Below are 87,284 nucleotides of genomic sequence, written 5' to 3'. Positions count from 1 at the left end.
GCCGGAAAGATGCCTTCGGGGTCCGCGCCGGAGAGCGTGTAGTAATCGGTATGGCAGATGCCCGTGGCCTTCACTTCGATCAGGACTTCACCGGCACGCGGCCCTTCCAGATCGACTTCTTCGATCGTCAACGGCGCGCCGGCTTTCCATGCGATTGCTGCTTTGGTCTTCATCGTCAATGCTCCTGTGAGTCTGTAGAGGCAAGGCGCGTCGCGGCGGACTGCGTTGCGGCGCGCATGTGTTGCGATTCGGTGTTGCGGTCGATTCGTGCGCCTCATTCGGGCACGTCATCATTGTCATTCGGCGCACTGCGCCGACTCATACGTTAGCGCGCGAAAAACGTAATGGTATTGCAAAGTGCGTCACGGCATTGTCTGAACCTGACATGACATTCACTCATCGCGACGGCGTGTCGGCGAACCATGTTTCGACTCGTCCGTAGAGATCGAGAAAGCGCTCATAGCGCTCGGCCAGCTCCGTGTCGCCTTGCGGACCCGCGACACGCGTCGCGCCCGGCGCGAGCGCGGCGAGATCGCGCGCGTGCCAATGCCCGCTTGCAAGACCGCCGAGAATCGCCGCGCCACGCGGCGCCGCATTCGGACAATCGACTGCGTGCAACTCGACATTCAGCGCGTCGGCGAGCAACTGGCGCCAGCGGGCGTCGACGGAACCGCCGCCCGCCAGCTTCAACGCCGCCACCGTCGCGCCGCTCGCGCGAATCGCGTCGAGCCCGGCACGCAGCGAGAACGCGACGCCTTCGAACGCGGCGCGCATCATCGTGCCGCGCGTGTGATCGAGCGCGAGGCCGAGCCAGCCGCCGCGCGCCATCGGATTGAGCCAGGGCGTGCGTTCGCCTGTGAGGTACGGCAGGAACGTGAGGCCGGACGCCGACGCTGTGTTCGCATTGGAGGTGGTGGTCGCGCTGAACGCGCTGGTCGCGTTGGTCGCGTTTGTCCCGTCACCGAACGCGTCCCGATACGCATCGGCCCATTCATACGACAGCCATCCTCGCGTACGTTCGAGCGCGATGCCGACGTTCTGCATCGCCGCCATCCGATACCAGTGATCGCTCGCCGCGCGATAACGATGCAAGCCCTTGACCGCCGCGGGCGCGTGCTCGGCCAGCACGACGATTTGTCCGCCGGTGCCGGTGGTCAGCAACGCGTCGCCATCGTGTGCGAGCCCGCTGCCGAGCGCGGCGCACGGCGTATCGGCCGCGCCGGTCGCGAGCACGATGCCGGCGCGCAAACCCAGCGCCTGCGCCGCGCTCTCCGACAACACACCACCCGCCGCATAGGACGGCGCCAGCGGCGCGAACCATTCGTGCGGAATCTCGAGCCGATCGAGCATCGCCGCGTCCCACACGCCAGCGGGATCGGCGAGCGCGGTCGCGCAGGCGTCGGAGGGATCGGTCGCCACCGCGCCGCCCAGTGCGACGCGCAGCCAGTCTTTCGGTTGCAGCGCCCAGCGCGTGCGGCTCGCGGACTGCGGTTCGTGCAACACGATCCAGCGCAGCAGCGGACCGGCCATGCCCGGCGCAACCGGATTCGGCTGCGGTTCGGGCCACGCGTCGAGCAAGGCCAGCGCGCGCGTGTCAGGCCACAGCATGGCGGGCCGCACGGCCTCGCCCGCTGAGTCGATCAACACGACGCCGTGCATCTGCCCGGAAAAACCGATGGCCCGCACATCGCGGCGCAATCCATCGGGCAAACGCGCGGCGGCTTCGCATAGCGCGCGCCACCATGTTTGCACCGATGTCTCCGCCCAACCCGCCTGCGGCGTTTCAATGGGATACGCGACGCTCGCCACCGCCTGCTCGCGACCGTTTTCGTCGACGATTGCTACTTTGAGGGAACCGGTGCCGAGGTCGATGCCGAGAAAACTCATGGGCGATAGAGCGTCAAATTGAGGATGAATATGAGCACGCGAAAGCTGCCCGAGAAGCGTATTTTTCCGCACCGGCGCGGCGCTTGAGAAGCATGCGCAAACGCGCGCCGAAAATCGCGAATCGCGGGTTAACCCGCTTGCGCCGCGAGTCACATCAAAACAGGACTATGCGGTGAGCGAGATACACCTCATTGATTCTCACACATATCGCGTCAATCTGGACTCGCGCGACGCACCGCCTCGCATCGCCACTGCAAGGGGCTGACCGCCGATGGACCAGGGCCGCGCATTTCTTTTGGCTTTCAAAAGACCCCTACGCATATCGTCACCGGGAATGCCGGAATAGGCCCCAGTGGTCTTGTTGTGCTTTTTAGTCCCCGATACCTTGGAGCCATCCCAAAAACTCAGATGGTGGAGACAGACGATATGCAATCGAACACGGTTCACCCGTGCGACGAACGACTGCCCGCAGGCCAGTTGCTCACGCTCGGCATTCAGCACGTTCTGGTGATGTATGCCGGCGCCGTCGCGGTGCCGCTGATCATCGGCGCGGCGCTCAAGTTGCCGAAAGACCAGATCGCGTTTCTGATCAGCGCCGATCTGTTTTCCTGCGGCATCGCCACGTTGATTCAGACGCTCGGCCTGTGGATTTTCGGCATCCGTCTGCCGGTCATCATGGGTTGCACATTCGCGGCCGTCGGTCCGATGGTCGCGATCGGCACCAATCCCTCGCTCGGCATTCTCGATATTTTCGGCTCGACGATCGCGGCCGGTGTGGTCGGCATTCTGCTCGCGCCCGCGGTCGGCAAGCTGCTGCGGTTCTTCCCGCCGGTCGTGATCGGCGTGGTGATCTCGGTGATCGGTTTGTCGTTGATGGAAGTCGGCATCAATTGGGCGGCAGGCGGCGTGGGCAATCCCGATTACGGCAATCCGATCTATCTCGGCCTCTCACTGATCGTGCTGATGCTGATTCTGCTGATCAACAAATTCGCCAAGGGTTTCCTTGCCAATATCTCGGTGCTGCTCGGCATTGTCGCCGGCTTCGTGATCGCGCTGGCGATCGGCCGCGTCAACATGGAAGGCGTCACGCACGCGCCGTGGGTCGGCTTCGTCATGCCGTTCCACTTCGGCCTGCCGCACTTCGATCCGCTCTCGATCGCGACGATGGTCACCGTGATGTTCGTCACCTTCATCGAATCGACCGGCATGTTCCTCGCGGTCGGCGACATGGTGGATCGTCCGGTCGATCAGAAGACACTGGTGCGCGGCTTGCGCGTCGACGGCCTGGGCACGTTGATCGGCGGTATCTTCAACTCGTTCCCGCATACCTCGTTCTCGCAGAACGTCGGCCTGATCGGTGTGACCGGCGTGAAAAGCCGCTTTGTCTGCGCGATGGGCGGCGTGATCCTGGTGCTGCTGGGCCTGTTCCCGAAGATGGCGCAAGTGGTCGCGTCGGTGCCGGCTTTCGTGCTCGGCGGCGCGGGCATCGTGATGTTCGGCATGGTCGCGGCAAACGGCATCAAGGTGCTCTCGAAGGTCGACTTCGTGAAGAACCATCACAACCTGTTCATCGTCGCGGTCAGTATCGGCCTGGGTCTCGTGCCGGTGGTGTCGCCGCATTTCTTCTCGAAGCTGCCGCCGGCGCTCTCGCCGCTGTTGCATAGCGGGATTCTGCTGGCATCGGTGTCGGCTGTGGTGCTGAATCTGATCTTCAACGGCGTGAAGAGCGAGAAAAAGGCACAGTGCGAAATTCGCAGCGCCGGACATGACTTCGACGGACGCGGCGGCAACGAACCGCGCGGCGACGATATGCTGCGCGCAGCGGATGTGCACTGAACGGTACGCAACGCTTAGGGCGCTCGCGCGAACCAGAGATCGCGCGAGCGCTGCGGATAAAAAAACGCCACGGCGCAAATGCCGTGGCGTTTTTTGTGACTGGCTGCGTAGGACGGCTTTGTTCAAAACTGAAACCCGCCCTACACACCCGACGCTACATCGGGTTTCAACCCGCCGTGGCGGCCGAAGCCGCCACCGGCGCGCTTGCCGCACCGTAGTCGACCGGTGCATCGGCCGGACGCGGCTGCTCGCCGTTGTGTTCAATCCAGCCACCGCCGAGTACCTGATACAACGTCACCAGGTTCTGCAGACGTTCCATGCGGGCCGTGACCAGCAACTGCTGCGACGAATACAGATCGGTCTGCGCGGTCAGCACGGTCAGATAGCTGTCGACACCATTCGTGTAACGCAGGTTCGACAGATCCAGCCGGCGCTGCTCGGCAAAAGTATTGCGCTCCAGCGCCTGGATCTGCTGATCGTACGTGCCGCGCGCTGCGAGCGCGTCCGCCACATCGCGGAAGGCCGACTGGATCGCTTTTTCATACGTGGCGATCTGGACTTTCTTCTGGATGTTGGCGAGATCGAGGTTGGCCAGATTCTGGCCGCCCTCGAAGATCGGCAGCGTGATCGACGGCGCGAAGCTCCACGCCGCCGAACCCGGCTTGAACAGACCGCCGAGCGACGGGCTGAGCGTGCCGAAGCTGCCGGTCAGCGAGACCTTCGGGAAGAACGCCGCGCGCGCCGCGCCAATGTTCGCGTTGGCGGCCAGCAGATTCTCCTCGGCCTCCATGATGTCCGGACGACGCGTCAGCAGGTCAGACGGCAGACCCGCCGGAATATCCGTGAGGAGATTCTGGTTGTCCAGCGTCATGCCAGGCGGCAGATCGTCCGGCAACGGCTCACCGATCAGCAGCACGAGCGCGTTATCCGCTTGCGCCCGCAGACGCATCTGCTGTTGCAGGTTGGCCTGAGCCTGCTCGACCACGGTTTGCGACTGACGCAGATCCAGTTCCGAACCGGTGCCGTTGTCGAACTGCAACTTGGCGATCCGATACGATTCCTGCGAGGTCTTCAACGTGTTCTGCGTGACTTTCAACAGATCGTCGAGCTCGAGCACGGTCATGTACTGGGTCGCGACCTGCGAGACCAGCGAGATTTCCGCAGCCTTGCGCGCTTGAGCCGTAGCCAGGTATTGCGCCAACGCCTGATCCTTCAGGCTCTGAATCCGCCCGAAGAAGTCGATTTCCCAAGACGCGTTCAGACCGACCGAATACGTGTTGGTAATCGTCTGCCCGGCGAATGACAAGTCCTTCGGCGTACGCTGCTTGCTTTGCGAAGCCGCGGCGTCGAGCGTCGGCAGCAGACCGGCGCGAACGATGCGGTACTGCGCAGCCGACGCCTGCATGTTCAGCACCGACACGCGCAGATCGCGGTTGTTCTTCAGCGCGATCTCGATCAACCGCTGCATGCGCGGATCGACGAAGAAATCGCGCCAGCCGATATCTGCCGCGGCCTGGCCGTTCGCGCTGCGCGCAGCATTCGTCACGCCGGGCTGTTGCTTGCCCGTCTGGGTCGCGTCGGTCTGGCTCGCGCCCGGCTGGGTCGCGCCCGGCTGCGTGTCGTACACGCCGCCGGTCGGGAAGGTGCTCGTCGTGGGCACCGCCGGGCGCTCGTACTTCGGCGCCATCGTGCAACCCGCGGCGAACAGCGCGACCGCCACTGCAATCAGAGAGTGTTTTTGCATCTCAATGTCCGTCCTTGCCCGAGCCTTCATCAGCCGACCCGCCCGCCGAACCGCCGCCTTGGCCGTCATGCGGATGGTGCTGGTTGTAGTGTGCGAGCGCCTCATCCGGGTCTTCCTTCTCACCGCCGAATTTCGCGCGGATCACGACGAAGAACATCGGGATCATGAAAATGGCGAGGAAGGTCGCCGTCAACATCCCGCCGATCACGCCGGTACCGATCGCGTGCTGGCTGGCCGAACCGGCGCCGTTACTGATCGCGAGCGGCATCACGCCGAGAATGAACGCGAGCGAGGTCATCAGAATCGGACGCAACCGCAGACGCGCTGCTTCCAGCGCGGCCTCGATCGGCCCCATGCCTTCACCCTGCTGCAGTTCGCGGGCGAATTCCACGATCAGGATCGCGTTCTTCGCCGACAGACCCACCGTGGTCAACAGACCCACCTGGAAGAACACGTCGTTCTCGAGTCCGCGCAGCGTAGCGGCCAGCAGTGCGCCGATCACGCCGAGCGGCACCACCATGATCACCGAGAACGGGATCGACCAGCTTTCATACAGCGCCGCGAGACACAGGAACACGACGAGGATCGAGATGCCGTACAGAATCGGCGCCTGCGAACCGGACTGGCGTTCCTGCAGCGACAGACCCGTCCACTCGTAGCCGACACCCGCAGGCAGCTTCGCCACGAGCGCTTCCATGGCCGTCATGGCTTGACCGGTCGACTTGCCCGGTGCCGCCGCGCCCTGGATTTCCACCGCGGAAATACCGTTGTAGCGTTCCAGCTTCGGCGAACCGTAGGTCCACGTGCCGCTGGCGAACGACGAGAACGGCACCATGCCACCCGCGGTATTGCGCACGTACCACGCGTTCAGGTCTTCCGGCTTCATGCGGAACGGAGCATCGCCTTGCAGATACACCTTCTTGATCCGGCCGTCGGTATCGAGGAAGTTGTTCACGTACTGCGACGCCCACGCGATCGAGAACGTCTGGTCGATCGCGGACAGCGACACGCCGAGGGCCGAAGCCTTCTCGTGGTCGATATCCACCTTGAACTGCGGCGTATCGTTCAGGCCGTTCGGACGCACCTGAGCCAGCGTCGGATCTTTCGCCGCCATGCCCAGCAACATATTGCGTGCTTCCATCAGCTTTTCGTGACCGACGCCCGCGCGATCCTGCAATTCGAAGTCGAAGCCCGCGGCCGTGCCGAGTTCAGGAATCGACGGCGGATTCACCGGATACACCAGCGCGTTCTTGTAGCTGCCGAAGTGCATGAAGAGACGGCCCACCAGCGCCTGCACCTTCTGATCCGTATGCTGACGCTGCGCGTAATCCTTCATCCGCACGAACACGAGACCCGCATTCTGGCCGCGGCCGGCGAAGCTGAAGCCGTTCACGGTAAAGGTCGATTCGACGATGCTCTTCTCGGTGTTGAGCAGATAGTCGGACACGTCCTTCAACGCGCGCGCCGTGGTTTCCTGCGTCGAGCCCGACGGCGTTTGCACCAGCACGAACATCGTGCCCTGGTCTTCGTCGGGCAGGAACGACTTGGGCAACTTCACGAACAGCAGGCCGACGGCGAAAATCACCACCATATAGATGATCAGCCAACGGCCCGAGCGCTTGATCACGTGGTGCACGCCCGAGTGATACTTGTCGCGGCTCTTGTTGAAGGTGCGGTTGAACCAGCCGAAGAAGCCGGTGGTTTTTTCCTGATGCCCCTGTTCGATCGGCTTGAGAATCGTCGCGCACAATGCCGGCGTCAGAATCAACGCGACCAGCACCGACAGCACCATGGCCGCGACGATCGTCAGCGAGAACTGCCGGTAAATTGCGCCGACCGAACCGCCAGAGAACGCCACCGGCACGAACACCGCCGACAGCACGAGCGCCACGCCGACCAGCGCGCCGGTAATCTGATCCATTGCCTTGCGGGTGGCATCGCGAGGCGACAAGCCCTCCTCCTGCATCACCCGCTCGACGTTTTCCACCACCACGATCGCGTCGTCCACCAGCAAGCCGATCGCCAGCACGAGCCCGAACATGGACAGCGTGTTGATCGAAAAACCCACCAGACCCATGATCGCGAACGTGCCCAGCAGCACCACCGGCACGGCGATCGTCGGGATCAGCGTGGCGCGCAGGTTCTGCAGGAACAGGTACATGACCAGGAACACCAGCACGATACCTTCGAGCAGCGTCTTGACCACTTCTTCGATCGACAGGCGCACGAACGGCGTGGTGTCGTACGGGTACTGCACCACCAGACCGTGCGGGAAGTACTTCGACAGTTCGGCGACCTTCGCGCGCACCGCCTTCGCGGTAGCCAGCGCATTCGCGCCGGTAGCGAGCTGAATACCGAAGCCTGCCGTCGGCTGGCCGTTGTACTTGGTGTCGAAGTTGTAGTTTTCGCCGCCCAGCTCGATGTGGGCCACGTCCTTGATGCGAACCCGCGAACCGTCCTGGTTCACCTTCAGCAGCACGTTGCCGAACTGTTCAGGCGTATTGAGCAGCGTGGCTTCCGTGATGGTGGCCTGCAGCACCTGGCCCGGCACGGAAGGCGTGCCGCCGAGCGAACCGCCCGCGACCTGCACGTTCTGCGCTTGCAACGCGGTTTCGACGTCCACCGGCGTGAGGCCGAAGTTGGTCAGCTTGTTCGCGTCCAGCCAGATCCGCATGGCGTACTGCGAACCGAACAGCGTCACCGTGCCCACGCCGTCGATACGGCTGACCGGATCCTGAATGTTCGACGCGACGTAGTTCGCCAGGTCGTACTTGTTCATGCTGCCGTCTTCGGACACGAACGCCATGACCAGCAAGAAGCTGCTGCTCGACTTCGTGACCTTGGTGCCCAACTGCTGCACGGCTTGCGGCAGGAGCGGCGTGGCGAGCTGCAGCTTGTTCTGCACCTGCACCTGCGCGATGTCTGGATTGGTGCCGGCCGCGAACGTCAGCGTGATGGTTGCCGTACCCGAGTCGTCCGAGGTGGACGACAGATACAGCAAGTGGTCGAGACCACTCATCTGCTGCTCGATCACCTGCGTGACGGTGTTTTCCACCGTCTTCGCCGATGCGCCCGGGTACGTTGCGCTGATCTGCACGGCCGGCGGCGCGATGGTCGGGTACTGCGCGATCGGCAATGTGAAGACCGACGCGATACCCGCGAGCATCAGAATAATGGCGATCACCCATGCAAAAATCGGGCGATCAATGAAGAACTTTGCCATGAGGCGGGCTCCCTGTTATTACGCGCCCGATGCGGCGGAGGCAGGTTGTGCCGTCTGCGCAGCACCGCTGGCGGCCGGCGCGCTCTGAGCAGCAGCGCCGGAAGCGGGTGTGGCGGGAAGTTGCGCGGCAACGGTCTTGACCTGCATGCCGGGCTTCGCCTTATCGGTGCCCTGCACGATCACGCGGTCGCCCGGATTCAGGCCGCTCTCGACCACCCAGTTCGAACCGTACGTGCCCGAGGTGACCAGCTGACGCAACACCACCTTATTGTCGTTACCGACGACCAGCGCGGTCGGCTGACCCTTCTGGTCGTGCGTGATGCCAACTTGCGGTACGACGAGCGCATTCTCGTTGACGCCTTCCTCAATGCGCGCGCGCACGAACATGCCCGGCAGGAGCACCTTGTCCGCGTTCTTGAAGATCGCACGCACGGTAACCGAACCGGTGCCCTGGTCGACCGTCACGTCGGTGAACTGCAGCTTGCCCTTCTCCGAATAGGTGCGGCCGTCTTCGAGAATCAGCGACACCTTGGCGGCGTCCGGACCCGTGGTCTTCAGGCGCCCTTCCTGCATGTCGCGGCGCAGCTTCAGTCCGTCGAGGCTCGATTGCGTCAGGTCCACATAGACAGGATCCAGCGTCTGCACGGTCGCCATCAACGTGGCGGCGCTTGCCTGCACGTAGGCGCCCGGCGTGACCTGCGAGATGCCGACCTGGCCGCTCACCGGCGAGACCACATCCGTGTAGCCGAGATTGATCTGCGCCGTGTCGACCGCCGCCTTGCCCGCGGCGACGTCAGCCGCGGCCTGGCCTTCCGAAGCCACCGCGTTGTCGTAGTCCTGCTTGCTGACCGCGTTGGCGGCAACCAGCACCTTGTAGCGATTGGCCTGCGCCGTCGTCGACACCAGGTTGGCCTGCGCCTTCGCCAGGCTTGCCTTGGCGTTGTTCAGCGTGGCGATGTACGGCGCCGGATCGATCTTGTACAGACGTTGACCCGCTTTGACCTGGCCGCCTTCCGTAAACTCGCGGCGCAACACGATGCCGTCGACCCGCGCGCGCACTTGCGCGACGAGGAAGGCACTTGTGCGGCCGGGCAATTCGGTGACGACGGGCACGGCCGTTGGCTGAACGGTGACGACGCCGACTTCCGGCGTCTGTTGCGGCGGGGCAGATTGTTTTGGTCCGCACGCTGCCAGCAATACGGCAGCCGTCGCGGCACTGATTAAGCGGAATGGAACCCGTTCGACGCGCATGGAGCGACCTCTGTCAAAGACTGAGAATGAAAAAGTGCGCGCATCCCTACCCCGGGGACGACAGCGCACACATGCGTCTTGCGACGCCTGACCGGACACCCGCGGACGCACACCGAACCTGCAGGGCATCCTGAGCGAAATGCGCCATACCGGGGAAATGCCGCACGGCGCCGCCCGTCTGGGCACGGCGCAAAGAGCGTTTTGAAAGGCAACAGTGACGGATATTAACGGTTCGTCACGGCTTGGGCTATCCGATCGTGGGATGCTATTATATATACATTCACGAATGCATGTAAAAGTGCGTTTATCTCTTGCTGGCAGGGGGCTTGCAAGATCGCTTCGCAATTCGCTCCACAGTAGACGGATTGTCATCGGGCATACTTAAAAACGCTCGGGAAAACCCCACAATCAGGGCAGGTCATTCCAACATGGTCAGAAGAACCAAAGAAGAGGCGCAGGAGACGCGCAACAGTATCCTCGACGCGGCTGAACGGGTCTTCTTCGAGAAAGGCGTATCGCGCACGTCGCTTGCCGACATCGCGCAGGCCGCCGGTGTCACACGCGGTGCCATCTACTGGCACTTCGCGCATAAAAGCGATCTGTTCACTGAAATGTTCGACCGCGTGCTTCTGCCGCTGGACGAACTCAAAGCCGCCTCGCAAGATCCCAACGAGCCCTTTCCGCTCGGACGTCTGATGGAAATCTGCACGGTCTGTCTACGCGACACCGCCAACGATCCGCGTCGCCGGCGCGTGTTCGACATCCTGTTTCTGAAATGCGAGCTGGTCGAGGAAATGGGCCCGGTGATGGTCCGCTATCAAACCAACATGCGCGAAGGGCTCCAGAAAATCGAAGGCGGTCTGCGCAATGCCATCTCCAAAGGACAACTGCCCGCGGACCTGGACACGAAGCTGGCGGCGACGATGGTGCATGCGTTTGTCAGCGGTTCGCTGCGCGACATGCTGTTTTTGCCCGACGCCACGGATTTCGGCGCCCATGCCGTGCAGATGGTCGAAGGTATGTTCGATGCGCTGAAGCTGAGCCCGGCGTTGCGCAATGGGCATGCGCAGCGCAGCGGCGGCGGTTAGCCGATCGCCTGACGAAAGCGATCGACGCAAAAAGGCGGACGGGTGAGCGACCCGCCGCCTTGGTTTGACGCGCAGCATGCGTGATGCCGCATTCTCCACTTTGTTCTACCCGCCGAGCCGTAGCGCCGCATCCTTATATAGCAGCGCTCGACACCGCCACCGTCCGCGCTTTCTTTACGCCGCGGCCCGCGTGGCCCTTGCCTTCTGATTCGACGCATAGATATTGCCGCGCTCCAACGGCGCCCCACTCTGCACGGCCGCGAGCCACTCGTCCGTGCTCGCCACCGCCGCGAAACGCGACTGCAGCACCACGCTGAACACCCGGTGGATGTCCTGCGCGCTGGCGAAACCTGCGCTGTTCTCATACGGCACCGAACCCGTCGCGTCGTGCAGGAATTCGACGGCCAGCCCCGAGTGAACCGCGTGGTTGATGGTCGACGCGTCGCAGTTGTGTGTCATGTAGCCGGTCACCGTCAGCGTGTCGATTTGACGCGCGGCGAGCCAGTCGGCGAGATCGGTGCCGGTGAAAGCGCTGGGCAGCGACTTTTCAACGTAATGATCCCGAGCCCGCTCGCCCACCACCGGATGCAGCTCCGCCCCGCGGCTGCCACGCGCGAACAACGGCGAGCTGGCCGGCGCGAAGTTCTGCACGACCACCACCGGCACTCCGGCGGCCCGCGCCGCATCCATCGCGCGGCCGATGTTGGCGAGCGAGCTTTGTACGTCCGGGTATTCGATCGGCAGATCGCCGGTCACGTATTCGTTCTGCACGTCGATGACGATCAGCGCACGGCGCGGTGTGGTCATGGCAAGACTCCTCAGTCGAGTAAAGGGGCCGCGCGGCCGGCTCCGGTTTGGACTCGGCACGAGCAGCGGCGATGACTGCATTGTTCCCTCGCGGCCAACTTCCCGACAGCGACCCGAATGACAAGATTCGCTAGAATCGGGCCATCGTCGGAATTTGAGGTGACTGATGGCCACGCCTGCTTCCGCTTCCGCTTCCTCTGTCGCGACACGCGGCGAACCGCTCCGCCACATCGTCGCGGTGGTCGCGTTCGACCGCATCAGTCCGTTCCATCTTTCGGTGCCGTGCGTGGTGTTTGGAGAAGACCGCAGCGGCGGCGGCGTGCCTGAGTTCGACTTCCGCGTCTGCGCGGCCGAAACGGGCGCGCTGACCACCACCGCCGGCTTTTCGATCGCCGTCACGCATGGACTCGAAGCGCTCGCCGATGCGGACACGATCATCGTGCCGAGCTGGCGCGACCCGGCCGAAACGCCGCCCGCCGCGCTGCTCGACGCGCTACGCGCCGCCCACGCGCGCGGCGCGCAACTGGTCGGGCTCTGTCTGGGCGCGTTCGTGCTGGCGGCCGCCGGCATCCTCGACGACCGTCCGGCGTCGACGCACTGGGCGTGGGCCGACGACTTCGCGCGCCGCTACCCGCGCGTGCGCCTCGACCCGAACGTGCTCTATGTCGACGACGGCAACGTGCTGACCTCGGCCGGCACCGCCGCCGGCCTCGACTGCTGTTTGCATGTGATGCGCAAGCTGTGCGGCGCCGAAGTGGCGAATTACATCGCGCGCCGGCTGGTGGTGCCGCCGCATCGGCAAGGCGGCCAGGCGCAATACGTTCAGCAACCGATGCCGCCGAATGTGCGCGGCGACCGGCTGTCGGGTCTGCTCGATTGGGTGAGCGGCAATCTGACGTTGCCGCATACGCTCGACACGCTGGCCGGGCGCGCGCTGATGAGCCGCCGTACGTTCACGCGACGCTTCCGGCTCGCCACGGGCACCACCGTCGGCGCATGGCTGCTGGCGCAGCGGCTCGCTCGCGCGCAGCAATTGCTGGAGAGCACCGACGAGTCGGTGGAAGCGATCGCGGGTATCGCGGGCTTCGGCTCGACCGCTTCGTTACGGCAACATTTCGCGGAGGCGTTCCGCACCTCGCCGTCGGCATGGCGAAGGGAGTTTCGCGGCGTGTGATTTCGCGGCGTATGAGTGTGAATGCGCGCGCCTGTACTCAGCCACCGACGTTTCGTAGCACGCCACCAGGATTTCGTAGTCGCATCGGCGCGACAGCGGCACCAACCGCCGCCCGCGCCGCAACTACGACAGACACCATCAGACTCAATGCTCGCTGATCCAGCGCGCGACATACAACAGCAGCGCGACCAGAAAGATCATCGCGGCCCAGGCCCAGTTCGGCACAGCATGCGGACTCGGCTCGTGATGCGGGACCCCGTGCGATACACCATGCGCGGCTCCGTGCGACGCGCTGGCCGCGCGCCCTGGCAGCGCATTGCCGTGATCCGAGCGCACGCGCCGCGCCATGTTGCCGAGCGTGATCGGCCGCAGGAAGACATGCTGGCGGCGCACCGCCGAACCCCGCGCGCGATTCGGACCTTGCCCGTGCTTGGCGCGCACGACAGCCTCGAACTCGGTGAAAAAGTCGTCGGCCAGTTGATGCAGCGCGTTTTCGAGTTGCCGCGTCGGCAGTTCGGCGAGCGGGCCGGACGAGGTCGCCCAAATGGTGTAATCGATCCGCGTGCCGCGCTCCCTGTCGGCACCATGCGCGCTTTCGTCCGCGCGCAAGCGTACTTCGATCTGTCCGCGCAAGGCGCCGATGCCTTCGGCGCGGGCTTTGAAGTTGATGGTGCGGCGCTGTGCGTCCGCCGGACCCGAATCCTGGCCGGCCACGTGGGCACGCGCCTGGTAGCGCGCGCGCAGCGGACCGAGCGGCACGGTCATGATCAATTCGTATTCGCCGTGCGCGAGGCGCGTGAACGACTCGCAGTTGTCGAGGCTGGCGCGCAGCAGCGCAAGATCTTGCAATGCCTCCCAGACGTCCGATGCGCCAAGCGGAATCCGTAACGCGTCGTTCAGTTCCATGGCAGCCTCCCCGATGAACGCGCGACAGCGGGATCAGGACGTCTGATCGATGCGGTCGACGCGCGAAGCGTAAAACGCGAGATACCCTTTGATCTGCATGGCCGACTCGAGCGGCGTTTCGTAACTCCACACGGCGTTCTCGATCAGGCCGTCTTCCGTGCGCAGATGGAAGTACGACGCGTCGCCCTTGAACGGACAGTGCGTGGTGTGCGACGAGCGCTCGAGCCTGGCCATGTTCACGTCCGAACGCGGGAAATAGAACACGTCCGGCAGACCGGTTTCCGACAGTGTCAGCCCTGCCTGCGTATCGGCCATGGTCACGCCGCCGTGAATCATCCGCACCCGGTGAGTGTTGCCGGTGATCACGATGGTGTGCCCACCCGTGCTCGCGCCCGGGCTCCCGTGAGGTGTCAAGGCATCGCTCATGTCTCGGCTCCGTGATGGTGTGCGGTCATGCAAAACAGAAAAGCCACGGGGGTACCCGTGGCTTCATTATCGGCCAAAGTCCGGCCGATTGCGCGACCTTCCTGCGCGGAGTGCGGCGCTGGCCACACCACCGCCCGAGACGGCGCCCGGCTTACTGCGTGTTCCAGTAGAAGGCGGCCCTCGCGGTGCCCTTGGCCGGGATCGTCACCGGTTTGGACTGGTCGCGGTCCTTGTACTGCGCATGCACCGTGTAGCGGCCCGGGCGCAGTTTCACCAGCATATACGGCCCGCGCGACGTGGTGCTCAGCACCTCGCCGTTGTGCGCATCGACCACGCGCACATGAATGTCGGCGAGAAAGTCGGAACCCGGGCCCGTGAAGCGCAGCGACAGTGGCCACTGGCTCTGCGCCTGCTGCAGCGCCTTCGATTCGTCGAGACCGACGCCGCCCGACACGAACGAGACGTCGCCTTGTTGCTGGATTTGCGGCAGGCCGCCGCCGTTGGCGTTGCCCGCGCTGGATTGATCGGTGGTCGTGCCGCCGGTCGTATCGCTTGCCTGCTGTGCGTATGCGCCACCCGCCAGACCGAGCGTGAGCGCTGCGGCAACCGCGGCGGCTACGATCCTTCGCTGATTGCGTTGGGTTTTCATCGGTTCGCTCCTTGTTGAGGTCCTATGCCTGCTTCTCCCGGTTTCCCGCAATGGGCCCGGATCAAGGCAGACGCAACCTGCGTGCCAAGGCGCCGGCTGCGTCATACGGAAACCGCCACGCGCCGCGCCGTGCGGCGCACAGCGCTCTTCTTCGATGCAAAGGTCCAAATAAAAATTGCCGGTCCGCTGGCAGTAAGTGCAACGGACCGGCAAGCATTACTTCAACTCGCGATGAGATCGGCCGCAGCGTCGGTCAAACTTCCAACCGCTCTCGCGACCGTGCCGTCCGCCGCGCGCAACTCGTCAGCCGAGATCGACCGGCACGAAGATCTGCGCGTTGTCGCGCTGGATCAGCAACGCGATGCTGTTGCCGGCACCGGCGATCATCTGCTTCAGTTGATCGACGCTGGAAATGGGCCGGCCGTTGACCGCGAGAATCACGTCGCCCGGCTGGATGCCGGCGCTTTCCGCCGCGCCGCCCGATTGCTGCACCAGCAGACCGTGCGAGACCGACGCGCCGCTCTTCTCTTCCGGCGTCAGCGGCCGCACCGCGACGCCGAGCCGGCCTTGCAACTGGGTTGGCTGATCGGCCTTGTCCGAGGCGACCTTCGCATCCGACAGCGAGCCGATGGTCACCTTCAGGTCCTTGGTGGTCTTGTCGCGCCAGACCTGCACGGTCGCCGAAGTACCCGGCGCCAGGCCCGCGACCTGCGCCGGCAGATCGGCCGAGTCACCAACAGGTTCGCCGTTCACCGACAGGATCACGTCGCCTGGCTGCAAACCGCCCTTAGCCGCCGGGCCGCCCGGATCGACCGAGCTGACCAGCGCGCCTTGCGGCTTCTGCATGCCGAACGAATTGGCGAGCGTCTGGTTCATGCCCTGCACCGCCACGCCGAGACGGCCGCGGCTCACGTGGCCGGTCTTGACGATGTCGTCCTTGACCTTGATCGCCTCATTGATCGGGATGGCGAACGAAAGGCCCTGGAAGCCACCCGTCTGCGAATAGATCATCGAGTTGATACCGATCACTTCGCCTTGCAGATTGAACAGCGGCCCCCCCGAATTGCCCGGGTTCACCGGCACGTCGGTCTGAATGAACGGCGTGTAGTTCTCATTAGGCAGCGAGCGCGACTTCGCGCTGATGATGCCCGAGGTCACCGTGTTGTCGAAACCGTAAGGCGAGCCGATCGCGACGACCCACTGGCCCACCTTGCTCTGGCGCGGATCGCCGATCTTCACGGTCGGCAGATTGCTCGCGTCGATCTTCAGCACGGCGACGTCGGACTGCTTGTCGGCGCCGACCACCTTCGCCTTGAATTCGCGCTTGTCGGTCAGCCTCACGGTGACGACATTCGCGCCGTCCACCACGTGCGCGTTGGTCAGGATGTAGCCGTCATTGCTGACGATGAATCCCGAGCCCAGGCTCGCGCTCGGCTGATCGGGCGCATCGCCGCCGTCACCGCCGCCTTGCATGCCGGGCATGCCGCCGAAGAAATGCTTGTAGAACTGGTAGAACGGATCGCTCGGATCGATCGGCAACTGATTGCCGCCGTTGCCATTGCCGGGATTGCCGCGCAGCGCCGCCTGCTTGACGACGTGCTTCGCGCTGATGTTCACCACGGCCGGGCCGTAGGTTTCGACGAGGCCCGAGAAGTCGGGAATGCCGGTTTTGGCGGCGGCTTCAGCGGGCATCATCGCGGCTTGCGCCGGCGAGATGACCTGCGGCGCGGGCACGTCGCGATGCCCCGCTACATAGCCGGCGGAAAGCGCTACCGCGACAGCGATTGCAACAGCGCTGCGGGACAAGGTTTTCGCGTTCATCGTGTACTCCTGACTGGGAGAAAGAGACTTTGGATGTCTCGAAGCGTACGGGGCATCGCTTAAAAGAGTCTTAAGCAGCGACAGATCCGCTTCCATCCAGTTATTTAGGCCTGTTTAAGCCTTGTTTAAGTCTCTTTACGAACAGAAAGCCTTGCCTTCAAAAGCGCACGCTGACCTGCAAGCCACCCGCGGGTGATTCGTCGAGCGATACGGCAGCATGATGCTGCACGGCGATGCGGCGCACGATCGCCAGACCCAGGCCGCTGCCCGCCACGTCGGTGCGAGCGCGATTCGCGCCAGCGCCCGCGCGATAGAAACGATCGAACACGCGATCGCGTTCGGCCGGTTCGATCCCCGGTCCGCTGTCGGAGATCCGCACGACCGGGTGTCCTTCTTCGACATGCAGGCTGACGTCCACACGTCCGCCGCGCGGCGTGTATTTGGTTGCGTTATCCACGAGGTTGTTGAACATCACGCGCAGCGCGTCGGCGTCGCCGATCACGGTGGCGGATTCCGTTGCCTCGATGCCGAGATCGACGCCACGATCGAGCGCAAGCGGCGCGTAAGCCACCACGCACTCCTGCAGCAGCGCGCGCAGATCGATCGCGTCGGTGGCGGCGAGGCCGTCCGGTTCGGAACGCGCGAGCGCCAGCAGTTGTTCGGCAAGACGTGTAGCGCGCGTCACACCGGCTTGCAGATCGGCGAGCGCTTCGCTGCGGCCGCTGTCGTCTTTCGCGCGCGCCACCAGTTGCGCCTGAATCTGCACGGCGGCGAGCGGCGTGCGCAATTCATGCGCGGCGTCGGCGACAAATGCTTTCTGAATGTCGAGCGCGGTCGCGAGCCGTTCGAGCAGTCCGTTCAGCGCGCGCACGAGCGGCTGCACTTCGAGCGGCAGGCGTTGGTCCGGCAAGGGATCGAGCGCCTCGGGATGACGCGCGTCGAGCGCGCTGGTCACGCGCCGCAATGGCCTGAGTCCGCGTCCGATGATCACCCATACCGCGAGCCCGAGCAACGGCAGCAGCACGATCAACGGCCACAGCGTACGCAACGCGACATTCGCGGCGAGCCGGTTGCGCACGGAAACCGGCTGCGCAAGCTGCACCACGTTATCGCCGACGATCGCGCCATACACGCGCCACTCTCCGCGGTCCGTGTGCTCGGTCGAAAAGCCGAGTTCGGCACGCGGCGCGAGCGGCGCACGCGGACGCGAGTAGTACATCAGCACGCCGTTGCGATTCCATATCTGCAGCACGATGCCTTCGTCGCCGGTGTCGCGCGAACCGAGCACTTGCGAGAACGGTTCCGACGGCAGCGCCGCGGCTATCTGCTCCAACTGGTAATCGAAAAGTTCGTTGGCTTCGGCAAGCGCTTGCCGGTAGATCAGCCAACCCGCGATGCCGACGCCGAGCAGCACCAGCGCCAGCAGCCAGACCAGCAATTGACGGCGAATCGAACGCATCGGCTCAGGCGTCCTTTGCGATCATGTAGCCCAGACCGCGCACGTTGCGGATCAGCTCCGCGCCGAGTTTCTTGCGCAGCGCGTGAATGTAGACCTCGACGGTATTGCTGCCGATCTCCTCGCCCCAGCCGTACATTTTTTCTTCGAGCTGGCTCTTCGAGAGCACGGCGCCAGGACGCGCGAGCAGCGCCTCGAGCAGCGCGAATTCACGCGCCGACAACGCGACCGGCGCGCCGTCGAGCGTGACCTGATGCGAGGCCGGATCGAGCGTCAGGTTGCCGTGCCGGATGGTCGAATCGCTGCGTCCGGACTGACGCCGGATCAGTGCGCGCATGCGGGCGCCGAGTTCGTCGAGATCGAAGGGTTTGACGAGATAGTCGTCGGCGCCGGCGTCGAGGCCTTTGACACGATCCGCCACGGCGTCGCGCGCGGTCACGATCAGCACCGGCAGCGCGTGGCCGCGCGTGCGCAGCGTGCGCAGCACGTCGAGGCCGTCGCGTTTGGGCAGGCCCAGGTCGAGCAACACGAGATCGTAAGGCTGGCTGCCTGCCGCGCTGAGCGCCGCTTCGCCGTCTTCCACCCAGTCGACCGCAAAGCCTTCGCCGCGCAACGCCTTGCGCACGCCTTCGGCAATCATCCGGTCGTCTTCGACTAGCAAGATGCGCATGGTTATCCGTTCCGAATCGTTCGATGATGCCGCATTCTAGCGCCCGCTCCCCGCATGCGCGCCGCGTGGCGCATTTTCCACCGCAGCCTGGCGGCAACTCTCTACAATGGGCGCTTTGCTTCGCGCGGCCGATGTTTTCGTCCGCGCGCCAACGCGATCCATCGGCGCCGCCCTGAATCGCCGCGTGCCCCACGCCCTGACATTCTGCTTTTTCGCCCGTCCATGACGCACGCATTTCTGGTTTCTCTTGCACGCCGCATCGCATATGTACGTCATGTCGCGCTGCGTGCGCGATCCGCTTCTGCTTCCGCTTCCGCGTCTGCCGCTACAAGCACGTTCACTGCTTTGTCCGCTGACGCGGCTTGCGCCGCTTCGACCACGGCCACCGCTTCCACCATGCATCTGCCGCGCCGGTTCGCGCCGCGCGCCATGGCCTGGCTGCTCGCCTGCGCCGCGCTTGGCGGCGGCGCATCGCTGCCGCTCGCCGCGCAGGCTCGCGTCAAGGCCACGCGTCCGAGCGTCAACGTCACCACCGTCTTGCCGCAATCGGTGATGCTCGGCTTGCAGCGCGCGCACGTGCCCTTGTCGTCGATCAGCGTGGTCGTGGAGAAAGTCGGCGACCGCACGCCGATCCTCGCGCTGAACGCCGGCAAGCCGATGATGCCCGCCTCGACGATGAAACTCGTCACCACCTACTCAGGCCTGTCGATACTCGGCCCCGACTACCGGTGGCGCACCAGCGCCTACGCGGACGGCACCATCGACGCCAACGGCGTGCTGCACGGCAACCTCTACATCCAGGGCACGGGCGATCCGAAGCTCGTGCCGGAAGAACTGATCGACCTCGTGCAGAAGATCCATAAGGCGGGCATCAACGGTATCGACGGCGCACTGGTGCTCGACAAGCGCTACTTCGATCCGTCCACGCGCGACCTGCCGCCGTTCGACGACGACGCCACCGCGCCGTACAACGTCGGTCCCGATCCGCTGCTGTATGCATTCAAATCGCTGTCGTTCACGCTGACGCCGTCGCCCGACGGCAGCGTGGCGATCGACGTGCTGCCCGCGCTTGCGCAGTTGCAGATCGACAACCAGATGCACGCGGTGAACGGCCCGTGCCGCGGCGACGCGGCCTCGGTGTCGCCCACCGTTACGCCGCAGCCGAACGGCACCGTCGTGGCCTCGTTCAGCGGCGACTATTCGATGCGCTGTGGACCGCGCACGATCAACGTCGCGGTACTCGATCACTCGGCGTTCTTCGCGGGCGGTTTTCTCGCGCTATGGCAGCAAACCGGCGGCACGTTCAGCGGCGCGACGCGCGAAGGCGCGGTGCCCGTCGGCGCCAAACTGGTGGCGACACACCAGGGGCCGGTGCTGTCCGACATCGTTCGCGACATCAACAAGTTCAGCAACAACACGATGGCGCGCAACCTCTTCCTGACGATCGGCGCCGCCGAGGAAAAAGGGCCCGCGACGACCGCCAAATCAGCACGCGCAATCCAGGCGTTTCTGCGCCGCGACAGTGTCGATATGGAATACCTGACGCTCGATAACGGCTCGGGCCTGTCGCGCGACGAGCATGTCACCGCGCTCTCGCTCGCTGATCTACTGCAGCGAGCCAACGCAAGTCCGGTCGCGCAGGTGTTCGTGGAGTCGCTGCCGATCGCGGGCGTCGACGGCACCATGCGCAACCGCTTGACCAACCAGGGCGCGGGCGGCAATGCGCACATCAAGACGGGCACCTTGCGCGACGTTCGGGCAATTGCGGGCTACGTGGCCTCAGCGGACGGTAACAGTTACGTGGTGGTCAGCCTGATCAACGATCCGCATTCGGAAGCCGCGCGCGCCGCGCACGACGCGCTGCTCGAATGGGTGTATCAAGGACCGTCGCAGGGCTTCACCAAGGTGTCCGATCCGGTCGTCGAACCACGCAGCATCAAGCCCAGGAAAAACCCGCACAAGCGTGGCGCTCACTGAGTATTCCTTCTAGCGAAGCCGCGGGCGGCGATGTGCTCAAGCGTGTACGCTGTCGGGCAGTGTTTGAGGCGCGCGTAATACGCTGAACGTGGCGCCGGGCCCGTGCATCGTCTACGGTCCCGCTCGAACAAAAACGACAACATCCGCCGCGCACAGCGCGGCGGCCAGGGACCACGGAGGAAGACACGATGCAATTCGATGCCGAATTGCTGCTGCTCGCCATGGCGCCAGTCTTTCTCGCATGCATCGGCTGGGAGGCGTGGCACCTGCGGCGCACGCGGCCGGGCGCGCAACTCTATAGCTGGCGCGACACGCTCTGCAACGCCGCGCTCGCATTGATGCACCAAGCCGCCGACAAGCTCGCGTGGCTCGCCATCATTCCGGTCTACGCGTTCTTCTACGACCACTATCGCATCTACACATGGCAGGCGAGCTGGGTCTCGTTCGTCGTGCTGTTCATCGCGCAGGATCTGCTCTACTACGTGTTCCATCGTTGCAGTCATCGCGTGCGCTGGCTGTGGGCCGCGCATGTCGTGCATCACTCGTCGGAGCGCATGAATTTTTCGACCGCGTTCCGCCAGAGCCTGATGTATCCGATCGCCGGCATGTGGCTGTTCTGGACGCCGCTTGCCGTGCTCGGTTTTCCGCCGAAGCAGATCGTCGCGATCGTGCTGATCAATCTCGGCTTTCAGTTTTTCGTGCATACGCAGGCCATCGGCAAACTCGGCTGGCTCGAATACGTGTTCAATACGCCGTCGATCCATCGCGTGCATCACGCGCGCAACGACCGCTATATCGACCGCAACTATGCCGGCGTGCTGGTGATCTGGGATCGCCTGTTCGGCAGCCATGTCGAGGAAGATCCGCGCGATGCGCCGGTCTACGGCATCGTCGAACCGCTTCACACTTACAACCCGCTGAAAGCGACGTTTCACGAATGGGCGTCGATGGCCGTCGACTTCGCGAGCGTGCGCGGCTGGCGCAGCAAACTGCGCGCGCTGTTTGCGCCGCCCGCGTGGGCGGCGGATTATCATGCGCGGCGCGCTGCCGGTTCAGCGGGAGCGCGCATGGATTCAGGTGAAAATCCGGGCGAGGCAATGCGCGTGAAGCAAGACCATACGGCTGCGTTTCAAACACCACGCAGGCCGTAGAAGATTCTGTAAGCTGTCGTCACGCCGCCTAAGCGGCGGGCGCTGCCTGCAACACATGGCATAAGGGCCACACATACGAGGAGATGTCGTCAACATGAAGCAAACAGCATCGCGGAAACAACATTGGCTGCGTGTCACGCAGATCGCCATGGCCAGCACGGCATTCGCTCTGCTCGCGGCTTGCGGCGGGGGTAGCGACAATAACAACAACGCGAGCAGCACGCCTGCAGGCGGAGTCAAATTGCAGGTCGTGTCGTTCGGCGACAGCTTGTCGGATGTCGGCACGTACTCGCCGGTAATTCAGGGGAGCTTCGGCGGCGGCCGCTTCACGACGAACCCGGGTGAAGTATGGACCCAGAAGGTCGCGGAGTACTACGGCGACACGTTGACGCCGGCATACCTCGGCGGCTTTGGCCAGCCGCTGGTTGCAACGGGTGGCTTGGGCTACGCGCAAGGCGGCTCGGACGTGGTCAACGCCCAAGGCCAGGGTTGGGCGCCCAACAACATGGCCGCGACGACCGTGCCGGTCGTGACGCAGGTGGCCAACTACCTGGGCGCGCATACGAGCTTCAACGCGAACCAACTCGTGCTGATCAATGGCGGCGCGAACGACATCTTCCAGTTCGCGGGGACCACCGCGAATCTGACGGCGCTCGGCGCCGCGCTACAGACGCAGTACCCGCTGCTCGTGCAGGCCGGCAAGCTGCCGAACTCGCAGGCAGGTCAGGTGGCGTTTATCGTCGGCTACCTGCAGCAGCTGGCCAACCCGCAGATCGCGCAGGCCGCCACGCAGCTGGCCGCGCAAGTCCAGAAAATCGTCAGCTCGGGCGCGACTCACGTGGTGGTGTCGACGGTGCCGGACATCGGCAACACGCCGCTCGGTGTCGCCGCCAACGCGAGTACGCCCGGCTCGGCTGCACTGCTGTCCGGCATTACCGCAGCGTATAACTATCTGCTGGTGCAGAACCTGACGGCCCTCGGCCTCGTGGGTACGGGCAAGGTCATCGTGGCCGACGCGTTCACGTGGATCGATCAGCAATTGCCGAACTACAAGGCGCTGGGCTTCACCGTGTCGAACACCGGCACGGCGTGTAACCTGACGTCGATGCAGACCAACGCAACCGCATACGCCACCGCTAATCCGAGCGCAACGAACGGACTGACGCCGGCTCAGTACGGCGCCCAGTTCGGCTCGTCGCTGTTCTGCTCGCCGCAGACTTATACGGTGGCTGGCGCCGACCAGACCTACATGTTCGCGGACACGGTGCACCCGAGCACGCATTTGCACGCGTTGTTCGCGCAGTACGTGCAGCAGCAGATCGCCGCGACGGGGTTGGGGAAATAATCAGGCAAGACGTTGCAGGCAAAACGGCGGATCGAGGCTCGATCCGCCGCTTTTCTTTGCCGCGGTGAACGGGAGTTCCGGCGGCTGATGCAGCCGGCACTACCCCTGTGCTTCGAACGCAGCGGCCGCCCGGCCAAGCCGGTCATTGACCGCGATCCACTCGATCGTATCCGGCAGCTTTTCGATCAGAATCCGCGTCACGTTCGCGCGATCCAGCGCCCGCAGCAAACCGTACAGTTCGCGCGCGTAGACATGCGGATCTTCAGGCGCGGCGATGAAATGCACGCCTTCGGTGTCGGCCCAATGTCCGGCTCGCGACGCACGCGCCACCAGCGCCACGCGCTCGTCCGCTTGCCGGGCGGCAAGCAAAGGCTCCAGCGCGACGAAAGGCAACAGCGCCAACGGCGTGCGCGGCGCGTAATGCGCCTTCAACGTGCCCGAAGCCCGCGGCGCAGTCGCGTCCGAGCCGTCCGGCAAGCGCGGCGCCTCACCGAGCACGTCGGCGATATCTTGCGGTGTCACGCGCCCCGGCCTCAACAACGCCGGAAAGCCACGTGATAAATCCAGAATGGTCGATTCGATACCTACATCCGACGCGCCGCCGTCCAGCACATGAATCGCGCCGCCGAACTCGTCGCGCACATGTTGCGCCGTGGTCGGGCTCACATGTCCGAACCGGTTCGCCGACGGCGCCGCAACACCGCCGTGTCCGCCGCGCAGCGCATTGAACGCATCGAGCAACGCTTGCGCAACTGGATGCGACGGGCAGCGCAATCCCACCGAATCCTGGCCGCCGCTCACCGCCGCCGGAATACGTGCGGCGCGCTTCAGGATCAGCGTGAGAGGGCCCGGCCAGAACTCGTCGATCAACCGCTGCGCTTCTGCAGGCAAATGCTCGACCCAGTAGTTCGGGTCGCCCTGCGGCGCGAGATGCACGATTACCGGATGATTCGCCGGCCTGCCCTTCGCTGCGTAAATGCGAGCGACCGCGTCGGGACTCTCGGCATCGCCGCCAAGACCGTAGACCGTCTCCGTGGGAAACGCGACCAGATCGCCCGCGTCGAGCAGCTCCGCCGCGTGTTCGATCTGCTCGGCGCTCACCGGCAATGCGCCTTCGGCGTGTTTCTCTTGATCCGGCATGGTGCTCGTGTCAGCTCGTGATGATGTGCAGAAGCCGCGCGCAATCGCGGCCGGCCGTGCGCGCTTCTTCGAGCGTGGCCGCCGTGAAGTTGACGTGACCCATCTTGCGGCCACACCGTGCCTCTTCCTTGCCGTACAGATGCAGACGGGCTGCCGGCATGGCGGCGACTTCGTGCCACGGCGGCGTGATCGCCGCGCGCTTCGGACCGTCCGGGAACCACACATCGCCGAGAATGTTCAGCATGACAGCGGGCGAATGCTGGCGCGTGTCGCCTAGCGGCATGCCGGTCATGGCGCGCACCTGCTGTTCGAACTGGCTGGTCGCGCAGGCATCGACCGTGTAGTGGCCGGAATTGTGCGGGCGCGGCGCCATTTCATTGGCTACCAGCGAACCGTCTTCGAGAATGAAGAACTCGACGCACAGCACGCCCACGTAACCGAGCTTGTCGGCGATTTGCAGCGCAGCCTGTTGGGCCTGCTGGACGAGCGTGGCGCTCGCATCCGGTGCCGGGACGATGGTGTGCGACAGCACGCCGTCACGATGCGTGTTTTGCGCAAGCGGATAAACCACCGACGCGCCGCTCGCCGCCCGCGCGATCAGCGCGGACACTTCGAACTTCAGCGGCAAACGCTTTTCCAGCACGCACGGCACGCCGGCGAGCGAAGCATGCGCCTCGCGCACTTCCTCGGCGTTGCGCACGCGAATCTGGCCTTTGCCGTCGTAGCCCATGCGGGCGGTCTTGAGAATGCCCGGCAGCACGGCTTCGAGCTTCGCGTCGTCGAGCGCGGCCAGCGCGTCCGACGATTCGATCACCACGTGCGGCGCGACCGTCACGCCCGACGACGCGATGAAGCGTTTCTCGGCAATACGGTCCTGAGCCACGGCGACGCAGCGCCCAGCCGGGCTCACGAATGTAGTCCGCGCGAGGAAGTCGAGGCTCGCGGCCGGCACGTTCTCGAATTCGGTCGACACCGCCGCGCACAGCCGCGCGAGTTCGGTCAGCGACGTTTCGTCGTCGTAAGCCGCGCGCAAATGGCGATCGGCGACGGCGCCCGCCGGACTGTTTTCGTCCGGATCGAGCACGGCGACGCGGTAGCCCATGGCCTGAGCGGCAAAACAGAACATGCGGCCGAGCTGGCCGCCACCGACCATGCCAAGCCATGCGCCGGGCAGAATCGGTGAAACCGGTGTGTTGTCTGGGTTCATCTTAGTGGTCGGTCGCGGCCGGGTGCTGTGTGCAATGCGTGCAATGCGATGGCAGGCACCCGGCCGGGGGTCGGACAGGGGACGTCTTCAAGCAATCAGTCTGGGCGCTTACAGCGCCGGCAACACCATGGCGTGGGCCGCTTCGTTCTGGCGCACGCGGAACGCAGCCAGCTTCTGCGCATACTCGTCGCTCGTGCCGCTCAGGAGCGACACCGCGAACAGCGCCGCGTTCGCCGCGCCTGCTTCGCCGATCGCAAACGTGGCAACCGGCACGCCCTTGGGCATCTGCACGATCGAATGCAGCGAATCGACGCCCTTCAGGTACTTGCTCGCCACCGGCACGCCGAGCACCGGCACCGTGGTCTTGGCGGCCAGCATGCCCGGCAGATGCGCCGCGCCGCCCGCACCGGCGATGATCGCGCGAATGCCGCGTTCGCGCGCGCTTTCAGCATAGGCGAACATTTCGTCGGGCATGCGGTGCGCGGACACGACCTTTGCTTCGTAGGGCACGCCGAATTCCTGCAGAATGGCCACGGCGTTCTTCATCACTTCCCAGTCGGAACTGGAGCCCATCAGCACGCCGATAACCGGCGCACCATGCGTATGGGCGGTTTGTGCTTCACTCATCTTACGGCTTCCTTGTTTCTTGAGAGCGCCTGCGGCCCGTCGCTTCGCGCCAGGCCTTTCGAGGGAATCTCCCAAGGAGACTTCCTGCGGGACGGAAAACTCGCCGAGGTGCGGCGTTCTGCTTAAAGCGCCTCCGAACCTGTCGCCTGGCAGCAACCGCGCGACGGGTGCGAAATCACGAGGCCGCTCCGCGCTTTCTCACGCGGCACGAATCCAACCGCTGCGCGCAATCAGGCGAGCTTATGTCCGGTCAGGCGTTCGAGCGCTTCCTGATACTTTTCGCCCGTCTTCGTAACCACGTCGTCCGGCAGCTTCGGCGCCGGCGGCTCTTTCTTCCACGGCTGGGTTTCGAGCCAGTCGCGCACGAACTGCTTGTCGAACGACGGCGGGTTGGTGCCGACCTGATACTGGTCGGCCGGCCAGAAGCGCGACGAATCCGCGGTCAGCGCCTCGTCCATCAGATACAGCTTGCCGTGATTGTCCAGGCCGAACTCGAACTTCGTATCCGCGATGATGATGCCGCGCGTGGCCGCGTAGTCAGCCGCTTCCTTGTACAGCTTGATCGAGATGTCGCGGATCGTAGCCGACAGTTCGGTGCCGATGCGGCGCTCCATCTCGTTGTAGGTGATGTTTTCGTCGTGATGGCCCATTTCGGCCTTGGCGGCCGGCGTGAAGATCGGCTCCGGCAGTTTCTGCGCGTTTTGCAGACCCGGCGGCAGTTCGACGCCGCACACCGAACCGGTTGCCTGGTAGTCTTTCCAGCCGCTGCCGGCCAGATAGCCGCGCACCACGGCTTCGACGAGGATCGGTTCCAGACGCTTCACGACGACCGCGCGGCCCTTGACCTGCTCGACCTCGTCGGCCGCCACCACGGATTCGGGCGCGACGCCCGTCAGGTGGTTCGGCACCACATGCTTCAGTTTCTCGAACCAGAAGTTCGCCATTTCGTTGAGCACGCGTCCCTTATTCGGAATCGGCTCGCCCATGATGACGTCGAACGCCGACAGACGGTCGGTCGTGACGATCAGCAACTGGTCGTTGCCCACCGCATAGTTGTCGCGGACTTTACCGCGGCCGAGCAACGGCAGCGAGCGGAGCGTGGATTCGTAGAGGGTAGACATCGTCGTGGTTCGCTAAAAGTGAGGCAAAAAGTGTGACCGGAACAAAAGGGAAACGCCGTTCCCCGGATGATGCGGGAACGGCGGTCTAACGACAACCTGGCCAATCGGCCAGGCGCGGAGCCTGTTGACAGCTTAGCGGACGACTTGCGAAAGTTCGCCTGCTTTGTACTTCTCCGCGATTTTATCAAGCGAAACCGGCTTGATCTTGCCAGCCTGGCCTTCGCAGCCGAATTGCGTGTAGCGCTCGATGCAGATCTTCATCGCCGCTTCGCGCGCCGGCTTGAGGTAATCGCGCGGATCGAACTTGCCCGGGTTGGTCGCCATGTAGCGGCGGATCGCGCCGGTGATGGCCAGTCGCAGGTCGGTGTCGATATTGACCTTGCGCACGCCGTTTTTGATGCCTTCCTGGATTTCCTCGACCGGCACGCCGTAGGTTTCCTTCATGTCGCCGCCGAACTCGCGGATTTCAGCCAGCAGTTCCTGCGGCACCGACGACGAACCGTGCATCACCAGATGGGTGTTCGGAATGCGCTGGTGGATTTCCTTGATGCGCTGGATCGACAGAATGTCGCCCGTGGGCTTCTTGCTGAACTTGTACGCGCCGTGCGACGTACCGATCGCAATGGCCAGCGCGTCGCACTGGGTCAGCTTGACGAAATCGGCAGCCTGCTCCGGGTCGGTCAACAACTGCTCGCGCGTCATCGTGCCTTCCGCGCCGTGGCCGTCTTCCTTGTCGCCCTTCATGGTTTCCAGCGAACCGAGCACGCCCAGTTCCGCTTCCACCGTGATGCCGATCGAGTGAGCCGCTTCCACGACCTTGCGCGACACGTCCACGTTGTACTCGTACGACGCGACCGTCTTGCCGTCGGCTTCGAGCGAACCGTCCATCATCACGCTGGTGAAACCGCTGCGGATCGCCGCCATGCAGACCGCCGGCGACTGGCCGTGATCCTGGTGCATCACGACCGGAATGTGCGGATACGACTCGACCGCGGCTTCGATCAGATGACGCAGGAACGCTTCGCCCGCGTACTTACGCGCGCCGGCCGACGCCTGCATGATGACCGGAGCGTTGACCTTGTCGGCCGCCGCCATGATCGCCTGAACCTGCTCCAGATTGTTCACGTTGAATGCCGGAAGACCGTAGCCGTTTTCAGCAGCGTGGTCCAGCAGTTGACGCATTGATACGAGAGGCATGCAATAACTCCATAGATTGAAACGAAATCTTGTGCCGTCGGCATCTTTTTTTGGGCGAGTTGGTCTCGGAGCAAGCTGCATACCCGTTCACACGGTCTCTAAAGCGCGGAGCGGTCCTTACCGCTCGACGCGCGATTGGAGCCCGTGCGCCGCCTCTCGCGGAGCATGGCAGCCTGCTTCGGCCAATCGAGTTTGTCGACCAGAGTCGGCGCCTTAGCCGTCGACTGGAGTTCGCGCTTTAGCGCGTTACTCCGATCCCATGCAAAGCACCCACTCCGGTCCGACGCAGAGCGTGCCGATCGAGCAGAGCGCATGTCGATCGGAGCCAGCGCTTCAGCACCGACACCGATCCCCACGCACCGCGCGCGCTCAATACGGTTCGCCGACCCGCACGATCTTCAGCGTATTCGTCCCGCCGGCCTGCCCCATCGGCTCGCCGACGGTCAGCACCACCATATCGCCGTGCGACGCGTAACCCTTGCTGACCACCGTCTCCAACGCCTGCTGCAACGCCGTGTCGCGATCAGTGTTGGTGTCCAGGTGCAGCGAAGTCACGTTGCGATACAACGCCATGGCCCGCTCGCTGCCGACTCGCGGCGTGAGCGCGAAAATCGGCACGTGGGTCCAGTGACGCGACATCCACAGCGCGGTCGAGCCGGATTCGGTCAACGCCACGATCGCCTTCGCGCCGAGATGGAACGCCGTGAACAGCGCACCCATCGCGATCGACTGGTCGATCCGCGTGAACGTGCGGTCGAGGAAATCCTTGTCCAGCTCCGACTGCTCCGACTTCTCGGCTTCGACACAGATCGCCGCCATGGTCTCGATGGTCTGCACCGGATACTTGCCCGCCGCCGATTCCGCCGACAGCATCACCGCGTCCGTGCCATCCAGCACGGCGTTGGCGACGTCCGACACTTCGGCGCGGGTCGGCACCGGCGCGTGGATCATCGACTCCATCATCTGCGTCGCGGTGATCACGAACTTGTTCGATTCGCGCGCCATACGGATCATCCGCTTTTGCAGCGCGGGGACTGCGGCATTCCCCACTTCCACGGCCAAGTCGCCGCGCGCGACCATGATGCCGTCGGAGGCGTCGAGAATGCCCTGCAACGCCGGAATGGCTTCCGCGCGCTCGATCTTGGCGATCATCTTCGGCTTGATGCCGAACGGCGCGCCGGCAATGTTCGCCAGCTGGCGGGCCATTTCCATGTCGGTGGCGTTCTTCGGGAACGATACCGCGACATAGTCCACGCCGAGCGACATGGCGGTGCGGATGTCTTCCATGTCCTTCGCGGTCAGCGCGGGCGCCGACAAGCCGCCGCCCTGGCGGTTGATGCCCTTGTTGTTCGACAGCTCGCCGCCGATCTTGACGACGGTGTGGATCTCGTTGCCGATCACGCGCGAAACGTTCAGCACGATCAGGCCGTCGTTGAGCAACAGCACGTCGCCCGGTTTCAGGTCGCGCGGCAGGTCCTTGTAGTCCAGACCGGCGCGCTGCTCGTTGCCGAGTTCGCAGTCGGCGTCGAGCACAAACGGCTCGCCGGCGACCAGCATGACCTTGCCGTTTTCAAATTTGCCGACCCGGATTTTCGGGCCTTGCAGGTCCGCCATGATGGCGACTTCGCGGCCGGCCTGACGCGCCGCCTCGCGCACGAATTCGGCGCGCTGGCGGTGGTCGTCGGCGGTGCCGTGCGAGAAATTGAGCCGCACCACGTCCAGCCCTGCCTGAATCATTTGCAGCAGGATTTCCGGCGTATTGGAAGCCGGGCCGATGGTGGCGACAATCTTGGTGGCGCGATGCATGAGTCTCCTCGTCTGGGTGAGATCGCTGGAAAGAGCGCTGCGAGTCGGATGCGGAGGCTGCGCACCGAAGGATGCTGCCGGGGGCTGCGCGCCGGTTGAAACCAGCGTCGCTTTATTGAGTGAAGCGGTGTTCGAGACCAGCACGGGGGGTGCCGGTTGAGGGGCGAGTTCTTCGTCGGGGAGTTCTGCGGATGGCGCGGTGGTTTGCACAGCATCTGCGCTGGACAATTCCGCTGCCTCACTGGCAGTGGTCAACTCCGCAAGCGCGAGGGACGCCCCGGATTCTTCTTGCTGATGTTCGGCGCTAACTGGGCCGGTCGCGAATTCAAGCGCGGGATCGGCTGCTGCCGGAGTGGCGGCGGAGCGCGCCGCGCGCTCCCCTGCCGATGCTGCTGCGATGTTGCGCGGCTTGCCGCCGCGCGCTTTTGCAGACTTTGCCGTTGGGGAGCGCGTCGTCACGTTAAGCCCGCGATTCCAGAACTTCGACGGCGGGCAGCTTCTTGCCTTCGAGGAACTCGAGGAAGGCGCCGCCGCCCGTCGAGATATAGCTGACCTTGTCGTGGATGCCGTACTTGGCGATCGCCGCGAGCGTATCGCCGCCGCCGGCAATCGAGAACGCCGACGACTTGGCGATCGCATCCGCCAGCGTCCTGGTGCCGTTGCCGAACTGGTCGAATTCGAACACGCCGACCGGACCATTCCACACGATCGTGCCGGCTTTTTCCAGTTGCGCTGCGAGCACCTTGGCCGTTTCCGGTCCGATGTCGAGGATCATGTCGTCGTCTTGAACGTCGGCGACGGCCTTGATTTCGGCCTTGGCGGTCGGCGAAAACTCTTTGGCTGTGACCACGTCGGTCGGGATCGGCACCGAGGCGCCGCGTGCTTTCGCGGCGTCGATGATGGCTTTGGCTTCGTTCACCAGATCGGCCTCGGCGAGCGACTTGCCGATCTTCAGACCGGCAGCCAGCATGAAGGTGTTGGCGATGCCGCCGCCCACGATCAGCTGATCGACCTTGTCGGCCAGCGACTTCAGGATGGTCAGCTTGGTGGAAACCTTCGAGCCGGCGACGATCGCCACCAGCGGACGCTTCGGCGCGCCCAGCGCCTTGCCGAGCGCTTCGAGTTCGGCGGCCAGCAGCGGGCCGGCGCACGCCACAGGCGCGTATTTGGCGATACCATGCGTGGTGGCTTCAGCGCGGTGCGCGGTGCCGAACGCATCGTTCACGTAGATGTCGCAGAGCTTCGCCATTTTCTGCGCGAGCTCGTCGGAATCTTTCTTTTCGCCCTTGTTGACGCGGCAGTTTTCCAGCAGCACGACCGAGCCCGGCGCGACGTTCACGCCGTTTTCGACCCAGTTCGCCACCAGCGGCACGTCGCGGCCGAGCAGTTCGGCCAGACGCTTCGCGACCGGCGCCAGCGAATCTTCCGGCTTGAAATCGCCTTCGGTCGGACGGCCCAGGTGCGACGTGACCATCACGGCGGCGCCTGCATCGAGCGCGGCCTTGATGGCCGGCACGGAGGCGCGGATACGGGTGTCTTCGGTAATGTTGCCTTGATCGTCCTGCGGCACGTTCAGATCGGCGCGGATGAACACGCGTTTGCCGGATAGCTTGCCTTCGGCGATCAGATCGGAGAGACGCAATACCTTGTTCATGGGCGTGTGTGTGCGAGTTGATGGGAAGGCGGTGGCGGACGGCGCGCGGTACTCAAGCGCGGTGAACTCCAGCGCTCAGGCACGGCAGCGGCTCCACTGAATCGGGTGCCGGCGGCCAGGCCGCGGCCCGCGCGCCTTGCAGCAGCGCGCTTATCCCGGAAACAAGCATTTTAACTGATCCACACAGCCTCCTGACCCGCGACCGGGCGAATGTCCCGTATTTGGAGCAAACGGCACCTATGCCGCAACGCAGCATTTCCTGCCTCTTCAATTACATGAACAGGCGCAACAGCGTGAACACGACCATTCCGACGACAATCGTGCCGAGCATGGTGCGCCGCCACAAAAACCACGCGAGACCCGCCAATGTGGCGTAGAACTCATGGTTCGACGGCGCGAACGACAACCCGTCGGGCGTTGCCAGCACGTCCGGCAGGACCACGGCGGCAAGCGCCGCAGCCGGCGCATAACGCAGCATGCGCTGCACCCGCGCCGGCAAAACGGTGCGTTCGCCGCCGATTAGAAACATCGCGCGTGTCACGGCGGTGACCAAGGTCATGCCGAAAATGGCCAGCCAGATCTGCGTGGATGTCATCGGGAATCTCCGGCGCTGTTACGGATGCGGCGCAAGTCGGCGCGCTCGACCATCAGGTCGGCGGCGCTGCCGGCGATGATTGCCGCGATCACCGCGAGCGGCAGCGCGAGCCGGTACGGCAGATCGAACGCGAGCAGCGACACCACACCGGCGATGCCGACCGCCACCAGCGTGGAGCGCGTCGCGATCGCCGAGATCATGATGGGCAGCAAGGCCAGCGTACCCGCCAGCGCGAGACCCCAGTTATCGGGAATCAGGCTCGCCAGCAGAATCCCGGCGATCGACGACACCTGCCACGACAGCCAGCTGCAGATCGCCATGCCCCAGTAGTACGCCTCTTTGCCCGGCACATAGCCCGTCGGGAAGCTCTTCTTCTGGAACAGCAGATAGATCACGTCGCCGTTGAAGTAGCCGAGCACGATGCGCCGCCACATCGGCAGATACGAAAAATGCGGCGCGAGTCCGACGCTGAAGATCACGAAACGCGTATTGACCATCGCCGCCGTGAGCAGCACGGTCCAGATCGGCAGCTTGGCTGCGAGCAGAGGCAGCACCGCCAGTTGCGACGAGCCCGCGTAGCACAGCAGCGACATGGTGAGCGACTGCGGCAACGTGAGCACCGATTTGCTCATGGCGATGCCGGTGACGAGCCCCCAGGAGAAAATCGCCATCAGGGTGGGCGAATAGTCGCGCGCGCCTTCGCGGAAGGCACGGCGATTGGTATCTGACAGGCGAGCGAGCATGGGGGCGAAACGCGGGCGCCCAAGGGCGCTGCAACGATGGGAAGTCGGCGCCAGGTCGTCAAGCACCCGCTGGCGCATCCGGATATGAATTATGCGTGCGCTGGATTATAGCGTCGGGAATGCGGCCAAATGCCCGTTCCGTGTGCAAAAGACGTTAAAATGCGGGTCCTGGCTATACCTGACTTAGCTACGCCTAACAACGCACCCGCTGGAGAATCGTATGTCAATGGCCGACCGCGACGGCAAGATCTGGATGGATGGCAAGCTCATCGACTGGCGCGATGCCAAGATCCACGTGCTCACCCACACGCTGCATTACGGCATGGGCGTCTTCGAAGGCGTACGCGCCTACAAGACGGCCGACGGCGGCACCGCGATTTTCCGTCTGCAGGAACACACCAAGCGCCTGCTGAACTCGGCCAAGATCTTCCAGATGGACGTGCCGTTCGACCATGAAACGCTTGCCGCCGCGCAATGCGAAGTGGTCCGCGAAAACAAGCTCGAGTCCTGCTACTTGCGCCCGATTATCTGGGTCGGTTCGGAAAAGCTCGGCGTATCGGCCAAGGGCAACACCATCCACGTGGCGATCGCCGCCTGGCCGTGGGGCGCTTACCTCGGTGAAGACGGCATTGCCAAGGGCATCCGCGTGAAGACTTCGTCGTTCACGCGCCATCACGTGAACGTGTCGATGGTCCGCGCCAAGGCGTCGGGCTGGTACGTGAACTCGATCCTCGCCAACCAGGAAGCCATCGCCGACGGTTACGACGAAGCACTGCTGCTCGACGTGGACGGCTACGTGTCGGAAGGCTCGGGCGAGAACTTCTTCCTCGTGAACAACGGCAAGCTGTACACGCCTGACCTGTCGTCGTGCCTCGACGGCATCACGCGTGACACGGTCATCACGCTGGCGCGCGACGCGGGCATCCAGGTGATCGAAAAGCGCATCACGCGCGACGAGGTTTATACCTGCGACGAAGCGTTCTTCACCGGCACCGCCGCCGAAGTCACGCCGATCCGCGAACTCGACAACCGCACGATCGGCTCGGGCGCACGCGGCCCGATCACCGAGAAGCTGCAGTCGGGCTTCTTCGATATCGTGAACGGCAAGAGCGACAAGTACGCGAACTGGCTGACCAAGATCTAACGCGCGCTGCGCCGGGATCAACCGGCGCGCCGCACGCACCCTGCATACAACGAGAACGTCTCATGAGCGAAATCAAGGAAATGCCGCTGGTCGAACTGTCGGCAAAAGACCTGCCGGCGTATTGCCCGAACCCGGCCATGCCGCGCTGGAGCGCGCATCCGCGTGTCTTTATCGACGTCACGCATGGCGAAGCCAAGTGCCCGTACTGCAGCACGCGTTACAAGCTGCGCGACGGCGAAGTGGTCAAGGGTCATTGAACACGGCGCACTGAGCACTCATTGCTTGTGACGCCGCTTGCCGGGTCGGCGGCCGCTTCGTTGCGGGTTGCGCGCGGGTTGAGTTGCGGGGCTCGCTTCGTGATCGGCTGCAGGTTGTTCCACGGCGAGGTTCGTCGTTGTACGAGCCGGCGCTGGTCGTGCAGCAGACAGTGATCATGCCGGAGCGAATGCGCAACCGGTCCGAAAAGCAGGCACGTCACAGCAGGGCCGCCACCGCAGCGCGTCCGGTCATGCCGGAAATGCGCCACGCGGCTTGCGGCTTTTTCCCTTTTACTTATCCGAAAGCCACGCGCAAAACCTGCGCGGGGTTTCGTTTCGACACCGGACACTCACTCTGATGCGTCGCGCGTTGGTTATCGCACCGAACTGGATCGGTGACGCATTGATGGCGCAGCCGCTGTTTGCGCGCCTCGTGAAATTGCATCCGCGCATCGTCATCGACGCGGTCGCGCCCTCGTGGGTCGCGCCTGTACTCGAACGCATGCCGGAAATTCGCGACGTCTACGCCACGGATCTCGCGCACGGCAAGCTGCAAATGCTGCGCCGCTGGCAGCTGGCGAGCGACTTGCGCGATGTCGGCTACGACGCCGCCTACGTGCTGCCGAACTCGCTCAAGTCGGCGCTGATTCCGTGGATGGCGGGCATCCCGCTGCGCATCGGCTATACCGGCGAGAGCCGCTATGGCCTGTTGAACGTGCGTCACGCGAATCCGCGCAAGGACGAGCGCCCGCCGATGGTCGGCCAATACGCCGCCCTCGCCTACGCGCCCGGCGCCAAGCTGCCCGACGACCTGCCGATGCCGCGCCTCGACGCGGACCTGAACGAAGCGTCGCGCGTCTCGGCGCGCTTCAATCTCGACACGCGCGTGCCGCTGCTGGTGTTCTGCCCGGGCGCCGAATACGGGCCGGCCAAGCGCTGGCCGCCCGAGCACTTCGCGTCGCTCGCGCAAATGGTCGGCCAGTCGTTTCCGTACACGCAGATCGTCGCACTCGGTTCCCCGAAAGACGCGCCGCTCGCGCAGGCCATTGCCGAGCGAGCGCCGAACGTGCGCAACCTGTGCGGCCAGACCGCGCTGGGCGAGGCCTGCGCGCTGATCTCGCGCGCCAACGCGGTCGTCACCAACGATTCCGGCTTGATGCACGTGGCCGCCGCGCTGCGCCGGCCGCTCGTGGCCGTGTACGGTTCGACCGATCCGCGCCACACGCCGCCCTTGTCCGAGCTTGCGAAGGTACAATGGCTTCATCTCGAATGCAGCCCCTGTTTTGAGCGCGAGTGTCCGCTTGGTCATCTGAACTGCCTGAAGCAGTTGAGCGCCGAGCAGGTATTCGGCGATTTGCGCGGCATGTTGCTGGCGCAACGCTGAACGCGCTGACACTTGCACGCAACACCGCACGCCCTGAGCGCGTCGCGTCATGTTCGCGCCTTGCGGCGCGGGCATTCTGGCGCTCGGGTGCGATGGTCCGGTGCCCCGGACTGTCCCGCTGACCGCTGTCCCGCAACCGCGCGCCGCGCACAAGAGACTGACGAGCCATGCCACGTTTTGCCCATATCTTCGAAGCCGCCGCCGATACCCTGAACGCCTATTACCAGGCCGTCGCCGAGGTCAATATCGACAGCTTGATGGGTCTGTGGATCGATGAAGAGTTCGTCAGCTGCATCTGCGCCGACGGCTCCCACCTGCACGGCCTCGACAGCATTCGCGCGGGCTTGCAGATCCAGCTCGAAACCGCGCGGGTTTCCATCGAACCGCTCGATATCCGTGTCTACGACAGCCTCGGCACCGTGGTCTACGCGATTGCCGAATTGCACCGGCCGGCCGACCCGAAGGCTACGCCCGCCATGGTGTTCACGACTTATGTGATGGTCCACGAACGCGGCGAATGGCGCATCGCGCACATTCACGCGAGTCCGATGCCCAACGAGGCCGCCAGCCAGTTCGCCACGAAGATGCGGCATGGCCAGGGGTCGCTGCACTGACGCGCGCCGCGCGTTTTACTTTCTTGTTTTGAAGCAGGCATGAGCACGCCCCGCAGGAAGTCCCTTTTGGGCACGACGCACGATCAATCCGCTGCTTCCGGCACTGCGCGCGCCGCGGCCGCCGTCGAGGCGACGGTCGAAGCCGCCGTCGAGCTGCTCTACCGCGCGCCGCTCTGGCTGCCGAACCGGCATGCGCAGACCATCGTCCCGTCGCTGTTCGCACGCCGTCCCGCCGTCTCGTTTCGGCGCGAGCGCTGGGACACGCCCGACGGCGATTTCATCGACCTCGACTGGGTGCAACACGACGCCCAGCTTGGCGCCGCATCTCACCTTCCCGCCGACACCGCCCCGCTCTTCGTACTGTTTCACGGCCTCGAAGGCAGCTCGGGCTCGCACTACGCCGCCTCGTTGATGGCGGCCGCGCGCGAGTACGGCTGGCACGGCGTCGTGCCGCACTTTCGCAGTTGCAGCGGAGCGTTGAACCGCATGCCGCGCTTCTATCATCTCGCCGACAGCAATGAAGTCGATTGGGTGCTGCGGCGCTTGCGTGCCGCGCATCGCGGGCCGATCGTGGCGGCCGGCGTGTCGCTCGGCGGCAATGTGCTGCTGCGCTGGCTGGGCGAACAGCGCGAGGACGCGGCGTCGGTGATCTCGGCCGCCGCGGCGATCTCGACACCCATCGACGTGCATGCCGGCGGCCGCGCGTTGTCGCAAGGCTTCGGCCTCGTCTACACGCGCAGTTTCCTGAAGACGCTCAAGCAGAAGGCCGACCAGAAGCTGGTTCAGTTTCCGGGCCTGTTCGATCGTGACGCGATGCTCGCGAGCCGCACCATGTACGAGTTCGACAACGTGGTGACCGCGCCGCTGCACGGCTTTCGCGATACCGACGACTACTGGAGCACGGCGACCACGCGTCCCCTGCTGCCGCATATTCAGGTGCCGACGCTGGTGCTGAACGCGCGCAACGATCCGTTCCTGCCGGCTGCGGCATTGCCATCGCGGCATGAAGTCTCGGCGGCGGTGGAACTCGACCAACCCGAGCATGGCGGCCACGCCGGCTTTATGACCGGGCCGTTTCCGGGCCGCATCGACTGGCTGTCGCGGCGCGTGCTCGGCTATCTGGAGCGACACGTCGATCATGGATGACATCGTCAAGCAGGCCTTGGCCAAGTGGCCGAACGTACCGAGTTGCACAGGGTGGCTGATGCTGGACAGGCGCGGCAACTGGCGGATGCGCGACGAGGCCGCGCAGGCAAGTGGTTCGCCGGGCACGCCGATCCGCCACGAAGCGTTGCTCGCGTTCATCAACCGGAATTACGACGCTGACGAGCGCGGGCAGTGGTATTTCCAGAACGGCCCGCAGCGGGTGTACGTTGAGTTGGGCTATACGCCGTGGGTGGTCAGGCTATCGGCCGGTGCCGACGTTGAGGCGCGCAGCGTGCTTGCTTTGCATGATCAGGCTGGCCGCCCATTTGAGCCGACCGCAGTGTTCGTCGATGAAGAAGGCGGCATTCTCTTTGCCGATGGCGCAACGCCGCCGAGAGTCGCCGTCTTGCACGACCACGATCTGGAAGTGTTCTCCGATCACGCAACCTTGGCGGACGATTCAATGAGCGGTGAGTTTCGCTGGAACCAGCAGGTTGTATTGCCGCTGCAGGCTGTGCGGCGAGGCGACGTTGCCGCGCGGTTTGGGTTTGTGCCGAGTCCGGCGGCTGCGGGCGCTTAAGCACTAGCCTGCGCGCGGCGCCGCGCTTCGACGAGGCCAGTGCGCTGAACCCAGTGAAGCGCCGGCAGCCACGCGACGCTCAACTCTTCTCGTCCAGCCGCTCCTCCCGATAGCGGCTTTCCATCTCATGCAGCCTCGCGTCGACGGTCGCGAGGTCGTAGTAGCCGATCGTCTTCAGATCGCGCGCGTCCTTCAATTGCCGGATCGCCGAAAGCCACGCTCCCTCGAGGGCGAACTTCTCGGCCATCGCACGATGCTGTGTCAACGCGTCGCCCGTGCCCGCGCTAGCCTGGGCGAGATATAACCACCAGGCCGGCTGATCGGGCTGGGTACGGGTCTCTTTTTGCGCAAGCGCCTGAGCATTGGCAAAACGGTGCAAAGTCAGCAAGGTGCGGATATGCATGTCGATGGCGGCATTCGACTGCGGCCAGCGCTTCTGCGCCAGCTCGGCCAGACGCGCGGCCTCGTCGTCGCGGCCGGCGCGCCGCGCGATGTCGGCGGCCAACACGTCGAGGCTCGGCGAACTGCGCGCCGTGCCGCCCTCGGCCTGCTCGCCCGTCGCGAAGGCCGCGCGGGACGACACCAGCGACGCCGACGCGTCGTCGTAACGTTCGAGCAGCATCTGCCCGTACGCGATGCCGTACCAGTTCGCCGCGACGTTGACCGCCGTGCGATCCTCGATCTCGGAGCGCAGGCGCGAAATCTCGTCGCCGTACTCGCTGCGCGAGCGTTCCTGCAGCAGCCGAGACCGTGCCCGCACAAACCCATACTCGGCCGATTGGTGCGGCTGCCGGTAAGGCGCACGGCGCGCACGGTCCTCCATGTCGGCAATCCGTTCGCCGGTCAACGGATGAGTGCGCGCATACGCCGGAATGCCGGTGTCGCTCATCGCGGCACGATCGAGGCGGCCGAAAAAGGTCGTCATCGCGTAGGGATCGTAGCCAGCGCCGGCAAGCAGCAGAAAGCCGACGCGGTCCGCCTCGTGCTCGGCGGAACGCGAGAAACGCAACTGGTTGTCGACCGCATACGCCTGGCCGCCAATCGCAATCGCGCTGCCCAGGTCGCCGCTATGCGCGAGCACGCCTGCCAGCACACCGAACAATAGGCCCGCGAGCGCCGCATAGGTGCTGCGTTCGCCGGTCGTGATCATGCGCGAGATGTGCCGCTGCAAGACGTGTCCCATTTCGTGACCCAGCACCGATGCCAACTCGGACTCGGTCTGCGTGGCCACGATCAGGCCGGTGTTCACGCCGATAAAACCGCCCGGCAGCGAGAAGGCGTTGATCTGCGGGTCGCGCACCGCGAACAGATCGAAGTCCGGACGATATCCGCCGATATACAGCGCGCTCGCCGCCGCGGCAAGTTTCGCGGCAACCGAGTTCAAATAGTCGCGCACCAGCCAGTCGTCGAGATAGTCGGGGTCGCGGCGCAGTTCGCGCATCACGCGCTCGCCGAGCTTGCGCTCGGCTTGCGGCGTAAGTGAGCCGGAACCGCCGTTGCCGAGATCGGGGAGCTGCTGCGTGACGATCGGTGCGCGCCAATTGGTGTTCACGCCGGTATTGCCGGAGAAGCGGCTCTGCGCGCCGCCGTACACGCCAAACACGCCTTGCGCGATATCGGACGGCACGAGCGGATCGGCGTAGGCATCGGACGGGCCGCTGACCAGCGGCGGCTCGGCGGGCAACGAGTTGAGCGCGATGCTCGACCCACCGGGCGGTTGCGCGAACGCGCCCGGCGGCGCGGCCAGCGCGACAGACAGCAACGCAGCGAGGAACCGTTTCGGACGCATCGCGAGGTTGAGTTGACGAAGTCGAAAGCGACGCCCGCCGCTCGGACTAAGATAGCGGGCATGGGGCAATTGTAGTCAGTCGTCGCGGGAATTCATGTGATTCGTGTCATGGCGATTTGGGCGATTGCCGCGTCGCCTGCGCCGATCGCGAGTGATGGCGCGGGACCCTTTGGTCGTTGAAACCGCACCGCTGTCGTGCGCCTTTGCCGCACTGCTATGATAGGCGCCCTCGTAAGGAGCCCAACCATGCCTGAACTCACTCATTTCGACGCAGCCGGCCAGGCGCATATGGTGGACGTCGGCGGCAAGCAGGAGACCAAGCGCATCGCCGTTGCGCGCGGCTCGATTCGCATGCTCCCGGAGACGTTCGCGCTGATTCGCGACGGCAACGCCAAGAAGGGCGACGTGATCGGCATCGCGCGGATTGCCGCGATTCAAGGCTCAAAGCGCACTGCTGATCTGATTCCGCTTTGTCATCCGCTCGCGCTGACGCGCGTGAAAGTGGATTTCGAACTTGATGACTCGCTGCCGGGCGTGCATTGCACGGTGCAGGTTGAAACGCTGGGGCGAACGGGCGTGGAGATGGAAGCGTTGACTGCCGTGCAGGTCGGGCTGCTGACGGTGTACGACATGTGCAAGGCGGTGGATCGCGGCATGACGATCACCGATGTGAAGGTGCTTGAGAAGCACGGCGGGCAGTCGGGGGATTGGGTGGCGGCGGGTTAACGCATTCTCTTATGAGTCTTAATTCGACGCTTTCCCCAACATTGTCGCATCGCCACTTCCTGACGAAATTGCTACGAATCTGACTTCTGGCATACGAAACACCGACCTTGTCCAAAATCTGTCCAAGTTGGAGACAGGAATGGCATGGATTCGAAAGAGAGATAGCAAGTGGCAAGCACGTGTGTGCCGCGCGGGATACCCGCTTGAAACAAAGTCGTTCAACATCCGCGTTGATGCCGAACGATGGGAGGATCCGTCGAGACCGAGATGGATCGTGCGAGCTTTATCAGTCGTAGCAAAGCCGAAGCGAACACGCTCGAAGACATCATCAATCGCTACATCGCTGATGTATCTCCGACGCAACGAAGTGGTGCTGACGCGATAATCCGGCTGCGTGACACCTGTCGCAATACACTGGCAAAACTCAGCGTGGCGGCACTAACGCCGAGGGCTGAAGCGGCCTATCGCGATGAGCGACTGAATGAAGTGAAGCCCGCCACGGTGATTCGAGAACTGGCGCTCCTATCAGCCATCATCAACCACGCCCGCCGTGAATGGGACATCAACACACCGATCCTGTCGAGTTGATCCAAAAGCCGCCCTCACCCCAAGGCCGGGCTCGGATACACACGTCAGAGGGAGAGGCACGGCTTCTTCCGGCACTGGCCCCGACTGGTCGAATCAACGTGTGGCTGCTTCCGGTAACCGTTCTGAGCTTGGAGACGGGCATGCTACGCGGCGAACCGGTCGAACTTCGATGGTCGAACGTCAACCTCGAAGCCCAGACTGCACACTTACCCATGACCAAGAACGGGAAGGCCCGGACAGTTCCGTTGTCCACAAAAGCTGTCGGCATCTTGGCTGCGCTTCCGCGATCTATTGATGGTCGGGTTATCCCGGTCAAGGGTGTAACGTTGCACGCGGCATTCAGGAAAGCGTGCAAACGTGCGGGGATCGCCGACTTCCACTTGCATGACCTACGCTATACGGCCATAAGTCGATTGACCCAGAAACTGCCGAATGTCATGGAAACTGGCCGCTGTCTCGGGCCCCCGCAGCTTGGCAATGTTGAAGCGGTACTACCATCCATCAGCAACCGAGTTGGCGCGAAAGCTCAGCTGACTACGCTCAAGGACGATACTTTACGGGTGTCGTCCGCTCTTCAGACCATAGCAAGCATTTCTCCCAAAATCGCTTGTCGCTTAAGTCGGTCGGCAGATACTTCCCCCAAACCTTGGCAAACGCCGACTATTTGTTCGAAAACATCCGTCGCTGCTTGGCCGTGTTGTCCCATCACGTTGATGATCTGCTGTGCCGCCTTTTCCACCTGCCTAGAGTTCAACGGCACCACATCTTTTCCCTCGCCCGTTATCGCGCGTACCAGTGTCAGCATGTGCCACTTGAAACGCTTCATGTTTTGCGGGACCGTGCTGTTCGACACCAGTAAGTTGAACCTATACATAGTCACGCACGCAGCGTAGAAGACAATTTCCTTGGTAGTGTCAGCGAATATGGTCTCGGTCAACTCTTCATACATCTGCTTGGGGTAACGTGCGGCCAGTTCGGGCCGGTTACAAAACATCGCCGCGACACACTTCGCAGCATTATGTAGAGAAAAGATTCTCGTCGCGGGAATGTCCTGACCGACGTACTGCCGGTCTCTGCGTTCCAAATACAGACGACTTTCAGCGCCATCATAGGTATTGAAGTACTGTTCGACGCGTTTGATGATGGGCCGCAACGATAGAAACTGCGTATCCTCAACCTTCGTCTGGCTGTTTGTGGCACGCACCAGTTCGGAAAACACATCCTCAAGCTGAGTCTTCACAATTTTAATGTTGACCATGACATCGCCGAGAGCCTCACGATTCTCGAACAGTACGTTTGATGTCTGACAGCCGTTCACAATCTGGTAGTTAGTCAGATGAAGCGTGGTCCCTTGAAGCTTCACGTCCGGGCTAACAATCGTAATGCCATTATTCAGCACGGGAAACGACTTGCGGCTTCCGATCCGAGTGTCGCAGCGATTGACTGATTTACGGGATTATCGTGCCCCAAAAACGAGCGAACATTTTCCTCAAACACCTGTGTTCGCAGGTTTCCGTCCTCCGTCACCAGAAGGTTGTTCACAAAGTCGCTGGCACGCACAACGGCGAGATAGGCTTCATCGATCCCAGCAATATTCGGGAGCGCGGCGGTGCTGAATGCAGGTAGGCTGGCGTTGATACCTGAGTACGTGCCGACCCACAAACGGGTCAATTCATCGCGATCAATGAATCGCACATCGATGTCATGAAACAGGCCAAGGGCGTCAAGCTGCGTCAGGAAGTCGGCCAGCGCCGTCTCAAGCGCAGCCGGCTTTTGATATTGCCCGGTAGTAACGAACCGAGCCGTCAACGACGGCTTGCCATTACGCACCTTTGGCACTTCCTTGAGGACAACATCAAACATCTGTCGGGCGTCCAACAGCACTTCGTCGGTAGCGGCATACGGCGTTTGAGTCGCAAATCGAAGAATACCTTCCTTAAATTTGAGGAACTCACCAAGATCAAAGCTTTCGGAGCGCTTTGCCTGCACGAACAGAACGTCTACGTCGTGGTTGCGGCGTTGCGATGCAAAAATCGCTTGCGCATCCTCGACAGAGGGCGTCACCACCTCATCGATAACGACCGCCACGCCGTCAATGCCCTCGTCGCCCGGCCCCGTAGACACATCGTCTAGATCGAAGGTCGCGCTGAAGCGACTGGAAAGCACGCAGTGCGTTGCAAACTTCTCAAATTGCTTGGCTTCGTCGTCCCCTTCAAGTCCAAAACTTTGCACAAAGCTTTCCAAGTGCGCTTTTACGATTCGGTGCATTTCGTCTCCCCAAGAAGCGACATAGTCTATCCAAAAACGCTTCCGGAATCACACACTCGTGGTCTCCATAAATCGACCGATCAGTGGTTCGACGATTTCAAAGCCCCGCATCTGCGCCAGCCCCAAACCGCACCCAGCTAGTCCGCACGCGACCGCCGCCGACGTATCGTGTCGTGCCCAAATAGGATCGCAGTTCGTGCGACATCTTCGAACGAACCTTCTGCCAGTGCCTTCCGGGTATTCCAAATGGTATCGAGAACGTCGCCAGTCCCTCGCGGCTGGGCCGTCTTCCCGAAACCCCGGAGAACGTCCAGTTCGGCCAGAAAACCCGTCCGCTCTCGCTCATCGGACCAGACACTGTAAATCTCTTCGAGACGCTGATCGGCCCATGACCATGGATCAGCCTTCGCCGACAAGATCCGCGCGCCACTGGTAATAGAACGCACAAGCGACGAGCGCGCGGGAATGTGCGTGCGTCGGCAACGATTGCAGATGGGCGTCAAGCACCTGAGCTTCATCGGGACCGGTATGTTGCGGTCGCCGACCATTGCAAATCCGTCACGCAGTCAGTGTATCGGGTGTACCACTCGCCCCGATCAACTGCCCGACAGTAGCTTCCGGCCGCTGAATGTCGAGACGCGGCAGTGACTTGATGATCTTCATCGTTTCGAGACGGAAAGCTGTTGAATCGACTGTGGCGACGGTCTGACTTGTTCGGCATGCCTTAAGCCAAAGATGGCTAACATCGATCAGCGACTATATCTCACATACCAGTCCGCAGTCTTCTGCGCCAACCAGCTTTCATACTGCGCAATGTGCTTCACCAGGCCTCGTACATCAGGCAGCAGAATAATTGCAAACCCGCCATGACTGCGATCAATCTCGCCAATCATCACTTGTTCGGCGTCGCGCCCATCACATGACATTAAATAGAGAGCATCGTGTCCCCGGATGCGTTTTGCCGCCCAATGTGCGAACAAATTCCGAAACGGTCTTCGAAATTCAAGTTCATCCAGACGCCCAACCGTACCAGGAATGTCTTCGACGGCAGGGTCCATCCGAGAAACCGCCGTCACCGCCATCTTCACCAGATCAGACGGCACAATGCGCTTTTTCTGCGGAACCAGACCTGCGTGAACAAATAAGGATACCGATCGGCGCAGGTTGAACTCGATAAAATTAGACGCCTGAATGAAAGCGCCGATCAAGACCAGATCGTCTGGACATAGATTCTCTAGGTGCGCCAGCGGATCTTCGCCCAACGCTGCGGCAAGACTTTCAATTTCCACGGTTGCGTATGACGTTGGCAATGTCATATGGAACTTGCAAAAGGTTAGATACGGCTACCCGCTGCACTACAGGCGGCCTTGGCTGCTAAATGTCGAAGCTTTGAACTGTCTCCCATCTGATCTCCCTTTCCCGGATTTTGGTTCAAGGCATGTCGGCATCTGTCGCCCATTCCCATTATCGCTGCGTGGCAACAACTACAGCATATCTAGCTGAATCGCATCAACGACACGGTCAAACGTCGAATGGACTTGCAACTTCACCTCCAAGAACCCGGTCGTTGGTCTTTGTTGGTCACTACGCGGTTGCCACTCGGCGAAATCCATCGGTACGCCATCGGTGCAAATCTTCGTACCGGGCAGAAAGGTAGCCTTCTAGTCGAGCCAGTTGAAGAAGCCTGTTCCACTAATGCCGACATATCGTTCAAGTTGCTGGCATACACGTTCTTCCGCACACGTGATCGCAGAGCACTGACACTCCTCACCCTCTCGAACCCGGATGGTCCGGGGTTTATTGAAGGTCCCCATGAAGGTCACCACCCATCCGAAGCCATTAACGTCTTTCCCGTTGTCGACGAGATAGTTGGTGAACCAGTCGATTACCTTCTTGTCAGCGATAGTTATCTCCCGCATCAAGGTGGACTGGCTGTATGGGCTCCGTCACAAAGTGAAACGTTAAGGCCAGTCGCCCCCATCGAATGACATCTGCTTCCCATCGGGTACCAAAAAAACCCCCTGTCTACCGGGTCAGTATCAATCAGAGAAAGCGCTTGCACGCCGTAACGCGCACATTTCGCAAGCGCCGGTTTAGTGAAACCGCAACGTGAGACTAGGACCTCGAAGTTGGCGTTTAACGTCCTGCGCCTTGGTAACGAATGCATCAACCACTGGTGTGTCAACCTTGCCGCGCAAGTCCTTACATTCAATGATCCCCAACATCGACTGACCCGCGAACGTCCCCCTAACAACCACATCGAATTGCCGTCTTTGGCCGAGTCGGTCAATTAGAAATTCGTTATGCACCACCGTGGCCAGTGGATCGATTTGCGACTGAATCGCGGCAACCACTTTCTCGAAGGCGGTGCCGGGCTGTTGAGTTTTTTGGCGACTTGACTACTTCATCTGGCAATCGAATTAGGGACGCATGGGAAGTATTATGCCTTTGGGCCAATCTGCCGATACCGGACGGGATCGCGAAGCATACGACATCAACTCCGCCTGAACCTCTTCCAGCAGACCGGCAACATCGCGGCATCGAGACTCACATAGTGCCGGTGCAGTACGTCACCACGCTTCGGCGCATATCCAAGGACGCTGTTGATCGCGTAGACTCACGTCCAGCGAATGGTCAGAGATTGTGGTCCAAGTCTTGTCCAAACGCTGTCCAAGTTCGCTAACCGATTTGGACAGGATCGAGCGCATCGGGAACGGTAAGTCTTTGATTTGTAAGACCGTCAGCGCAAGGCTACGGACGGAAAGCAGAACGTGCAAGGCGGTGGATCGGGGAATGTCGATCACCGATGTGAAGGTGCTTGAGAAGCACGGCGGGAAGTCGGGGGATTGGGTGGCGAGTTGACGACTGCCTGCGTCGTCAACCCGCGCCAACTTTAAAGCCTTGAGGCCTTGAGGCCTTAAAGCCTTGAAGCTTTAAAGCTTTAAAGCTTCGAAGCGAACGTAGCGCTCACTCCTCGTCGCTGTCGTCGTCCCCGTTGACGTCGGCTGCTGGTATACCGTAGCGCTTGACCAGTTCCGCCTTGAAACCGGTCAGCGCTTTCTGCTCGTCGCAAAGCTGGTACACGTAACTCAGTTGCGATGGCCAGTCCTTCAGTTCCGTGGCAAAAATCTTCAGGCGTTCGACAGTATCGAGTGCCCCGGCCTGATCGCCGCTCAACGCTTGCAGCACCGCATAGCGACGCAACACGGTTTCGCCCGGCAACAATGCCATGGCCTGTTTGTGCATGGCGAGCTTCTGTGGCAGATCCGTCGAATTCATCGGCAAAAGCGTCGCCAGACCATATTCGCCCCACGCCTGGAACAGGAACGACGGGTCCGCGCGATATTGCTCGGCGGGACGCTGGCCGTAGTACAGCACCTCGGCGCGCGCATAGTCGCGATACACCGGATACAGCGCGGCCAACCCGCCGAACACCACCACGGCAAAGACGCCGAACGACAGCCGTGCGGGCACGAACCGCAGCGGCCGCGTTTCCAACAGACCGAACACGAACATCGCCGGCAGCAGGAAGAACATGTACTGCTGCGGATATTCGACCAGCGCGTGCATGACCAGCACACCGATCAGCGCAATGCCGAATACGCGTGCCGAACTTTGCGGCGCGCGCACCACGCGCACGAGCCACGTAATCAGACCGAACAGCACGATCGCCAGCCCGACCAAACCGGTCTTCGCGAGCAGGTCGATGAAAATGTCGTGCGAATTGTTGGCGATCTCGACGCCGCCGAGCGACTTTGCAAACTGGTACTGATAGCTCGGAAATTCGCCCCAACCGACGCCCAGCAGCGGATGTGTCTTGAACATCGTCCAGCCGTATTTCCACAGCGCGAGGCGCGGCGCGATCTGGCCGGCGTCCTGAAAACGTTCCGCCGCGGACTGCCCGAGCTCCAGGTGATAGCGAACGTTGGCCCAGCGGATCAGCGCGTTGATCACGAAAAACAGTACGGCCAGCGCAATTGGAATGATCCACTCGCGGTTGCCGCGGCGTACCTGCGACTGGTCGCGCATCTGCGCGAACGCCATCCAGAAACCTGCCACCACGATCACACCCATCTGCAGCCACGGTCCGCGCGACACGGTCAGCGCAAGGCCCACCGCGAAAATCGTCGACACGAGGAACCAGATGCTTACAGCGATTCGCCGCGTTTGCACGAGGAACAGCGCGCCCGCCATCGCAAACGCGATGTAGGTGGCGAGGTGGTTAGCCTGAGCCATGTTGCCGAACGGCCGGCGCTCGACGGTCACGTTATAGGCGACCACGAGCGGCGACACGCGCACTTCGAGGTGAAACAACTGGATGATCTGGCAAAACACCGCAAACAGCCCGCCGACGATCAACGCCCCAGCCGCCCAGCGCAACGCGGTCTCGGTGAGCTTGGCACGCGTGAAACCGTAGCCGGCGTGCGTCGCCATGAAGGCCGCCAGCAGATAGCCGCCGCCGAGCCAGTTCATCGAAGGCTGCGAGACCGGCAATACCACCGACTGCGCGACCAGCAGCAGCCCGAACAGCAACGGCACCAGCGCGACCACCGGCGAGGCGAACGTCACACGCGGCTTGGCGCTCGCCACCAGCAGCACGACACCCGCGCCGGTCACCAGGTACAGGGCGAGTGCGGTGAATTCAGCGTAAAAGGTCGGAATCGGATACGTATGGTTGACAACTGCATAAGGCAGCACCAACGCGAGAGCCAACAAATTGAAAGACAGATAGCGCGCGAAAGGGGTGGGCATCGAGGAACCGGTGGGCGTCAGCAACCGGCGCACTATACAAAAAAATCCTCCTGCTGTGCGCCGGCCCGGCTGAAATATCCCAAAAATCAGCCTTTTACGTGCGGACGACTGCGACGCCGCCTCACTCGCGCGGTTATCGCGCGCTCATGTCGCATTCGTTCACGAACGGCACTCCGGTGGGGCGAGATTCGACGGCAACGTGGGCGCATCGGTGGGTGCCGGACCTGCGCCCGGCGCCGGCAGCGAGGACGCCGCTTTGCCGCCCGCGAAACATTCCCACGTGAGCGCACCCGCCTGCACCCCGCCCTTGCTCAGCGCGACGCGCGCAGTCGGCGCATCCGCATTGTCAGGCACCGACGGCACGAGCGTGAGCGTGTTCGAACCAACGGCTGCGACGCGCGTCGTGAAGGCGACGGTGATCTGGCCGGTGTCGTCGTCGACCCGAATGGACTCGACGTTGCGGGTGGCGGGCGGCGACGCATAGCCGCCGCTGAACGTGTTACCGCTCGCGGCGTTTTCAGCCACCGCCAGCCGCGCGGACGCCGCCAGCGAGAGCCCTTCGCCGACGCGGCTGCGAGCCAGATAGTCCTGATACGCGGGAATCGCATAGGCGGCGATCACGCCGACGATCGCGAGCACGATCATCAGTTCGATCAGCGTGAAACCGAAGCCGAGGCGTCGGCAGGCACGCGCGAGCCGCGCGGACCAGCCGGCCCGGCAAGATCGTGAGCGCGTGGCCAGCGAGGATTGGGAGTACGGGGAATAAGGCAAAGTGAAGATCATCGGCAGGCTCCTGAAACGAAAACGCCTGCCCCACGGATCGGGAACAGGCGTATCAATCGTAGCCAGCGGCGTTCGTGTCAGACAGTCAGCCGAATGGCTAACGTTGCAGCGCAGTTCGACTCACGTCGACACCGGAGCGTGTCTCAAGCCGCCGCACGATGGGCATTGCGGCGCTTGAGCAGATAGCCGAGGACGACGACGAACAACGCCCCCGCGATGCTCATGCCGTATTCGGCCCACGGCGTATCGAGGACCGGCCAACGATCGCCTGCCGGGTCGTTGATGATCAGCCCGCCCGCGATCCAGCCCAGCAGCGCGGCGCCGAGCGTGATGACGATCGGGAAGCGGTCGAGCAGCTTGAGAACCAGCTGGCTGCCCCACACGATCAACGGAATGCTCACCACCAGGCCGAAAATCACCAGCGCCAGACGGTGCTCGGGATCGGCAGCCTCAGCCGCGCCCGCGATCGCGATCACGTTGTCGAGGCTCATCACCGCGTCGGCCACGATGATGGTCTTGATCGCCGACATCAGCTTGTCGGCCGGCTTGACGTTCTCATGCGGGTCGTGCGCCGGCGCCATCAGACGCACGCCGATCCACAGCAGCAACAGTCCGCCCGCGAACTTGAGCAGCGGCACATCGAGCAGCGCGACCGCGAACGCGATCAACGCCACGCGCAGCACGATCGCGCCTGCCGTGCCCCACAGCACGCCTTTCGTGCGTTGGGCCGGCGGCAAATTGCGGCAGGCCAGCGCGATCACGACCGCGTTATCGCCGCCCAGCAGAATGTCGATAACGATGATCTGGATGACGGCGCCCCAGTGGAGCGTGGCGAAGAACTCGAGCATGATTGAAAGAATAAGAAGAAATGCGGCGAGCGGCCAATAAAAAAGCGGAGGAGTCTACACTCCCCCGCTTTTTTTACCGCGCGCTCACGAAAGGACTTCGTAAGCGTATCAAAAAACGCGCCGTGACAGCACGCGAATTTCGATTTACAGCATTGCCTTGAGAAGACGCGCCATTTCCGACGGGTTCTTCGTGACCTTGATGCCGCACGCGTCCATGATTTCCAGCTTCGCTTCAGCGGTGTCAGCACCGCCCGAGATCAGCGCGCCGGCGTGGCCCATGCGCTTGCCCGGAGGCGCCGTGACGCCGGCGATGAAGCCGACCACCGGCTTCTTCATGTTGTCCTTGATCCACTCCGCAGCGTTCGCTTCGTCCGGACCACCGATCTCGCCGATCATGATGACGGCGTCCGTTTCCGGATCGTCGTTGAACATCTTCATCACGTCGATGTGCTTCAGACCGTTGATCGGGTCGCCGCCGATACCGACTGCCGACGACTGGCCGAGGCCGATCGCCGTCAATTGACCGACTGCTTCGTACGTCAGCGTGCCCGAACGCGACACGACGCCGATGCGGCCCTTGCGGTGGATGTGACCCGGCATGATGCCGATCTTCAGTTCGTCCGGCGTGATCGTGCCCGGGCAGTTCGGTCCGAGCAGCAGCGTCTTGCTGTTCTTTGCGCGCATGCGTGCCTTGAGCTCGATCATGTCACGGACAGGAATGCCTTCCGTAATACAGATCGCCAGATCCAGATCGGCTTCGACGGCTTCCCAGATCGCAGCCGCAGCACCTGCCGGCGGCACGTAAATCACCGACACGGTCGCGCCCGTTTCAGCCTTGGCTTCAGCGACGCTAGCGTAGATAGGAATGCCTTCGAAGTCTTCGCCGGCACGCTTCGGGTTCACGCCCGCAACGTACGCTTCGCGGCCGTTTGCATATTCACGGCAAGCACGCGTGTGGAACTGACCGGTCTTGCCGGTGATGCCCTGCGTGATGACCTTGGTGTCTTTGTTAATCAGAATCGACATGTATTGACCTCTGTTCGTTTGGCGTCATGCGGCGGCGCCGCGAGGCGGAATGTTCTCGCCCGCAGCGCGTGCACGCCGCCATTCGTAATCCTGGTGAACGCGCTCGGGAACGGCTTACGCCTTGCCCGCAGCGGCCGCGACGACCTTCTGAGCCGCTTCTTCCATGCTGTCAGCCGCGATGATCGGCAGACCGGATTCAGCGAGCATCTTCTTGCCGAGGTCTTCGTTCGTGCCCTTCATGCGGACCACGAGCGGCACCTTCAGCGAGACGGCCTTAGACGCTGCGATCACGCCTTCCGCGATCACGTCGCAACGCATGATGCCGCCGAAAATGTTGACCAGAATCGCGGTCAGGTTCGGGTTCTTCAGCATGATCTTGAACGCTTCCGTGACCTTCTCGGTCGTGGCGCCACCGCCCACGTCCAGGAAGTTCGCCGGTTCGCCACCGAACAGCTTGATGGTGTCCATCGTTGCCATTGCGAGGCCAGCGCCGTTCACGAGGCAGCCGATGTTGCCGTCGAGCGAGATGTACGCGAGGTCGAACTTCGAGGCTTCGACTTCAGCCGGATCTTCTTCGTCCAGATCGCGATACGCGACGATTTCCGGGTGACGGAACAGTGCGTTCGAATCGAAGTTGAACTTGGCGTCCAGCGCGATGACCTTGCCGTCGCCGGTCAGGATCAGCGGGTTGATTTCGGCCAGCGATGCGTCGGTTTCCCAGAATGCCTTGTACAGGCCTTGCAGGATCGCGCGCGCTTGCGGCAGCGAAGCGGCGGGCACGCCGATCTTCGTGGCCAGTTCGTCGGCTTCAGCGTCTTTCAGACCGGTTGCCGGGTCGACGGCGATCTTGTGGATCAGCTCAGGCGTCTTTTCCGCGACTTCTTCGACGTCCATGCCGCCTTCGCTCGATGCCATCACGACGATCTTCTGCGAGACGCGATCGATCACGAGGCCGACATACAGTTCCTTCTTGATGTCAGCGCCTTCTTCGATCAGCAGGCGATTCACCTTCTGGCCTTCCGGACCGGTCTGGTGCGTGACGAGCTGCATGCCGAGGATCTGTTCCGAGTACTCGCGAACCTGATCCAGCGACTTGGCGACCTTCACGCCGCCGCCCTTGCCACGGCCACCCGCGTGGATCTGAGCCTTCACGACCCATACCGGGCCGCCGAGCTCTTCCGCGGCCTTGACCGCATCATCCACCGAGAAGACCGGCTTGCCGCGCGGTACCGCGACGCCGAATTTCCGCAGGATTTCCTTACCCTGGTACTCGTGAATCTTCATGCGTGATTCCCTTCAGTCTGAGAGTTGGATTGAACTTCGTTTCCGCTGCCGTCGTTCATGCCGGACGCGTTGCCGCCCTCGCCTGTCTGGCGGACTGCCCCGTCGCCTGACGATGCCGCGCGATCCGCTGTATACGGAGCGCGGCCATACCAGCGCGGATAAAACTGCTGCACCGCCTCGCCGTCGAAACGCAGCGCGTGGCAGCGTCCCAGCTGGAATGGCGGCTTATCGTTGGAATGCTCGCCTGTGCTGTTAGACGATCCGTCTCCTGAACCTGCGTTCGCGCCCGGCGTGCTGTCACCGGTATCCCAGACTTCACCCGCGAATGCCTGAATCGCAGCGGTCGGCAGGATCGCGCACAGCTCGGTGAGATGCGTGCAACCAGCCGTGCCGCCGAGCAAACGGGCAGACTCACGACGGAAGTTTTGACGGAGATTGAGCCCGATGAGGGCACGGTAGGCGGGATTGCTGGCTTGGCACAAACCTGGATAGGGCACCCAGTCGGACGACGCCTCGGCGTCGACGACATTGAGCTTGCGATCGATGGTGATGCGAAGCCAGAGTTCATGGATCGGCTGACCATTGGGCCGGACGCCCGACGCAAGCATCACGTCACGCGGTTTTTCGTCAGTCAAGCACGCTTCCACATCCCACAGGCCATCGGCTCGCTCATAGGCTTCCGCTCGGATTGCGCGACGATGGCGCAACTGACGGGACACGGGCTGGGAGAGCGGCATGCGGGAAGGAAAGGCCGGATTGGAAAACCCACGAATTTTAGCATACTGGGTATTTGAGACAGGGCGGATCGCGCAGGGCCGCGCCATGCGTGGCTGAGAGGGAAACGGACGGTCCCAAAGGGTTTGTACGCGAACGACGGACGACGCGGCTACTCGCCGCTCCACTCCTCGTCGATTCCCTTGAGGATTTTGCCGATCGTGGCGCCCGAAAATCCGCGCGAGGCCAGAAAGCGCTGCTGTTTCGCCCGTTCGGCGGGCGTTTCGGGAAGCCGGCCGAACTTCTTTTGCCAAACGGCATGCGCACGTGCGAGTTCGGTTTCGCGCAGTTGCGCACTGGCCTCTTCGACGAGCGTCTGGTCGACCGAATGCTGCTTCAATTCGCCGACGATCCGGCTCGCGCCCAATCGCGACGAGCGGCGATGGATCAGGCTTTCGGCAAAGCGCGAATCGGACAGCCAGTTTTCGGCTTCCAGCGAGTCGAGCACGGTGTCGAGCGAATCGGTTTCCTCGACGAACGGCTTCAGCTTGCGCGCCAGTTCGGTGCGGCTGTATTCGCGGCGGGATAGATAGCCGAGCGCGCGGCCTTTTAAAGACCGTGCCGGACGTTTGGATTGTTTGGCTTCGTCTTGCCCGGGTTTCGCCTCGCCAGGAACGCGACGTGAGCGGGTATAGGTGGTTTCGGAGGGATCCGAGCCTACGGGCGGTGGGAATTCAGACTGCGCGCGCTGCGGATTGCGGCCCGCAGCGCGGTCGTGTGCGTCGAACGATTCGAATGGATCGAACGACTCGTCGTCTTCATCACGCGGGCCGTCCGCGTGGCGTCCGGAATCGGACAACGGCCGGCCCTTGCGTATCACGTGATGGTTACTCTTCTTCGTCCGCGACTTCAGCGGCTGCGCCGGTCACGGCTTCCGCCATGGCATTCACGCCCAGCGATTCACGGATACGGTTTTCGATCTCGCGAGCAATATCCGGATTTTCGCGCAGGAATTCACGCGCGTTGTCCTTACCCTGACCGATACGTTCGCCGCTGTAGCTGTACCACGCGCCGGCCTTGTCGACGATCTTGGCCTGCACGCCCAGATCGATGATTTCGCCCTGACGCGAAATGCCTTCGCCGTAGAGAATGTCGAAAATCGCTTCGCGGAACGGCGGCGCAACCTTGTTCTTCACCACCTTCACGCGCGTTTCGTTGCCGATCACTTCGTCGTTCTTCTTGATCGAACCGATACGGCGAATGTCCAGACGCACCGACGCGTAGAACTTCAGCGCGTTACCACCCGTGGTGGTTTCCGGATTGCCGAACATCACGCCGATCTTCATGCGGATCTGGTTGATGAAGATCACGAGACAGTTCGTGCGCTTGATCGTGCCGGTGAGCTTGCGCAGCGCTTGCGACATCAGACGCGCTTGCAGACCCGGCAGCGAGTCGCCCATTTCGCCTTCGATTTCAGCCTTCGGCACGAGTGCCGCGACCGAGTCGATCACGATCATGTCGATCGAGCCCGAGCGCACGAGTGCGTCGGCGATTTCGAGCGCCTGTTCACCGGTATCCGGCTGCGAAACCAGCAACTCGTTCACGTTCACGCCGAGCTTGCCCGCGTACTGGATGTCCAGCGCGTGTTCCGCGTCGATAAACGCCGCCGTGCCGCCGAGCTTCTGCATTTCGGCGACGACCTGCAACGTCAGCGTGGTTTTACCGGACGATTCCGGGCCATAAATTTCGACCACACGGCCACGCGGCAAACCGCCGACGCCCAGAGCGATGTCGAGGCCGAGCGATCCGGTTGAGACCACCTGGATGTCTTCGACCGCCTCACCTGCGCCGAGCCGCATGACCGACCCTTTGCCGAACTGCTTTTCGATCTGTGCGAGTGCGGCAGCGAGTGCCTTGCTCTTTTCAGCCGTCAGTCCAGCCGAGCCTTTCTTGCTTTCTTCCATGAATCGTCCTTTGCTATGATGAACGGCGTCTGAGGCAGATGTGCAGCCCACTTTGAAAGGACAGCACACGAAACCCAGACACTGTATAAAAAAACAGTAGTTTTGGCAAGCACGATTCTCATGCGAACGCGCATTTTTACCGTCGCGCTGCCCAACTACCCACAATAATTTTCGGAGACCGCTGTGCGCCGGGGGACACCCCACGGTGCCGGCAAGGCCAGGCTGGCGCACCATGCGAATTCTGATTGCCGAAGACGACAGCATACTCGCGGACGGTCTGGTTCGATCACTCCGCCAATCGGCCTATGCCGTCGATCACGTGAAGAGCGGCGTCGAAGCCGATACCGCGCTGTCGATGCAATCTTTCGACCTGCTGATTCTCGATCTGGGCCTGCCGCGCATGTCCGGCCTCGAGGTGTTGCGACGCCTGCGCGCGCGCAATTCCACCCTCCCGGTGCTGATCCTGACCGCGGCGGACAGCGTCGACGAACGCGTCAAGGGTCTCGACCTCGGCGCCGACGACTACATGGCCAAACCCTTCGCGCTGAACGAACTCGAAGCACGCGTGCGCGCCCTGACGCGGCGCGGCGCGGGCGGCGGCCCGACGGTCGTGCGGCACGGCTCGCTGTCGTTCGACCAGGTCGGCCGGATCGCCTATGTCAACGAGCAGGTGATCGATCTGTCGGCGCGCGAACTGGGTTTGCTCGAAGTACTGCTGCAACGGATCGGCCGGCTGGTATCGAAGGAACAACTCGTCGATCATCTGTGCGAATGGGGCGAGGAAGTTAGCAACAACGCGATCGAGGTCTACGTGCATCGCCTGCGCAAGAAAATCGAGCCGAGCGGCGTGCGCATCATCACCGTGCGCGGTCTGGGCTACTGCCTCGAGAAAGCGGCCTCGCCGGCGAGCGTGAGCACGAACGCCATGACCACGCCCCCGCCCGCCGAGCCCGAACCGCCCGGCTCGCCGCCGTCCGGCGCGATGCCGGCGAGCCATCACTACAAATAGAGGACGCCCATGTCCGCACGCGCAGACCGCGCTACGGCGCACGCGGCGGACCTCGACGAGGCGCGCGACGAGCGCTACGCCAACCCGTTCGCCCCGCCAGACGAAACCGAAGCCGCCGCCCAGGCTCGCCCGCGCTCGCTGTTCGGCGAGATTCTCGACTGGATGCTGGCGCCGCTGCTGCTGCTTTGGCCGATGAGTCTCGCGGTCACCTATCTGGTCGCCAAGTCGATCGCGAACAGCCCGTTCGACCGTGCACTGGAAACCGACGCTTACGTGCTGGCCCGCCAGATTCACCCGGTGAACGGCGTGGCGGAACTGACGCTGCCCGACTCCACGCGCGACTTTCTGCGCGCGGACAACGTGGACAGCGTGTTCTACCAGGTGCTCGGCACGCGCGGCGAACTGGTGGGCGGCGAGCGCGACATGCCGCTGCCGCACGAGGAAGACCGCCCGCAGCCGGGTCTCGTCGAATTTCGTGACGACGTGCTGCGCGGCAACGATATCCGCGTCGCCTACACGACCGTCGAGTTTCCGCAGACGCCCGGCGCGCAACCCGTGCTGGTGCAGGTCGCCGAGACGCTCGACAAACGCAGCCAGCTCGCCAACGACATCATCAAAGGCGTAATCCTCCCGCAGTTCGTGATTCTGCCGCTCGCGATCCTGCTGGTATGGTTCGGACTCTCGCGCGGCCTCGCGCCGCTGCACGCGCTGCAAGCGCATATCCGCGCGCGCCGCCCGGACGACCTGTCGCCGCTCGAGGCGCGCCGCGCGCCGCCGGAAATCGAGCCGCTCGTGACCTCGTTCAACGATCTGCTGACACGTCTCGAACAGAACATGGAGCTGCAGAAGCGCTTTATCGCGGACGCCGCGCATCAGATGAAAACCCCGCTTGCCGGCCTGCGCACGCAGGCCGAACTGGCGCTGCGTCAGGATGCCTCAGCGGAAGTGCATCGCTCGCTCGAGCAGATCGCCACCAGTTCGGAACATGCTGCGCGGCTCGTCACGCAACTACTGGCGTTGGCGCGCGCGGAGAACCGCATGTCGGGCCAGGTTTTCACGCCGGTCGAAGTGACGGAGGTCGCACGCAACGCAGTGCGCGACTGGGTCCAGGCGGCGCTCGCCAAGCAGATGGATCTGGGCTACGAAGCGCCTGAAGAACCCGTCGAAGTGGACGGCAATCCGGTCATGCTGCGCGAAATGCTGTCCAACCTGATCGACAACGCCATCCGCTATACGCCGCCGGGCGGGCGCATCACCGTCAGAGTGCGGCATGACGCGGCAGCGCGGCTCGTGCACCTGGAAGTCGAGGACACCGGCCTCGGCATTCCGGTCGCCGAGCGCTCGCGGGTGATCGAGCGCTTCTACCGGATTCTCGGCCGCGAAGGTGACGGCAGCGGCCTCGGACTTGCGATCGTCCGCGAGATCGCGACCATGCACGGCGGCGAGCTGACAATCGACGACAACGTCTATCAAACTTCGCCGCGACTTGCCGGCACACTCGTACGCGTCAGTTTGCATGTGCATGAACGGGCCGGGACTTACCCTAACGCGACTTGAATACGTCAGGTTGCCGATTCAATTTTGAGATACGTTGATCGCAAATTAGGCCTATTTGCCGCCAGATAGGCACATTTTTGTCGAAAACCAACAACACAGACGATGCTGCAATTTCACCCCGCCACGTCAGTACGCCGTAAGTTTCCACTCCAATAATCGGTTTCACGGGAACGCCGTTACCGGCGAACCGCGTGCATATCAATATTGGAGACGACATATGGCTACCGTTGGCGGGCAAATCTCGCACGTGCCGATGACGCGCGAAGAGAAGCGGGTGATCTTCGCATCGTCGCTGGGTACGGTTTTCGAGTGGTACGACTTCTATCTGGCCGGCTCGCTGGCGGCCTTCATCAGCAAGAGCTTCTTCTCCGGCGTCAATCCGACAGCCGCCTTCATCTTCACGCTGCTCAGCTTCGCGGCCGGCTTCGCGGTCCGGCCGTTCGGCGCGATCGTGTTCGGGCGGCTCGGCGATATGGTCGGGCGCAAGTACACGTTCCTCGTGACGATCGTGATCATGGGCCTGTCGACGTTCCTGGTCGGCTTCCTGCCAGGCTACGCGTCGATCGGCTTCGCGTCGCCCGTGATCTTCATTGCGATGCGGATGCTGCAAGGCCTCGCGCTCGGCGGCGAGTACGGCGGCGCCGCCACCTACGTGGCCGAACACGCACCGGCGGGACGCCGCGGCTTCTATACGGCCTGGATCCAGACGACTGCCACGCTCGGCCTGTTCCTGTCGCTGCTGGTGATTCTCGGCGTGCGCACGGCAATGGGTGAGGACGCGTTCGGCGTCTGGGGCTGGCGCATTCCGTTCATCGTCTCGATCCTCCTGCTGGCCGTGTCGGTGTGGATTCGTCTGCAACTGCACGAATCGCCGGTGTTCGAGCGCATCAAGGCCGAAGGCAAGACCTCCAAAGCGCCGCTGTCCGAAGCCTTCGGCCAGTGGAAGAACCTGAAGGTCGTGATTCTCGCGCTGATCGGCCTCACCGCCGGCCAGGCCGTGGTCTGGTACACGGGCCAGTTCTACACGCTGTTCTTCCTGACGCAGACGCTGAAGGTGGACGGCAGCAGCGCCAACATCATGATCGCGATCGCGCTCCTGATCGGCACGCCGTTCTTCCTGTTCTTCGGCTCGCTGTCGGATCGCATCGGCCGCAAGCCGATCATCATGGCCGGCCTGCTGATCGCCGCGTGCACGTACTTCCCGCTGTTCAAGGCGCTGGCGCACTACACCAACCCGGCACTGGAAGCGGCGACCGCGAAAGCGCCAATCGTCGTGATCGCGAATCCGGACGAGTGCTCGTTCCAGTTCAACCCGGTCGGCACCACGAAGTTCACGAGTTCCTGCGACATCGCCAAGAGCGCGCTCTCGAAGGCCGGCTTGAACTACGAGAACGTCGCCGCGCCCGCGGGCGCGCTGGCGCAGATCAAGGTCGGCGATACGGTGATCAACACGTATGACGGCAAGGCCGCGGACGCCAAGGATCAAGGCAAGGCGTTCGACAAGACCCTCGCGACGACGCTGAAGACCGCCGGTTACGCGCCGAAGGCCGATCCCTCGCAGATCAACTGGCCAATGTCCGTGGTGATCCTGACGATCATGATGATCTACGTGACGATGGTCTACGGCCCGATCGCGGCAATGCTGGTGGAGATGTTCCCGACGCGCATCCGCTATACCTCGATGTCGCTGCCGTATCACATCGGCAATGGCTGGTTCGGCGGCTTCCTGCCGGCCACCGCCTTCGCGATCGTGGCGGCGAAGGGCAATATCTTTTCGGGGCTGTGGTATCCGATCGTGATCGCGCTCGTCACCTTCGTGGTCGGCATGCTGTTTGTCCGGGAAACCAAGGACTCGGACATCTACGCGAAGGATTGACGCGTCTGATGAACGGAATGGCTTCTTGAAAAAGTTGTGCGCCGGGGGTTGACAGCCTCCGGCGCCGTCAGCATAATCTCGCTTCTTTTGGCGAATTAGCTCAGTTGGTTAGAGCGACGGAATCATAATCCGCAGGTCCGGGGTTCGAGTCCCTGATTCGCCACCAGTTGCAAGAAAAAGCCGCTGATCCGCAAGGTTCGGCGGCTTTTTTGTTTTGGCTTTCCGAACTGCAACTACAGCAACTTCAAGGAGGTTTCTTGATGACGTTCCGCACCGCCGCGCTTTCCGTGGCTACCGCTTCCATCGCGTTTCTCAGCGGCACTGCCGCATGCGCCGCTCAGGCTCAGACATCGCCCGACAGTCAGTGGCGCACCAGCGCGACCACGCTATCCACGCTGCTCCAGGACGGCTACAAGATCGTCGCCGTCGTGAACGGCGCTCATAGCAGCGCGGGCCCGGCCGACACGATTTTCGTCCAGCGCGATCAGAGCGCGTTCAAATGCATCGACCCGCAGCAGACCGATGCAAAAACGAGAACATCCGTTGCGCCACCGGCATGTTTCGAGCTGGTGCCGCCGTCGGGAGCGTCGGGGACGCCCGAGTCGAAATAGTCGGCACGCGGCGCGCCGAAGCGCGCCGTCAACCGCACGCGCTGCGCCGATCTTCAGAATGTGAAGCTACGGCTTGAGGGGCCGGTGCTGGCGCCGACGCGTTCGACACCGCCGGTCAACCAACAGCGTCCCTCCCGTCACCGATCCACCAACCGGCTCAGATTGCCGCGCACCCGCTGCAACAACGCAATCAACTGCTTCGCTTCCTCATCGGTGAAGCCGTTCAGTGCTTCGAGCGCGACTTCGTCGCCGACCTTGCGCGCTTTGCCGAGCGTGCGCTCAGCCTTCGGCGTCATGCGCACCTGGCGCTCGCGGCGGTCCTGCGGATTGGCCGTCCGCTCGATCCAGCCTCCCTCTTCCATCCGATCCAGCAGACGACCCGCCGAGATCGGCGCGACCTCGAGCAGGTCCGCAAGCCGCGCCTGATTGGTGTCGCCGTAATGCGCGAGATAGGCCAGCACGCGGCACTGCGCGCGCGTCAAATCGACCGACGACTTCGCAAGGTCGTCGAAACGCTTGCCTGTCAGCCGGCCGACATCGGAAATCAGAAAGCCGAAGCGCTCATCGAGTTGGGTTTTCATGCGCGGATTATACGAAGGCATTCGTTTTTCAGCGTTGAAACGGGCGCAATTCAGGCTCCGCATAATTCCCGATGGCCGGCGCGCGCGCAACCGATATACTAAGCATGCTTACTATATCGACGACCCCGCTCATTCATGTCTTCCGACACCCCGGCGGCCAGCGCCGCCGCGCCGCTCAACCGCCCGATGATCACCGTCTCGATCATGCTGGCGACGTTGATCCAAACGCTCGACAGCACGATCGCCAACGTGGCGCTGCCGCATATGCAGGGCACGCTGTCCGCGTCGCAGGATGAAATCACGTGGGTGCTGACCTCGTACATCGTCGCCGCCGCGATCGCCACGCCGCTTACCGGCTGGCTGTCCGACCGGCTGAGCGTCAAGCGTCTGCTGATCTTCGCGATCGGCGGCTTCACGGTGTCGTCGGCGCTGTGCGGTTTGTCGGAGACGCTCACGCAGATCGTCGCGTCGCGTTTGCTGCAAGGGATTTTCGGCGCGTCGCTGGTGCCGCTGTCGCAGTCCATCCTGCTCGACATCAATCCGCGCGAGAAGCAGGGACAGGCCATGGCCGTGTGGGGCATGGGTGTGATGGTCGGACCGATTCTCGGGCCGACGCTCGGCGGCTGGCTTACCGACAGCTACAACTGGCGCTGGGTGTTTTTCATCAACGTGCCGATCGGCGCGTTCGCGCTGTTCGGCGTGGCGACCTTCCTGCCCGCGCGCGAACCGAAACACGACGCCAGGTTCGACGCATTCGGCTTCGCCACGCTGGGTCTCGCCATCGGCGCATTGCAGGCCATGCTCGATCGCGGCGAGCAACTGGACTGGTTCGGCTCTAATGAAATAGTCGTCGAGGCGCTGCTCGCGGCCATCAGCTTCGCGTTTTTCCTCGTGCACACGGCCACGGTCGGCGAGAAATCGTTCTTCAAATACGAACTGTTGAAGGACCCGAACTTCGCCACGGGGACGTTTTTCATCTTCGTGATCGGCGCGGTGATGTACGCGACGCGCGCGTTGCTGCCGCCCATGCTGCAGAACCTGATGAACTATCCGGTCGCGACCACCGGCCTCGTCACTGCGCCGAGCGGCGCGGGCACGATGGTCGCCATGCTGTTCGCCGGGCGCCTGCTGAAGCGGATCGATGCACGGCTTCTGCTGCTCACGGGCTTTCTGATCTCGGCGTTCGCGCTCTGGCAGATGATGCATTACACGATCGTGCTGTCGGCGTCGGACATTGTCTGGCCCGGGGTGATTCAGGGCTTCGGGCTTGGGCTCGTGTTCGTGCCGCTGAGCGCGCTGACCTTCTCGACGCTCACGCCGGAACTGCGCGCGGATGGCACCGCGACGTATAGCCTGATGCGCAACATCGGCAGCAGTATCGGCATTTCGATCGTGCAAACGCTGATGACGCGCAACACGCAGGTCTCGCATGCGGACCTCGCGGCCAATATCACGCCCTTCAATCCCGCCGTCCAGCCGATGCTCAACAACGGCTCGACTTACGACATGGCCGCGCTGAACGCGTCGATCACCCAGCAGGCGTCGATGATCGCGTATCTGAACGACTTCAAGCTGATGTTCATGGCGACGCTGCTGGTTATTCCGCTTCTGCTGTTGATCCGCCCCGCGCATAAGGCGGCGGATGCGTCGGTGGCGCATGCCGCGATGGATTGAGACGCGGCACTGACCCGGCTAGTGACCGTCGCAGCGGGCTGCGCGCGGCGCCCGCGTCTAAGCTTCGATCCGCCCGCGCGTCACACCCAACAGTGCCGCCATCGCCGCCCGCGCCGCCGCTGCGTCGCGATCGCGAATCGCTTCGAACACCGCCGTATGCTCGGCCAGCGACGCATTGAACACCTCCGCGCGTTTTGCATTCAGGCGCAGTTGCGCTTCGAGCGTGCGTTCGATCAGCGTGCCGAGGGGAATCAGCAATTCGTTGCTGCACGCGGTCAGCACGCTCAAATGGAACCGCAGATCGGCACGCACCCATTCGTCGACATTGCGCGCCGCCACCATGGCTTCATGAGACGCGGCGAGCGCATAGAAAGTGTCGTCTGTATATGAAGCCGCCGCCAGACTCGCGGCATATGGCTCGATCATCTCGCGCATTTCCTGCAGCTTGAGCGCAAAAGCCATCGGCTCAGCGACCCGCGAGTACCAGTCGAGCACGTCGACATCGAGCAGATTCCACGCGCGTTTCGGACGCACGCGCGTACCCACACGCGGACGCGATTCGATCAAGCCTTTCGAAGTCAACGTGCGCAACGCCTCGCGCAACACCGTGCGGCTCACGCCGAACGTTTCCATCAACTCCGCTTCGCGCGGCAGGATCGAATCGGGCGCGTAGTCGCCGCGCAGAATCGCGGTCGCCAGCTGATGGGCGACACGCCCATGCAGATCGTGCTGAATAGCTTTCTCCTGGCGGCCTTGCGCCGCTATTGATAGGGGAACAGAGGCCGGAACGAGCGCGATTATCCGGCATCTCAACCGTGAGATCACTGCTTTGACAACGCCATGCCGAGACGCGTGTCTTGCCACTATCTGGCAAATAATACTATTAATAGTACTTAAATGCCCTTTTGTTGTAGCATGTGAATCCTCGAAATAGTTTGCAGACGCCTAAGGCCGATGCTTTGCATAGGGCCGAAGTAAGCGCCAAAGCGCCAACTCCGGCCGACAAGGAGACGCACACCATGAAAATCACCAAGCTCGAAACCTTCATCGTTCCGCCGCGCTGGTGCTTCCTGAAAATCGAAACCGACGAAGGCATCGTCGGCTGGGGCGAGCCCGTGGTGGAAGGCCGCGCGCACACGGTGGCGGCCGCCGTGGAAGAACTGTCGGACTATCTGATCGGCAAAGACGCGCTTCTGATCGAAGACCACTGGCAGGTCATGTACCGCTCCGGCTTCTATCGCGGCGGCCCGATCACCATGAGCGCGATCGCCGGCGTCGACCAGGCGCTGTGGGACATCAAGGGCAAACATCATGGCGTGCCGATTCATGCGCTGCTCGGCGGCCAGGTGCGCGACAAGATCAAGGTGTATTCGTGGATCGGCGGCGACCGTCCGAGCGACGTGGCCAACAACGCGCGCGCCGTGGTCGAGCGCGGCTTCAAGGCCGTGAAGATGAACGGCTCCGAAGAGTTGCAGATCATCGACACCTTCGACAAGGTGCAAGGCGTCATCAACAACGTCGCAGCCGTGCGCGAGGCGGTCGGACCGAACATCGGCATCGGCGTGGATTTCCACGGCCGCGTGCACAAGCCGATGGCCAAGGTGCTGGCGAAGGAACTCGACCCGTACAAGCTGCTCTTCATCGAAGAGCCGGTGCTGTCGGAGAATGCCGAAGCGTTGCGCGACATCGTCAATCAGACCAACACGCCGATCGCATTGGGCGAGCGTCTTTACTCGCGCTGGGACTTCAAGCACATCCTGTCGGGCGGCTACGTCGACATCATTCAGCCGGACGCGTCGCACGCGGGTGGCATAACCGAGTGCCGCAAGATTGCGTCGATGGCGGAAGCCTACGATGTCGCGCTCGCGCTGCATTGCCCGCTCGGCCCGATCGCTCTGGCGACCTGTCTGCAGATCGATGCCGTGAGCTACAACGCGTTCATCCAGGAACAGAGCCTCGGCATCCACTACAACCAGGGCAACGACCTGCTCGATTACATCAAGAACCCGGAGGTCTTCAAATACGAAGACGGCTTCGTGTCGATTCCGCAGGGCCCGGGCCTTGGCATCGAGGTCAACGAGGAGAAAGTGCGGGAGATGGCCAAGGTCGGCCATCGCTGGCGCAATCCGGTGTGGCGCCATGAGGATGGCAGCGTCGCCGAATGGTAATTGCGTGAAGGAACGCCGCCCGCGGGCGGCGTTTTTGTTTGCGTCGACGACCGCATCGCCGATGCGGCGCGCGCGTTACGGTGACGTGACGCGTGGGCCGTCGCAGTAACGTAACATCCCGGACCGAACAAGCTCGAACGCGCGTTTATCGCGCTCTGCCCAGACCCGCACGCATCCCCGCAAAGCCTTGTCCAGAAAGGTTTTCAAGCCGTCCGTTCGGCATCAGACAGAAATATGGCCCGCTCCTTGCTCAAATGCATTCAAACGACAAATGCATCGGGGAAAATCATGGGCGAGTTCCTTCCAGACTATCTGCTCCGCGAACAGGCCGCCGTCGGCGCGTTGGTGGTTTTCGGCGTGCTGCGCATCATCGGCGCGGCACTCGCATTCGAACGCGGCTGGCGCATCTCAGTTGTCGAGAAATGCTTCATCGGCGCCGCAGTGCTGTACTGCCTGCCGCAACTCTTCGATCTGCTCACGCATATGTACGGCTCGCGCGCCGCGGGCGCCGAACTGGAAGGCAAAGCCGCGGGCTGCGCCATCGCGCTCTTTTGCGCGCCGATCCTCGGCCATCGGCTTGGTCTCGAATAAGCGGCGCCTCGCCATGCAATTGGCCAAGCGGCTCATGAGGCGGCCAAAACCCACGTTTCGCGCGGGCGACGTCCTGAAGCTGAAGTCAGGCGGCCGCCCGATGACCGTCACCTGGAGCGGCCCAGTGTTGTTCGCGCCGGGCAACTGGCTGATTTGCCAATGGTTTAGCAATACCGGCGAGTTGCAGCAGGAGATGTTTCCGGAGGAGACCCTGGAGCGGACGAGCCGCGTGCTCGCCGCCTGAAAAGTGTAGTAACGGATTGCTGGCCACCGCCAGGCGACCGTGTGTATTGCGCCGCACGCTTTTGCCGTGCGGCGCTTTTTTATGTGGCCGACGTCGCGCTTGCGAGACGTCGCGGACCTGAACCCTTGCGGACGCGATTGCGGTTCAGGTGCCGCCGCTCATGTCGCCCGACCCGCCACGACCTCGCGCCACGCTGTCAGCCGAGTCCGAGCGCGGCGAACGCCGGCACGCTATGCGACAGCGCGGCCGCCGCGACGAACACGCCGATCATCGCCAGTGCTTCCAGATACAGCACGTTGACGAAGGTGTGGGCATCCATAGTCGAGGCGGTGCGGCGCAGGCGCGGCAGCGCCAGAAAGCGGTTGAGTCCGCCGAGCACGAGCGCGAGCGCGACCAGCGCAAGCTTGAGCATCAGCACATGTCCCCACGTGCTGAGTTCAATCGCCTCGAACGACCCACCCGAACCCCGCACCGCGTTGAAAATGCCGGAGAGCAGCACGAGCGCAACCGCCACCACCGACACGTTCGACACCTGCGTCGCCGTGCGGATCAACATACCGCGCGCGGTCGAGGTGCCGAGTGCCGGCAGAACCGCGAGCCCCGCCGCCATCGCCAGACCGCCCCACACGCTGGTAACGAGCACGTGCAGCGTTTGCATGGCGATCGCGGCCGAGGCCGGACCGGCATCCGCCGCATGACCCAGCGACGCCTTACCGGCGGCGATCGCGACCACCGCGAGCCACAGGAGCGCATTGCGCAGCATCCCCGTATGACTTGCCATGGCCGTGCCGAGCAGCACCAGCGCGCCGGCAAACGCAAGGCTCCAGCCGTAACCGACATGGGTTTGCGTCAGTACGGTCGGCACCACGCCGATGGCGGCCGGCAACCCGACGCCGCTCATCGACGCCGCCTGATACAGCAGCCAGCCGAGATCCGCGAGCACCAGCACGACGGTGGCCGTCAACATCGAGCGTTGCGCGCGCAACCAGGCGAGGCGCGCGGGCGAGACCTTCTGCTGGGCGTCCTTCGCGAGCCACGCGCCGAGCAACGCCGAACCGACGGCAAACGCAAACGCGACGTTCATGAGCGCGGCCATGGCGACCTGCCCGATCCAGAGTCCGTCGATGCTCATTTGACGATAAACGCAAAGTCGCCTTGGGTACGGTGGCCGTCCGTGGCTACCGCGATCCAGTGCACCGCGTAGCGGCCGGCGCTCAACTGCGGCAGCGGCAGATGCATGATCCGGGCGTCCTGCTTGTCGACCTGGGACTCAGCCGGAGCGGCCACCTTGCCGCTGGTGTCGGCAAGCGCGATCTTGCTGAAAGCCGGTTCGAGCGGCTCGGTGAAATGAATCGTCACTTCGGAGGGCGCGGCGACTTCGGCGTTGGCCGCCGGCTCGCTCAAGCTCAGATGCGCATGGGCGAATGCCGTGGACGTCACGAGCAGCGCCGCGGCGCCGAGCATCGACGCTCGCAACGCCGGACGGGAAAAATTAAGTAGCTTCATTTAATGCCGATAACGGATGATCAGGAAAACAGTGGGCGTCGGACCCAGGCGCGTCGAGACCGGACAAAGTCCGGCGCGCCCGGAAGTGTACGCTTCGATGGTTCGCGCGGGCGTCGGTTCAACCTGGTTTATCGTTAGTTCGTGCGCGGCCAAGCTTTGCGCCCTTGATCGCGCAAACAAATTTGGAACAACAGTTAGGCAGCATGAAACGGTTGTGCGCGTCAAACTGTCGCATGGCTGTGACAGCAGGAACCTTCTCTAATGTGCCAAATAGTCATCATCACCCTTCGATGATAGAATGCTGCGTCGCCGCAGCGCCGGCTGCCCTTCACACCGAGCCGCTCGAAGTTCGGTCAGGTCCCCGATTTTGATGGAGTTACGCGTGTCTTCAAGACGCATTTTCCGCCCGTTGCTCGCCCTTCTGCTGATCGGCTCCGCGGGCGTCTATAGCGCTGCGAAAGCGCAGACTCAACCGAAAGCCCCCGATACGATGGAAGCGCGCGTGCAAGGCTGCACAGCCTGCCACGGCACGCATGGCCAAGGTACGGACAACGACTACTTCCCTCGCCTCGCAGGCAAGCCGGCCGACTATCTGTACAACCAGCTACAGAATTTCCGCGAAGGGCGCCGCAAGTACCCGCCCATGAACTACCTGGTCACGTACCTCTCGGACGACTACCTTCATCAGATCGCCACGTATTTCTCGCAACAGCGTCCTCCGTATCCGCAGCCGGCCAAGCCGACGGTATCGTCGAGCACGCTGGCTCGCGGCCAGCAGATCGTGCTGAACGGCGACGCCTCGAAGCAGATTCCGGCTTGCGCGGCCTGCCACGGCAAGACATTGACCGGTATGCAACCCGCTATCCCGGGTCTGGTCGGCCTGCACTCCGACTACATCAGCGCGCAGCTCGGCGCATGGCGCTCGGGCTCGCGCCATGCCATCGCGCCTGATTGCATGCACACCATCGCCACACGCCTGACCGACGAAGACGTGAACGCCGTTGCCGCCTGGCTTTCCACGCAACAGGCCCCACAAAACCCCGTGCCGGCTCCGGCCCGCTCGATGAAGACTCCGCTTGCCTGCGGCAGCGAACCGCAATAAGGCACCGGGAGAGACACTCAAATGAAACGCAAGTCTTTGTTCGCCCTCTCGGCAGTCGTCGTCGTTGCGGCTGCCGCACTCGTTCCCGTCCTGTGGTCGGGCGGCGACCATCTGCATAACGGCACGGCCATGGCGGCAACGCCCGCCGACCAGGCCGCGCTGATCAAGCAGGGGGAGTATCTCGCCCGCGCCGGCGACTGTATCGCCTGCCACACGGTGCGCGGCGGCAAGCAGTTCGCCGGCGGGCTGCCCATGGCCACGCCGTTCGGCACGATGTTCACGCCGAACATCACGCCTGACGACCAATACGGTATCGGCAAGTGGACGCAAGACGACTTCTATCGCGCCATGCACACCGGCCGTTCGAAAGACGGCAGCCTGCTGTACCCGGGCTTCCCATTCACCAGCTACACTAAGGTCACGCGCGCCGACTCGGACGCGATCTACGCGTATCTGCGTTCGGTCACGCCGGTCAACGTGCCGAGCCGTCCGCACGAACTGAAATTCCCGTTCAACCAGCGCAACATGCTGATCGGCTGGCGCACGCTGTTCTTCCGTGAAGGCGAGTACAAGCCGGATCCGACCAAGTCGGTCGAATGGAACCGTGGCGCGTATCTGATCGAAGGCCTCGGCCACTGCGGCATGTGCCACACGTCGATCAACGCCATGGGCGGCCCGGTCAGCTCGGCGGCGTTCGCCGGCGGCCTGATCCCGCTGCAGAACTGGTACGCACCGTCGCTCACGTCGAACAAGGAAGCCGGCCTCGGCGACTGGGAAACCAAAGACATCGCCGATCTGCTGAAGACCGGCGTGTCGAATCGCGGCGCCGTGTTCGGTCCGATGGCCGAAGTGGTTCACAACAGCCTGCAGTACATGTCAGACGCGGACATCAACGCGATGGCCACGTACCTGAAGACGATTCCGCAGAAGAGCGAAGCGCCTGAACCGCTTCAGCTCGAAACGTCGGAAAAGTTTGGCGGCGAACTATTGAAGCAAGGTCAGAAGATCTACGCCGACAACTGCGCAAAGTGCCACGCGGAAAATGGCCTCGGCATGCCGCCGGCCTTCCCGCCGCTCGCGAACAACCAGTCGATTCAGATGCCTTCGGCGGTCAACCCGATCCGTATGGTGCTGAACGGCGGATACCCGCCGAGCACGGATGCCAACCCGCATCCGTTCGGCATGCCGCCGTTTGCACAAGCACTGTCGAATCAGGAAGTTGCGGCGGTTGTGACGTACATCCGTATGTCGTGGGGCAACCACGGCACGGCCGTCTCGCCGCAGCAAGTGTCCGATCTGCGTTCGGCACCGCTCGACTAAGCAGCGTTCGTTGCACCCGGGGCGCGGCCTGCGAAATTCGCGGCCGCGCCCTTTGTTTTTGAAGGACCGGTATCATGGGGGGGAGTAGTTACCCTGAGAAAACGCCTAGCGCCAAGTTTTCTCACCCTCGCGGGGGCTTGGCGCGAAGCGACAGGTCTGGGGGGCTCTTATGAAACTGGGCAGGAGATAAGAATCGTGCATGTCGGGGAGCGTTTTAACAGCATTACCCACCTCGTCGGCGCCGTACTGTCGGTGGCGGGTCTTGCAACGCTCGTGACGATGGGCGCGCTCGACGGCGACGCGTACAAGGTGGTCAGCTTCAGCGTGTACGGTGCGATGCTGTTCGTGCTGTATGCTATCTCGACGCTTTACCACAGCGTGCGCAATCCGCGTGCGAAGGCGGTTCTGCAGAAGTGCGACCATTCGGCGATCTACCTGCTGATCGCCGGCAGCTACACTCCGTTCACGCTTGTCACATTGCGCGGACCGTGGGGCTGGTCGCTATTCGGCGTAAGCTGGGGGCTTGCCGCTCTCGGCATCGTGCAGGAATTGACGCTGGGGCGACGCACCCGCAGCGTTTCGATGGTGCTGTATGTCCTGATGGGATGGCTCGCGCTCGTTGCCGTCCGCCCGCTGGTTGAAGCCTTACCGGCAGCGGGTACCGCCTGGCTCGTGGCCGGCGGAGTCATCTACAGCGTCGGCATCTACTTCTTCATCAACGACGAGCGCATCCGGCATGGACATGGTATCTGGCACCTGTTCGTACTGGCGGGCAGTCTGTGTCAATTCGTCAGTGTCGCGCGCTACGTCGCGTGACACCCCACGGCGGCGAAATGCAACTTAAGGCCAGTCAACGTGTCTGCATAGCGCGTTGAAGCATTCGGCACGCGTTTCCCGCGTGCCGCCGATTTCTCTGCGAACGGAACTGGGCTTCGGCCTCGAACACGCCAAGCGGGTGTGTTCATGCGGCATTTATGCCTGCCTGAGCCCATGTGTGCCGTTCGCGAAACTGCATTGCAAAGATCTTTTATGTCTTTTGATTCCCTCGGCTTGTCCGAACCGTTGGTCCGCGCTGTACACGAACTCGGCTACACCACTCCGACTCCTATCCAGACGCAAGCGATTCCCGCCGTGCTCAACGGCGGCGACCTGCTGGCCGGCGCGCAAACCGGCACCGGCAAGACCGCCGGCTTTACGTTGCCGATCCTGCAACGTCTGAACACCATGCCCGCCGTTACGACCGGCTCGGGCAAGCGCGCGGTGCGTGCGCTGATCCTCACGCCTACGCGTGAACTGGCGGCGCAGGTCGAAGAAAGCGTGCGCGCGTACGGCAAGTATCTGAAGCTGAAGTCGACCGTGATGTTCGGCGGCGTCGGCATCAATCCGCAGATCGGCGCACTGCGCAGCGGCGTGGATATCGTCGTCGCGACGCCGGGCCGTTTGCTCGACCACATGCAGCAGAAGACCATTGACCTGTCGCATCTCGAGATTCTCGTGCTCGACGAAGCCGATCGCATGCTCGACATGGGTTTCATCCACGACATCAAACGCGTGCTGGCGAAGCTGCCTCCGAAGCGGCAGAACCTGCTGTTTTCGGCCACCTTCTCCGACGAGATCAAGACGCTCGCCGACAATCTGCTCGACTCGCCGGCGCTGATCGAAGTCGCGCGCCGCAATACGACCGCCGAAACGGTCGCGCAAAAGATTCACCCGGTGGATCGCGACAAAAAGCGCGAACTGCTCACGCATCTGATCAAGCAGCACAACTGGTTTCAGGTGCTGGTGTTCACGCGTACCAAGCACGGCGCCAACCGTCTTGCCGAACAACTGACCAAGGACAGCATCAGCGCCTTGGCGATTCACGGCAACAAGAGCCAGTCGGCCCGCACACGCGCGCTCGCCGAGTTCAAGGACGGCACGCTGCAGGTGTTGGTCGCGACCGACATCGCGGCGCGCGGTATCGATATCGACCAACTGCCGCACGTGGTCAACTACGATCTGCCGAACGTGCCGGAAGACTACGTGCACCGCATCGGCCGCACGGGGCGTGCAGGCGCGACGGGCGAAGCGATCTCGCTGGTGTGCGTCGACGAACTGCAGTTGTTGAAGGACATCGAGAAGCTGATCAAGCGTCCGGTGCCGCAGGAGGTGATTGCCGGTTTCGAACCGGACCCGACTGCGAAGCCGGAACCGATTCTGCGTCGCGGCCAAGGTGGTGGTGGCGGCGGTGGCGGTCGTTCGCCGCGTCAGGGTCAAGGCGCACCGAAACGTGATGGCGCGGGTTCGGCTAAACCGGCGCAGCGCTCGGGTCAACGCCCGGCGAACGGTCAACAGCAGCCGAAGCCGCAAGGTGCGAAGCCGGCCGGCAATGGCGGCCAGCCGCGTCGTGATGGGCAGCGTCACGACGACCGGCCGCGCGCCGTCGCGCATGAGGGCAGCGCCGCGCAGCACGCGCCGCGCAAGCCGCAAGGCGCGAAACCGCAAGGCGGCAATCCGGGTGCGTTGCTGGGTGGCGCCAAGCCGCGCAACGACGCGCCGCGCGGTGGTCAGCCCACACGCAGCGGTCAACGCGGCCGTTAAGTTGCAAGGCTTAGCCGACGCTCGCCGGCCGCTGTCGTTTCGCTAAGGACGACCGGCCGGCGGCGGCGGTCAGCATAGCCGCCGGGCCTGGAAGGCATGCACTCGCGCGGTCGCTTTCTTGCATCAGGACGACTGGCCGGCAGCAGCGGTCGGCATAGCCGCTAAGCCTAAAAGGCATGCACTCGCCGGCGGAGCTGTCCTTGCATCAGGACGACCGCCGGCAGCAGCCGCGAACATAGCCGCTGAGCCTAAAGGCATGCACTCACCGGCGGGGGCTCTCCTTGCACGAGGACGACCGGCTAGCAGCAGCGGCCCGCTACGCCTACAAGAAGCCACCCACCTGTCGCTGGCCGTTGTCCTCGCATTGAGAACTACCGGCCCGCCGCGGCAGCCGCTTGCTTCAGGTGCTCGATCTGCTGTTCCCATCGATCGAGCACCGCCTTTCCCTCCCCTTCCAGTTCGAACGTAATGCCGCTCGTCAGACGCGCGTAACGGACGCTTTGCGCCTCCGCCGTGTCGATCGAACCGTGCAGATAGACGAGCCCGCTGGCATCGCCCGCGACGCTCGCTAGCGGCGTCATGAGCAACTGCACCTGATAGAACGCCGCGTCGCAGACGAAGGTGAGCGCTGCCCGTCCGCTTTGCGTGATCGCGCGCGCCGCCCTCGCTTGCGGCCACAACGCGATGCATAACGTGCGCGAATCAGGCGCGTACAACTCGCCGACGCCGAGCAGCGACGTGCGCACATGGCCATTCGTATCGACGCTCAGCAGCGACGCGGTGAAACCCGTCTTGCTCGCCAGCGACGAGCCGTCGAACAACGCGCGCACGGCATCGGGCCATTCATCGAACACGGTCTGTTCGACTGGACGTTCGGGGGCGGGGGAATCGCTCATGATGTCGATCAGAATAGAAGTGAACCAGCATGCATCATGCCTTGAAACGCAAATGGCCCGCATAAGCGGGCCATTTGCAACACCGGCGATTCACGCCAGGCGATCAGCGAAAGAACACATGCTGCGTGATCTTGGCGAGCGGGTAGTGCACGCCAGGCTGAATCCGCGCCGGCAGATTGAGCGGCTTGAGCAGCATCTTCACGCACATGTCGGCCGACAGATTGCGCCGCACCAGCGCATTGATACGCGCCGCGCGCTCGCGGTTATAGGTCGAGTCGTGCACGCGCTCCGGATAACGAGTCGCGAACACGTGCCGCAAAGCGATCTCCGAGTCTTCGTTCTTGATTTCCATGACGCGGCGCATGAGCGCGCCGAGCACGGCGAGCCTGCCGTTACCTTCGATCTTGTTGTACTTCTTGAAGTACTTGAAAAAGTGCTTGTAGTGACGGACTTCGTCGGTGCGGATGTTGTCGGTGATCTGCTTGAGCACCGGCTCGTCCGAGCATTCGCCGATCGCGCGATACAAGGTCGCCGTGCCGGTTTCCACCACGCAGCGCGCGACCATCTCGAGCGCGCGGGTCTTTTCGAAATCCTCCACTGAGCAGGTCAGCGAATACTCTTCCATAAAATTACGAAACGCCGTGTCCCAGTCGAATTCGGGCCACACGTAAGCGATATACGTCTTGAGCGCGCGGCCATGCTGCAGCTCTTCCGGCTCCCACTCCTGGTTGAGCCAGGCAGAGACTTCGGGATCGCCGTTAAAGAAAGTGCTTAGATTGCTCGTGTAAAGATCGGAGCCGCTTTCGATAAACGAAGACGCGCACAGCAACAGCAGCAAATCTTCGTTCGCGACGGCCTTTTGCCGATCAATACGGGTGAGGTCGATGTCCTCGATCCGCCAGGGCATGACATGGTTCAGCTCTGTGTGCATCGTGTCTTGCTCCGAAAGCTGTATCGACTCGCGGAGCTCGCTCGAAACCGCCCGCTCTCGGCCGGGCCGGTCCGCCGTGTCTGATACAGCGCCTTGAATTAGAGTTAACCCCTTCTACCTGCATCTTAGTCGGTGTTTCGCAACTCTGCAGATAACCCAGCACAGACCATGCCGAGCCGCCGCAGTTCCAATGGCGCGGTAGTCGAATCATTCGGTCGGACAATGGCGCGGCGCGCGCGGCACAAAAAAAACCAGCTCGAAGAGCTGGCTTGAGTCCGTGACGATAGCTCGTCGGTCAGGTCTGACGGGTATGGCGGCGCTTTGGGTCAGCGGCGCAAGGCTCGCGATCAGGCGATCTGAACGCCCTGCATCAGACGCACGCGGCGCATGCGCCACGCCACGACCACGAGCGAAAGACCAGACAACACCGCGGCAATCAGCACGTAGTAACTTGGCGCAAGTTTGTCCCCGGTCAAATGAATGAAGGTCTCCACGATCGTGGGCGCGAAGCCGCCGAAGATCGTCACGCCAATGCTGTAACCGATTGAAAGACCCGTCGAGCGCACCTGCGTCGGAAAGATTTCGGACATCAATGCGGGCATCGGCCCGGAATAAGCCGCCTTGAAAATGCCCGCCGTGCCCTGCAACAGGAGCAGCCAGCCGATGGTCGGATGAGACTGCAGCAGCGCGAACATCGGATAGATCAGCGTGCCCATCAGAATCGACGTGGTTAGCATGATGCGAATCCGTCCGATGCGATCAGACAACGCGCCCATCACCGGCGAGAGCAGGAATTGCAGGCCGCCGTTGAGCACCACCACGCCGAACGATGCCGCCGCCGGCATGTGCAACTGCTTGACGGCGTACATCGGCATGTAGAGCTGCAGTACATAGACGCCTACCGTGGATTGCGCGACGATGCCGATCGCGAGCAGCAGGTTGACCCACTGGCTGGCGAACGACGCGTCTTTCTCTTCGCTTGCCGTGGCGCGAGCGCCGGCCGCTTCACGCGCCTCGCGCAGCGCGAGGAACTCCGGCGTCTCGTCAAGGTGCGAACGGATGTAATAGCCCACCGGGCCGACCAGCAAACCGAACACGAACGGCAGGCGCCAGCCCCAGTCATTCAGTTGCGCGGGCGGCATCCATGCGGTCAACAACGAGCCGAACGCGGCGGCCGTAATCGCGGCAAGCCCCTGGCTCGCGAACTGCCAACTCGCGTAATAGCCGCGGCGCGACGCGCTATGTTCGACCATGAAAGCGGTCGCGCTGCCGAACTCACCGCCCACCGCGAATCCTTGCACGAGCCGCGCGAACAGAATCAGGATCGGCGCTGCGATTCCAATCGACGCATACGGTGGCATCACCGCCATCGTGAAGGTGCCGACCATCATCAGCGCGATGGCGAACGTCAGCGCCGCCTTGCGGCCCTTGCGGTCGCCGTAGATGCCGAGCACGACCGCGCCCAGCGGCCGCATCAGGAACGAGATGCCGAAGGTGGCGATGGCAAGCAGCGTGGAGAGCCACTCGTCCCGCATCGGGAAAAACTCTTTGGCGATGAGGGTCGCGAAGTAGCCATAGACCAGAAAATCGAACCACTCGAGCGCATTGCCGACCGACGACGAAAACACGATCCGCCGCACCATTGCTTTGGAAAGCGGCGCGTGCGCGAAATGAGGGGAAGCTGTCGCCGAAGGCGACGCGTGGGTCTGCATAATGTCTCCTGCTCTGTCGGATGCTCGATGCCTGATGCCTGGCGCGCGGGAAGCGAGCGCCGTCGGCAACCGGTGTATTTGATCGGTGCGCTGCCTTTAGCGTGCAGCGGGCGAAGTCCGAGGAATCGCCCGCGCATGCAGCGAAGCGCAGCCTCGAGCGGCGCCTCGCCTTGCGCGTGGGTGCTTGCCTAAAACCCCGCAGCCAACCCGTCGCGGCGGCTATCGCTTGCCGCCACATAGCCGCGCTCCGGATCGTTGCGATCGAGCTTCCAGATGTACTGACCGGAGCCGAAGTCCATATACGGATCGTCGACCGACTTGATCGTGTGGCCGAGCTTCTGCAAGGCCTCGGCGGTCTTCGGATCGAGCGTCGATTCGATGTCGATCGTGAAATCGCGATTGACCTTCCAGCGCGGCGCGTCGCACGCGGCCTGCGGCTGCTGACCGTAGTCGAGCATCCGCACGATAGATTGCAAGTGGCCTTGCGGCTGCATGTCGCCGCCCATCACGCCGAAGCTCATGACCGCTTCCTGGCGGCCGTTCACCTGCTGCGTGAGGAACGACGGGATGATGGTGTGGAACGGCCGCTTGCCGCCTTCCACCACGTTCGGCGACTTCGGGTCCATCGAGAAACCGCAGCCGCGGTTCTGCATGGCGATGCCGCTATCCGGCACCACGATGCCCGAGCCGAAACCCATGTAGTTCGACTGGATGAAGCTGACCATCATGCCGCGCTCGTCCGCCACCGACATGTAGATGGTCCCGCCGGCCTTCGGCATGCCGAAGTCGAACTGCGTGGCGCGCTTGTGATCGATCAGTTTGGCGCGCGAGGTGAGGTAGGCGTCGTCGAGCATCTGCTCCGGCGTGACCTCCATCGAACGCGGATCGGCGACATAGCGGTAAACGTCGGCGAAGGCCAGCTTCATGGCTTCGATCTGCAAGTGCTGCGACTCGACGTTGTCGACCGCCAGTTCCTTCACATCGAATTTTTCGAGGATGCCCAGCGCGATCAGCGCAGCGATGCCCTGCCCGTTCGGCGGAATCTCGTGCACCGTGTAGCCGCGATAATCCTTGCCGATCGGCTCGACCCAATCCGCTTTGTAGCTGCGCAGGTCGCCGAGCGTCAGCGCGCCGCCGCCTTCGCGGGCAAACGCGGCTATCTGCTCGGCGATCTCGCCTTCGTAGTACGCGCGCGGGCCTTGTTCGGCGAGCTTGCGCAGCGTCTTCGCGTGGCCGGGAAAGCGCACCAGTTCGCTCACTTCCGGCGCGCGGCCGCGCGGCATGAAGGTTTGCGCGAAGCCCGGCACGTCCTTTAGTTCCGGCACGGCGGCGGCCCACTTATAAGCGACGATGCTCGCCACCGCGTGACCGCGCTCGGCGATTTCGATGGCCGGCTCCATCAGGTCGGCGAACGGCAGCGTGCCGAATTTCTGATGCAGCGCTTCCCAGCCGGCGATCACGCCGGGCACCGTCACCGCGTCCCAGCCGCGTTTCGGTTGCTTCGCCAGACCGTTTTCCTCGCCGTATTTGCGCTTGAAGTAGTCGACGTTCCACGCCGCCGGCGACACGCCCGACGCGTTGAGGCCATGCAGCTTCTTACCGTCCCACACCAGCGCGAACGCGTCGCCACCCAGCCCGCACGAGACCGGCTCGACCACCGTGATGGCGGCGGCCGCCGCGATCGCGGCATCGACGGCATTGCCGCCTTTCCACAGCATGCGCAGTCCGGCTTGCGCCGCGAGCGGATGCGAAGTCGAAACGATGTTGCGCGCGAATACAGGCAGACGCGGCGTCGGATAAGGGTTTTGCCAGTTGAAGCCAGTCATGTCGAACACTCTCGAAAGCGCGGCCCGGCTTGCGGAAACCGCCGGAAACCATTGGAAAACAGATCGAACGCGGGGTCAGTCGGGGTGCAGCATGAATCAACCGCGGAACCTCGGATTGCATCGTGATCCGGCCCAAAAAACAAATTCATTTATCAAATGAATAAATGCGTAAAAAGGCTGAATAGATCGATGGCGCGGTCGTCCCCTATCCTATGCATGTCGCACGAGTTGGCAGACAAGGCGCGCGAAGGTCTTACAATACGCTCACCCCCATTCACGCATCACTCGCTTACCGGTTCAGCCTGGCGCGCCGACGGCGGGCAACGCGGACAAAAACCCACAAAACCGAGACACATGACCCGAGACCCCCGCCTGACTCTCAATGCCCGGCAACAGGAACTGCTGGAGTGGGTGCAACGCGACGGCTTCGTGACGGTGGACGACCTCGCGGCCCACTTCGACGTGACGCCGCAGACGATCCGCCGCGACGTCAACTGGCTCGCCGATATGAACCTGTTGCGCCGCTATCACGGTGGCGCAAGTCTGCCGACCAGTTCCGAAAACGTCTCCTATACGGCGCGTCAGCGCATGTTCCATGACGAGAAGCGGCGCATCGCGGCGTTAGTGGCCACTCACATTCCCGATCAGGCTTCGCTCTTCATCAATCTCGGCACCACGACCGAAGAAGTGGCGCGCGCACTCAATCGGCACCGCGGCCTGCGCGTGATCACCAACAACCTGAACGTCGCCAGCATGATGAGCGGCTATCCGGATTGCGAGGTGCTGGTGACGGGCGGCATTGTGCGGCCGTGGGACAAAGGGATCGTCGGCGAGTTGGCGATCGATTTCATCCGGCAGTTCAAGGTGGACTTCGCGATCATCGGCACGTCGAGCATTGAAACGGACGGCACGCTGCGCGATTTCGACACGCGTGAAGTGCGGGTGGCCGAAGCGATCATCCAGCATGCGCGCACCGTTTTCCTCGCCGCCGACAACTCGAAATTCGGCCGCCCAGCACTAGTTCGCCAAGGCCATCTCGATCAGATCGACGCCTTGTTCACGGACGTTGCACCGTCCGCCGAGATGACCGAAACGCTCGCGGCCGCCAATTGCCAGGTGTATATCGCCGACTGACGCCAGGCCTTTTTCGCCATGTTGCAGCGCACGCGAAACTTCGAGTGAAATCAAGGATCTGGCCGCGGCTCCTAACCGCCTCTCAGGCGCCCAATTGTCAAAGGGAGAATTTACTGGGGCCGATTTGGTGTTTAACGTGCGGTTGACTACACTCCAGTTCCCTGGCGTACTTTTCCGCATTCTGCGTAGCGCCGGTTGCGTGAACTGTCGTTAAGTTGCACCTCCCGCCTGATTCTTTGCGGACTTCACTGGCAAGAGCCAGTCGCCGGCAAGGCCGTCCGCGTTTGCTTGACATGGAGAGAACAATGCTAAGTCCGCATGAATTCGCCACGTTGTTGCTCGTCAAGGATGCTCCGAACCAGGTCGATATGGAGCGAGAAGAACTCGACGCACTGCTGGAACGCCAGTTGGTGCAACTCGAACGGCTCGCGTCGGGCAACGAACAATGGCGCGTGACTGAAAGCGGCGATAGCGCATTGCGGGCCATCAAGCGTCTTTCCTAGTTTTGCTGCTTTCATTGCGTCCTGCGGCCGGACGGAGCGGTTGACGTCCGGCGTCGTGTCGGCGCACGCGCCGTGTTTTCATCGCACGCGCCCTTGCTAGTTTGAAATCTCTCTTCGTTTGGAAAGCAGGGCGCCGCCCGGCGTCCGCTTTGTTGTGCGCAAATCATTTACACAGTAAATTGACGCGACGGACCTTCTGCCCTCGCGCATGCCCAAAACGCTCTCCCCCGACGATATCCAGCAATTCCGCGAAGCCATGCGACGCGTGGCCGAGAACGCGTTTGCGACGCGTGGCGCCGAAGGCGTGACGATGCGTGAACTGGCGAGAGAACTGGGTTGCAGCGCCATGACGCCCTACCGCTACTTCCGCGACAAGGACGAGATTCTCGCGATGGTGCGCGCCGCAGCGTTCAATCGCTTCGCGGCGCGCCTGGAAGCGGCGGCGAAGACCGCCCCGGAAACGGATCACTCGGTGGTGAGCGAAGCCTACGTGGCGTTCGCACTCGACGAACCGCACGCCTATCAGTTGATGTTCGATCTGGCTCAGCACGCAAGCGTCTATCCGGAACTCGCCGCCGCCTCGCAGCGCGCGTGGCGCATGCTCGGCGAGCACTTCGAGCGGCTCGTAGCCGCGGGTATTCTGGAAGGCGATCCGCAGCTGATCGGTTACGCGTACTGGGCGAGTCTCCACGGCTTCACCATGCTGGCGCTGGCTAACCAATTGCCGTTGCCACAGGCGCAGCAACCTGCCGGCGCCGTTAATGCGCCCACGCGCGAAGCCGTGTTCGCGCAAATTCGCCGCATGTTATGGCGCGGCGCGCAGGCGCAGCACGGCTAGCATTGACTGCGTGCGAAGCGAACCGGTTCAACGAATAGCGAAGACGGCGCTCGCGTTGAGGTTCAACCGTTGCGCAACGTCGGATCGACGGCCGCGCGCCAACTTAACGCCCTAGCCCGCTGATCAGTAAAGAACGCCACCCACTGGTTACGCACCTGCGGATCGGTGCTCACGCCCTGGCTCGCGTGACGCTGCGCGATCGCCGTCTGGAACGCGCAGAAATCGTCCTTCGACAGCTTGCCGCTCCGGTTCGCTACGTACGCGTCGAACATCGCCGCGTAGACGCCTTGCGCGTCGTTGCCGTAGTCGACCGTTTGGGCACTGCACATCTGCTGCAACGACGCGAACGACGGCGCGCCCCTCGTGCCGCTCAGGCTCGGCGAACTCACACACCCCGCGAGAAGCGTAGCGGCGCCGATCATCAAAAGTCCACGCATGATTTCACCTCTAAATGGCTGCTGCCGAGAGTATCGTCCGTGGCCACGCGTTGCGCCACTATCCGGACAACCGTTAGAGCGGCGTCCAAACAAACCGAACTTTACTTTTTCGAATATGTTCATTAAAGTTCGAAAACGAACACTATCAGTTCGATAGCCTTTCCAAACAGTTTTTCCGAATACCACGCAGGGGACACAGCAGGTGACGCAAGGCTCGAGATACGATTTGCTCGTCGTGGGCGGTGGGATCAACGGCGCAGGCATCGCTCGCGATGCGGCGGGCCGCGGCCTGTCGGTGCTGCTCTGCGAACAGGACGATCTGGCGGCGCATACGTCGTCGGCCAGCACGAAGCTCGTTCACGGCGGCTTGCGCTACCTCGAATACCGTGAGTTCGGGCTGGTGCGAAAAGCGCTGCAGGAGCGCGAGACGCTGCTGCGCGCCGCGCCGCACATCATGTGGCCGCTGCGCTTCGTGATGCCGCACATGCCCGATCTGCGCCCGGCCTGGCTCATCCGCGCCGGTCTCTTTCTCTACGACCATCTCGCCAGGCGCGAGCTGCTGCCTGGCTCGCGCGGCATCGTGATGCGCAATCATCCGGCGGGCGTGCCGCTGGTCGATTCGATCAAGCGCGGCTTCGTCTATTCGGACGGCTGGGTGAACGACGCGCGTCTCGTCGTGCTGAACGCACTGGATGCGCAGGAGCACGGCGCAAAAATTCTCACGCGCACCAAGCTGCTGAGCGCCGTGCGCGCAGGCGGCGAATGGCGCGCGCAGCTCAAGCGCGCGGACAGCACGATTCTCGACGTGCGCGCCGGATCGATTGCGAACGCCGCCGGCCCGTGGGTCGGCGAACTGCTGCAAGGGGCGCTCGGCCGCGCCGCGTCGCACAGCGTGCGGCTCGTGAAAGGCAGCCATATCGTCACGCGGCGTCTGTTCGAACACGACCACGCGTACATCTTCCAGAATCCGGACAAGCGCATCATCTTCGCGATTCCATACGAACACGACTACACGCTGATCGGCACGACGGACCTCGAATATCGCGGCGACCCGTCGCAAGTGGCGATCAACGCCGACGAAACGCAGTACCTGTGCGACTCGATCAACCGCTACTTCAAGCAGAAGATTTCGCCAGCCGACGTGCGTTGGACCTATTCCGGCGTGCGCCCGCTGCTCGAGGAAGAAGGCGCGGACAATCCATCCGCGGTCACGCGCGACTACTCGCTCGAACTCGACGCCCCCGCCGGTGAAGCGCCGCTGCTGTCGGTGTTCGGCGGCAAGATCACCACCTTCCGCAAACTGGCGGAAGAAGCCGTCGACAAACTCGCGCAGGCGCTGCAAAACGGCGCGTCTTCGTGGACGGCCGGCGCGCCGTTACCCGGCGGCGATATTCCCAACGCCAACTTCGAGCGCTTTCTGAGCGAATTCAAACAGCAGCATGCATGGCTGCCGGCCGATCTGGCGCATCGCCTCGCCCGCGCCTACGGCACGCGCGTCGAGCATGTGGTCGGCAATGCGCGTTCCGTGGCCGATCTTGGCCGCGCCTTCGCGCCGGGCCTCTACGAAGCGGAACTGACGTACCTGCGCGACACCGAATGGGCGCGCAGCGCGCAGGACGTGCTGTGGCGCCGTTCGAAGCTCGGCTTGCACGTCGAACCCGGCACGCTCGATTCGATCACACGCGATATCGACGCGTGGTTCGCCCGCGAACCCGCGCGCGAAGGCGCATAGTCGGATATCGCCACGCAGCGTGTGCGCGGCATGCAAGAGAACCGAACCGTATCGATTCACCCCTCGGCTGGACGAAGCCGGGCGGCATCATCACACGTGTTGCTGCCCGCTTAAAACTACAAGCCGTTCCCGTCGCCGGCTTTCCGCCCGGCGATTCATAAAACGCATGGAGAAGAGACAATGCAGGACCAGTACATCCTCGCGCTTGACCAAGGCACCACCAGCTCGCGCGCGATGCTGTTCGACCGGCTCGGCAATATCGTGTCGACCGCTCAGAAGGAATTCCAGCAGATCTATCCGCGTCCGGGCTGGGTCGAACACGATCCGCAGGAAATCTGGTCGACCCAGGCCGGTGTCGCCGCCGAAGCCGTGACGCGCGCCGGCATGAACGGCACCTCGATCGCCGCGATCGGCATCACCAATCAGCGCGAAACCACCATCGTGTGGGATCGCGAAACCGGCCATCCGATCTACAACGCGATCGTCTGGCAAGACCGCCGCACCGCCGACTTCTGCGACCAACTCAAAGAGCAAGGGCTCGAAGAGAAAGTCCGCGCCAAAACCGGCCTGCCGATCGACTCATACTTCTCGGCGACCAAGATCCGCTGGATTCTCGATAACGTCGAAGGCGCGCGCGAAAAGGCCAAGCAGGGGCGCCTCGCGTTCGGCACCGTCGACAGCTGGCTGGTGTGGAATTTCACCAAGGGCGGCCTGCACGTTACCGACGTCACCAACGCGTCGCGCACGATGCTCTTCAACATCCACTCGCTGAAGTGGGACGACGAACTGCTCGAAGCGCTCGACATTCCACGCAGCATGCTGCCGGAGGTGCGGGCTTCGTCGGAAGTGTACGGGCCGACCAAGACCACCGTGTTCGCCTCGAAGATTCCGCTCGCGGGCATCGCCGGCGATCAGCACGCCGCCCTCTTCGGCCAGATGTGCACGGAGTCGGGCATGGTGAAGAACACCTACGGCACCGGCTGCTTCCTCGTGATGAACACCGGCGACAAGCCGATCGAATCAAAGAACAATCTCGTCACCACGATTGCGTGGCAGATCGGCGATCAGATCAATTACGCGCTCGAAGGCAGCATCTTCATTGGCGGTGCCGTGGTGCAATGGCTGCGCGACGGCCTCGGCATCATCAAGAACGCCGCTGAGATCGAAACGCTGGCGCGCAGCGTGTCCCACTCCGACGGCGTGTATCTGGTGCCTGCCTTCGCCGGCCTCGGCGCGCCGCATTGGAACGCGCGTGCTCGCGGCACGCTGTTCGGCGTGACGCGCGGCACGTCCTCCGCGCATATCGCGCGCGCCGCGCTCGACTCGATCGCCTATCAATCGCTCGACGTTCTGAAAGCGATGGAAGCCGACTCCGGCATTCGCATCGGCGAATTGCGGGTGGACGGCGGCGCCTGCGCGAACAATCTGCTAATGCAATTCCAGGCGGACATTCTCGGCGTCGACGCGGTGCGCCCCAAGGTGGCGGAAACCACCGCATTGGGCGCCGCTTACCTGGCCGGTCTCGCGGTGGGTTACTGGAAAGACGTCGACGAACTGCAAAGCCAGTGGAAGCTCGACCGCCGCTTCACGCCCGCGCTGCCGCACGCTGAAGTCAAGCAATGCCTCGACGGCTGGCAGCGCGCAATTCGCGCCGCGAAGGCGTGGGCCGACACGCCCTGAGCACGTTTCTCTACCTTCTCTTTCATCGATAAAGAAGCCGCTCATCCCGCGGCTTCCCTGACAACAATATTTCGGATACCAAACAATGTCACCTTACATTGCTGAATTCATCGGCACTGCGCTCGTGGTGCTGCTCGGCGACGGCGCAGTCGCCAACGTGCTGCTCGCGCGCACCAAAGGCAAAGGCGCGGACCTGATCGTGATCGTCATGGGCTGGGCGATGGCCGTGTTCATCGCCGTCTACGTCACGGCGTCGTTCAGCGGCGCTCATCTGAATCCTGTCGTGACCATCAGCCTCGCGCTGGCCGGCAAGTTCGCCTGGGCCAAAGTGCCCGGCTATATCGCGGCGCAAATGCTCGGCGGCATGGCCGGCGCGCTGCTCGTATGGGTGGCGTATCGGCAGCACTTCGCCAAAGAAGGCGACGCCGATGTGAAGCTCGGCGTGTTCTGCACCTCGCCGGCAATACGCAGCGTGCCGCACAACCTGCTCACGGAAATGATCGCCACGTTCGTGCTGATTCTGGGCGTGCTGTATCTGGCGTCGCCGCAAGTCGGTCTCGGCGCGCTCGACGCGCTCCCGGTCGGTCTGCTGGTTCTCGGCATCGGCATCTCGCTCGGCGGCCCGACCGGTTACGCGATGAGTCCCGCTCGTGATCTGTCGCCGCGTTTGATGCACGCGCTGCTGCCGATTCCGGGCAAACGCGACAGCGATTGGCACTATGCGTGGATTCCGGTTTGCGGGCCACTGCTCGGAGGCGCGGCGGCAGCGTGTCTGTATCTGTATCTGCACGTGCACTGATCTGCGTGGCGTAGGCAGGGCTCACTCAGGCGTACATCGCGGTGCGCCTGAGCGAAGAAGGCACGGAAAGCCGCGGCGCCGCTCAGGCGCCGCCAAAGCACGTATCATGACGCTTTCACTTACCGCGCATGAGCTTGCAATTGCCTTGCTCATGCGCTTCGCTTTCCGTTTTCAGGCATGATCGACCACCTCATCTGTGACTGCGACGGCGTGCTCGTCGACAGCGAAATCATCGCTGACCGCGTGATGCTCGAAACGCTGAGCGCCACGTTCCCCGGCCTCGACTTCAAACCCATCGTCAAGACGGCCTTTGGTCAGCAAACGTCGCGCTTTCTCGAAGGCATCGAGAAGTCGTTCGAGATCACGTTGCCCGCGAATTTTTTCGACACCATCGAGCACAACGTCGAACTTGAACTTGCGGCTTCGCTCAGCCCGATCAACGGCGTGCGTGACGCGTTGCAACGCGTCACGTTGCCGGCCGCCGTCGTGTCGAACAGCCGGATGGTGCGCGTGAATGCGTCGGTGCGGCGCGCGGGTCTGCAGCAGATTTTCGGCGAACGCATTTTCAGCGCGGAACAGGTGGCGCGGCCGAAGCCCTATCCCGATGTGTATCTGTTCGCCGCGAAAACGCTGGGCGTGGAGCCGTCACGATGCGTGGTAGTGGAAGACAGCGTGGCGGGTTTGAATGCCGCTCGCGCCGCGGGCATGAAGACGATCGCTTTTGTCGGCGCGAGCCATATTCCCGATGGCTACGCGGACGCGCTGCGCAAGATGGGCATGACGCGGATCATGCAGCATATGGATGAGTTGCCCGGGCTGGTCGAAGCCGGTGTGCGCGGCGAGTTCGGCGACGTGCAGTCCTAGGCGTTCGCGGCATCCGGAAAAGCCGGCTGCGTTGCCGGCGAGCGCAGCGAAATTGTCGACATGCAAGGTGGCTGTTCGCGGCAATGGAAAAGGCGGCTGGAATGCCCACGCGCGGCGAATTCAACAGCAGCAATCGTAGCCGTTCGCGTTAATACAAAAAGCCGGCTGCGCGAGCCGGCTTTTTCACATCATCACTGCAAGCGGGCGCGCGCGTCGTGTCACACGTTCGCACTCCCCGCGCATCAAGCCTCGTCAGCCACGCATTCGCGCGCCTGCGCCAGCGCCTGACGAAACTCCACCAATTCGGCGATGGTCAGCATCGGCAAATCGTGTTGCGCGGCGAAGCGCTCCACATCGGCGCCGCGCGTCATCGTACCGTCCGGGTTCATCAGTTCGCACAGCACGCCGGCCGGCTTCAGACCCGCCAGAATCGCGAGGTCGACCGTGCCTTCGGTGTGGCCGCGGCGAGCCAGCACACCGCCGGGCTGCGCACGCAACGGAAACACGTGACCAGGACGCACGATGTCGGCGGGCTTCGCCGCGTCGGCGATCGCGGCGCGAATGGTCGTCACGCGATCGAGCGCGGACACGCCGGTGGTCACGCCGTCGCGTGCTTCGATCGAGACCGTGAACGCGGTGCCGTGACGGCTTTCGTTATTCACGGCCATGGGCGGCAGTTCAAGCGCGCGGATTTTCTCGTCGGGCAAACACAGGCACACGATGCCGCTGCATTCGCGGATCAACAGCGCCATGGTTTCGACGGACAGACGCTCGGCGGACACGATCAGATCGGCTTCGTTCTCACGGTCGTGGTCGTCTTGCAGAACGACGGCGCGGCCATCGCGCATGGCTTGCAAGGCGGCGGCGATACGCGGCGGAACGGCTTCGGTGTCGAGCAGCGGGAGGTCGAGGAATGCGCTATCCGCAATCGTCGACGGAGCAGGGAAAGTAGCAAAGGTCATGATTGAAACGCTCATCGCAAAAGTTGGGCGAGAAACGTTTCAGGGCATTGCAAACAGACAAAGACGCGCCGTTGAACGCCGCGCAAAGCGACGCTCGCGCACCGCCTCGACCTGCAAGCGGCGCCACGGAAACGAACATGACTATCTGCACATCTTCTTCCATCCGGACTCTAACCGTCGGCTCTGGCTTCTCACCAGATCTGCTGACCCCACTTCAGTCTTTCCTGTTCGGAAGACCGTATGACGTGGGCGCTCGCGGGCTCACCGGCTCACGCTTTCGCGTTGCCGGCATACCGCCGGTGGGGAATTTCGCCCCGCCCTGAAGACGCACTGATTGCCGGATCGACCGGCTGGCAAAGCATACAACAGCCGCGCCGCACGTGCAGCGCAACCCTACTGATCAGACGGAGATCTCCGACTCGGAGCACATGCGTCCGCAAAAGATGCAGTCAACCCGGTGCGACTTCGCGCGCCGGCTCGTGGTGCGCGGGCACGTCCCAGCGCGGCGGCGTCTCCGCCTTCAACGTCACGCGAAACGCGCGCGCTTCCGTGTCGCCGGGATTGCGCAGGCTATGCGGCTGGTCGGCGTCGAACACGATCGCGTCGCCGGTGGCCAGCAACTGGCGTTGATCGTGGACGCTGACTTCCAGCGTGCCTTCGCTCACCACCAGATTCACCGTCGTGCCCGGCGCGCGGCGCGTGCCGGCTTCGGTATGCAATGGCGCGATACGCAACTCGTGAAACTCGGCGGCGGTCGGTTCGGCGTCGGGATAAAGCGGCCGG

76 protein-coding genes, 1 tRNA gene, 3 pseudogenes and 1 riboswitch (1 of these 81 cut by a window edge) are annotated in these 87,284 nt (G+C 63.1%); of the genes and pseudogenes, 36 read left to right on the top strand and 44 right to left on the bottom strand.

Translation table 11 applies throughout. From position 1 onward, the window contains the following. Both B0G75_RS24155 and B0G75_RS24150 read right to left on the bottom strand, forming a co-directional pair. Positions 1-173: pseudogene (locus tag B0G75_RS24155) on the bottom strand (alcohol dehydrogenase catalytic domain-containing protein); the annotation flags it as partial. A gap of 223 nt (positions 174-396) precedes the next feature. Beyond that, a complete protein-coding gene (locus tag B0G75_RS24150; RefSeq protein ID WP_106311366.1) occupies positions 397-1,887 on the bottom strand; it encodes a xylulokinase in 1,491 nt (496 codons plus the stop codon). A 426-nt stretch (positions 1,888-2,313) separates the two neighbouring features. Here B0G75_RS24150 and B0G75_RS24140 point away from each other — a divergent pair, with 426 nt between their 5' ends. Further along, positions 2,314-3,723: a nucleobase:cation symporter-2 family protein gene (locus B0G75_RS24140; protein WP_106311363.1), complete on the top strand. Its 1,410-nt coding sequence runs from the start codon at positions 2,314-2,316 to the stop codon at positions 3,721-3,723. Between the two features lie 166 nt (positions 3,724-3,889). Here the strand turns inward: B0G75_RS24140 and B0G75_RS24135 are convergent, their stop codons facing one another. From B0G75_RS24135 to B0G75_RS24125, 3 genes are read right to left on the bottom strand one after another with little or no spacing between them, the layout of a single operon-like run. Further along, complete coding sequence (locus B0G75_RS24135) at positions 3,890-5,467, bottom strand: efflux transporter outer membrane subunit (protein ID WP_106311360.1); 1,578 nt, start codon at positions 5,465-5,467, stop codon at positions 3,890-3,892. 1 nt (position 5,468) lies between these two features. Continuing rightward, positions 5,469-8,690 (bottom strand): efflux RND transporter permease subunit, encoded by a 3,222-nt coding sequence (locus B0G75_RS24130; RefSeq protein WP_106311357.1) that lies wholly within the window; start codon positions 8,688-8,690, stop codon positions 5,469-5,471. An 18-nt stretch (positions 8,691-8,708) separates the two neighbouring features. After that, positions 8,709-9,941 carry an efflux RND transporter periplasmic adaptor subunit gene (locus B0G75_RS24125; RefSeq protein ID WP_106311354.1) on the bottom strand — a complete coding sequence of 411 codons (1,233 nt, stop codon included), beginning with the start codon at positions 9,939-9,941 and terminating at the stop codon, positions 8,709-8,711. A gap of 428 nt (positions 9,942-10,369) precedes the next feature. Here B0G75_RS24125 and B0G75_RS24120 point away from each other — a divergent pair, with 428 nt between their 5' ends. Then, positions 10,370-11,029, top strand: a complete 660-nt coding sequence (locus tag B0G75_RS24120; RefSeq protein ID WP_106311351.1) for a TetR family transcriptional regulator — start codon at positions 10,370-10,372, stop codon at positions 11,027-11,029. A 174-nt stretch (positions 11,030-11,203) separates the two neighbouring features. Here B0G75_RS24120 and B0G75_RS24115 read toward each other — a convergent pair whose 3' ends face one another. Further along, a complete protein-coding gene (locus B0G75_RS24115; RefSeq protein WP_106311348.1) occupies positions 11,204-11,836 on the bottom strand; it encodes a cysteine hydrolase family protein in 633 nt (210 codons plus the stop codon). A 166-nt stretch (positions 11,837-12,002) separates the two neighbouring features. Here B0G75_RS24115 and B0G75_RS24110 point away from each other — a divergent pair, with 166 nt between their 5' ends. Beyond that, positions 12,003-13,010 carry a helix-turn-helix domain-containing protein gene (locus tag B0G75_RS24110; RefSeq protein ID WP_106311345.1) on the top strand — a complete coding sequence of 336 codons (1,008 nt, stop codon included), beginning with the start codon at positions 12,003-12,005 and terminating at the stop codon, positions 13,008-13,010. Between the two features lie 144 nt (positions 13,011-13,154). On the opposite strand, the gene B0G75_RS24105 is transcribed toward B0G75_RS24110, so the two are convergent. The 6 genes from B0G75_RS24105 to B0G75_RS24080 form a co-directional block, all read right to left on the bottom strand. Next, a complete protein-coding gene (locus B0G75_RS24105; RefSeq protein ID WP_106311342.1) occupies positions 13,155-13,916 on the bottom strand; it encodes a CoxG family protein in 762 nt (253 codons plus the stop codon). Between the two features lie 33 nt (positions 13,917-13,949). Then, positions 13,950-14,342 carry a DUF427 domain-containing protein gene (locus B0G75_RS24100; protein WP_106311339.1) on the bottom strand — a complete coding sequence of 131 codons (393 nt, stop codon included), beginning with the start codon at positions 14,340-14,342 and terminating at the stop codon, positions 13,950-13,952. 151 nt (positions 14,343-14,493) lie between these two features. Then, complete coding sequence (locus B0G75_RS24095) at positions 14,494-14,991, bottom strand: carboxypeptidase-like regulatory domain-containing protein (protein WP_106311336.1); 498 nt, start codon at positions 14,989-14,991, stop codon at positions 14,494-14,496. A 303-nt stretch (positions 14,992-15,294) separates the two neighbouring features. Continuing rightward, positions 15,295-16,812: a DegQ family serine endoprotease gene (locus B0G75_RS24090; protein ID WP_106311333.1), complete on the bottom strand. Its 1,518-nt coding sequence runs from the start codon at positions 16,810-16,812 to the stop codon at positions 15,295-15,297. 157 nt (positions 16,813-16,969) lie between these two features. Then, a complete protein-coding gene (locus B0G75_RS24085) occupies positions 16,970-18,271 on the bottom strand; it encodes an ATP-binding protein (RefSeq protein WP_106311331.1) in 1,302 nt (433 codons plus the stop codon). A gap of 4 nt (positions 18,272-18,275) precedes the next feature. Next, positions 18,276-18,938, bottom strand: a complete 663-nt coding sequence (locus B0G75_RS24080) for a response regulator (RefSeq protein WP_106311328.1) — start codon at positions 18,936-18,938, stop codon at positions 18,276-18,278. A gap of 222 nt (positions 18,939-19,160) precedes the next feature. On the opposite strand from B0G75_RS24080, the gene dacB reads away from it, so the two are divergent. The 3 genes from dacB to B0G75_RS24065 all read left to right on the top strand — a co-directional run bounded on the left by dacB (position 19,161) and on the right by B0G75_RS24065 (position 23,411). Continuing rightward, positions 19,161-20,915, top strand: coding sequence for a D-alanyl-D-alanine carboxypeptidase/D-alanyl-D-alanine-endopeptidase (gene dacB, locus B0G75_RS24075; RefSeq protein ID WP_106311400.1), 1,755 nt, complete (start codon positions 19,161-19,163; stop codon positions 20,913-20,915). Positions 20,916-21,103: 188 nt separating this feature from the next. Next, positions 21,104-22,066, top strand: coding sequence for a sterol desaturase family protein (locus tag B0G75_RS24070; protein WP_106311325.1), 963 nt, complete (start codon positions 21,104-21,106; stop codon positions 22,064-22,066). Between the two features lie 94 nt (positions 22,067-22,160). After that, entirely contained in the window at positions 22,161-23,411 is a 1,251-nt protein-coding gene (locus tag B0G75_RS24065) for an SGNH/GDSL hydrolase family protein (RefSeq protein WP_106311322.1), read from the top strand. A gap of 99 nt (positions 23,412-23,510) precedes the next feature. Here the strand turns inward: B0G75_RS24065 and B0G75_RS24060 are convergent, their stop codons facing one another. From B0G75_RS24060 to B0G75_RS24020, 9 genes are all read right to left on the bottom strand, one after another. After that, positions 23,511-24,551 carry an L-threonylcarbamoyladenylate synthase gene (locus B0G75_RS24060; RefSeq protein ID WP_106311319.1) on the bottom strand — a complete coding sequence of 347 codons (1,041 nt, stop codon included), beginning with the start codon at positions 24,549-24,551 and terminating at the stop codon, positions 23,511-23,513. A gap of 10 nt (positions 24,552-24,561) precedes the next feature. Continuing rightward, complete coding sequence (locus B0G75_RS24055; protein WP_106311316.1) at positions 24,562-25,758, bottom strand: 5-(carboxyamino)imidazole ribonucleotide synthase; 1,197 nt, start codon at positions 25,756-25,758, stop codon at positions 24,562-24,564. A gap of 108 nt (positions 25,759-25,866) precedes the next feature. Further along, positions 25,867-26,385, bottom strand: coding sequence for a 5-(carboxyamino)imidazole ribonucleotide mutase (purE, locus tag B0G75_RS24050; protein WP_106284085.1), 519 nt, complete (start codon positions 26,383-26,385; stop codon positions 25,867-25,869). Between the two features lie 230 nt (positions 26,386-26,615). Next, positions 26,616-27,506 (bottom strand): phosphoribosylaminoimidazolesuccinocarboxamide synthase, encoded by an 891-nt coding sequence (locus B0G75_RS24045; RefSeq protein ID WP_012434235.1) that lies wholly within the window; start codon positions 27,504-27,506, stop codon positions 26,616-26,618. Between the two features lie 132 nt (positions 27,507-27,638). Next, entirely contained in the window at positions 27,639-28,703 is a 1,065-nt protein-coding gene (fba, locus tag B0G75_RS24040) for a class II fructose-bisphosphate aldolase (protein ID WP_106311313.1), read from the bottom strand. Between the two features lie 369 nt (positions 28,704-29,072). Then, positions 29,073-30,509, bottom strand: a complete 1,437-nt coding sequence (pyk, locus tag B0G75_RS24035; protein ID WP_106311310.1) for a pyruvate kinase — start codon at positions 30,507-30,509, stop codon at positions 29,073-29,075. 460 nt (positions 30,510-30,969) lie between these two features. Further along, on the bottom strand, positions 30,970-32,163 hold the full coding sequence (locus B0G75_RS24030; RefSeq protein ID WP_106311307.1) for a phosphoglycerate kinase: 1,194 nt from the start codon (positions 32,161-32,163) through the stop codon (positions 30,970-30,972). 271 nt (positions 32,164-32,434) lie between these two features. Further along, positions 32,435-32,758, bottom strand: coding sequence for an AzlD domain-containing protein (locus B0G75_RS24025; protein WP_106311304.1), 324 nt, complete (start codon positions 32,756-32,758; stop codon positions 32,435-32,437). Next, positions 32,755-33,501: an AzlC family ABC transporter permease gene (locus B0G75_RS24020; protein WP_106311301.1), complete on the bottom strand. Its 747-nt coding sequence runs from the start codon at positions 33,499-33,501 to the stop codon at positions 32,755-32,757. The genes B0G75_RS24025 and B0G75_RS24020 overlap by 4 nt, the downstream gene beginning before the upstream one ends. A 220-nt stretch (positions 33,502-33,721) precedes the next feature. On the opposite strand from B0G75_RS24020, the gene B0G75_RS24015 reads away from it, so the two are divergent. The 6 genes from B0G75_RS24015 to B0G75_RS23985 all read left to right on the top strand — a co-directional run bounded on the left by B0G75_RS24015 (position 33,722) and on the right by B0G75_RS23985 (position 38,626). Then, on the top strand, positions 33,722-34,645 hold the full coding sequence (locus B0G75_RS24015) for a branched-chain amino acid transaminase (protein WP_012434241.1): 924 nt from the start codon (positions 33,722-33,724) through the stop codon (positions 34,643-34,645). Between the two features lie 62 nt (positions 34,646-34,707). Further along, on the top strand, positions 34,708-34,902 hold the full coding sequence (locus tag B0G75_RS24010; RefSeq protein ID WP_007180502.1) for a zinc-finger domain-containing protein: 195 nt from the start codon (positions 34,708-34,710) through the stop codon (positions 34,900-34,902). 358 nt (positions 34,903-35,260) lie between these two features. Continuing rightward, a complete protein-coding gene (gene waaF / locus B0G75_RS24000) occupies positions 35,261-36,286 on the top strand; it encodes a lipopolysaccharide heptosyltransferase II (RefSeq protein ID WP_012434242.1) in 1,026 nt (341 codons plus the stop codon). A gap of 167 nt (positions 36,287-36,453) precedes the next feature. Continuing rightward, on the top strand, positions 36,454-36,900 hold the full coding sequence (locus tag B0G75_RS23995; protein WP_106311297.1) for a nuclear transport factor 2 family protein: 447 nt from the start codon (positions 36,454-36,456) through the stop codon (positions 36,898-36,900). A gap of 39 nt (positions 36,901-36,939) precedes the next feature. After that, positions 36,940-38,046 (top strand): hydrolase, encoded by a 1,107-nt coding sequence (locus B0G75_RS23990; protein WP_106311294.1) that lies wholly within the window; start codon positions 36,940-36,942, stop codon positions 38,044-38,046. Continuing rightward, positions 38,039-38,626, top strand: coding sequence for a DUF2946 family protein (locus B0G75_RS23985; protein ID WP_106311291.1), 588 nt, complete (start codon positions 38,039-38,041; stop codon positions 38,624-38,626). Before B0G75_RS23990 ends, B0G75_RS23985 begins: the two co-directional genes overlap by 8 nt. 79 nt (positions 38,627-38,705) lie before the next feature. Here the strand turns inward: B0G75_RS23985 and B0G75_RS23980 are convergent, their stop codons facing one another. Further along, entirely contained in the window at positions 38,706-40,415 is a 1,710-nt protein-coding gene (locus B0G75_RS23980) for a M48 family metalloprotease (protein WP_106311288.1), read from the bottom strand. 246 nt (positions 40,416-40,661) lie between these two features. On the opposite strand from B0G75_RS23980, the gene moaC (B0G75_RS23975) reads away from it, so the two are divergent. The 3 genes and pseudogenes from moaC (B0G75_RS23975) to B0G75_RS41865 form a co-directional block, all read left to right on the top strand. After that, the gene (moaC, locus tag B0G75_RS23975; RefSeq protein WP_106311285.1) at positions 40,662-41,141 is read left to right on the top strand and encodes a cyclic pyranopterin monophosphate synthase MoaC; all 480 of its coding nucleotides are present in this window, start codon (positions 40,662-40,664) and stop codon (positions 41,139-41,141) included. Positions 41,142-41,408: 267 nt separating this feature from the next. Continuing rightward, the gene (locus B0G75_RS41450; RefSeq protein ID WP_258194661.1) at positions 41,409-41,729 is read left to right on the top strand and encodes a hypothetical protein; all 321 of its coding nucleotides are present in this window, start codon (positions 41,409-41,411) and stop codon (positions 41,727-41,729) included. Further along, positions 41,696-42,094 (top strand): annotated as a pseudogene (locus B0G75_RS41865) (site-specific integrase); the annotation flags it as partial. The gene B0G75_RS41450 and the pseudogene B0G75_RS41865, both read left to right, overlap by 34 nt. Before the next feature lie 209 nt (positions 42,095-42,303). On the opposite strand, the gene B0G75_RS41440 reads toward B0G75_RS41865, so the two are convergent. The 3 genes from B0G75_RS41440 to B0G75_RS23955 form a co-directional block, all read right to left on the bottom strand. After that, a complete protein-coding gene (locus tag B0G75_RS41440) occupies positions 42,304-43,128 on the bottom strand; it encodes an AIPR family protein (protein ID WP_258194660.1) in 825 nt (274 codons plus the stop codon). Then, positions 43,122-43,997 carry a hypothetical protein gene (locus B0G75_RS41435; RefSeq protein WP_258194659.1) on the bottom strand — a complete coding sequence of 292 codons (876 nt, stop codon included), beginning with the start codon at positions 43,995-43,997 and terminating at the stop codon, positions 43,122-43,124. Before B0G75_RS41435 ends, B0G75_RS41440 begins: the two co-directional genes overlap by 7 nt. Before the next feature lie 749 nt (positions 43,998-44,746). Next, the gene (locus B0G75_RS23955; RefSeq protein WP_106311279.1) at positions 44,747-45,313 is read right to left on the bottom strand and encodes a hypothetical protein; all 567 of its coding nucleotides are present in this window, start codon (positions 45,311-45,313) and stop codon (positions 44,747-44,749) included. 1,450 nt (positions 45,314-46,763) lie between these two features. Here B0G75_RS23955 and moaC (B0G75_RS23940) point away from each other — a divergent pair. Continuing rightward, a pseudogene (gene moaC / locus B0G75_RS23940) lies at positions 46,764-46,859 on the top strand (cyclic pyranopterin monophosphate synthase MoaC); the annotation flags it as partial. Between the two features lie 105 nt (positions 46,860-46,964). On the opposite strand, the gene B0G75_RS23935 reads toward moaC (B0G75_RS23940), so the two are convergent. From B0G75_RS23935 to recA, 8 genes are all read right to left on the bottom strand, one after another. Then, positions 46,965-48,749: a Wzy polymerase domain-containing protein gene (locus B0G75_RS23935; RefSeq protein WP_106311394.1), complete on the bottom strand. Its 1,785-nt coding sequence runs from the start codon at positions 48,747-48,749 to the stop codon at positions 46,965-46,967. Positions 48,750-48,908: 159 nt separating this feature from the next. Beyond that, positions 48,909-49,394, bottom strand: coding sequence for a pilin (locus B0G75_RS23930; RefSeq protein ID WP_374956914.1), 486 nt, complete (start codon positions 49,392-49,394; stop codon positions 48,909-48,911). 281 nt (positions 49,395-49,675) lie between these two features. Beyond that, entirely contained in the window at positions 49,676-50,380 is a 705-nt protein-coding gene (locus tag B0G75_RS23925; protein ID WP_106311267.1) for a TerC family protein, read from the bottom strand. Positions 50,381-50,524: 144 nt separating this feature from the next. Beyond that, positions 50,525-51,406: a succinate--CoA ligase subunit alpha gene (gene sucD / locus B0G75_RS23920; RefSeq protein WP_012434251.1), complete on the bottom strand. Its 882-nt coding sequence runs from the start codon at positions 51,404-51,406 to the stop codon at positions 50,525-50,527. Between the two features lie 114 nt (positions 51,407-51,520). Beyond that, positions 51,521-52,690 (bottom strand): ADP-forming succinate--CoA ligase subunit beta, encoded by a 1,170-nt coding sequence (sucC, locus tag B0G75_RS23915; RefSeq protein WP_012434252.1) that lies wholly within the window; start codon positions 52,688-52,690, stop codon positions 51,521-51,523. After that, positions 52,687-53,427: a DUF2889 domain-containing protein gene (locus B0G75_RS23910; RefSeq protein WP_106311264.1), complete on the bottom strand. Its 741-nt coding sequence runs from the start codon at positions 53,425-53,427 to the stop codon at positions 52,687-52,689. Before B0G75_RS23910 ends, sucC begins: the two co-directional genes overlap by 4 nt. Positions 53,428-53,576: 149 nt before the next feature. Next, positions 53,577-54,284, bottom strand: a complete 708-nt coding sequence (gene recX / locus B0G75_RS23905; RefSeq protein WP_106311261.1) for a recombination regulator RecX — start codon at positions 54,282-54,284, stop codon at positions 53,577-53,579. A gap of 7 nt (positions 54,285-54,291) precedes the next feature. Then, positions 54,292-55,368: a recombinase RecA gene (gene recA, locus B0G75_RS23900; RefSeq protein ID WP_012434255.1), complete on the bottom strand. Its 1,077-nt coding sequence runs from the start codon at positions 55,366-55,368 to the stop codon at positions 54,292-54,294. Positions 55,369-55,600: 232 nt separating this feature from the next. Here recA and B0G75_RS23895 point away from each other — a divergent pair, with 232 nt between their 5' ends. The 5 genes from B0G75_RS23895 (at position 55,601) to B0G75_RS23875 (ending at position 60,421) form a co-directional block, all read left to right on the top strand. Beyond that, a complete protein-coding gene (locus tag B0G75_RS23895; RefSeq protein ID WP_106311258.1) occupies positions 55,601-56,377 on the top strand; it encodes a response regulator transcription factor in 777 nt (258 codons plus the stop codon). Positions 56,378-56,386: 9 nt separating this feature from the next. Then, positions 56,387-57,934, top strand: coding sequence for a sensor histidine kinase (locus B0G75_RS23890; RefSeq protein WP_106311256.1), 1,548 nt, complete (start codon positions 56,387-56,389; stop codon positions 57,932-57,934). Between the two features lie 217 nt (positions 57,935-58,151). Beyond that, entirely contained in the window at positions 58,152-59,810 is a 1,659-nt protein-coding gene (locus B0G75_RS23885; RefSeq protein ID WP_106311253.1) for an MFS transporter, read from the top strand. 89 nt (positions 59,811-59,899) lie between these two features. Continuing rightward, a tRNA-Met gene (locus tag B0G75_RS23880) sits at positions 59,900-59,976 on the top strand. Positions 59,977-60,070: 94 nt separating this feature from the next. Next, the gene (locus B0G75_RS23875) at positions 60,071-60,421 is read left to right on the top strand and encodes a hypothetical protein (RefSeq protein WP_106311391.1); all 351 of its coding nucleotides are present in this window, start codon (positions 60,071-60,073) and stop codon (positions 60,419-60,421) included. Between the two features lie 137 nt (positions 60,422-60,558). Here B0G75_RS23875 and B0G75_RS23870 read toward each other — a convergent pair whose 3' ends face one another. After that, positions 60,559-61,002, bottom strand: a complete 444-nt coding sequence (locus B0G75_RS23870; protein ID WP_106311388.1) for a MarR family winged helix-turn-helix transcriptional regulator — start codon at positions 61,000-61,002, stop codon at positions 60,559-60,561. A 135-nt stretch (positions 61,003-61,137) separates the two neighbouring features. On the opposite strand from B0G75_RS23870, the gene B0G75_RS23865 reads away from it, so the two are divergent. Further along, the gene (locus B0G75_RS23865; RefSeq protein ID WP_106311250.1) at positions 61,138-62,676 is read left to right on the top strand and encodes a DHA2 family efflux MFS transporter permease subunit; all 1,539 of its coding nucleotides are present in this window, start codon (positions 61,138-61,140) and stop codon (positions 62,674-62,676) included. Positions 62,677-62,733: 57 nt separating this feature from the next. On the opposite strand, the gene B0G75_RS23860 is transcribed toward B0G75_RS23865, so the two are convergent. Continuing rightward, positions 62,734-63,411, bottom strand: coding sequence for a FadR/GntR family transcriptional regulator (locus B0G75_RS23860; protein WP_374956913.1), 678 nt, complete (start codon positions 63,409-63,411; stop codon positions 62,734-62,736). A 284-nt stretch (positions 63,412-63,695) separates the two neighbouring features. On the opposite strand from B0G75_RS23860, the gene dgoD reads away from it, so the two are divergent. The 3 genes from dgoD to B0G75_RS23845 all read left to right on the top strand — a co-directional run bounded on the left by dgoD (position 63,696) and on the right by B0G75_RS23845 (position 65,679). Continuing rightward, a complete protein-coding gene (dgoD, locus tag B0G75_RS23855; RefSeq protein WP_106311247.1) occupies positions 63,696-64,844 on the top strand; it encodes a galactonate dehydratase in 1,149 nt (382 codons plus the stop codon). Between the two features lie 288 nt (positions 64,845-65,132). Continuing rightward, complete coding sequence (locus B0G75_RS23850) at positions 65,133-65,435, top strand: hypothetical protein (RefSeq protein ID WP_106311245.1); 303 nt, start codon at positions 65,133-65,135, stop codon at positions 65,433-65,435. 13 nt (positions 65,436-65,448) lie between these two features. Next, positions 65,449-65,679: a YodC family protein gene (locus B0G75_RS23845; RefSeq protein ID WP_181309334.1), complete on the top strand. Its 231-nt coding sequence runs from the start codon at positions 65,449-65,451 to the stop codon at positions 65,677-65,679. A 196-nt stretch (positions 65,680-65,875) separates the two neighbouring features. Here the strand turns inward: B0G75_RS23845 and B0G75_RS23840 are convergent, their stop codons facing one another. Then, positions 65,876-66,811, bottom strand: coding sequence for a CopD family protein (locus B0G75_RS23840; protein ID WP_106311242.1), 936 nt, complete (start codon positions 66,809-66,811; stop codon positions 65,876-65,878). Continuing rightward, positions 66,808-67,185: a copper homeostasis periplasmic binding protein CopC gene (gene copC, locus B0G75_RS23835; protein ID WP_106311239.1), complete on the bottom strand. Its 378-nt coding sequence runs from the start codon at positions 67,183-67,185 to the stop codon at positions 66,808-66,810. The genes B0G75_RS23840 and copC overlap by 4 nt, the downstream gene beginning before the upstream one ends. A gap of 370 nt (positions 67,186-67,555) precedes the next feature. Here copC and B0G75_RS23830 point away from each other — a divergent pair, with 370 nt between their 5' ends. From B0G75_RS23830 to B0G75_RS23815, 4 genes are all read left to right on the top strand, one after another. Further along, positions 67,556-68,287, top strand: a complete 732-nt coding sequence (locus tag B0G75_RS23830) for a cytochrome c (protein WP_106311236.1) — start codon at positions 67,556-67,558, stop codon at positions 68,285-68,287. 21 nt (positions 68,288-68,308) lie between these two features. Next, a complete protein-coding gene (locus B0G75_RS23825; RefSeq protein ID WP_106311233.1) occupies positions 68,309-69,607 on the top strand; it encodes a cytochrome c in 1,299 nt (432 codons plus the stop codon). A 195-nt stretch (positions 69,608-69,802) separates the two neighbouring features. Continuing rightward, positions 69,803-70,423: a hemolysin III family protein gene (locus B0G75_RS23820; protein ID WP_012434269.1), complete on the top strand. Its 621-nt coding sequence runs from the start codon at positions 69,803-69,805 to the stop codon at positions 70,421-70,423. A gap of 213 nt (positions 70,424-70,636) precedes the next feature. Continuing rightward, complete coding sequence (locus B0G75_RS23815; RefSeq protein WP_106311231.1) at positions 70,637-72,187, top strand: DEAD/DEAH box helicase; 1,551 nt, start codon at positions 70,637-70,639, stop codon at positions 72,185-72,187. A 371-nt stretch (positions 72,188-72,558) separates the two neighbouring features. Here the strand turns inward: B0G75_RS23815 and B0G75_RS23810 are convergent, their stop codons facing one another. The 4 genes from B0G75_RS23810 to ggt all read right to left on the bottom strand — a co-directional run bounded on the left by B0G75_RS23810 (position 72,559) and on the right by ggt (position 77,552). Next, positions 72,559-73,083 carry a hypothetical protein gene (locus tag B0G75_RS23810; protein WP_106311228.1) on the bottom strand — a complete coding sequence of 175 codons (525 nt, stop codon included), beginning with the start codon at positions 73,081-73,083 and terminating at the stop codon, positions 72,559-72,561. A 103-nt stretch (positions 73,084-73,186) separates the two neighbouring features. After that, on the bottom strand, positions 73,187-74,014 hold the full coding sequence (locus B0G75_RS23805; RefSeq protein WP_106311226.1) for a ferritin-like domain-containing protein: 828 nt from the start codon (positions 74,012-74,014) through the stop codon (positions 73,187-73,189). Positions 74,015-74,361: 347 nt separating this feature from the next. Then, positions 74,362-75,726, bottom strand: coding sequence for an MFS transporter (locus B0G75_RS23800; RefSeq protein ID WP_106311222.1), 1,365 nt, complete (start codon positions 75,724-75,726; stop codon positions 74,362-74,364). Between the two features lie 188 nt (positions 75,727-75,914). Beyond that, positions 75,915-77,552, bottom strand: coding sequence for a gamma-glutamyltransferase (gene ggt / locus B0G75_RS23795; protein ID WP_106311219.1), 1,638 nt, complete (start codon positions 77,550-77,552; stop codon positions 75,915-75,917). A gap of 354 nt (positions 77,553-77,906) precedes the next feature. Between ggt and B0G75_RS23790 the strand changes: the two genes are divergently transcribed. From B0G75_RS23790 to B0G75_RS23780, 3 genes are all read left to right on the top strand, one after another. Beyond that, on the top strand, positions 77,907-78,686 hold the full coding sequence (locus B0G75_RS23790) for a DeoR/GlpR family DNA-binding transcription regulator (protein WP_106311216.1): 780 nt from the start codon (positions 77,907-77,909) through the stop codon (positions 78,684-78,686). A gap of 305 nt (positions 78,687-78,991) precedes the next feature. Then, complete coding sequence (locus tag B0G75_RS23785) at positions 78,992-79,189, top strand: hypothetical protein (RefSeq protein ID WP_006049938.1); 198 nt, start codon at positions 78,992-78,994, stop codon at positions 79,187-79,189. Between the two features lie 208 nt (positions 79,190-79,397). After that, entirely contained in the window at positions 79,398-80,027 is a 630-nt protein-coding gene (locus B0G75_RS23780) for a TetR/AcrR family transcriptional regulator (RefSeq protein ID WP_106311210.1), read from the top strand. Between the two features lie 62 nt (positions 80,028-80,089). Here the strand turns inward: B0G75_RS23780 and B0G75_RS23775 are convergent, their stop codons facing one another. Further along, entirely contained in the window at positions 80,090-80,464 is a 375-nt protein-coding gene (locus B0G75_RS23775) for a hypothetical protein (RefSeq protein WP_106311207.1), read from the bottom strand. A gap of 202 nt (positions 80,465-80,666) precedes the next feature. On the opposite strand from B0G75_RS23775, the gene glpD reads away from it, so the two are divergent. The 4 genes from glpD (at position 80,667) to B0G75_RS23755 (ending at position 85,539) form a co-directional block, all read left to right on the top strand. Then, on the top strand, positions 80,667-82,196 hold the full coding sequence (gene glpD / locus B0G75_RS23770) for a glycerol-3-phosphate dehydrogenase (protein WP_106311204.1): 1,530 nt from the start codon (positions 80,667-80,669) through the stop codon (positions 82,194-82,196). A gap of 180 nt (positions 82,197-82,376) precedes the next feature. After that, positions 82,377-83,876, top strand: a complete 1,500-nt coding sequence (gene glpK, locus B0G75_RS23765; protein WP_106311201.1) for a glycerol kinase GlpK — start codon at positions 82,377-82,379, stop codon at positions 83,874-83,876. 85 nt (positions 83,877-83,961) lie between these two features. Next, on the top strand, positions 83,962-84,675 hold the full coding sequence (locus B0G75_RS23760; protein ID WP_106311198.1) for an MIP/aquaporin family protein: 714 nt from the start codon (positions 83,962-83,964) through the stop codon (positions 84,673-84,675). Positions 84,676-84,852: 177 nt separating this feature from the next. Then, positions 84,853-85,539 carry an HAD family hydrolase gene (locus B0G75_RS23755; RefSeq protein WP_106311195.1) on the top strand — a complete coding sequence of 229 codons (687 nt, stop codon included), beginning with the start codon at positions 84,853-84,855 and terminating at the stop codon, positions 85,537-85,539. Between the two features lie 242 nt (positions 85,540-85,781). Here the strand turns inward: B0G75_RS23755 and ribB are convergent, their stop codons facing one another. Both ribB and B0G75_RS23745 read right to left on the bottom strand, forming a co-directional pair. Then, positions 85,782-86,501, bottom strand: a complete 720-nt coding sequence (gene ribB / locus B0G75_RS23750) for a 3,4-dihydroxy-2-butanone-4-phosphate synthase (RefSeq protein ID WP_106311192.1) — start codon at positions 86,499-86,501, stop codon at positions 85,782-85,784. A 147-nt stretch (positions 86,502-86,648) separates the two neighbouring features. Further along, a riboswitch (FMN riboswitch) is annotated at positions 86,649-86,832 on the bottom strand. 118 nt (positions 86,833-86,950) lie between these two features. Further along, on the bottom strand, positions 86,951-87,284 hold the final stretch of the coding sequence (locus B0G75_RS23745) for a helix-turn-helix domain-containing protein (RefSeq protein ID WP_106311189.1). It continues 356 nt past the right edge of the window; 334 of the gene's 690 nt are visible here — the last part of the coding sequence; the start codon falls outside the window, past its right edge — the gene reads right to left on this strand; the stop codon is at positions 86,951-86,953.

This window comes from Paraburkholderia sp. BL18I3N2 (assembly GCF_003001875.1).
Classification (GTDB): Bacteria; Pseudomonadota; Gammaproteobacteria; order Burkholderiales; family Burkholderiaceae; genus Paraburkholderia; species Paraburkholderia phytofirmans.
The sequence above is the reverse complement of the archived record's forward strand: the minus strand, read 5'-3'. Positions and strand labels throughout refer to the sequence as shown.

What these genes read in the sequence shown, in the direction of transcription:
- B0G75_RS23930 (WP_374956914.1), bottom strand. Translation starts at nt 49,394, where the DNA reads ATGATCGTGCTCGCGATCGTCGGCGTGATCGCCGCCTATGCGATTCCC.
- B0G75_RS24140 (WP_106311363.1), top strand. Translation starts at nt 2,314, where the DNA reads ATGCAATCGAACACGGTTCACCCGTGCGACGAACGACTGCCCGCAGGC.
- glpK (WP_106311201.1), top strand. Translation starts at nt 82,377, where the DNA reads ATGCAGGACCAGTACATCCTCGCGCTTGACCAAGGCACCACCAGCTCG.
- B0G75_RS23890 (WP_106311256.1), top strand. Translation starts at nt 56,387, where the DNA reads ATGTCCGCACGCGCAGACCGCGCTACGGCGCACGCGGCGGACCTCGAC.
- dacB (WP_106311400.1), top strand. Translation starts at nt 19,161, where the DNA reads ATGACGCACGCATTTCTGGTTTCTCTTGCACGCCGCATCGCATATGTA.
- B0G75_RS24080 (WP_106311328.1), bottom strand. Translation starts at nt 18,938, where the DNA reads ATGCGCATCTTGCTAGTCGAAGACGACCGGATGATTGCCGAAGGCGTG.
- B0G75_RS23830 (WP_106311236.1), top strand. Translation starts at nt 67,556, where the DNA reads ATGGAGTTACGCGTGTCTTCAAGACGCATTTTCCGCCCGTTGCTCGCC.
- B0G75_RS24150 (WP_106311366.1), bottom strand. Translation starts at nt 1,887, where the DNA reads ATGAGTTTTCTCGGCATCGACCTCGGCACCGGTTCCCTCAAAGTAGCA.
- B0G75_RS23845 (WP_181309334.1), top strand. Translation starts at nt 65,449, where the DNA reads ATGCAATTGGCCAAGCGGCTCATGAGGCGGCCAAAACCCACGTTTCGC.
- B0G75_RS23850 (WP_106311245.1), top strand. Translation starts at nt 65,133, where the DNA reads ATGGGCGAGTTCCTTCCAGACTATCTGCTCCGCGAACAGGCCGCCGTC.
- B0G75_RS24095 (WP_106311336.1), bottom strand. Translation starts at nt 14,991, where the DNA reads ATGAAAACCCAACGCAATCAGCGAAGGATCGTAGCCGCCGCGGTTGCC.
- B0G75_RS24010 (WP_007180502.1), top strand. Translation starts at nt 34,708, where the DNA reads ATGAGCGAAATCAAGGAAATGCCGCTGGTCGAACTGTCGGCAAAAGAC.
- B0G75_RS24115 (WP_106311348.1), bottom strand. Translation starts at nt 11,836, where the DNA reads ATGACCACACCGCGCCGTGCGCTGATCGTCATCGACGTGCAGAACGAA.
- B0G75_RS23755 (WP_106311195.1), top strand. Translation starts at nt 84,853, where the DNA reads ATGATCGACCACCTCATCTGTGACTGCGACGGCGTGCTCGTCGACAGC.
- B0G75_RS23785 (WP_006049938.1), top strand. Translation starts at nt 78,992, where the DNA reads ATGCTAAGTCCGCATGAATTCGCCACGTTGTTGCTCGTCAAGGATGCT.
- B0G75_RS23800 (WP_106311222.1), bottom strand. Translation starts at nt 75,726, where the DNA reads ATGCAGACCCACGCGTCGCCTTCGGCGACAGCTTCCCCTCATTTCGCG.
- dgoD (WP_106311247.1), top strand. Translation starts at nt 63,696, where the DNA reads ATGAAAATCACCAAGCTCGAAACCTTCATCGTTCCGCCGCGCTGGTGC.
- fba (WP_106311313.1), bottom strand. Translation starts at nt 28,703, where the DNA reads ATGCCTCTCGTATCAATGCGTCAACTGCTGGACCACGCTGCTGAAAAC.
- B0G75_RS24100 (WP_106311339.1), bottom strand. Translation starts at nt 14,342, where the DNA reads ATGAGCGATGCCTTGACACCTCACGGGAGCCCGGGCGCGAGCACGGGT.
- B0G75_RS23775 (WP_106311207.1), bottom strand. Translation starts at nt 80,464, where the DNA reads ATGCGTGGACTTTTGATGATCGGCGCCGCTACGCTTCTCGCGGGGTGT.
- ggt (WP_106311219.1), bottom strand. Translation starts at nt 77,552, where the DNA reads ATGACTGGCTTCAACTGGCAAAACCCTTATCCGACGCCGCGTCTGCCT.
- B0G75_RS23925 (WP_106311267.1), bottom strand. Translation starts at nt 50,380, where the DNA reads ATGCTCGAGTTCTTCGCCACGCTCCACTGGGGCGCCGTCATCCAGATC.
- B0G75_RS23895 (WP_106311258.1), top strand. Translation starts at nt 55,601, where the DNA reads ATGCGAATTCTGATTGCCGAAGACGACAGCATACTCGCGGACGGTCTG.
- B0G75_RS24130 (WP_106311357.1), bottom strand. Translation starts at nt 8,690, where the DNA reads ATGGCAAAGTTCTTCATTGATCGCCCGATTTTTGCATGGGTGATCGCC.
- waaF (WP_012434242.1), top strand. Translation starts at nt 35,261, where the DNA reads ATGCGTCGCGCGTTGGTTATCGCACCGAACTGGATCGGTGACGCATTG.
- B0G75_RS23955 (WP_106311279.1), bottom strand. Translation starts at nt 45,313, where the DNA reads ATGACATTGCCAACGTCATACGCAACCGTGGAAATTGAAAGTCTTGCC.
- B0G75_RS24105 (WP_106311342.1), bottom strand. Translation starts at nt 13,916, where the DNA reads ATGGAACTGAACGACGCGTTACGGATTCCGCTTGGCGCATCGGACGTC.
- B0G75_RS41435 (WP_258194659.1), bottom strand. Translation starts at nt 43,997, where the DNA reads ATGCACCGAATCGTAAAAGCGCACTTGGAAAGCTTTGTGCAAAGTTTT.
- moaC (WP_106311285.1), top strand. Translation starts at nt 40,662, where the DNA reads ATGCCTGAACTCACTCATTTCGACGCAGCCGGCCAGGCGCATATGGTG.
- B0G75_RS24020 (WP_106311301.1), bottom strand. Translation starts at nt 33,501, where the DNA reads ATGCTCGCTCGCCTGTCAGATACCAATCGCCGTGCCTTCCGCGAAGGC.
- B0G75_RS23805 (WP_106311226.1), bottom strand. Translation starts at nt 74,014, where the DNA reads ATGCACACAGAGCTGAACCATGTCATGCCCTGGCGGATCGAGGACATC.
- B0G75_RS23875 (WP_106311391.1), top strand. Translation starts at nt 60,071, where the DNA reads ATGACGTTCCGCACCGCCGCGCTTTCCGTGGCTACCGCTTCCATCGCG.
- B0G75_RS23980 (WP_106311288.1), bottom strand. Translation starts at nt 40,415, where the DNA reads ATGCGTCCGAAACGGTTCCTCGCTGCGTTGCTGTCTGTCGCGCTGGCC.
- B0G75_RS24030 (WP_106311307.1), bottom strand. Translation starts at nt 32,163, where the DNA reads ATGAACAAGGTATTGCGTCTCTCCGATCTGATCGCCGAAGGCAAGCTA.
- B0G75_RS24085 (WP_106311331.1), bottom strand. Translation starts at nt 18,271, where the DNA reads ATGCGTTCGATTCGCCGTCAATTGCTGGTCTGGCTGCTGGCGCTGGTG.
- ribB (WP_106311192.1), bottom strand. Translation starts at nt 86,501, where the DNA reads ATGACCTTTGCTACTTTCCCTGCTCCGTCGACGATTGCGGATAGCGCA.
- copC (WP_106311239.1), bottom strand. Translation starts at nt 67,185, where the DNA reads ATGAAGCTACTTAATTTTTCCCGTCCGGCGTTGCGAGCGTCGATGCTC.
- B0G75_RS24060 (WP_106311319.1), bottom strand. Translation starts at nt 24,551, where the DNA reads ATGCCGGATCAAGAGAAACACGCCGAAGGCGCATTGCCGGTGAGCGCC.
- B0G75_RS24025 (WP_106311304.1), bottom strand. Translation starts at nt 32,758, where the DNA reads ATGACATCCACGCAGATCTGGCTGGCCATTTTCGGCATGACCTTGGTC.
- B0G75_RS24070 (WP_106311325.1), top strand. Translation starts at nt 21,104, where the DNA reads ATGCAATTCGATGCCGAATTGCTGCTGCTCGCCATGGCGCCAGTCTTT.
- B0G75_RS23985 (WP_106311291.1), top strand. Translation starts at nt 38,039, where the DNA reads ATGGATGACATCGTCAAGCAGGCCTTGGCCAAGTGGCCGAACGTACCG.
- B0G75_RS23935 (WP_106311394.1), bottom strand. Translation starts at nt 48,749, where the DNA reads ATGCCCACCCCTTTCGCGCGCTATCTGTCTTTCAATTTGTTGGCTCTC.
- B0G75_RS23825 (WP_106311233.1), top strand. Translation starts at nt 68,309, where the DNA reads ATGAAACGCAAGTCTTTGTTCGCCCTCTCGGCAGTCGTCGTCGTTGCG.
- B0G75_RS24055 (WP_106311316.1), bottom strand. Translation starts at nt 25,758, where the DNA reads ATGAACCCAGACAACACACCGGTTTCACCGATTCTGCCCGGCGCATGG.
- B0G75_RS23760 (WP_106311198.1), top strand. Translation starts at nt 83,962, where the DNA reads ATGTCACCTTACATTGCTGAATTCATCGGCACTGCGCTCGTGGTGCTG.
- B0G75_RS41450 (WP_258194661.1), top strand. Translation starts at nt 41,409, where the DNA reads ATGGATCGTGCGAGCTTTATCAGTCGTAGCAAAGCCGAAGCGAACACG.
- B0G75_RS24135 (WP_106311360.1), bottom strand. Translation starts at nt 5,467, where the DNA reads ATGCAAAAACACTCTCTGATTGCAGTGGCGGTCGCGCTGTTCGCCGCG.
- B0G75_RS23865 (WP_106311250.1), top strand. Translation starts at nt 61,138, where the DNA reads ATGTCTTCCGACACCCCGGCGGCCAGCGCCGCCGCGCCGCTCAACCGC.
- B0G75_RS23790 (WP_106311216.1), top strand. Translation starts at nt 77,907, where the DNA reads ATGACCCGAGACCCCCGCCTGACTCTCAATGCCCGGCAACAGGAACTG.
- purE (WP_106284085.1), bottom strand. Translation starts at nt 26,385, where the DNA reads ATGAGTGAAGCACAAACCGCCCATACGCATGGTGCGCCGGTTATCGGC.
- B0G75_RS23780 (WP_106311210.1), top strand. Translation starts at nt 79,398, where the DNA reads ATGCCCAAAACGCTCTCCCCCGACGATATCCAGCAATTCCGCGAAGCC.
- sucC (WP_012434252.1), bottom strand. Translation starts at nt 52,690, where the DNA reads ATGAAGATTCACGAGTACCAGGGTAAGGAAATCCTGCGGAAATTCGGC.
- B0G75_RS23910 (WP_106311264.1), bottom strand. Translation starts at nt 53,427, where the DNA reads ATGCCGCTCTCCCAGCCCGTGTCCCGTCAGTTGCGCCATCGTCGCGCA.
- B0G75_RS24090 (WP_106311333.1), bottom strand. Translation starts at nt 16,812, where the DNA reads ATGAACGCGAAAACCTTGTCCCGCAGCGCTGTTGCAATCGCTGTCGCG.
- sucD (WP_012434251.1), bottom strand. Translation starts at nt 51,406, where the DNA reads ATGTCGATTCTGATTAACAAAGACACCAAGGTCATCACGCAGGGCATC.
- B0G75_RS24045 (WP_012434235.1), bottom strand. Translation starts at nt 27,506, where the DNA reads ATGTCTACCCTCTACGAATCCACGCTCCGCTCGCTGCCGTTGCTCGGC.
- B0G75_RS23995 (WP_106311297.1), top strand. Translation starts at nt 36,454, where the DNA reads ATGCCACGTTTTGCCCATATCTTCGAAGCCGCCGCCGATACCCTGAAC.
- pyk (WP_106311310.1), bottom strand. Translation starts at nt 30,509, where the DNA reads ATGCATCGCGCCACCAAGATTGTCGCCACCATCGGCCCGGCTTCCAAT.
- B0G75_RS23815 (WP_106311231.1), top strand. Translation starts at nt 70,637, where the DNA reads ATGTCTTTTGATTCCCTCGGCTTGTCCGAACCGTTGGTCCGCGCTGTA.
- B0G75_RS24015 (WP_012434241.1), top strand. Translation starts at nt 33,722, where the DNA reads ATGTCAATGGCCGACCGCGACGGCAAGATCTGGATGGATGGCAAGCTC.
- B0G75_RS24065 (WP_106311322.1), top strand. Translation starts at nt 22,161, where the DNA reads ATGAAGCAAACAGCATCGCGGAAACAACATTGGCTGCGTGTCACGCAG.
- B0G75_RS24125 (WP_106311354.1), bottom strand. Translation starts at nt 9,941, where the DNA reads ATGCGCGTCGAACGGGTTCCATTCCGCTTAATCAGTGCCGCGACGGCT.
- B0G75_RS23885 (WP_106311253.1), top strand. Translation starts at nt 58,152, where the DNA reads ATGGCTACCGTTGGCGGGCAAATCTCGCACGTGCCGATGACGCGCGAA.
- B0G75_RS23990 (WP_106311294.1), top strand. Translation starts at nt 36,940, where the DNA reads ATGAGCACGCCCCGCAGGAAGTCCCTTTTGGGCACGACGCACGATCAA.
- B0G75_RS24110 (WP_106311345.1), top strand. Translation starts at nt 12,003, where the DNA reads ATGGCCACGCCTGCTTCCGCTTCCGCTTCCTCTGTCGCGACACGCGGC.
- B0G75_RS23870 (WP_106311388.1), bottom strand. Translation starts at nt 61,002, where the DNA reads ATGAAAACCCAACTCGATGAGCGCTTCGGCTTTCTGATTTCCGATGTC.
- B0G75_RS23840 (WP_106311242.1), bottom strand. Translation starts at nt 66,811, where the DNA reads ATGAGCATCGACGGACTCTGGATCGGGCAGGTCGCCATGGCCGCGCTC.
- recA (WP_012434255.1), bottom strand. Translation starts at nt 55,368, where the DNA reads ATGGAAGAAAGCAAGAAAGGCTCGGCTGGACTGACGGCTGAAAAGAGC.
- B0G75_RS24120 (WP_106311351.1), top strand. Translation starts at nt 10,370, where the DNA reads ATGGTCAGAAGAACCAAAGAAGAGGCGCAGGAGACGCGCAACAGTATC.
- B0G75_RS23810 (WP_106311228.1), bottom strand. Translation starts at nt 73,083, where the DNA reads ATGAGCGATTCCCCCGCCCCCGAACGTCCAGTCGAACAGACCGTGTTC.